The following is a 112,963-nucleotide window of genomic DNA, read 5'->3' as shown; positions in this document are numbered from 1 at the left end:
ATATTATGTCCTCCGGCAGCAGCCACTTCCATTGCTCTTTTGGCTGTTTCCTGCCCTTTAACTTCTGAAAAATCAAAAGGAAAATTATTGATCTTCTCATGGAATTCTTTTCTGGTATCCAACACTACTTTCTCGATAGGTTTTCCTTCATTAAAAAAATCAATTACTTCTCTGATATTTTCTACGCCGTACACCTCAAGATTATCAACAATGGCTGCTTCCCTGGCATTCTGAATGGGAAGGATAATTCCTTTAAAGCCTTCTTCTCTGGCCTGAATTGCAATGGGAAGCACTCCTTTTATCGGCTGAAGGCTCCCGTCCAGCGAAAGCTCCCCCATAATAACATAGTCCTGGATTTCTTCAGCTACAATCTGATCTGATGCGGCCAGAATCCCGATAGCGATGCTCAGGTCATAGGCAGAACCTTCTTTTCTGAGGTCAGCCGGTGCCATATTAATGGTGATTTTCTTCCCGGGAATTTTATAGCCTACATTTTTCAGCGCAGCAGAAATCCTGTAACTGCTTTCCTTAATGGCATTATCCGGAAGACCAACCAAATGGTACCCTACTCCGGTATCTACATTTACTTCAATGGTTATTGTCTGTGCTGCAACTCCATGAATGGCGCTGCCATAAATTTTAATCAGCATGGGTGTGTTTTTCAGGTAAAAATAAACAATATACTATTTTGAAAATCTGAGGCTTAAATGGAATATTTTCTATGGGAAAAGAGATTATGGAAAAGAATTTAATAAAAATGGATTATGATCTATGCTTCGGATTTATACGACTGCCAGGTAAATTTTTGTTTTGGCATATGATAATGTATTAATCATAAAGTTCAGGATTAAAAGCCTTTTACTTTTTATCTGTCGGGTTTTTAGAGAACCTTATTAATAATGAAATAATACTGTTTCCTAAACATGATGAATACCATTTCAAAGATATTACCTTTGTAATGACTTCAAAAAAAGTATTTGAATGGAAGGCGAAATTAAAAAATATTCGTTTAAAGCTGCTCTGCCTGTTGAATTTGAGATTGTTCAACTCAAGGATTTATATACAAAAAACAAAAAAATGTTAACCGTTCCGCATAGAACGAGCTTCTATCATATTGTCTGGTTTAAGAGTAGTGAAAACATCCATTTAATTGATTTTGAACCTGTAGAAACAAGTCCGGATACAGTCTTATTTCTGAGCAAGCACAAAGTTCACAGTTTTGATGAAAGAAAAAATCTTGACGGGCTGGCTATTCTTTTCACAGATGATTTTTTTTGTAAAACAGAGGAACAGACCAGATACCTCCACAGTACTATACTATTCAATGATTTGAAAACGATTGCAAAGATCAGTGTTGAAGACAATTTAACACCATTCACAATCCTCATTGAATTGATGCAAAAAGAGCTTTTACAGGCCGCTGACACCTTTCAGCCGGACCTTTTGAGAAATCTTTTACATAACTTTCTGCTGCTGTCTGATCGTGAAAGAAGCAGGCTGGGTTTTACGGAACCTAAAAAGAATGCGGATCTTGATTATGTCATCAGATTTAAGGATATCCTGGAAGAGAATTATATGAAACGGAAACAGGTCAGCAATTTTGCAGCAGAAATGCATATTACAGAAAAACGCCTGAACAGGGCAACTTCCAAAATACTGGGCAAATCTCCTAAACAGCTCATTGATGAAAGAATAATGCTTGAGGCTAAAAGACTGCTGGCCTACACCAACGAAAATGTTAAAGAAATCAGCTACAGACTGGGTTTTGAAGAGCTGACAAACTTTATAAAATACTTCAAAAAACACGATTCCCGCACTCCCGTGGAATTCCGGGAATCTTTTATAGCAGAGTAAAAGTATCATTTAAAAGACCATATCTACCTTTTGGCTACGTTTTGAAAATCAGACCTTTGTATTCATAAAATCAAAGAATTATGAAAATAGCAGCCTTACTGTTAAGTGTCGGATTGGGATTAATATCCTGCGATAATGAAACCTTAAAAAAAGATAAGAATATGGAACCCTCAAACAAAGAAAAAGTTGTTGCACTTTTAAAAAGCATTGAAACAGGAGCAAAAGAACCTGTAAGTTACATTAATCCCAATAAATACATCCAGCATAACCTGGCTATTTCTGATGGTTTAGCCGGCTTTGCAGAAGTTTTGCAGCAGTTACCTCCTAATTCTGCGAAGGTTAATACCATACGTGCCTTTCAGGATGGCAACTATGTTTTTACTCATACAGACTATAATTTTTTCGGTCCTAAAATAGGTTTTGATATTTTCCGTTTTGAAGACGGTAAAATTGTAGAGCATTGGGACAATCTTCAGGAAAAACCATCAAAGCCCAACCCAAGCGGACACACCATGACGGATGGTCCCGTTGAAATAAAAGATCTTGAAAAGACAGAAGCCAATAAAACCCTGGTAACCAAATTTGTGGATGACATCCTTGTAAATGGTAAAATGGATAAGTTGGCCGGTTATTTTGATGGTGATAACTACATTCAGCATAACCCCAGTATTCCCGATAAAGTTTCCGGCTTAGGAGCCGCATTACAGGCATTGGCAGAACAGGGAATTTTTATTAAATATAATAAAATCCATAAAGTTCTCGGACAGGGAAATTTTGTTTTGGTAGTAAGTGAGGGCTATTTTGGGAGTGATCACGATGCTTTCTATGACTTGTTCAGAGTTGAAAACGGAAAAATTGCCGAACATTGGGATGTTATAGAAAAGATTCTGCCGAAAGAGCAATGGAAAAATAATAACGGTAAATTTTAGCAATTTTTGAAAGGCTGTTTTCCAACTTATTCTGTGGATTAATTTTTCCCCGTAATTACGAAACTTTCGAAATCAGAGAGGCTGTCTTAAAGTGAGGCAGTCTCTCTGATTTTTAAAAACTTTTCTTCCAACATAGTCAAAAAATTACATACTGTTTTTTAAACTTGCAGTAAGTACGAGAGAATAAAAAAGAAAATATCATCAAAATAAGAGTCTTACAATATCCTTTTTGTTTTCCCTAAAAACAAAACTCCATGAATAAAGATTTAGGCATTGAAAAAGCAATACAATTATCAATCAATACATAATCAGCACGCAAATAGATTACGTAGTAAGAATATACCTTTGAGGAGTGATCCGGTTAATGCAATGCATTAATTTGAAAAGTTAGTGGCAGATAAATTAAAAACATCTAAAAACTGTATTATGAAATTTTCAAGTGATTTAGTCATTTATGATCTGGAAGGAAGTTGCAAAACTTTTGGAAAAAATGAAATAAATGAAACCAATATAATAGAAATAGGGGCTGTAAAACTGGACAAGAAAACTTTTGAAATAAAAAGTGAGTTCTCAATATTAATAAAACCCAAACATTTTTCCATTCTGCCTGAAATCACGGAGATTACAAATATTACCAATGATATGGTTGAAAATGAAAAATATTTTGATGAAGCAATACCCCTGTTTTTAGATTGGTACGGAGAAAAAAATAAATCAACTTTAGCCGGTTGGGGATTATACTATGATCTACCACTTTTGAGGAAAGAATTTACAGAATTCGGATTAGATTATAATCAATATTTTGTTGGTGGAGGTTTTGACATCAGGGCATTGGGGGTTTATTGGCTGGCAAAAAAAAATATTTCTACATCCGGAATTTCTTTAGAAAGAGTTTTAGAAAAAATGAATATAAAAGAAGATTTTAAATTTCACCGGGCATTAGACGATGCAAAAGCAACAGCATTCATATTGCAACACATTCTTAATGAAAAATAATGGATTTACTATTATATAGAAATCCAATTACCAAAAATTGCCTTACTTTTAATACCTAAAATAAGTAACCGTAAAAAACTATTTTTTGTATTGTATATGATCATTTTAAGCGGTGGTCACGGGCTAACGGAACAATCAAGAATACTGAAACTAAAGCTTCTATGCTAAAATACTGCGTAACAAGATCGCTAAAGGAATAAAAGATTTGGAACTGTTAATGGACAAAAAAATGAAAATGAAAAAGATATTTGCCTTTTTTCTTATTATTAATGCAATTGCAATACTGGCGCAGGAAAAAGCATTACGAACATTTCCTGATATGGAATCCAAGCTCGATGTACATTTTCCCATCGAAAAGTTTCGGGATAAAAACGGAAAACCGTATCCGGTAAATTATCTGGAGGGCAGAACCAGCCTTATTAATTTTTGGTTTTCTGCCTGTGCACCGTGTATACAGGAAATTCCTGTTTTAAATAAAGTTCAGGAAGCGTTACCTGACTCTAATTTTATCGGAATCACTTATGATAATGCTGAAAAAGTAAAAGCCTTTATTTCCAGACACCAATATAAGTTTGCACAGATCACTGATGCAGAAAAAGAATTAAAAGAATACCTGACTGTACAAAGGTATCCTATGTCACTGATCATTGGCCGGGATGGGAAAGTAAAAGAAGTTATCGGTGTTGTTACTGAAGAAAAGATCCCAACAATCCTGGAGAAAATGAAAAACTGAAGACATTCTTTTTACACTTCCTTATAAACAGATTGTACAATGTCTTGATACAAATATTTTCTTTACAAAAAAAAACCGGTACAAAATAATTTGTACCGACCTAACCATTATTAAAAACTAACGAAGAAATTAAACGATTCTGAATCCGGAATAAAGAAGTAAAATTAAAATCAAGAAGTCAGATGCCGAAAAGAAGGAGCTCCTCATAGGGGACCGGCTAAGGTCAACATTTAACAAGGATGATATTACTCTACACAAAGTATTAAAAAATAGTGCTTGACCTTCTTCTACAGTACAGGGAACTTTCTTCTCCGGCACCGTACTTCTTTCCCACAATCAAAATTTTAATATATTTCCGTATTCAATTATTTAATTATTTTTTTATAAATCTGTTCTTATATTCGCTTCCGTTGTCACTTTTAGAGATGATTATATAATTTCCGGGCACCAGGTTGCTTACGTCGATCCCCTGATTATATTTGTGATTATTCTTTTTCAGAATAAGTTTTCCGGTCATATCTATGATGGTAACTTCTTTGTAATTCTTATCTGATTCTTTCCCGATATAAAGGAACTGAGCGGTAGGATTCGGATACACTTTCAGGTTGTTATCCTTCGTTTTTACTTCTCCCGTACTCAGATTACTGCAGAATTCCCAGTTTCCGAAATTAAGCTGTACAAACGTAAGCGGATCCAGCATATAGCATTGTTCCGGACAATATTCCGTGCAGGCATAGAAACCATATTTCCCGGTCTGGGTAGCAACATAAGTATCTCCGTTAACTCCCGGAATAATACACGGATCATTGGATGCCGGAGGATTGCTTCCCGGAACACACCTGAACCAGGTATGCTTCCCATACACAGCAGGGAATACATCATCAAACTGAACCGAAGCTCCATCACATACATTCACTACTCCCATACCTACTTCTTCATAAGTTCCCGGAGTATAGGTAGACATCATGGCAGGCAAGCCGTAAGCGTAACCATCTGCTAATATAGCAGGACTTTCTGCTACACAATCTCCCTGGGTAACGGCTACTTTAAAATAATACAACTGATCTGAGCCGCTAATGGTAAGCTGTTGTGAGGTTGCTCCCGGAATAGCAACCCATGGATTGGTGTTAGGGGTCTGCCACGTCCATTGCTGCTTATACCATTGGTAAGTTCCGTACGTCTGCGTTGAAAGCACTTCACTTTCACTCTCACAGAACAGGATGCTCCCTTTGATCTTTACACCAAGTCTGGGACTGGTAATGGTAGGATTACACTGTGCCTTTATATTCAGAAAGCTGAATAATAGAACGGCTAAAAAAATTAGTTTTGTTTTCATATATAGATATTTAAGTTGATTTTCATAAACATCCTCTACATTCAGTCAAGCAGCAATCTGACTCCGAACTTTACATTAAAATAGAGTGGCTTTTCTTTATAAATGGTATTAGGAGCATTATCTCCCTTAAAATGATACCCTATTCCCGGCTCTGCATAAATCCCGAATTTATCAATGACTTTCAGCTGAAGCCCCACAGCGGTATTGACAGAAAACTGCAGGGGCTTATGATCCAGCTTTTCCTTTATTGTTTCTTTCACCTCATCATTCACGATGTAGTTCGTTGTAATGCTTCCTGATACTGGTTTCTCCAGCAATGCTCCTCCGGTAACATATCCCGTGAACCTTCCCTTCCGGATCACATTATAATTGACCTGAACCGGAATTCCTATATAATGAACAGTCTGATCTCCTTTGATGTAATTGGTACCACTTCCTGAATGGAGCTCAGAGGCCAGCTTAGTGTAATTCACACCGGTTCCTATTCCCCATCTTTTTCCCAGGTTATAATAAAGCGACAACCCGAATGTGACCGGAATCTTATGCCTGATCCGTGCTTCTACCGGCTTGCTCTGGTTGGCCAGCAATATTTCCATTAAAGGATCATCTTCGTATTCAGTGGTAGTCCAAACTTCTTCAACATTCATTGGCTGCCCGCTGATGGAGGCATACCCTGGAAACTGCTGCTCTGCAGAGTTGGACGATGCATTGCCAGTAAGCATGCTCAGCATCCACGATCTTTTCTGATGAGGTTTTACTGTTTTATTCTTCGTATTCTCAACATATAATTCTTTTACCTGCTCTTTTACTATTTCTTCAGCAGGTTTTTCCTGAGCATTATTATTTACTGTTTCGCCTGCTGCTATTTTTTGAGATTCAGAATTTTCAGGGACAAATATTCCTGATCCGCTATCTGTTTTTCCGGGTTCCGAAATGTTTTTATTATTTTTTGTTCCATCCTTCCCTACATTTCCGGAACTGATCTGCTTTAAAGTCTTCTCCTCAGTATCTGAATCCAATCTATTTTCAGCTAAAGAATGATCAGAACTTATATTGATATTCTCTTTAATATCTGTCCCGGCGGGAAATTCCAATCCTTTCTGAACAGATTTTTTTTCTTCTCCACTTTTTACATCCGTCTTTTTCTGAGCAAGCACTTTATGTTCTTTTTCTCCGGGCAGAATTTTCATCAGCACAATGAGCAGTACAATAGCTGCTGCAATTCCTGTCATACGATACAGCAGTGTCTTCTGTATGGAACGTAAACCTTCTGCCTTCTGCTTCCCGCCTTCTTCATGCTGTGATTCAGAAGCCCCTCCGAACAAAGCGCTCCTGTCTTCTTCGTCAGAGAACAATTCACCTCTGATGTCATCCCACAATCCATCAGGAACCTCTTCTTCATGGTCTTCCATTCTGCTACGCAGGCTATTTAACCACTCATTATTCATATTGTGCTTTTTTTGACGTTTTAAACTCTTTTATTTTCTGAACAAGCATTGCTTTCGCCCGGTGAAACTGAGATGCAGAAGAGTTCTCTGCAATTCTCAGAAGCCCGGCAATCTCTTTATGGCTCTTTTTCTCAAACACATACAGGTTGAAAACAGTCCTGTAGCCCTCCGGAAGCAATCTGATCATATTCATAATATCATCTCTCGGAATTTCCTCAAAATCCGGTTCCTCTTCTTCAGGCATATCAGACAGTTCCTCTACTTCTACCGCTGATTTAAAATCACTGTTCTGTCTGATGTACTTCAGAGATTCATTCACCACAATACGGGTTATCCAGGCTCTTAAAGATCCATTTCCCCTGTACTCAAAAGATTCTATCGAACGGAACATTTTAATGAAACTGTTCTGAAGCACATCATGGGCATCTTCTTTTTCTGTGATATAGCGGGAGCAGACATAAGCCAGATTTCCGGAATAAGCTCCGAAAAGCTCTTTCCAGGCAGCTTCCTCCTTCTTCAAAAGGCGTTCTGCTAAAATCTGTTCTTTATTTTCACTCATATACTGCTACGTAGCTGTTTCAACAGGTATTAAAACAATGGGGCAAAAATAGATTGCATCTTTTAAAACGCAATCTATTGATGACAAGATCTATTATTAATTTTTTATACAGAAAGGGAAATTATAATCAATCACTTCATAAGGAGCAAGTGCCGTTCCGTCTACTGTGATCTTCTCTGCCTTCACAGCAAACCTCAGGGAACGGTCCATTCCTACATAAAATCCTTTCTCTTTAGCGGCCAGTGTTACAATGGTTTTTTTATTGGCTCCATCTACAGGAATCTGTAATTCCAGGGTTTTAGGGGCGAATGTCAATTCCACAACATTACTGGCGGTGTTTACGGATGCTGTATATTTAAGGTTATACTTCACTTTTCCTATTGCTTTTAATGCTGCCTCCGTTTTTACCGGATCTTTTACTACTGTTTTTACAATTTCACTGACAGGAAATTCGGCAAACATGATGGTGTCTTTTTTTACTTTAAAGTCTTTCACACTTTCTTTTCTTGCACTTCCCTGTATGGTAATCAATTTCCCTTTATAGTTTCCCGGTAATTCCTCCAGCTTTACCGGTGGTATGTCTGGCCCGTCATTATTACAGGAGTATAAAGCAATTCCTGCACATACTATTAAAACTGCTATTAAAAATCTGGGTACTGTAAATTTTTTCATTGCATTATTTTTTCATTGAACATTAATTATTTCGAGTACTCAATTATATAAATCTCTCTTTTCCGGAATCTTGCATACTTTTTTTTAAAAAACAATAAATTTTCTATAAACACCTGATCATCTGTGAATAAAAATCACATTATTTTACCAATCACTTGCTTACCTGATGACGCCTACCTGATTACAGGTAGAAAAAAAACGTGAATTTCCGGTATTGTTTCACTCATCACCTGCCTGCTACATTTGTAAACAGTAAAATGCGAAATAGTAATAATTATGAAAATTCAAAACACAAGACAAATTATTTCAGGTCTTCTCATAGCAGGTCTTTTGGGAGCTGTTTTCACAGCATGCAGTAAGGATGATGATCCTATAGATGCCAAAGCCAATGTAAAGTTCACGATTACCGTAAACGGGGCAGACTCCAATGATCAGGTTGACTTTATTGTGCAGGCAGGAAATCATGATGCCAGCCAGTACGGCAATCCGGTATGGAAGATGAATGGGGCTGAACAGGGCACTGAAAACACCGTAGAAATAGATGTTAATAATTTTACAGGAAATACAAAAACCTATGTATTCGAGACTGTAAAACCTTTTAATTTTTCCAGTCTGCACGTCGCAGTTTCCAATTTCGACGGAGCTCCTCTTTCTGTAAGCTATAAGGCGGAAGTGGGCGGAAATGTAGAGACCAACGAGAGCAAATCAGTAGTAGCAGGCCAGAACCTTATTAAAGATTACTCATACAACGCCAAATAGTTTTACATATCAAATATTTTTTGAACGATGGAGAATAAATAGCCGGCATGGCTATTTATTTTGGGTAAAAACACAAGTACCTAAACAAAAAGGAAGTCATATATAACTTCCTTTTTGTATTTATTTACCCTTGATATATTATTGTACTCCGCCGCCAAGTGCTCTGTACAGGTCCACCTCAGCATTTAATCTTTCAAGCGTTACATTAATTGCTTCCAGATCGTTCTGCAGCTTATTGTTCTGGGCGGTGATCACTTCCAGATAAGTGGCCATACCGCTTTTATACAGTTTAAGGGCATCATTGATTCCTTTATCTAAAATGGCTGTTCTCTGTTCCAAAAGCTCTAATCTTTCCGCAGAACCTTTAGATTTTGCCATGGCATCGGAAACTTCTCCTACAGCGGTCATTACAGACTGTTTAAAATTAATAGCTGCTTTTTCCTGTTCAATCAATGCTGTTTCATAAGCTGTTTTCAATTCCTTCTTCTGAAAAACCGGGGCAGCAAGGTTGGCAGCAATCGCTTTGGTAATAGATCCCGGTATATCAAACCAGGAGCTGAATTTATTGGAATTCAGTCCAATCTGAGGGCTCAGGCTGATACTTGGATACATTGCCGCTTTTGCCAATCCTGTTTTTGAATTCAGACTGATCACGTTGAATTCAGCCATTTTCAGGTCTGGTCTTCTGCTCAGCAGCTGTGCCGGAAGGCCTTCCGAAAGTTTGTTTTCAGGAATCATTGCTTTCAGGTTTCCTTCTCTTTCAATTTTAGCGGGATATTCTCCACAAAGGATGCTCAGAGCATTTTCCTGAACGGAAATATTCTGTTTTGCCAGCGGAATCAGCAGTTCAGCAGTTTTCTTCTGGGCTTCAGACTGCTGAACTGCCAGTGAATTGATCTGACCTGCAGTAAACTGAAGATTCATCATTTTAAGGGTGTTGTTGCTCAGTTCAATATTCTGCTCTGCAATTTTCAGCTGTTCATCCAGGCTTATCAGATTGTAATATGCCTGCGCCACCTGGACGACGATTCTGCTTTTTACAGCATTTAAATTTTCTTTTTGAGCAAAATATTCAGCAGCGGCAGATTCTTTCTGCATTTTAGCTTTTCCCCAGATATCCACTTCCCATGAAAGTCTTAGCGCAGCACTGAAATCATCTATATATTTCGTTCCTACAAACTGCTCATTCAGAGAGCCATTCAATGTATTGGTAGAAGCCCAGCTTCTGTTGGCGCCTGCAGTGAGATCCAGAGTGGGCATCAGAGACAGCTTAGCCTGTTTGTAGATCAGATCCAGTTGGGCTATATTTTTCAGGGCTACATTCACCTCATTATTTCTGGTGAGTGCCTTGTCTATCAAACCGATCAGTTTAGGATCTTTGAAAAAGGTCTTCCATGGAAGCACTACCGTATCTCCCGTTACCTGTACAGATTCTTTATATGTTTCAGGAACCTGCAGATCTGTTCTTGTATAGGGTTTCCCCACGGCACAAGACACCAGTACTGATGCCATTGCGCCTGAAATAAGGAAGTTCTTTATATTAAATATTCTCATTGGTCAATTGATTTTGTATTGCGGGATACTTCTTTTTGGATGAAATTTTCTCATCCAGGTACTGAAAGAACATATAGAGTACGGGAATGACAAACACTCCTAAAACCACTCCGCTGAGCATTCCTATCGCAGCACTTACACTGATGGATTTATTTCCTGAAGCCATCCCTCCTGTGGAGATCATCAACGGAATCATCCCTACAATAAATGCCAGTGATGTCATGATGATCGGACGCAGTCTTGCTTTGGCACCTTCTAATGCAGAATCCAGAATGGAAAGTCCGGCTTTTCGTCGCTGAATGGCAAATTCCACAATAAGAATCGCATTTTTGGCCAGCAACCCGATCAGCATGATCAATCCTACCTGTACATAAATGTTGTTATCCAGTCCTATTGTTTTTATGCCGAGGAATGCGCCTATAATCCCTGTTGGAATAGAAAGCATAACCGCTAACGGAAGAATATAGCTTTCATATTGTGCAGCAAGAAGCAGATATACAAACAGCAAGCAAAGCCCAAGGATCACAACCGTCTGATTTCCTGCTGATTTCTCTTCTAAACTTAATCCTGTCCATTCATAGCTGTAGTCAGACGGCAGATTGTTCAGGGTCTTCTCTATTTTATCCATCAATGCTCCGTTACTGATGCCAGGCTTTGGAGACACATTAATATTGAGTGAATTATAAAGGTTATAACGCTGAACAGATTCCGGGCCATAGACTTTTTTCAAAGTAATCAAAGTATTCACCGGCACCATATCTCCTTTCTCATTCTTTACAAAAATATCATTGAACGCCTGTTCATCCATTCTGAAAACACCGTCAGCTTTAATATTCACCCTGTAAAATTTCCCGAACCTTGAAAAGTTCTGAGACTGATCTCCTGAGAAATACGTCTGCACAGATCCTAAAAGATTAGAGATACTTACTCCCAGCTGTTTCGCTTTGTCTTCATTCACTTCCAGCTCAAGCTGAGGATAATCTGCCCTGAACATGGTATAGGCAAATGCCACCTCCGGAATCTGCATCAGCTGCCCGATGACCTCATCCGCTTTAGCCTTAAGAACCTGCGGATCTCTTCCCATACGGTCCTGAAGTACGATTTCCGCATCATTGGTCATCCCGTATCCCTCTACCGGAGGCATTCTGAAAGTCATGACGCTTCCTTCTTTAATAGCGGCCAGTTTTCCGTTGGCCATATCTACAATTTCCTGAATATCCTGAACTTCGCCTCTTTCTTTTTTAGGTTTTAATTTAACAAATCCCATTGCATAAGCCGGTCCTGCACTGTTACTTAACAGGTTGTATCCTGTAATGGAAGTATTTTCCTGAACGGCATCCACACTTTTCAGAATGGCATTGATTTTATTGGAAACCTCTGTAGTTTTTGTTAATCCGGTTCCCGGAGGCATGCTTAACGTATACATAAAGAAGCCATCATCTTCCATTGGAACGAAACTTTTAGTTGTACTCGACATCAACCATCCGGCCAGGCCGATAATTCCCACAACCAGTCCCGCTGCAATCCACTTACGGCCGATCAGGAACTTTACCCCTTTTGCATAGCGGTTGGTCATATTACTGAATCCGGCATTAAATGCTACAGCGAATCTTTGCCCGAAACCTTTTGGCTTTCCGCCTTCTTCTGCATGATGGTTTTTCAGGAAGACCGCACACAAGGCAGGCGTCAATGTCAATGCATTCACTGCGGAAATAATAATTGCAATTGCCAAGGTATAAGCGAATTGTTTATAGAATAATCCTGCAGAACCGGACATAAATCCGATCGGGATAAATACCGCAGACATGACCAATGTAATTGAAATAACCGCTCCGGTGATCTCACTCATTGCTTTATGGGTGGCCTCTCTTCCTGAAAGATCTGTTCCTTCCATATTACTGTGCACGGCTTCCACCACTACAATGGCATCATCAACCACAATACCAATGGCCAGTACAAGGGCAAAAAGCGTCAGTACATTGATGGTAAATCCTAATACCAGAAGGAAAAAGAATGTACCGATAATGGCTACCGGAACTGCAATGGCCGGAATAATGGTAGACCTGAAATCCTGTAAGAAAACGAATACTACGATAAACACCAGAATAAACGCTTCTATCAGGGTTGATTTCACCTGTCCTGTTGCCTCATCCAGTCTTTCTTTGGTACTCATTACCTTGGTATATTTAATGCCTGGCGGGAATGATTTTGACAATTGATCCAAGGCTTTATTTACTCCTATTTCAATCTGGTTCGCATTAGATCCCGTGGTTTGCATAATGGCAACGGTAACTGCATTTTTTCCGTTGGAAAGGTTATCTCCCGTATTCGAGATTGCACCGAATTCCACACGGGCCACATCTTTGAGTCTGATTATCTGGTTTCCGGTATTTTTTACTACAATATTTTCATATTGCTCCGGTTTATTTTTCTTTCCTTTATACCGGATTACATATTCCAGGGCAGCACTGGATTCTTCGCCCAGTTTACCCGGGGCAGATTCTAAACTGTGATCGGCAATAGCCCTGGACACATCCGCAGGCTCAAGCCCGTATGAAGACATCTTCTGGGGATTCAGCCATATTCTCATAGAGTAATCTTTGATCCCGAATACCATGGCCTGTCCTACTCCTTTTACTCTTTTAACCTGCGGAATAAGGTTGATATTCGCATAGTTCTGCAGGAAAGTTTCATCATACTGCTTATTGTCATCCGTATAAATATTGAAGATCAATACCATACTGTTCTGCTGCTTGGATGTTGTAAGCCCCATCCTTACCACTTCCTGCGGAAGTATCGGAGTGGCCTGCTGCACCCTGTTCTGGACATTTACGGCAGCCTGGTCAGCATTTACTCCCTGCTTGAAGATGATCGAAATGGAGAATGTACCGTCATTACTTGCGGTAGACTTCATATATTCCATATCCTCCACCCCGTTGATCTGTTCTTCCAACGGCGTTACTACGGAACGGATCACCGTTTCACTGTTTCCTCCCGGATAAGATCCTGAAACGGTAATGGTAGGCGGAGAAATGTCCGGGAACCTGGTCACAGCCAGCTCGTTTAATCCTATAATCCCTAAAATAACAATGATGAGGGATATTACCGTCGCCAGTACCGGACGGTCTATTATCTTTTTTAACATTTTTCGAATTTTCTAAAAAATGGTTATACTACTGTTTTGAAGGAATCACTTTGGCCAGCACCTGCGCCCCGTCTGTAAGGGCATCAATCCTGTTGATGGCAATCTTGTCTCCTGCATTTACGCCTTCTTTGATGAAGTAATCCTGGGATGTGCTTCCTGATACCTGAATCTGGGTCATTTTCACCTTGTCCTTTCCATTCAGTTTATAGACAAAAAATCTATCCTGGATGTCTTTCACTGATGTTTTCGGAAGTTTAACAACACAATTCAGTGCATTGTGGATCATTACCCTGGCTGTTCCTCCGGCTCTCAATAATTTATCGGGATTCTGGAAAACAGCCTTCATCTGGATACTTCCGGTATTTCTGTCGAAATTTCCACTGGCATTCTCAAGTTTTCCTTTCAAAGAGTAGGTGGAACCGTCTGCCAGGATCAATTCTACATTTTCCGCATTATTTCCTGAGGCGGCTCTGCTATGGGCAATAAAGTCGGCCTCATTCATTGAGAAATATACATTGACGGTATTGATACTTGAAAGAGTAGTCAATGGGGACGGGTCTGAAGGGCTGATCAGATTTCCTACCCGGTTCGGGATTCTGCCTATGTATCCGCTTACCGGAGCTTTGATATAGGTAAAATTGGCATTGATCTTTGAAGACCCTAAAGATGACTGAGCCTGGGCGACCTGTGCTGCAGCGGCTTTATAGCTTGCCTGTGCAGTTTTAAGCTGCATATCTGAAACTACTTTTCCCTCCACAAGGGGTTTTAGCTTTTCCACTTCCAGCCTCGCTGTTTCCTGTGCAGCCAAAGCGGCTTTCAGAGCTGCTGCGTTGGTATTGACCTGCTCATTATACACAGACGGGTTAATCCTGAATAAAGTCTGCCCTTTGCTCACATACTGTCCTTCTCTGATATATACTGCTTCCAGGTAACCTGTCACCTGGGCTTTAATCTCTACGTTATCCTGTCCTTCTATACTTCCCGGGTATCCTGTAGAAACATCTGCATCTCCGGATTTCACCTGAATAAAGTCTGTAGGTAATGCCTGCTGCATTTGCTGGGCATTTTCCTGACTGTTCCCGGAGCCACAGGAATAAAGTACCGCTGCAGCTGCAAGTGAAAATACCAGATATCCTTTTCTGTAATTCATAACATTGGTTTTTAAATTTTACAGCCACAAAATAAAATCATATAACAGGGATATTTGTATAGAAATCGGGTGAAGCGTAATTAATCGCGGGTGAAACGTATGATAGTAAAAATGAAAGGAAGGCTTAAATTTTTATCTTTAGAATCAATAAAAAAAAAATTTTTACCGGTTAGATATTGTAAAAACATTGTTAACCTCTGAATTTACCCTGTTTGCTTTTAAAAGCACCCTATCAACTTATTTATCAACATCATTCCGCAGTATTGATACAGCAAAAAACAAGTCAATAATTTAAATTTCTATCAAATTAAAAATATTGACTAAAAAAACGAAAAAAGATTCCGGAATAGGATTGATTGGGATTTTAGGGTTGGAAGCAGGAAGAGGGATGCTGGAAGTTACTATTGTATAATATACTTCTACCGATTACAGAAACGAATCAATTGTTAAAATGATTTTCAGCATTCAAATGCTTTTCCCTCTTCCAGCATGTGGTTTTGTCCCGTATTTAGTAATCCATCCATGATTTGAATATGGAGGCTTTTTCCCGGCTTACAATTACTTCCATATCAGGTTGTTTTCTGAGTTCCAGTTTGAGTTTTCCATTAAAGTGATTAAAGATTTGCTTTACAGAATCAATGTGAATGATGAATTGTCTGTTGGCACGGAAAAAGAATTTGGGATCCAGCTGTTTTTCAAGTTCTTCAAGGGTTTGGGGAACATTCTCTACAATACCTGTATTCAGCATTGCTTTACTGATTCCCAGTTCGGTGTAAAAGTACAGAATGTCTTCCGCCAAAACCGTTTTATATCCGTCTCTGTGGGTAATGAGGAAACGTTTTCTGTAGTCTTTAGGCTGGATATAATTGAGCAGGCCTTCAATGGCTGTTCCCACTACCGGAACAGATTCCATAAAGGTTTCATAGCGTTTCAGGGCGGCATCAAGTTCTTCTTCCTCAATGGGCTTCAGAAGGTAATCTACACTGTTGTATTTGAATGCCTGAACTGCATATTCATCATATGCGGTAGTGAATATGACGGCACTTTTAACTTCATGTTTATTAAAGATTTCAAAACTCAATCCGTCTGCAAGGCGTACGTCCATCATGATAATATCCGGAACGATATTATTTTCAAGCCAATGTACCGTTGAGGTGATTGAATCTTCTACGGAAAGAATTTCAATATGGGGTCTCAGTTTTAGCAGCAGTCTCTTCAGCCTTTCCGCATTGGGTCTTTCATCTTCAACTATTAGAATTTTATTAATCTTCATATCAATGGAAGTTTTACAGTAAATTTTTCTTCAGTCTTTTCTATTATCGGTTTTGCATATCCTAAGATTTCGTACCGTGCAATGATGTTGGTAAGCCCTACCCCTGAGGAATCCGGCTTATTGATCAATGGCAGGAATGTATTGGAAACCACCAGCTCCCCATCAGAATTGGTGTATACATGTATTTCCAGGGGATTGGCTTTTGAAGTCTGATTGTGTTTGATGGCATTTTCTACCAACAACTGCAGGGATAATGGAAGGGTATACATCTGTTTGTATTCTTCCTGAACATCAATTTTGAATAGAACTCCTTCCCCGATTCTTTTTCCGATCAGAAAGATATAAGAGTCTAAAAATTTCAGCTCCTCTTCCACCACAATGATATCTTTCCTGGAATTGACGAGCAGATAACGGTATACTCTTGCAAATTTTTCAGAATATTCATACCCCAGCTGCTGATCTTCCAGAATCAATTCAGACAGCACGCTCAGGTTATTAAAAATAAAGTGCGGATCGATCTGAAGCTTCAGTGCCTGAAGTTCCGCCGCCATAGCCGCCTGCTTATGTTTAGAGGCTCTCAGCTTATGCTGTGCTGCTTCCACAGCTGTTTTTTTCCAGTTTGCCAATAAATAGTCCACGGTGTTAAAAGCACTGATGATAAGGGAGATCACAATATTGGTTGCAATCCACTGCCCCAATAAGGTATATTCTTTCCGGTAATCCATTTCCGGCAGATTATCTGAGGTCCCATCAACAATTGCATTGATAATAATAACGATGAGCACACTTCCCACGATCTGAAGAAACCCCTGAATAAGTAATCTTTTTATCGTCCTGTCTCTCCATGGAAGCAGCTTATTGAGGGTCATATCGATCAGTATGCTTACTTCAGAGATGATGACTGAAAAGAGAAGTACCCATAAGGTGTCTTCAATGATCATCTGCAATGGGGTATCCAGATATCCCTGCCAAACCGGATCGAAGGGGTCTATCAGATAAGAGAAACCGCAAAAGGCCACCACTGCTACCGCCCAGATCACCAGCCTTCTTTTCATGGCCGAAAGAATCTTTTTATTCCGTACTATATTTTTCCTGATGGTCGCAACCCTATTCATATCCGGGATTTTGTAGGTGTAAATATAGAGATAGATTTTATATGCCCCGGTTCTATTTTATACGAGACCGCCAAAACGGTACCTGAAACGTACTATAAAAGACTTAAAATGGATGCCAACGTTTCATCACCGGAAAAAGACATTTCATCCTCATTTTATGCAATGTCACAATATTTTTATGATAAGGCTATGGGTTCCTGCCTTAGTTTTGTCATATCAAAATCCGGTACAATGAAAACAATAATTGTCTGCACAGATTTTTCCCATGAAGCTGAAAATGCGACTCATTACGCAGCTTCCCTGGCTAAAGAAAATAAATACAGAATCGTACTTTTTACTCTTCAGACGGTTTCCATTCATGCACTGAATGCCCAGGCATCAGCAGATTTTTTTTATACCCAGACGCTTAAAAATCAAACCAAACTGTCTGATAAAGCAGCGGAAATCAACAGTCTGTATTCTATAGAGACGGAATATCATCTGGCATCAGGTAATTTTATTGAAGAGCTGGAGAATTGCCTGAACATTCATGAGTGTGATTTTATTGTGATGGGAATGGCAGAAAAGACTCTTGAGCAGAAACTGTTGGGCAATAATGTTATCCGGGCCATACACAGGATAAAGAAACCGGTATTGATCATTCCGGCTCATATAGAATACACAGGGATCCGAAAAATTCTTTTTTCCTACGATACCCACAAGAACATGACGTGGTCAGCAATGAATGACATTTATTATTTCATCAATAAATTTGACGCTGAGATTGAGGTGTTTAATGTCACTGAAAGTATAGAAGATTTCACAGAGGTCATTCATGATATTGACCTGAATTCCGGATATGACCTGAATGATATTAAATACAGCTTTAAAATGATCCAGTCTATTGAGGTGATCAAAGCCATTGAAGAGGAAATCAGGCTGACCAATCCGGATCTTCTTACCATGGTTCCTTACAAATACAATCTTCTGGAATCACTTTTCCACCGCAGTAAAACAGCCATCATGGCCTATAAAAATAAAATTCCATTACTATCAATCCCTTTAAACATAGATTAAGATCAATAGAAATCTGTACACATTTGAATTATCCTTTTTGCCCTTAACCAGGCTAAATTTTACACTTAATCTTGTTTAACAGGACCGGAAGTCTTTTCCGGTCCTGTTTTTTAATGATAGTGTAAAATGAATGAAGGCCGGTATGGAATTTTAAAATATTTTATAAAAAAGCCCTCTGCATTTTCAAATACAGAAGGCCATCCTTAATAAATGGTATCAGGACATCAAAGCGATTAATGCCTGATGATAATTTTCTTATAATTCATGGGCTCCGTTGAGAAGAAATAGAGCTTCATAAATGAAATGCATTATTGGTCAGAACAAGATTCATTCTTATAAAAAATGCAGACTGAAGGAGTTCTTTCCGGAAACTTTTGCTTTTTTTAAGATCTGCCGTTGTGATTTTCATGTTTCTGTTCTGCATTTTATTCCAGACTCAATTTCGGAAGATTCGATGGATAAACTAAGACACAGATCCTTTTATTTTAATGGATACAATTGGAATGTTCTTTTTGAAATAAAAATAAATCTGATCATCCCTATCCTACTGAATATCAAAAAGTCGTAAATTTAGTATAGGATAAAAACAGTGTTTTCACCCTTTTTTATAGTTGACCCGTTAGCTAATTTTGCCATATAAAATTAAAAACCATAAAAATGAAAACGTCCTTTTTTACTAAAATTTTAAACCCGCTTTGTGCAGCTTTTATTCTGATTTTCTGTTTACTCAGCTGTACCCGTTGTACTGAACCTCCTAAAGAACCCGTTAACGACAGTTATAAAAAGAAACTGATCAGTTATAAAGAAGCCCAGGTCCTTTATGATGAATACTCCAGAACCAATAACATGATTCTTACCAAGTACCGCAATGGTGAACCTGACTCACGATGGTATTGGTTTTCTCTGGAAGAAATGGAAGGCTATATTCAATACGTAAAAGAAAATGCAAAAAAACAAAAGTTAAAAAATCCGGGAATCAGAATTTACATGGGAAAATATCCTGTAAATCATCCCAGAAACAAAATGGCCAAACCTGAATACGCCGGCTATCAGACCCTATTTCTGATGCCTACCTCACAAAAAAGAAAAAACGATAATGTAAAAGTGATGTACAGAACAGTCACATCGGAGGAAAATATAGATGTACAGACTATTGATCCTATGAATATGACCAACCTGGCACCACCCCCTAAAGCTTCAGCAGCAGGTATGCAATAAAAAAACAAGACTATGAACTGGAATATTGACACAGGGAAACTGATATCTATGGGCATATCCATCATCGTGATGATTCTGATGACCATCAAGTACAGGAAAACCGGAAAAGAGAATCTGTTCTTTATCATTGGATACTTTTTGTTTTCCCTGATTGATATATTCTGTTATTTCTACTATGACCTGACCGGGCTTCCTACAGATGTGTTTTATGTCATCGGATTTTTAATGATTGTCTTTTTTTTGTATCTGTTTTATTATTATCAGTTATTATATGTTCCGCTGCTTAAAAAGATACAGTTCATTATTTTAGTTCTTTTTCTGTTCAATATTGCTGTTATGTTGTATAAGGAAGATGATCTGCTCCATCATTTTTCTTTTGATATGCTTTATATAGATATTCTTCTCCTGTTATTTTCAGTCATCCTGTTCCTGTATCAGACTTTTAATTCGGATAAAATACTGGCCATCAACAACTATTTACCCTTCTGGATATCGGTTGCTTTAATGATTCTTTTTATCGGAAGTATCCCGATTCTTTTTTTCAGGGCTACCGTTTCAGAGGGAATTTACTTTTTTATCTTATTTATGCTGAATCTGATCAGCAACAGCATTCTCATACTGGGTTTACTCTGGAACAGGCAGGACAGAATCAAATAAAACCGCTGATCTATGGAAGAAAACAATTTGGTCATTATCTCCACAATAACCTTATTCATCGTTGTTCTGACAATGATCTTCATTTATGTGGTTTTTATTAAGAAAAAGACCAACCTTCTGATTGCGCAGAAAGAAAAAGATCTCCGCTTTGAAAAAGAACTGGCCACGTCCCAGGTGGAGATCAAGGAACAAACCCTCAATTATATAGGTCAGGAACTTCATGATGATCTGGGGCAAAAACTTTCCGTTGTCCGGCTGCGGCAGAATCAACTGATCACCAAGCTTAAAAATGCAGAGAAAGATGAACTGCATGAGCTGAATGAATTGCTGGGTGAATGCATACAGGATATAAGAAATCTGTCTAAAACATTAATCACTGAACAGATCATTCATTTCGGACTGGCAGAATCCATAGAAAGAGAGGTTCAAAGGATAAAAAAGCTTAAATTATTAAAAATAGAATTCATCACTGAAAAACAGGATATTGATATTTCCCCTAAACACGGCCTGATCCTCTTCAGAATTGTTCAGGAAAGCATCAGCAATATCCTCAAACACTCTAAAGCCAAAAACGTATCCATACAGCTGCACGACAATAGTGAAACGCTCCACATCAGGATATCTGACAACGGAAAAGGTTTTGATACAAGCATTATTCAGGACGGTTCCGGATTGAAAAATATGGAACTGAGGGCCAAACTGATCCATGCCAGCCTGTCTATACAATCAGAATTGAATAAAGGAACACAGATTTTGATAACCTACTACAAAAATTTATTATGAAAACGATTCCCATAGCCATTGTTGATGATCATACTTTAATTTCCAAAGCACTGGAAAACATGATCACAGAAAACACTCAATATAAAGTGATTATGAATCATCCCAACGGGGAAGATTTTATTGCAGCAGTGGAAAAAGCATCCGAATTGCCTGCTGTAGTCCTGATGGATGTGAATATGCCTTATAAAAACGGCATAGAAACTACAGAATGGCTCAGCGAGCACTTCCCCGACATCAGAGTGATTGCCCTGACCATGGATGATGACGAAAAAATACTCATCAAGATGCTGAAAGCCGGAGCTAAAGGATATCTGCTGAAAGATATGCAGCCGTCCATTCTCTTTCAGGCTATAGATACCGTCTTTGAAAAGGGAAGCTTTTATACAGATTTTGTCGCCCAGAAATTATTGAAAGTAAAAACAGAAGAGATAAAGACCGCTTCTCTTCTTTCGGAGCTGAAAGACAGGGAAAAGGAATTTATAAAATGGGCCTGCAGTGAACTTACCTATAAGGAAATAGCCGATAAAATGTGCTTAAGCCCCAAAACCATTGACGGTTACAGAGATTCTGTTTTCCTTAAACTGGATATCAAGAACAGAGCGGGCCTGGTCCTTTTTGCTTTAAAACATGATCTTTGCTGAGGGTATTTGCACCCTATTTATTGAATCAATAATAAAAATCTTTACCTTCTACCTATTATCCGGCAGCTTATTCAGCTGCCGGATTTTTTATTACATCCACCTGACAATCAAAGTATAAAAATCTTAAAAAAAGGGGCTTTTCACCTTTCCAAAATAGAGTTTTATCCTCTGTTTTTGTGCCTCAGAATGGTGGAATTTTGTCACAGAAAAACAAAGAAAGGCAGAACCCGAAAAGCCGGAACAGAGTAGGGAAAATTTTAAAACTAATACAATGAAAAAAGCACTTATTGTAGGTATTAATGACTACGCACCTATCGGATACGGAGGGCCGGACCTCAACGGCTGTGTAAATGATGCGAGAGATATGGCCAATACATTGGTGATCTGTGGCTTTAGTCCGGCAAAGATTAAAATCCTGACCAACCAGAATGCTACAAGGGCCAATATATTGAATTATCTGAAATCAATGATCAGCACAAGTGTAAAAGGAGATTCTCTTGTGTTCTATTATTCAGGACACGGAACCAGAGTTGCCAACATCGGTTCTGATCTGGAGATAGATGGCCTGGATGAGGCCGTTTGCCCACACGACTATGCAAGTGCCGGCGTAATTCGTGATGATGATTTTAAAACCGTCCTCAGCAAGTTAAAAGCCGGAGTGAATATGGAGGTCATTTTTGACTGCTGCTATTCAGGAACAGGAACCAGAAAAATGGACCTGGGACTGGAAACAGATTTCCTCAATGAAACAGCACGTTTTATTCCGCCAATGCTTGAAGATGAATTTTACATGACCTATGCCAATGAAATGGAGTCTTCCAAGCATGCTAAAAAATCAGCCGTCCTTACCAAAGCCCTCGTACCTGTTGCCGGGATGAATCACACCTTATGGGCTGCAGCCAGGGACAACCAGGTATCTATGGAAGGAAATTTGAGCGGGCAGATAAGAGGTTACTTTACCTATCATTTCTGTAAAATATTACGGGCAACCAACGGAAATATTGTCAGAAAAACCCTTGATAAACAGGTTGCTATTGCCTTAGCAGCTATGGGAGCCGCCCAGATCAACCAAACAGAAAGTATAAGCACAGAATTTTCCCAAAAAATATTCAATTAAACAATACCCATTACCGGTGGAATCCGAAAAACCATTAAAAGAGTAGGAAATAATCAGATTAAAAATAATAATCATGTCTAAAATTGAAAACAACAACCCAATGACTTCTGAAGAAGTATCAAGACTCAGAACTGTGAAAGCAAAATCAACTGAAAAACCAGCTGCTGTTGAAAAACTATTCAGCCAGGCACCAGCCATGGAAACCATTAACGGAAGAACTTTCCCTAAAGGAATGAAGGCTATAGGAATGCTTATGGATGAAAAAACAGCCGAAAACAGATCTGTTGAAACGGATCACTTTTACCCTACCCATGCTGATTTTGAATACAGCCCAAAATTAGAGCCTAAAAAAGACCGTAAGCCTAAATTTATTGACAGGGATTCTTTCTTAACTCCTGAAAATGCAAGAACGATATTCGGGGCCGATCAAAGAAAAGTTTATAATTCTACGGCATATCCATGGAGATGTGTCGGCAGGGTTGAAAGTGCTTTAGGCTCAGGAAGCGGCGTTATGATCGGACCAAGACACCTTCTTACCTGTTCCCATATTGTTGACTGGCAGGCTAACAATACTACAGGGTGGCTGAAATTTACCCCAATGTATTATAACGGAAGTGCTCCCTACGGAACCGCCTGGGGTACGCTGACCTATTATAAGTATAAAGTATCCGGCCCCGGCATCGATTCTACGGAAATACAATATGACTATGTCGTTATTGTCTTAGACAGACCCATAGGAAACAGCACGGGATGGCTGGGATCAAAATCCTACTCCGATTCATGGGACGGAGGCGCCTACTGGACTCATGCAGGTTATCCGGGAGATCTTACCGGAACCCAGAGACCCACTTATCAAACCGGAATTGCCCTGGATGGTGACTTCTGGAGTGCCGACGACAATGAAAGCATGAGCCATAAAGCCGATATCTGGCCGGGACAAAGCGGAGGTCCTTTCTGGGGTTACTGGGATGGGGCACCTTATGCTGTAGCCACCCAAAGTGCTCACAATCCGAACGATAATTTTGCAAGCGGCGGATCAGATCTGGTAAATCTGGTGATCAGAGCAAGAAATGAGCATCCTTAGTGAGTTTTGGATTTTCAATAACAATGAGGCTGTCTCACTTTTGAGACAGCCTCTTTTTTACATATTTTCTATTTCAGATAATCTGATCATATAATCTCCACTAAGTTATCAACTTTAATTATTTCTTTTAAAACTCTATTTTTCTCTCAATTTATGACAAAGTATCCATTAAATCAATATATAGAGAATTATAATATTTTAAAAGTTCTTTAAAGGCCATCTGCCTGCTTCATATTCTTCAATGTAATAAGTTGAAGACCTAGCTGTTCCAAATTCAACTATTTTACCAGATTTACGTTCTACTATAAAAGGAGCATTTCCCACAATATCAATTTCACTTTCCGGATTCTCAAATTTTGCCTTAGTAGTATAAAAAAATATGTACCCATAACTTTTCTTTACTATATAATCTTCTAATAGAACCATTTGAGTTTTGAAATCTTTTTCAGATTCTGAAACGTATTTTTTTGCAATCTTTAATATCTCATTTTCTGTTAACATAATTATTCTATTTTTAAATATTTAAAGTACTCAAACCCATCTTTAAGGTTCGCACCTTTACCTGCTTGTCCATCTGGAAAATGTAGCTCCCCGTCTTTTTTAATAATATTAAAAACATGCCCGGGGTCTGGATATGTTCTTTCTCCAAATATAATCCCTCTTTCCCCTTCCTTCATATTTATTTTTATTTGCGGAATTGTCTTTCTTTGGAAATATGTAAATCTATTATATTTTTCATTATAAAGAGTTGACAAAACTTCAATTTTTTGTCTGCCTGAAGGAAGAGCTATTGATATTTTTCCAGTTTTTAAATATTCATCAACAGCCAAAACCATATTAACACAATGTGTAGTTGATACTTCGACTAAAAACTCTTTACCATCAACAACAATTATTTTTTTATTAAACAAAGGGAGGACTTCATAAAGATGTTTAAAAGCTTCTCCAGATTGTATATTTGAAAATCTTTCTAAGCTGTCCAAATATTCTTTTACCTTATCTACATTATGACTTACTTTTTTTAGATTTTGTAAAGTTCCAGCGTAAGATTTATCAAATCTATTTCCCTTTACTATTACTTTTCCATTATAAACAAGACCAAATTCTTTTTTACTGGCAACTGCATTTATATTTAGGTCTATAAAGAAAGCTCCATTTTGTATCAAAGCATCACATTCTGATGTTTTTGAAATGAACCCTGCGCTTGGGATTACCCATTCTGTAGGACTAAACATACGAAGGTCTTTTCTTTGAAAAGTGCCACTGTTCAGATCCAAAAATACGGAAATTGCACTTGCACGCAAGCCCTGTTTCACATTTTCTGCAACATTCACTGATGCTCTCAATAAACTTAAGCAACTTCTGTAAAAAGCAGCAGTAAGTTGTGCTAAACCAACGACAAGCTGTGGTGCAGCTACAGCAGATCCCAATACGTTATAAATAAGATCCCACTGCCGCAGAAACTCATCTCCTCCGGGAAGCTTGGCAATTTCTGCCCGGAATGCCTGTATGGTGAGATCCGGTAATGCCAAACTGAGATCTGCCGCCGCAGCCAAGAGCAGGTATGGGTTTCCGGATAATGCTAATGTTCCGATTCCAAAAACGACTCCTACCATATCAGCCACAATCCGGATGGTTTCATTAATATCTTCCCATTTTTCGGCATCAGCCCATGCTTTTACATAAATAGCCGGAACCATCATAATTGTACCTTGCTGTTCCTCTCCTTCATTGGTTTCTGATGTCTGTTGCTTTATAAAATAAACCATGTCGAGAGGATAAAACTCTGCTCCTTCATCCAGATCTTCTGTTACCTGTTCTGTTGCATTAGGATCTCCTTCTTTAGGTACGATGAAAACTCTTTTTGTCACTTCTTTCTGCTGCTGAAGAAAAAAAGTTTTTTCATCTGATTTTCCAAAACCCAATATATCTCCCGCAAGCCCAAAGACTTCAGTATTGACTTTATACTCATTTCCTATTCTGAAAGTTGGAGCTCCTGCTTTTGGACGGCTGTAAGAAAACAAACAATACTGCATCAGAATGGTAGCAAAAATGAGACGGTTGGATTTCATTTCTCCATTAAACTCGCTTGCTCCATCCAGATTGAAATAAATCCTGTTACAGAGTTCAGGGCTTTTTCTGAACTTATTCAATAAAAAAATATGATCAGGAAATGCTTTCAAGACGTTGACTAAAGCAGAACTTCCATCCTTCCATCCACTGAAAATTCCGGTATCATCAAGTTTTGTTAAGGCAAGCAGATGTCCGAATAACGTTTCATTTTCAAGAGCCATTCCCTGAAGAACAAATTCTGGCGCCTTGCTGTAAAGAAATTTAAGCTCCTCTGCGCTCTTTGCTTTAAGAAAACTTGATTTAAAGATTTCTGTGAAGTAGTTTTTGTATTTATAATAATTTTCAAAATCATCAAATCCTACATGCATGACCAATCTCCTGAATTCCTCATAGGAAAAGGTTTCCAATATAATAGCTTTCTTTCTCCTAAGTTCTTCCCGGTCGGCATCTCTGTGAAAGAAGTAAATAAGCTGACAGGAAATCTGCTCTTGTGCAGCATTAATCACAAATTTGATTTCACACTCTGTTTGGACCAGATCAACAATCTCAGCATTCTTATTGAGATATGTTTTTAAATATATATTGCTCTCGTTATCATCCTTTATGTATTTTTCTTCAGCAATTCCATCATAATCATTGATATTGTAGTCCAAAATAAAATGCATTCTGAGCTGATTGCTGTATTTCAGTTTATTACACAACAGCTGTTTTCTTATAAAATCATCGGTACGCCATTCTTTACTGATGATTTCTCTGAGTTCAAGTGTTTCCATCATTTTTTCTTTTTTTGAAAAAGGCAGAGCATTACACTCTGCCATTAATTAATACTTCTTAGGAAAGCTTGTCCAGACTGTCTCTGCAATTTTTCACAAATTCATCCAGATAAGAGGCCAGCAGCTCAGTAAAACCTGCCTTATTATTTTTCAACAGCCAAAGCATATACTGATAACTTGGTACTTTTACTTTATCAGTATCCATATCAGCTGTAGCCGCAACCAAAGGAAGCTCTATCAGATTGTTCTTATCGTCACGGAGGTAGCTCCACGTTTCTTTATAGATAACCCATTCAGGAGCCGGAAGTGAGATGTTGACCTCTTCTCCTGTCTCCCTGTCTTTCAATACCTGCTCATATCTGAAAGAGATAAATTGCTGTTTGGATTTGGCATCTATATCCAAAACCCTGATACTTCTTTCAAATTGTGGCAGTTTTGGGTGCTCCTGTAGCGGTAGTTCTGCAAGATTCAGGGGTGTATTTTCAATGTTGGTAAGGATTTCCTTAATATTTTCCGGTATAATTAAATGTGTATTCATAATTTTATTTTGTTAAGACAATAATATTTTTCCAAGTAAATTCATAGACAGCGATCCTTGACCGCCAGTTCCTCTTGCGAGGTAAAATCTCTTAGGATGCAAGTTAAAGGAAGAGTTAAATTGTTGATAGGTTATTCCATTACTTTCAGCAATGATATATACAACTCCGTTATAATATGCGATATGAAAGGTTTCATTTCTCACAGGCAAAAGATCACCCTGATGAATTTTCCAGCTTCCATCACCACCATAATTTATAAAACCATAAAATGATCCATCCTCTCCCAAAATTCCTCCTTGAAAGTTATTGACAAAATTAGCCCCGTAGTTGCCCAGATTATTATTTACTAAAAAAGAAACCATAAAGCCGGAATTAATATCAGAAATAGAAATTAAATTATCGGATTGCGCTGTTGAACCTTGAGATAATGAAATAGAGGTATCAGTTATTGTTGCGCTTCCCGTTACTGTTGTCCAATTAGCAATTCCTGTAAATTGGCTATATGTAAGTCCTGCTTTTACAATCAACTCTGGGGAACTTGCATTTGTCAGCCCATTATGGGTAACGAATACCTGATAATATCCCTCCGGCTTTGTACTCCAGTTGATCCCAAAATTCAGATTATTGGGAAAGTTTTGCATTACAGTAAAATTATCTATGTTATATTCTTCAGGAACTGACAAATTGATTCCATTAACATCTTTCATCCTTTTCACTTTAATATGTGCATTAGGAGAGACGTTATCTACAAATAAGTTTAATCCTACTAATGTGGTGTATTGAATAAAGTTTTTTGTATTGTCAATAAATGGCAGTAGCAGTACATCTATTCTGGGAGTTCCGGTTGAAAAGTTCTCTGTCGAAAGTTTCATACGGTTTCTCCATGCTAATTTTTCCGTATCATTCAACAATAGTGGGTAATTGGAAATCATATTTTTACCATTGCTCCACGAAATCTGCCCGGAAGAGTTCTGTACCATCATTCTGTTGAAGGTTGTATCTGCAGATTTATCACTTAACCCTGTTATCAAATAATAAAACCCGGAAGTGCTCAGAGTCCAGTTGGCTCCAAGTGCCAATCCTGCGCCTGGCACAGTAGTGAGAGAAGAATTGGCTATGTTTTTTCCCAGATCTCCCGCCGGCAGTTTTGCTACTTTTCCATTATCATCCAGTCCTACAATTTTTGGATAATCCTGGGCATTTCCTTCAACGGAAGGCATATCCAGCTTTTGATCCAGCTTTTCTCTCGTATGCGTATTGTACTGCGCCTGGCTTTTGATTCCTTCTGTAACAAATGCAGCATTTGAAATCGAAAGATGGGTATCTGCCAGTTCCAGCGGAATACTGCCATCGGTAACGGCATGGGTTTTCAGGTCTCCATTCTGATCAATCGCGTAATCTGTATAAATGGGTGAGCCCGGTTCGGCTACCTGGTAAATGACATTGGTTTCTCTTTCTCCTATTGGAGGCAATTCATTTACACGTATAATTTTTCCTATAATAGACATATTCGTATTTTTTTGATTAATAATTTTTCTTAGATCCAGTCTCCTGAGATGATTTTCTGTCCTTCACCGGTTTCCACTCCTAAAAGATGGTCAGTGGATTCAAAATTAGTAGCACAGAAATTCCCCAATTCATCATCAAACTTCACATCCGGTTCACAGTTGCAAGGCAAAGCTTTTTCAACTTTCAGCCCAATAGATCCTGCCTGAAGAATGGTAAGGGAGGTAGGAATCTTCTCTCTCCACGGTTCTCCTTCTTTGGTTGCTTTTGGAGAGCGTAATTCATCCACAATAGATAAGAATAGAGGATCGTCAATGACAGGAACTTCCCCTCCGTTCCAGATTTGTCCTGTGGCCAGGAAATGTCTCACTGCTTCTTCGAAACCTGGTCTTACCGTAACAATTACTCTTGCCATACCCGACTGCATAAAAGCTCTGAAAGTAGGATCATTATCATCAAACTGATACAAATCTGCCCATGACTTTCTTTCACCCCAATAATAAGGATAGAAATAGTAGCTCATGATTTCCCACTCAAATGCCTGTTCCATAAATTTGACAAAGGCAGCATATCTGTCAAGCTTTTCATCCACTTTAATATCTGTATTTTCAAAAGTTTCTGTAGTGGAATTATCATTGGTATAATATCTCTTTTTGCCAAAAGTGAGTAACGCCTCAGGATTTTGATTAAGCATATAGGAAATACAATTTCTTCTTAAAATTGTATTTTCTATTTTTCTGTAGAACCCAGGATTTGATCCTTTGATCTGAACTCCTACAGCTTTTGCATCTGCCAATGCAGCTTCATATTTACTCAACTCCACTTTATAGGCTTCAATAATTTTATTGAACGTTTTCTGCAGCCATCCGTTTTTATATTCTTCCTGCAAAACGCATTTGATATTAACTGTGGCATGGAAATAATGAGCATTGGTGGTTGCAATTGTGATTGGAACCTCTCTGACAAATTTTAAAAATGCGTTGGGTGAGCTTTCTCCTCCCACTAATAAACTGGCTCCGCTTCCCCAGCCATTATAACCAGGAAAAGAATTACTGCTTTTCACAACATAAGATTCAGTAATGTAATGTTCCGGAATGGCAATAAGATCTGATTTTGATGATGCCTGTTTTGATTCTGTGGAAGAATAATCAATTGATTTTCCAACATAGATTACAGGCTCAAGTCTTTCATCCACCTCTACATTATAATAACCTAACCAATATTTCAGTTTGGTGGAATCTGCAAGGGCACTCCAGTCTTTGATCTGCATACCGGGAGATTCTCTTGGATCAATTGGTTTTACCAATTGATTTTCAGAAGTATTGCTTATTTTTATTCCAAGAGCATGTAGTTTGGCGGGTTCAGGAATCATAAACTCAAACATCATACGTTTTCCGTAGTTAAAGATTTGGTTCTTCACCACTTTATCTACCCAACGGTAAACACCTACAACATGATTATTCCCCTTGGTGTTATCAAACCCATGCTTATTGTTTTCTTCATATTCTTCCAGTATTTTGTCAATACGTTCTTCTTTTACTTTTGTAATAATCCTTTCCAGGGCTCTTGCCGTAACATCTTTAGCCTCGGTAACAGCCTGTCTGTTACTTTCTTCTTTGGAGCTATGAGTAGCATAGTTGGCAGCAGTATTTAGCATATACTTTGCTCCCACTCCCCATGATGCGTTAAATCCAGCCTGTGCTGCAAAATCTTTGGATTCCTGAAGAACTTTTGAAATTTCGCTTTGCATCTCATTTCTCTCCGTAGAAGTAGTATCCGTTAATTTCTCTTTTTCAGATTCTGTGGATCTGGTGGTTTGAGATTCACTTCTTTTAAGTCTCCTGGTTGATTTCTCCTTATATTCTTTTGCCATGATATTTTCAATGTGGGACACTTCTCCCTCTACATAGCAATAAGTACTTTGTTCTACTTTTCGGTAATCAGCAATACCAATGTTTCTCATTCCAAATCCGGAAGGGATAAACGGTTGATCCTCTTCTGGTGTTGTCTGGTTATCTTTACCTTTCAGACAGATACTTCCTTCACCTGTCAGATTATAAATTTTCGTTACTGAATCTATTCCTCCTGCAGTATATGTCGTCATAGGAATTTTACAGGTATATACCTTTCCGTCATCAAGAGTAAGCTCTGCTTCAAGCTGACAACCATTCTTTATAGCATCTGTAATCTGCAACTGAGGCAGAACGCCATCACTAAACAGAGATAAGTAATCTCCTCCACCGGCAACTTTTAGTTGATTTGAGGTTTGAACTACATTACCGTTGTTATCCAATATTTTTACCGTTCCTGAAGCTGATGAGAATAGTGATGTGGTTTCTCTAGGCGTCATACTTAGCAACCATCTATCCGAATAGTTCTGAAAAGACCGGGTCCTTAATAAAACAGGCAGACAGTTACCGGGTCCTCCCCCTTCATTTCCAGTTTCTTTATTTTTTAATGTAAATGTTCCACTTCCCTGAAATCTGTATATACTGTTTGCTGTCCATAACAGCTTACCTTTCATCGTGTATACAAGGCCATCATTAAGAGTAACTTCTCCTTCTAACAAAAAAACCTCATATCCCCTTATCGTAGTATTTGGTATTTTTTCCGGCGTATTAAATAAAGATGTTACATTGGGAGCATCAAAAGTGGACGCTAAAGTACCGCTAGCCAAAACGTTTTGATCTTCAGATTTGATCTTGTATTTTCCACTTACAATATGTTTAGGATCATTGATATCGGTTGTCAAAATCATGGAATGGTCACCCACTCCCATACCATTCCATGTCGCAGCAGTAAAAGAAATTTCCTGAGTATTGATTGATTGTGTTACAGGAATAACAACACCTCCCACAGTTTTGGAGACCTGTGGATTAAGGTTTGTATTATTTAAAATGACTTGCTCTAACAGCAGATTATTTTGCTCAATGGTTTGAAAAAGCTCTGTAAATGTAGAGACTCCTTTCAGGGCTTCAGTAAGATCGGAAGTTTTAAAGATCCGGAGTAACGTTTCGGTATTTTCCTGACCTAATGTTCGCAACAAACCTTCGGCATCGATTTCAGGACGAAAATCAAATTTAAAAACAGGGACCTCCGGAACCGGAATATATTTTAAGCTTGATAAGCCCTCGTTATTTTTTGCTGCCAGAAAAATTTCCTTTTGATATTCCTGTTCCTTTATCTGCCTATCATATTCTGCCTGAGCCGGTCTGGTCCTTTCTAAGTATTCCGCATAAGCAAGACCATAAGCTGACTCATATTCTTTTTGATAATTTTTTTCAAATTCTTTTAGAGTAGTAGTCAGATCCCTGTTTCTTTTTAGATTTATCGTGGCTTCTGCAAATTTCAGATTACTTTTATTGAATGGGATATTACCTGACATTTTACCATCTGCCCTTGAAACTACCGTATTATTTGAAGATGTTCTTTCTTTTGCCTTGAAAAGTTCCTTGGGAAGAACTACTTTAGCTTTGATTACATCTTCATATTGCTCCTGGGTTCCATAGTAATTAGACAATATATGATTTAAATGCAAAAACTGCATTAACGTTTCTTTTGCATAAAAATCCTTTTGAGTCACCACCTGATAGATCAGATTATCCCAGATTGTAGAATTGATTTCAACAATTTCCTGAGATTTTTTATACGTATTGATCTTTTCATCAAATTCAGTTTTAGTAGCTTTTTCTTTATTTTTTGCTACCCAAACAGCCAGTTCATAAAATGCTATATTTTTTGCTTTTAAAGAGGCCTCAGTTTCAACTATTAAGTCCCTAATCCTCTCACAGACATCCTTCAAAGATTCTCCGGCTTCTACTCTTGAATCAATTACTCCTTTTTGTGTAAGAGCATTTCTGAAAATAAATCTTCTTTCTTTGTTTTTGGGTTCAGACAGCTCAGCGCTACGCATTGTCGCAAATCTGAATAAAGTTTGTGAGCCATTATTTTGATTAATTGCTTCCATTTTTTTTGTAAATTGGGTTGATTTTAAAATAGGTTAAGATCTGAAGCTCTTTTTAGTAGAGTAATCTTCAGGTTTTAGCCTTATTTTTTTAGGTGGTTTCCGGCAAAAGATGTCCACCCCGAATTTTTAAGTCTAGTTTCATGTGTGTTTTTTTCTGAAGCAAATATCCATCGCAGAAGCGACAGAAGTTGACGTATAAAAATTATTTTTTGCTCCCATATGCTAAAGCTTTGGGACAAACAGCCTTAGTATTCTCAATATTTTAATACATTTGTTATAAAACATATTTCAAATGAATTTTGAGCAGGTCAACTTACACCTTGAAGCTTACAAAGAACACAACCAGATTCTGGATGCAGCAAAATATCTGATCCACTCTTTTAATCTGGAACATGAAAACTTTGCAGGATTCGGATTCAGGGAAGAGCTTTCTCCCAATTCGATGCTTCTTACCGCTGAAGGAGAGCTGGGCGGGCCGCAGACCGTTATGATCCCGAAAAATTTATTTGATTTTGACCTGAATCTTGTTCTCAATATGGTAGCCCACGAAATGCTCCATGTAAGACAAAAAGCGCCCGGACAGGTAATTGAAGATAAGAATGAAAGAGAATTTCAGGCCTATTATGAGATGCTTTTTCACAAAGTCTTTCCGCAGGTTCCGGAAGTTTCGGATTTCCATAAAAAATTCTTTGGCGGAAAAGCCCTGGAATACTACAGAAGAATGGGCGAAGGTTCAGAATTACAACAAAAATATGCAGAACAGAAAACAGAAGTAGAACATTTAATCAGCAATTTACCATGAACTTAAAACCTGACATTACCTGGGCAGATTTTGAAAAAATAGATATCCGATGCGGAACCATCATCTCTGTAAATGATTTTGAGAAAGCAAGAAACCCGTCTTACCAGCTGGAAATAGATTTCGGAGATCTTGGAATAAGAAAATCCTCTGCACAGATTACTTCCCTTTATCAGAAAGAAGAACTGATAGGAAAACAAATCCTGGCAGTGGTGAATTTCCCTAAAAAACAGATTGCCAACTTCTTCAGCGAGTGCCTTGTGCTCGGATTATATGGTGAAGATAAAAAAGACGTCACTCTTCTGACTCCTTCATTACCCACAAAAAACGGAATGCAGGTAGGATAGCCTTCTATAAATATAAAACCCTTACAGTGATGCTGTAAGGGTTTTATATTTGGTTGAATACCACGCATTACTGATGCAATGTTTTTATTCCAAGATTAGTCACCTGACCGAAGGTAACCGTTACATTTCCCGTATTTTCGTCTGTGTAGCCTGTATTATTTGCGGCGTCATAGGAAACCGTATAATTTCCCTGAGGAAGGCCTGAGAACATAAAAAAGCCGTCAGGATTAGGAATTGCCGTGGAAATAGTATCGGAAGCCATAATGGCATGCACTACAGCCTGCGCTGCCTGTGGCTGAACGTATCCTTTTATCTGGCCGTTGGTCAGTTCTGAGAATGTTCTGATCACCGGCTTTAATATATAAGAACCATTTCCTGTTGTTACCACTGATCTTCCGGCATCAAAATCGATCCATACGGTATAGGCTCCGTTGGCAGATAATGTCTGATGCCAGTTAAACTTCAGTCCGCTTTGCTGGGCTGACGGAGTCTGTAACGGATAAGACACTCCGTTTACCACGATACTGTTATTGGGACCGAGAACCATTCTCATCTGAGACACATTACCTTCCGGGAGTACTGCCTGCCCCAGAACAACATCTGTCCCGTTTTTAAATTTAAGCAGATTATAAACGCCCGGAGTAGGAAAGTTTAATGAGGTCCATTCACCATTGCTGTTAATTTCAATTTTTTGAATATCAATATTTACAGCATCATATGCTGCAGGACCATCGGTAAGTCTCACATTCACTGTTGCAGTACCATTTTCATCTGAATCATTACATGAGCTTATGAATAATAAACCGATACTGCTTCCCACAATAAATAATTTCTTCATAAGAATATATTTTATGTATTATAAAAACGCTTTGGATAATTAGTTTATTATGTCATATATTACGGTTTATAAAAAAGCAAAAAATGATCCAAAACATTCCCTTAGAAAGAGTTTTATTTCTTGATATTGAAACAGTTCCACAGGCAGGATCCTGGGATGAACTGTCTGAAACAGAACAGCATCTCTGGGACAAAAAAACTAAATTTCAGAGAAAAGATGAGGTTTCTGCAGAAGAGTTCTATGACAGGGCCGGTATTATGGCTGAGTTCGGAAAAATCATCTGCATCACCATCGGAATGGTTGAAAAGAATGATACACTGAAAATAAAAAGTTTTTCCGGGCATGATGAGAAAAAAATGCTTCAGGAATTCGGGGCCATTTTCAACAGTCCGAGGCTTCATAATGTTATTCTCTGTGCTCACAACGGAAAAGAATTTGATTTTCCCTGGATCGCCAGACGGTATCTGATCAATGGAATGATGCCTCCGACCCCTTTTCAGATGTTCGGGAAAAAGCCCTGGGAAATTCCTCATATCGATACGATGGAGCTGTGGAAATTCGGGGATTATAAAAGTTTTGTTTCCCTGGAACTGCTGGCTCATGTCTTTGGGATTCCTACTCCCAAGGATGATATTGACGGCTCAATGGTTTCATCAATTTACTACATAGAAAAAGACTTGCAGAGAATTGTTGACTATTGTGAAAAAGATGTCTTAACTTTGGCAAATATTTTCCGGCGTATGCGTCAGGAAGATTTGTTGAAAAGGAATATCAATTTAGATTAAAAAATGAAATTTACAGACGATCAAATTGCTGACATTGGTGAAGAAATCATCAACGTGCTTAAAACCGTATACGATCCCGAAATTCCGGTAGATATTTACGAATTAGGGCTGATTTATGATGTACAGATCTCCGATGACGCTGATGTAAAAATTATAATGACCCTTACTACTCCGAACTGCCCTGTTGCAGAAACGCTTCCACAGGAAGTGAAAGATAAGGTCGCGGAAGTGGAAAATGTAAAAAGCGTTGATCTGGAACTTACTTTCGAACCTAGCTGGAACAAGGATATGATGAGCGAAGAGGCTAAGTTTGAATTGGGAATGCTATAAAATTATTCAAAAACAATGGCAAAGAAAACCGGAGCAATACTCCTTGCCTTTCTCGGAATATATATGCTTTATTCAGGCATTCAGATGAAGGCTCAGCCCCCATTTATTACAGGGATTGGCTTTATTATTATTTCTTTGCTTCACTTAAATAAAAAATAAGTGCAATTGAACAATTGTATACAACAAAAGGATGCCTGTCAGACATCCTTTTTGTTTTATATCACTTAAAGCTCTTTTGCAATTTCTTTTCCTTCCCTTCTGCTCCATTCACTCCATGAGCCTACATACAGATCCGGTATTGGAAACCCTGCATAATTCAAAGCTAAGATCGTATGGCATGCAGTAACTCCCGAGCCGCAGTGAACGATCAGATGCTCTGCTCTGTTTTCTAACAATCTGCTGTATTTTTCCCTTATGATTTCCGGCTTCAGAAAGTTTCCGTTCTCATCCAGATTTTCAGAAAAAGGGATATTGATTGCTCCGGGAATATGTCCTGCCACCAGGTCAATAGGCTCAGATTCACCCTTGTAGCGATAAGCATCTCTTACATCAATGACGGTGGAAGAATTGTTTTGCAGTTCATTTTCAACATCTTCCAGACTGGAGATGGGAAGAGCCCAGTGGTCTTTACGGATCAATGGGGTTTTATCAAATGTTTCTTCTCCGGTAGAAAAGTCCACGCCATTATTTTCAGCAGACTGCATTCCGCCATCCAGGACCTGAACATTTTCAAGTCCAAAAGATTTTAGCATCCACCATGCTCTTGCCGCTGCATTTGATCCGTTTTTATCATCATAAACAATGATATGCGAATCTTCAGAAATACCCAGATCTGCAAGGGTTTCTGCAAATTTTTCTACAGCAGGAAGCGGATGTCTTCCTCCAAAAGCAGCATTGTCTCCTATCTCAGCAAGATCTTTATCCAGATCAATGAATCTGGCCCCTCTGATATGTTTTTCCAGGTAGTTTTGCTTTACATCTTTCCCTGTTCTTGCATCAAGAATGATGAGCTTTTCTTTTGAAAGGTTTTTTAATTCAGACGGTGAGATTACTGGAGACATTTTATTGATTTTTAAATGATTACAATTAAGTTTTGGCTAAAGCCGATGGATGGATGAATATAGTAAAGCGGACTAAAGTCCGCTCCCGTTGTTATTTATTTTTACAGATCTTCACTGCGTGATTTGCCGTGTCTGCAAAAGGTTTTAGATTATTTTTAAAAGTGAAAAATATCCTTCGCCTTATTGTAAGAACTTTCAAAGTTCAGCAGGTTCAGCCTGTGATCTGCTTTTTCCACACTCATGAAATTGATCACCTGTTCTGTAGGCATATTTCCCACAAGATCATCTTTAGCCATGGGACAGCCTCCAATACCTTTGATGGCACTGTCGAATCTACGGCAGCCCTGATCATAAGCCGCTTTTAATTTCGAATAAGAATCTTCATAACGGTTATGAAAATGCCCCCCGAAGTTGATTTCCGGATATTTACCCGGGATTTTTTCAAATAAAAGCGCAATGGTTTCAGGGGTGGCCACTCCAGTAGTATCAGAAAGTAAGATATCTTTTACTCCTATTTCCGAAAATCTTTGTGCCCAATGATCTACATCTTCCCATTTCCACATTTCTCCATAAGGGTTTCCGAAAGCCATAGAAAAATAAATATTCAATTGCTTTCCCTCGCTTTTTACCAGCTCAAGCATTCTGATAATTTCATCAAAGGCTTCTTCCTGGCTCTTATTGGTATTTCTGTGCTGGAATGTTTCAGAAATTGAGAACGGAAACCCCAGAATATCCACAGACTGATGTTTCAATGCTTTTTCAGCACCTCTGTAATTTCCGATAATAGCAGAAACCTTAGTTCCGGAACGGGATTTATCAATATTTTCAGCCACCTCATCAGAGTCAGCCATCTGGGGAATTGCTTTTGGAGAAACAAAGCTCAGACAATCCAATACATCAAAACCAACATCCATAAGGGAGTTGATATAATCTATTTTTTTATCGGTAGGGATAAACTCTCCCCATCCCTGCATTGCATCTCTAGGACATTCGGTAAGAAACATTTTTACTTTTTGATTTTCTCAAATATAATAAAACTAAACTATTTAGTATACTGTACATACAAAGCTAACATTATTTTGATTTTCAAAGTTTTATATGTGATTTATAATTTCAATAACTGATATTCGACCTCAAATAACCTATTCTGAACATCAAATTTGCTAACTTTGTTTAAAATTTAATGCTAATAATGAGTACAATAGAATTCAGCCCATTGTGGAAAGAAAAATTACTGAACCGTTTTCTCAGTTATGTAAAAATATATTCAACCAGTGATGCAGAAAGTGAATCTACGCCTTCTACTGAGCGCCAGTGGGATATTGCCAATTATATCACAGAAGAACTGAGAACGATCGGTTTGGAAAATGTTTCAATTGATGAGCACGGTTATATTATGGGCTATGTTCCTTCTAATCTTGAGAATGATGACAGGCCGACGATAGGATTCATTTCACACTACGACACATCACCGGATTTCAGTGGGGAAAATGTAAAACCTCAGGTTTGGGAAAATTATGACGGTAATGACCTTCTGCTGAACCAGACGACAGGGTTTACCTTATCACCGTCCAGATTTGAAAGTTTAAAAAAATATATCGGTCAGACGTTGATCACCACTGACGGAAATACCCTTCTTGGAGCTGATGACAAAGCAGGCTGTGCAGAAATTGTAACAGCAGCAGAATATCTTATCGCTCATCCTGAAATCAAACACGGAAGAATTGCTGTAGGATTTACTCCGGATGAAGAAATCGGAAGAGGGGCTCACAAATTCGATGTGGCTAAATTCGGTGCTGAATGGGCGTACACAATGGATGGCGGAGAAGTTGGAGAACTTGAATATGAGAACTTTAACGCTGCCGGAGCTGTTGTAAAAATCCATGGACTAAGTGTACACCCGGGATATGCTTACGGTAAAATGATCAATGCGGCTTTGCTGGCTGCTGAATTTGCACAGATGCTTCCTGCCAATGAAACGCCTTCTACAACTAAAGGATTTGATGGTTTCTATCATTTAATGGATATTACTGCAGATATCTCTGAAGCTAAACTTCAATACATCATCCGTGATCACGATGCTGATAAATTTGAAGCCAGAAAGAAATTCATGGAAGAAAAAGTTGCCGAATTCAACGAAAAGCATGGTAAAGGGACTGCTGAAGTAGAGATCAAAGAGCAGTACAGAAACATGAAACAGCAGTTTGAAGGGAAAATGCATATTGTAGATCTTGCAGCAAAAGCAATGACCGAAGCAGGCATTGAACCTAAGATCAAAGCCATCAGAGGAGGTACAGACGGTGCACAATTGTCCTACATGGGACTTCCGTGTCCGAATATCTTTGCCGGAGGAATCAACTTCCACGGACCTTATGAATATGTCGCTTTGGAAAGCATGGAAAAAGCTACTGAAGTAATCATTAACATTGTAAAAGCTTAGTCATGAAAAAGTTCCTGGCATTAGCATGTATTTTCACTTTTATTCTCGGAAGTGCCCAGGTCTCTGAATTCCAGAGAGCAGATTCCCGGTATGAAAGAAAGAAAAACGCTTTGTATAATAAATATCCCAAGCCTAATGATTTAAGGACTAAGAAAGAATGGCTTCTTACCGAAGACAAAATATCAACATATAAGGATGCTTTGGATAAAGCCTCTGCTGAAGGACAGAAAATGATCGCTTTAGATCCGCCTGTAAAATCAAAGCTTACTAAAGAAGCTGAATATGATCAGGGGAAAGTGTCTTTTCAAAAGTTTTTATATGAAGCAGTTGATCTTGATTTTCTCAACTTTTCATCTGACACCTACAAAGCCACAATGACTTTTGTAGTGGATTCTAAAGGAAATGCCCTTGATCCTCAGGTAAAAGGGAACAATGAGGATGTCAACGCTTTCATTGAAGCGGCTTTTTACCGCATTAAAGACAAGGGAAAATGGAAGCCGGCAGAGGACAAAGGAAAACCTGTCTCTTCTACCGTCACTGTTCCTTTACAGTTAACATTCAAAAAATAACTACAGATAACCCGCTTTCTCAGCGGGTTTATTTTTTGTTTGATGCTTCTATCCATATATCGTATTCATTTCCGGATATTTAAGTGTAAAACCGATCCGATTTTTCGTTATATTTACTAAATACCTACAAGTAAGGCTATTAAACTTTTAAAGATCAGAATATTATGAAAAAAATGAAAAAACTTTTGAGAAAAGATCTGTCTGTCATTACCGGAAATGGAATGATTGATACCTGCCATATGAATGGCGATTCTGCCAGCTGCTGGACAGATTGTGAATGCAGTTTCGGAAAAGCCTGTCAATTGGATGATGATGGAAACCCGGGAAGATGTGTTGGCAGCGGAGGCGGAGGTACCGGTGGAGGAACCGGCGGCGGCGGATGTCTTCCTCCGAACGACTGTACAGAACAGCCCTATTAAGATTCAACCCAATACAATGTATCGGAAGCTATAACGGCTTCCGTTTTTTATTTTCTGTTTTAAACCGGACTCTCGTCAAAGCATCTTTACCGTTCATCAAATAAAATTTCGTACAGCCTCCGGGATGCGTTGTTTTGCATCAAGTTTTTAACAATAATCAATTTATGAAACAACAATTTTTAGCATTATGCGCTTTGCTGCTGTGCTTCGCCTGTTCCGTGAAAATTCAGGCACAACAAAAACCGGCTGTACACTTTGGAATCAAAGGGGGGGCAAATTTTACAAAAACCTCAACGGAATCCTCTTCCTTGGAAGGGAAATACGGTTTCGGCTATCAGGCAGGTGTGATGACAAGAGTAGATATTGGAAGCCTGTATGTACAAGGAGAAGCACTACTCAACAAAAGAAAAACATCATACGAAGAAAAATCTGGTGGTTCCGCAAAACTGACCTGGAATGCTATTGATATTCCTGTAGTGGTAGGGTATAAAATCATTAAAACCGATGACTTCAATGTAAGGGCCTTCGCAGGCGGTGTTTACAGCTACGCCTTCAACAACAGGCTTTCAACTTCAGAAGTAATACAGGAAGGTTTCAAAAATTTTGACAAATCCAATATCGGAATTACAGGAGGGATAGGTGTGGATTATAAAAATTTCACGGTAGATCTCAGGTATGAAAAAGGACTTTCGAATATCAGTAAGGAATTTAAATCCAAACCTCACAGCTTTAGCCTTGGGATAGGTTATTTCCTGTTCTGAAAAACTTAAATTATCTTTGACCGGTTAGAAACTGTTTTCCCTGCAGTTTCTAATTTTTTTATCAACCTATTTCCCATTCCATGACAAAATCTCTTGTTTTCAAAGAATACATATTTACCTTTATTTTCTGGCTTGTACTGGCCATTGTATTGTGGTTTAATTTCCAGAGCACAACAGAAAGTTATCTGGCGATGATCCAGGCTGCGATTATTGCCGCATTTTCGTTTGCATTTACGCATTTTTTAACCAATAAGCTTTTGCCGAAAGCTCTTCGGGAAAAGAAAATGAAACTGTTTCTGATACAGCTGGTAATGGTTATTTTCATGCTTAGTCTCGTTTTCTCCGTTATATTCACATATCTTGAAGTTGAACCTAAAGAGCAACTTCCGGAAAACTTCAGAGATCAGCTGCCTTTTTTGTGGAAGGGCTTTTATATGTCTCTGCCCGCCTCATTCCTCATCAACGGAGCAGCATGTGGTGTAAAATTTTACAATGAACATGGAAGAATAGAACGAGATCATATTCTCCTTCAGCAGGCTCATCTGGAAAACCAGCTTAAGCTTTTACAGGATCAGATCAATCCGCATGTAGTATTTAATATCCTGAATCATATCCATATTCTGATGAAAACGGATACCCAGCTGGCTGATTTTTTACTGATGAAATTTTCAGACATTCTAAGATATCAGCTGTATCATTGTAATCAGGCTATGGTTCCTTTGGATAAAGAGATTGAGTATCTTCAGAATCTTGTAGAAGTAGAAAAACTGAGGTGGGGGAATGAACTGGATGTAAAAGCCCAATGGCAAATCAATAACAGAAAAGCTTTTATTGCTCCATTACTTTTGGTTCCTTTTATAGAAAATGCATTTAAATACGTTTGCAGGCTTCCGGGGCATAAAGGTTATGTGAAAATCTCCTGTAAAGAAAAAGACAATCAGCTCTATTTTTATGTGGAAAATTCCTACTCAGATATGGCAACTTATAAAAAGAAGGACGGAACCGGCGGAATTGGCCTTCAAAATGTAAAAAAACGTTTAAAATTACAATATCCCGACTTCCATGATCTGAATATAGAATCCGATAATCACATCTTTAGAATAACATTAATACTAAAACTATCTGACAGTTATGAGCTCTAATATTCCTAAAATGAAATGCCTTATTATTGATGATGAACCTCTGGCAAGATTCCATCTTAAAGAACTGGCCGGTCAGATTGATTTTTTATCGGTTGAAGGAACATACGCAACAGCATTGGAAGCTGACGCAAAGGTAAAGGAAAGCGAAACAGATCTTCTTTTCCTGGATATCAATATGCCCTATCTGAATGGTATTGACTTCCTTGAACAGCTTGAAAACCCGCCTTTATGCATTTTCACAACGGCTTATTCCGAGTATGCGCTGGAAGGATTCCGTCTTCAGGTGGTGGATTATCTTTTAAAGCCTATTGCCTTTAACCGGTTTTATCAGGCTGTAAATAAAGCACAGCAACAGTTCATCATTAATGAAAAACTAAAGAAAAATACCCCTCTGGATGATCCTTTTCTCTATGTAAGGCAATCTGATACCTTTATCAAGGTTTCCTGGGTAGATATTTTATATATTGAAAGTATGCAGAACTATACCAAGCTGCACTTTAAGGATAAATCCCTGGTCATTCATCAAACCATGAAAGCGATTGAAGAATCGTTGCCTTCCGAACATTTTTTCAGGATCCATAAATCATTTTTAATCAACATCATTCATATTGATATGATCTCCGGTGGCCGTCTGTTCATCAATAAAACAGAGCTTCCTATTTCCCGTACCCGAAAAGAAGAACTGCTCAATCAGGTGGTGTATAAGAAGCTGATCAGTAAATAAAAGAGGGAAGCCGGAGTATGGGCGGGGAAATTACTGACGTTAAAAACATATCAGGGTACTCCAGCTTCTTTCCTCTCTATGTTTTAAGGTAAATTCCAACGTAAGGATACAGCTCCGTAGAAAGTGCTGGAGAATCTGGGATCTGCCATTTTTTTGTCTTTGAAAATGCTTTTGATTTTTCTTTCACTTTCCGTGAAGCTTCTCACCAAGGTTGATCCTCCCGTAATTCCTATGCTCAACTTATCATTGACCCTGATTTCCGGCCGGAGACCTGCTGTGATCTGCTGATAACCAAACATCATAGATTTACCGTCTTTATTCCTTTCTACGGTCATTCCGCTGAGGTTAACCACAGCTTTTAAAGTAAAAGCATCTGAAAACTGATATCCGGCTTCTGCACCTTCCGGGAAATTAATTCTGAATTTAACCTTTCCGTTGGTTTTCCAATCGAAATAGATCCATGGCAGAACCATTGGAACTCCAAATGCCGTCGTAAGAACAGGGCCCGCTCCCAAAGCAAGATTAGGGTTGAAATGTCTGATAAACACGATTCCTCCCTGCCCCAAAACATCATCAAAGCTTACTTTTTCCATATCAGTGTATACACCCACTGAAGCCATCATCATCATACTCCATTTTTTTCCTAAGGGTCTTATATGCTGTAATCCGACCTGGGCGTTCAGCATCTGATCCGGAAATAACGGGGTTTCATAATTTTTGTGTGCCATTTTTGCATAGGATCCGCTAAGGAGCATAGACCATGCTTTTACCTTCCCTTCCTTATCTTTTTTTACAGATAGCGGAATACTCAGGTTCAGGTCTACCCTTTTAAAATCACTTTTGGAGTTCGTCTTTACACTGTCTTCCGGGCGAATGTAATTAGAGGAAGGAACATATTCTGTTTTAAGCTCCGCAGAAATTCCTGTTTGTGCGCTCACCCAATACCCTAACGGCAACAGACAGCAAAAAGCCGTCAAAAGGTTTCTTTTCATATTTTAAATTTTATACAAAGAGAACCCTTTAGCTGTTTTTCACAAAAATTACTTGATTAAGTGTCTGAATGGTATGACCAATAGAAACAATGGCAGGATAAACACTAAGATGAAATTCTGAAGCCGGAGGATGGAAGTTATCCTTCAGCTTCTGTTTCTTTTCACTGCTTAGGCAACAGACTGCTGTACTGGAACTTCTTTACCCTTGAAGATCTGATATCCGAACCATACAGCGATCAGTGCCATTCCGGCCCGGGTCACCACCATCGGAATGATAGAATCGGCTTCCAATAAACCTATCAGTCCGGACATTAAAAAGGTAACCATCAACTGCATGAATCCAAGCAGTGCCGCAGCTGTACCCCTTCCCTCTTTAAAAGGAGAAAGTGCATGTGCAGAAGTAATGGGGAATAAAATTCCGATAGCCAGCAATGACAGGTACAGCATTGCAATTTCAAGTGCGACAGAAAGGTTTTCAGCAGCAATCAGAATATGCAGGGTACATACCACCAACAGTACAATCGTAGCAATAAATAACAGACTGGAATTGCTTATTCTCCTGATAAGCTTTGGAGTAATATAAGCCGCCGTTATCAGGGCTAATGAATTAAAAGCAAATATAAAGCTGAATGTCCCGCTGGAAAACCCGTGAAGCTCCATAAATAAAAACGGGGCATTGGAAATATAAATAATAAGGGAGGCAAAAGCGATGCTCCCCACCATCGTACTGTTGATAAAATCCCGGTTGGAAATGATCATCTTCAGCTGCTCCATTAATCCTTTTTCATCCTGTAATTCGTGATCAGGAAGACCGATTCTTTTATTCGTTTCCGGGATATATCTGTATACCATAAAGAAAGTGATCAGCCCCATAATGCATAGGAAAGCAAATGAGCTGTTCCAACCCCAGTATTTCAGGAAAACACTTCCGATCAAAGGAGCAACAATGGGAGCAATTCCGCTGATCTGGGATTGCTGGGAGAAAATTGTTACGGATTTTTGTTTATCATAAAGGTCGATAATAATGGCTCTTCCGATCACAATTCCGGCACTTCCCCCGAAAGCCTGCAGAAAACGCATTGCCCATAAGACATAAATATCTGATGTAAAATAGATGGCTGTAGCCCCTATAATGAAAAGTAATAACCCACAATACAGCATAGGCTTACGGCCTTTTTTGTCTGATAATGGACCCCATAAAAGCTGTCCGAAAGCAAATCCTGCAAAAAATACAGAAATAGAGATCTGGATATGCCCGATATCGGTATTAAAAATTTTGGCCATGCTTGGGAAAGCAGGAAGATAAAGATCTATACTCAGAGATTCCAACGTGTTGAGTAGTGCCAGAATAAACACTACAATACCTAACTTCTTCATAAATTTCAGCCTTTACAGGCGTTTTTTTTCAGTATGCAAAAATGCTTTAAAAAGCAAAGGATTACAATAAAAGAACTGAAGGAAGTATAGGACAAAATGAAGATTTAAACACACCAACAAATAAAATAAGTTGATTTAAACCGACATTTACTGTACATATTGAGGGTTACCTTTTTTCATTATTCTTAAAATAATCGGGATTCTGTCCCGTATGTTTCTTGAAAAACCTCGAAAAATATGAAGCATCGTTAAAACCGAGTTTAAAAGCAATCTCCTTCACAGTAAGGGCTCCAAAGCTGAGTTCTCTTTTCGCTTCAAGAACAATGCGCTGATTGATCATTTTCTTCACCGTTGTCCCTCTCAAAAGGCGTACAATATCATTAAGGTGATGAGTGCTTATCTTTAATTTCTCTGCGTAGAATTTTGTTTCTTTGTGCGTTATATAATATTTCTCAATGAGCCCTACCAGTTCCTGAATACGCTGACGGTCATTCTGTAAAGGTTCCTGAGGAGTAATCTGTTCTCCGATGATGATACAGAAAGCCTTCAGATAAGCCTTTAAAAGTTCTGTTCTTGATGCTCCTTTATATTCCTGCTCGATCAGTGATATGAGTGTACTGCAGGTAGTTTCATTTTCAGGATTTAAAAAAAAGGGAAGTTCCCCTCCTGTAAGCACAGATTCTATATCACAGGCTTCGTTGAAAATTTCCCGGCTTATCGCCATGGCATATCCCTCCTCGCCTTCTATTTTCATATTGAATGCCTGCCCCGGTGCAATGATGCAGATCTGATTGTTCTCCAGTTTATAGCTCTCAAAATCCAATTCCAAACGGCTGCTTTCAAATACTTCCCTGAACCAGATAATTTCAAAAAAATTGTGCCGGTGCACCTCATGAAAGTTCTCCGGACCTGCCGCACTCAGGGTACTCATCTGGAACTCTTCAGAGGTCAGATGGTGAACCGGGATTTCTTTTTCTGGTGTAGTCATCACTGTATGTAAATTGGTTAGACGATAAACAAAAACCACAGCAAAAAAAATGCTGCGGTTCTCTTACAATATTTAAAATTAAATATAATTTTTCAGTTTTGCTGGCTTAAAAAAGCATCCCACCCCTGAGCAGTAAGGGCAACCAGTTGGTTCGATCCTCTTGCGACCATAAAGTTTCCTTCTTCTTTGTCTACAGCATGTCCTATAATGGTGAAGTCCGGATGATTTTTAATTTTATCAAAATCTCCCGGTGCAATGGTGAACAGCAGTTCGTAATCTTCACCTCCACTTAATGCTGTCATTACCGGATTCAGGTTCATTTCATCGGCAGTGGAAATCGTAAGACTGTCCATCGGAACTTTTTCTTCATACAGTCTGAATCCTACATTGGACTGATCTGATAGGTGAAGGATTTCTGAAGCCAGACCATCTGAAATATCGATCATGGAGGTAGGTTTGATGCCCAGTTCCTCCAGGATCTTTTTAACGTCTGTTCTTGCCTCAGGCTTCAGCTGTCTTTCCAGGATATAGTCGTAGCCTTCCATTTCCGGCTGCATATTAGGGTTCGCAAGATAAACGGCATGTTCTCTTTCCAGAATCTGTAATCCCATATAAGCTCCTCCCAAATCTCCTGTTACCACAAGAAGATCGTTCGGTTTTGCTCCGTTTCTCTTTACGAGATTCTCTTCATTTTCAATTCCTACTGCCGTAATGCTCATCACCAGTCCTGAGTTGGAGCTTGTGGTATCACCGCCGATAAGGTCAACTTTATACCTTGCACAGGCCGCCTGAATTCCGGAATAGATTTCTTCCAGGGCTTCTACCGGAAAACGGTTGGAAACTGCCAGAGAAACCAGGATCTGCGTTGGCGTGGCATTCATTGCAGCAATATCGCTGAGGTTTACCACCACTGCCTTGTAGCCTAAATGCTTCAACGGAACATAACCGAGATTGAAATGCACTCCTTCTGCCAGAACATCAGTAGTAAGAACCACTTTTTTGTTGTCCGGGTTGATAACTGCCGCATCATCTCCTACTCCAAGTTCCGAAGATGTATTGGATAAAGGAAAATGCTCAGTCAGATGCTTAATAAGACCGAATTCTCCCAGTTTTGAAATGGGGGTCAATTCCTGTGATTTATCTTCAAACATAATTTTTATTTATTAAATGATCATTGACAAACAATAGCTGATGATCAGACGTACACCTGGTGTACAGGCATTTCTGATCAGTAATCATTCATCATTTTAGATATTAATTTCTGCCGGGTCGATATTGTGTGGATGGAAAGGAAGTTTTTTGAAGTCTTCTTTTGACAGTACCACAGTTTCCGGGCTTTTATACTTATTCATCGCTTCCACCACATCATCCGGTGGAGTTGTCATTTTTCTGAGCATCATATCGATCCATACTCCCGTAGCTTCTGAAGTGGCACAGTGCACTCCGTCCGGCGTATAGAACTTGTGTACGAAACGGTAGATGGATGAATCTTCTGAGCATCCGTCTATTTCCACACTTACGATTACTGTCTGATCTGCATAGATCTCTTTGAAGAAAGAATATCTTTCATGCAGGATTACCGGGCCGATTCCCCATCTGCTCAACTGGGTAACACCCATTTTCTCTTTGGTCATAAAAGCCATTCTGGCTTGCGCACAATATTGTACATAGGACGAATTGGCTAAGTGTTTGTTGGCATCAAGGTCGCTCCACCGCACTTCAAATTTATGGTAGAAAATCATACTGAAATCGTTTTTAGTATCATTAAATTATAATCTTCAAAAATACTCAAATAAGATGGTTTATAAAAATTGTACTTTTGAAAAAATAATCTTCAGCATAGGATTACATATACATGAAACAGATCATCATAATCGGAGGCGGTGCTGCAGGCTTTTTCTGCGCATCCAACCTTGACGGAAATAAATACAGTATTACGATTTTAGAACAGAACTCAGACGTCCTTCAGAAAGTAAAAATTTCGGGAGGAGGGCGTTGTAATGTGACCCACGCCTGCTTTGACCCCAGAGATCTGGTACAGTTTTATCCCCGCGGAAATAAAGAATTATTAAGTGTTTTCACCAAATTCCAGCCGGGAGACACCATGGAATGGTTTGACCAGCGAAATGTTCCGCTGAAAGTAGAAAATGACAACAGAACGTTTCCTGAAAGCAATTCTTCCCAGACCATCATCAATACTTTTTTGGATGAAACCCGGAAGAAGAATGTTACGGTAAAAACAAAATGCACGGTAAAAGAAATTGAAAAACAGGATGAAAAATATATAGTAAGAACAAATTCCGGTGATTTTGAAGCCGATTATATCGTTTATACTACCGGAAGTTCTCCAAAATCACTGAAAATCGTTGAACATCTCGGACATAAGATTGTTCCTCTTGTTCCTTCTCTTTTTACATTTAATATTAAAGATGAACTGCTGAAAGATCTCCCGGGAACCAGCTTTGAAAACGCCGGGATCTCAATTCCCCAAGTGAAAACAGATGAAAGCGGACCATTGTTAATTACTCATTGGGGGCTTTCCGGACCTGCTGTTCTGAAGATTTCGGCATGGGAAGCCATTAGCCTTGCTAAACTTAAATATAACTTTGAAATAGAAGTCAACTTTATCTCGACAGATATGGATGAAGCTGAGGAGATGTTTCAGAATTTTAAACAAAATAATCCTAAAAAAAGCATCGGACAATCCAGGATTTTTGAAATCACCAACCGATTCTGGCAGAAAATTTTAGAAATTTCAAAGATTGACCTTAACAAACAGGTGGCTAATATTTCCGGAAAAGAAATGCAGAAAATCCTGGAAAATCTCTGTAAAAAGAAATTTCAGGTAACAGGGAAATCGACTTTCAAAGATGAGTTCGTAACCGCAGGAGGTGTTGATTTAAAGGAAATTAACTTCAAAAATATGTCTTCAAAGCTTCTTCCTAATTTCTATATTGCCGGAGAGGTTTTAAATATAGATGCCGTAACAGGTGGATTCAATTTTCAGGCCTGCTGGAGTGAAGGATGGCTGATTGCACAGGACTTAAATACTTTATAAATATGAAAAAAACAGTAATCCTTATTTTCCTGTTGGGAGCTCAGCTTGCCTTTTCTCAAACTACACAACAGGAAGGGCAGCAACCGACACCGTCATCAACTGACAGCAATACTGCACCTCAACCTGATGATACTTTTGATACCGCTGTGGAATATCCGGGAGGTATGACTGCATTGAGAACAGATATCGGTATGATCTTCGATCCTTCAAAAATTGGGAATTCCTCTAAAATATCCAAATCTATGACAACGTTTGACGTGAATCCTGACGGGAGCATCAGTTCTGTTTCAACAACAGGAAATAACCCTGCCCTGAATAAAGAAATGGATCGTGTTATAAAAACCTTAAAAACCAAATGGATCCCCGCTACTAAAAACGGACAGGCGATTAAGTCAACGTATCATATTCCGATGACTTTAAGTAATAATTAAAATTCTTCAGAAGAAACTCCAGAAAATCGTAAAGTCGGTTACGTGATTTCAACATTGCATTAAAATGATTATTTTTACTGAAATATAGATATGAAAAAAATAGTAATATTCATTGCATTTCTTGGGTTCGGGCTAGCCTTTTCTCAGGAAAAGAAAACAGAGGAACCATCGGATTATCCTCCAAAAGGTGCAGTTTCTGAAGAGCGTAAACAGGCTGAATATCCAGGAGGCATCAATACATTCATGAGGGACGTTTTTAAAAAAATAAATACCAAAAAGCTCAAAGGCGGTGCAGGAAAGGCGCAGGCCAATGCCAGGTTCTCCGTCAACACTCAGGGAGAAATAGACAAACTTGTTGTAACGGGAAACAATGAAACGGTAAATAAGGAGGTGGAAAGGGTTATGAGATCCATGAAAACCAAGTGGGTGCCCGGAGAGCTCAAAGGAAATCCTGTAGAAACCATGTATAATCTTCCCTTCATCGTCAATTTTGATTAAATACAATGCTTTCCGCCAGAAGAAATACCACTGTTTTCTTTACAGTCCTTTTAATCATAGGATTCGGGTATTTCTTTTGGCTGATGCTAAAGATTACACTGGAATATATTCCCATAGATCCGAATGTCAGTTTCCTGATGATCAAGCAGACGGAAGTCACGGCAAGACCGGAATACCTCAGCTTTTTCTACACCCACGTTTACACCAGTATTTTTGTGCTTCTTTCAGGTTTTCTGGCGATCCTCAGAAAAGATTTCGGTATCAGAAATTTCCACGGAAATATGGGAAAGGTCTATATTTTCCTGATTCTGATCTTTGCTGCGTCTTCGGGGATTTATATGGGAGTATTTGCAAACGGAGGGATAGTATCTAAAATTTCATTTGTCATTCTCGGGATTTTATGGTGGTTTTCTACGTTGAAGGCCTACCGGCTTGCGAGGCAGAAAAAATTTAAGCAGCATAAGCAGTGGATGTGGCGGAGTTTTGCTTTTACATTATCTGCGATCACCTTGCGGATGTGGAAAGTTATTATTGTATATTTATTTCATCCCAATCCTATGGATGTCTACCAGATCATCGCATGGCTGGGCTGGGTTCCCAATATCCTTTTAATTGAATATTTAATCACAAAAAAACAGATATGAAAATTCTAAATTACACCTTTATCTCTTTGCTTACAGTTGCTTTAATAGGCTGTAAAAAAGATGGAAAGACCAATGAATCCGGGAAAGATTCTTTAACTGCAAAAAAAGATTCTGTGGTAATACCGGAAGTTCATCAGGAATATTACGGGATTTATACAGGCGATTTCGCCGGAATGGAGAAAGCCGTAGATGAATATGATGGCTCGGAGTATGATGTAGACATGTACAAGAAGATTTCTCTGAAGATCAACAGGATCACAAAAGACAGTGTTTATGGGCAAAGTATCGTCAATGGTAATCAGCGCCCGTTCAGAGGGGTTTTCAATGAATCGTCAAAATCTTTTGTACTGGATGAGCCCGGCAATGATAAAACAGACGGCAGGTTTGAAGTAAAACTGAATGGTGACAGCTTAACCGGGAAATGGAATGCCTTCAACAAATCAGCGGTTAAATCGCCTCTAAAAACGTTGAAATTGACGAAAAAAGAGTTTGTCTATAACCCTAATTTTATGCTGGATAAAGATTCTAATCTTGTAGACTGGTCCAATCCTAAGGATTTTGTTGAAAAATATACGGACACAGACACCGGTAAAACGGAAAGCTATACCACCTCCAAAAACAGGGTAGCTTCTGAGGCCGTATTCAAGCTGAATGCCTCTAAACAGAAACTGACAGAAAAGGATCTTAAAAATTTAAGAAAACTCGACCTTGAAATTATCAAAAACTCTGTATTTGCAAGACACGGCTATTCCTTTAAAAAAGAAACGTACAGAAATTTCTTTGAGCAGACAGACTGGTATATTCCTGTTTCCAATAATGTAGATAACGAACTTACTCCTATGGAAAAAGAAAATGTAGCATTGCTGAACCGTTTTACCAAATATGCAGAGGATAAATATGACAGTTTTGGCAGATAGATTACAGGGATCAGGAATTAGAGGCTGAAGGCAGGTTTTTATTTTTTGCCATTCTTACGGATAGATAGAGCAGCAGGCAGCCTACGGCATAACAGAGAATATCAATCCATGAGAATGAGTTTCCGATCACAATATACATCAGGCTTCCAGGACGGAAGCCTGATTTTTCTGCGACATGGAAATACTGTGCAAATTCTACCAGAAACGAAAATACCAGGATTCCCAGGATCAGCTTCTGGTCATTCATCTTCACAAAAGTCTTTACAAAGGTATAGAGAAGCATTACCACAATTACATCACCGAGATAGGCTCTTACAAAGAAAATATGTTCCAGTTTTGTAGCAATCAGAACTTCCACAAGAAAAATAAAAACGGTCAGAAGGAGGTATTTCAGGCTGAATTGTAGTTTCATCTATGTTCGTTTTAAGGCATAAAAAATCGGCATTCCGGAAATACCGATTGTATTATATCAGCAAATATATTACTTCTTCACTTTGATTGTACATCCGATGGCAACCGTTTTTGTCATTTTCACCGGCTCACCTTTGATTAAAGCATTTACAGCATCCTGAGCATAATATTCCGATACATCGGCGGGATTATCATAATTGTTGTCGATAGCTCCTATGTATTTTACGATATTTTTCCCATTTTCTTTCTGTAATACAAAGACATGCGGGGTTTTTGTTGCCCCATACTGAGGATAAATTTTCTGCCCTTCATCTACCAGATACGGAAAAGTAAAACCTTTCTGCTTTGCCCTTTCAATCATCTGCTGATAACCGTCTTCAGGCTGTACATTGGGATCATTAGGGTTGATGGCAATAACAGGATATCCCTGAGCCTTGTATTTCTTATCAAGCTCAATAATCCTGTCTTCATATTTCTTCGCATACGGGCAGTGATTGCAGGTAAATATGACAATAAATCCTTTGGCACTTTTAAAGTCACTCAAAGAAACCATTTTGCCGTCAATGTTTTTAAGCTTAAAATCAGTGGCTTCATCCCCTACTTCATAGCCTTTTTTAGAAGTGTTATTTTCTTTATTTGGATGGTGATCGTGATTGGATGCAGTAAAGCTCAACAGTCCCAAAGCCGCAATGAATGCCATCATTACAATTTTCATATTTTTCATAACAGGTTATTTTTAGTGTAGATTTTCATTAATTACTTTTTCAAGGTCTTCCTTGCCCATTTCACCATCATTAAAATGAAATTTTTCCCCATTTTTATAAAACAGCGTTACCGGAATATTGCCATCCCAGTCTTTTTCAAATCTTGGGATCCAGGTATTCATCCTTTTGATATCATCCAATAGAACCACCTCCGCAGTCAGATTTTTACTTTTGATGAATTTTAATACTCTTTCCTTATCTGCCAAACGGTCTAATGAAACCAGAATCATTTTAAATTTTGGATCATTTGCATGTTGACTGTTCACCTCCATAAAGTGAGGCAGTTCTTTGACACAGGGGGCGCAGGTTGTTGACCAGAAATTAACCACAAGCAGTTGATCCTTTTCCTCCTGAATACGCTTTTCCAGGTCTTCATATTTCACTATGGAAATTGTGGTCTGCTGTGCTTTGAAAACAGTAAAACATAGACACAGGGCTAAAAGCCGGATACAATTCTTCATATTCAAATTTAATCATTGCTTTATTTTCTCTATGACTATCAGCCTGTTAAACTTTGTTAATTATTGCATAAAAATGTTATTTTCTTTCACCACCTATTGAATTATTTGAAATAAAATGTAAATTAGCTTACAGTTAAAACTAAAATTATCATGAAAAAATCAGACTTTCAAAAGAAAAAACTCACAAAAAGCGAATTGAAAGAAATCAATGGAGGAAACGGACCGGTAATATGCCCGGAAGGATTATGCAAGATTGGTGAAGATCAATATGTAATCGGACCAGTTGGCAGAGACGGATATTGCTGTTAATGTATTGAACCTGAACACGAACCAAATTAAAATTATCATGAAAAAATCAAGCATTCAAAAAAGAAAACTGACAAAAAATGAATTAAAACAGATCAATGGGGGCGGCACAATTTGTCCCGGAACCTGCTTCTGCAACATTGATGGTGACGGAGAGATAAGAATAGGCGCATGTGACAGCAAAGGAAGATGTTGTTAGGCAGCATTCAATAAAAATCCAGTGATCGGAGAAGATCTTCGGTCACTTTTTATTTAAAACAGAAAATAAATTCACCAAATTAAAATCATTATGAAAAAGTCAAACAATCCAAAAAGAAAGCTCGGCAAAACTGAGCTGAAAGAAATCAGTGGCGGATTAAGACCTGTCTGCCCGAGAGTGATAAGCTGTACAGACCCGAATACCGGAGAAGAAAGATACGGAGTTCCCGGCATGCAGGATGGATTTTGCTGTTAATCCGGTTGATAACATTTAAACAAAAGCAATATGAAAACATCAGATATTCAGAAAAGAAAGCTTTCTAAAGCAGAACTGAAAGACATCAACGGAGGTGCTGCAGCCTGCGCAGAAGGTCTGTGTAAGCTAAGAGGAGTAAGCCACTTCCTTATTATCGGCCCAAGAGGTAAAGACGGCTACTGCTGTTAATTTCAATACTTAAAAACAAAAAATGATTGGATTATCCTCCAATCATTTTTTTTATGGCATTCAGCTTCATTAAAGCTTCAAGCGGTGTCAGGGTATTGATATCTATCTTGGTAAGCTCTTCCCGGATATTCTCCAGAACAGGATCATCCAGCTGGAAGAAAGAAAGCTGCATATTTTCTTCAGTCACTCTTTTGATGCTTTCCGATGAATTGCTTCCCTGGGTTCTGCTCGCTTCGAGTGTTTTAAGGATTTCATTCGCTCTGTTGACTACTTTTGCAGGCATACCGGCCAGTTTTGCAACGTGGATACCGAAGCTGTGCTCACTTCCTCCCGGAATCAGTTTTCTAAGGAAAATAATGTTTCCTTTATTCTCCTGGATGGATACGTGGAAGTTTTTTACCCTTTCAAAGTTCACCGTCATTTCATTCAGCTCATGATAATGGGTTGCAAACAGCGTTTTAGACTGTGTAGGATGCTGATGCAGGTATTCGGCGATGGCCCACGCAATGGAAACTCCGTCATAGGTAGAAGTTCCACGCCCGATCTCATCAAGTAAAATAAGGCTTCTTTCCGAAATATTATTCAGGATATTGGCAGCTTCATTCATCTCAACCATGAAAGTGGATTCTCCTGCAGAGATGTTATCAGTAGCTCCTACCCTTGTAAAGATCTTATCCAGCATTCCGATTTCAGCATGTTTCGCAGGTACAAAACTTCCGATCTGAGCCAGAAGACATACAATAGCAGTCTGACGCAGGATCGCCGATTTACCGGCCATGTTCGGACCGGTCACCATAATGATCTGCTGAGAGTCTTTATCCAGGAAAATATCGTTGGGAATATATTTTTCTCCTAATGGAAGGGCATTTTCAATAATCGGGTGTCTTGCCTCTTTCAGGTCAATTGCATAGCCGTCATTCAGGATAGGTTTTGTATAGCTTTCAGAAACAGCCAGTTCAGATAATCCGGAAGCTACATCAAGCTGCGCAATGATATTGGAATTCCCCTGAATCTGGTCAATATACACCATTGTTTCAGAACATACATTTCTGTACAGTGAAGCTTCCAGAACCCCGATTTTTTCTTCGGCACCCAGAATCTGATTTTCATATTCCTTCAATTCTTCGGTAATGTATCGTTCAGCATTCACAAGGGTCTGCTTTCTTACCCAGTCATCAGGAACTTTATCTTTATGGGTGTTCCGGACTTCAATATAGTATCCGAAAACGTTGTTAAAATCAATTTTAAGGCTTGTAATTCCTGTCCTTTCAATCTCTCTCTGGCACATTTCATCCAGGAAGCCACGGCCTTTGCTCTGAAGATTTCTCAGACGGTCCAGTTCTTCAGAAACACCTTCCTTGATGATATTTCCTTTGGCAAGGCTTACCGGAAGCTCTTCGTTAAGATGATTTTGGAGGAATTTAATCAGTTCTTCAAGGTCAAATAATGGCTCCAGCCATGCCAGCACCTCTGCATGAGGATGCAATAACGCTTTGATTTTATGAATATTAATTAAACTTTGGCGTAAATATCCAAGTTCTTTAGGTGAGATTTTTTCTGCAGCCAGTTTCCCCATCAACCTGTCCAGATCGGAAATAGACTTCAGCAGTTGGCAGATCTCGTATTTCAACGGATCATTTTCATTTAAGAAATCAATCAGGGAAAGCCTTCTCATAATCTCATCCACAGATTTTAAAGGAAGAATGATCCTTCTTCTCAGCAATCGTCCTCCCATGGGAGTGGAAGTCTTATCAATAATATCAAGTAATGATTTACCCTGTGGATTGCTCGGATAAACAATTTCAAGGTTTCTCAACGTAAAGTTATCCATCATCAGATAATCTTCCTGCGGAATAACCTGAAGCTTTGTAATATGGGAAAGCAGATTGTGATGGGTATCTTCTACCAGATAAGCAAAAATGGCTCCTGCTGCGGTGATGGCCAATGGAAGGTTTTCAACGCCAAAACCTTTTAATGAATTGGTTTTAAAGTGACCGGTCAGTTTCTCGTAGGCAAAATTGTATTGAAATGCCCAGTCTTCAAGCTTAAAGGCATTTTTATTTTTAAACTGTTCCGGGATCTGTACACTTCGCTGGAAAATGATCTCACTCGGATCAAAGGTATTCACAATGTGTAACAGCTTCTCCAGGTTTCCTTCACTTACCAGGAATTCTCCTGTAGAGATATCTACGAGGGCAATTCCGTATTTCTCTTTTTCTTTATGCAGAGAAAGCAGGAAGTTGTTCTTTTTTGAATTCAGCACCTGATCGTTGAAAGTAACTCCGGGTGTAACCAGTTCCGTTACTCCTCTTTTTACAATTCCTTTCACCATTTTCGGATCTTCCAGCTGATCACAGATCGCCACTCTCATCCCTGCCCTCACCAGTTTCGGAAGGTAAGAATCTATAGAATGATGTGGGAAACCGGCAAGTTCCACACTGCCTTCACCATTGTTCCTTTTGGTAAGAACAATACCCAGGATCTGGGATGTTTTCACGGCATCCTGCCCAAAAGTTTCATAAAAGTCACCTACCCTGAAAAGTAAAAGTGCATCAGGGTATTTTCCCTTGATGGTATTGTACTGAGTCATTAACGGGGTTTCCTTCTTCGATTTTGCCATAGTTAAAAATGAGCCCCAAATTTAAAAAAATAAATTCAGGGTTCGGGAATTGTTTAACGGTAATCCTACAGCTCTTTAGTTTATCAGTAATTAATCGTATTTTCACCATAAAATCAAATCACCCATGGAATTTCCTGTTTTAGAGACTGAAAGACTTATTTTACGACAACTTACTCCCCGCGATACTGAAGACCTTTTTGAATATTTTTCACTGGATGAAGTCATGGAATACTATGATCTGGCTCCCTTTAAAACACTGGACGATTCCCGGCAAATTATCCGGCACTTCAACAGTGAGTTTGAAAAAGGAAAAGGTTTCCGGTGGGCCCTGGAGCTTAAATCGGAACGAAGAGTAATCGGAACCTGCGGATATCACAACTGGTACCGGGACCATTTCAGGGCAGAAATCGGCTACGAACTCAACCCAAAATTCTGGAGGCAATATTATATGAAGGAAGCCATTCTTCCTATTCTTACATACGGTTTTGAAACCATGAGGCTACACCGGATAGATGCCTTCATTGATCCTGCCAATATTTCCTCTGAAAAGCTTTTAACTTCTTTAAACTTCACCCGGGAAGGTACCTTAAAAGACTATTTCTTTGAGAAAGGAAAATTTGTGGATGCAACAATCTTCGGATTGATTAATAAATAAGCGGGAAGCAAAAGACTGGAAGTATCTAATTATCACGTAATTGCTATTATCTTTTAACAGGTATTTAAGTGATACTAAGCTGTGAGAGTCTTCCGGCTCCCAATCTCCTTCTTCCTTCCTCTTTATTTTCCTGTCTTCAGATGTTTCTCCAGTGCCTCGGAGCTTTTCTTGTAGGCCCATTTCTGCTTGTAATCTACCCACCTGGCTTTAAAAAGCTTACGCATGAGTTTGTCTGTATATCTCATAATGAAAACATGATACAGCATATTGGCAAAAACATTCGGCTTATTGGGAAGTGCCCTTAGTGAGAGTGAGAATCCCGGCTCCAGATATCTGTTGAAATGCCAGAATGCTCCGGGAATAAACAGGGCATCACCATGCTCCATGAAAATTTCATAGCCTTTGGCATATTTCAGGGCCGGAAACTTTTCGTAATCCGGGTTTTCATAGTCTACATCATAAATAGTATGAACGGACAGCGGAACTTTATATAAAAAAGGTGACTGTTCCTGATCAAACAACAGAATTCTCTTCTTCCCTTCAAAGTGGATATGCATAAAATCTCCAAGATCCACATCATAATGCATCAGTACATGCGCTTCACTTCCTCCGAAGAATAAAGTCGGAAGCCTTTTAAAAAACTTGATTCCCAGATCCGGGTAAGTAAAATTTTTCAATAGTTCCGGAAGCCTGTCTGTAATGATATAGAAGAAGATACGCAGGTCTGAAGGTTTAGACTTTATGGTATCTATATACTCTTTCATCTTCATATTCGTAACCGGGGCATCAGAACTTTTTGCCGCATCAGCAGGTTTGTTGTCATACAGCGGAACTTCCTGATCGCCCGCTTTTTCACGGATATAAGCCAGATTCCATTTATCGAAGGCATCCCAGCGACTTGCAAAATTCCTGATCAAAAGAGGTTTCTGCTTTTTGAAATAGTTCTTCTGAAAATCTTCTTTACTGATATCATTTACAACATCTACGTTTTCGAGGATCATGTACTTTGTATTTAATGCGAAATAAAAATAGTATTTTTTTGAAAACTGCGAAAATTAAGATTAAAAGAAGCGGAGGCCGGAAGAAGGATGCAGGAGATCTCCTCTCTGCCTGCAAACCCTATAAATGTCACTCCATAAAAATCATTTTTATAGAAAACTTAAATCTCCTCTTCGGCTTCAATAACCTCCTGCTTCATGCTTCAGACTTCCTTACTTTATTTTATATTTGTGGTAATAAGTAAATTTATGCGAGTCTACAATACCAAACATTTTCTTAAAATCCTTTTCAGTTTACACAAAAGCGATACCCTGAAAATTCTTTTTCCGAGTATGCTTCTTGTAGGATTGTATTCTTGGGGAATTCAGTATCTGGAAGTAGAATACCTTCATCTTACTTCAAAATCAGGAATCAGCAATGTGGGAATGATTCACTCTCTGCTGGGCTTCGTACTTTCTCTTTTGCTGGTATTCAGAACAAATACGGCTTACGACAGATGGTGGGAAGGCAGAAAACTTTGGGGAAAGCTGGTGAATGATACTAGGAATTTTGCGATTAAAATCAATACCATTCTTGGTGATAACCGTCAGGATGCGGAACAGATCGCAAGATATCTGAAATTTTTCCCGCACTTTCTGGCCAAGCACCTGTCTAAAGAATCTACAAGACTGGCTCTGGATGAAGATTATTCCGAAATTGAAAAGTCGTTGAAAAACCACGGTCCCAGTGAAATGATCATTCTTTTGAACCATAAACTGAATATGCTGAAAAAAGAAGGAAAGATCTCAGAAATCGAAATGCTGTATTTAGACACCCAGCTTTCCGGATTTCTGGATGTATGCGGAGGCTGTGAAAGAATAAAAAACACCCCTATTCCTTATTCCTATTCATCGTTTATCAAGAAATTTATCATTCTCTACGTTTTTGCTTTGCCCATTGCCTATGTCATCACGATCGGCCTTTTTATGATTCCGCTTACGGTTTTCGTATATTATGTGCTGATGAGTCTGGAGCTTATTGCCGAAGAAATTGAAGATCCTTTCAACAATGATGAGAACGATATCCCCATGGAGACACTGGCTCAGAATATTGAGAAAAACGTACATCAGATTATGATCAGAAAATAAAAAATCAACCTTTTAAAGGTTGATTTCTTTTAATTCGCCGTCTTGCTTTATCTCTACAAATTTACTTTCCCTGTTGGCTGCGTCGTAGCCATAAAAAAATGTACTGTATATGGGAGTAGAGTAAAGATATGCCCCATAGCCGTTATAGGCATCTGAAGTTCCTGTTTGCTTTTGATAACTTGCCGTGGCAGTAAAATTTACAATGGTTTCAAGATAATATTTCCCCGGTTTTAATTTTTCAAACTTAAATCTTCCATGATCATCCGTTAAGGCTTCTACTCTGTATTTAAAAGCTTCTTCAGACATGTATACCGTAGTTTTTTTATTTTCATACTTTTTTCTCATGTTGTAAAACTCGTCAAAATAGGGCGTTACAGGAAAAAGCATAACAACGGTCCCTTTAGGGGCATAGTGTTTCTGGCCCAGCAATGGTTTGATTCCCCAGTTGTTTTTCTGTTTGGTAGAAGCAACCCCTTCTATGGTAGAATTCCCGAATCCAAGCATATCCCTGGCCAGTTTTTTATCAAAAAAAGCCTGTGGATAGTAAGTGTTCTGTGCATTGGAAGACACAAAAGCCATCATGAATATCAATAACATGAATAATTTTTTCATAGTATATTTTTGAGTCAAATATAAGTATTTTACTATTTTTGAAATAAAAATAGCTATGAAATACATTCTTCTACTATTCATTTCAGCATCTGCCCTTGTATGGGCGCAGAAACCCTGCGGATATAAAGACGGACTGCAGGAAGGATCCTGTAAAGAATTCTTCGATAACGGACAGGTAAAAAATATTGTAGAATGGAAAAAAGGCAAACGGGACGGTGATGCGGTTTTCTATCATGAAAACGGAAAATTACACGCAAAGGGAGAATATAAAAAAGACTTCAAAGTAAAGGAATGGAACTACTATGATAAAAACGGAACCATGACCGGCAAGGAAGTATACACCAACGGTGAGAAGAATATTTATGACAACAGCTTTATCGGCACATTTTATTCCCCTTCCGGAAAAGTAGAAGAAATTTCTCATTATAAATTTGCCAAACTGCATGGTGAAACCAAACTATTTCATGAAGACGGAAAATCCGTAAAACAGATAGGACAGTATGAAAACGGAATTGCCACCGGAAAATGGAAAGCATTCTACCCGTCCGGAAAGGTACAACGTGAAACCGAATTCGTGAATGATAAATGGAACGGCAACAGAGTGCATTACCGTGAAGACGGAAGCATAGAAAAAACAGAGGTCTATAAAGACGGAAAATTAATCTCAACAAAATAATACAATTGGTACAGAAACTAAAACTGGAAGAGCTCAACAGGATAGATGTAGAAACATTTAAGAAGGTTGAAAAAATTCCACTGGTCATCATTTTAGATAATATCAGAAGTATGCACAATGTGGGTGCAGCATTCAGAACGGCCGATGCTTTTCTGATTGAAAAAATAATCCTCTGCGGGATTACGCCACAGCCTCCTCACCGTGAAATACACAAAGCAGCACTGGGCGCTACGGAAAGTGTAGACTGGTCTCATGAAGAAGAAACCAACAATGCCATCGCAGATCTGAAAAGCAAAGGATACGAAATTATAGGTATTGAGCAGACTACCGGCAGCCGGCTGATTACTGATTTTACCATTGATCATTCGAAAAAATATGCGCTGATTTTGGGAAATGAGGTAGAAGGAATCAGTGATGAAGTTCTGCCGAATATTGATGTATTTCTGGAAATTCCACAGCTTGGAACCAAGCATTCTCTGAATGTAAGTGTATGTGCAGGAATTGTGATGTGGGAGTTTGCCAAAGCCCTAAAATAAAAAAACTGCATATGTCCTTAGTAGACAGTGCAGTTTGAAATAAATCTAATAAAAAGTAAAAATGAAAGGCGACAAAGGTACCTTTTTTTTCTTTACAAACAAATTTTAGAGCCATTTTTTTTATTTGAGTTTAAAAAAAGTGGTGATTTCAGAAAAAGTTTCATTTAATTTTTTATAAATTAGCACAATGTTTATCAAGGACTATATCTCAAAAGACTTCCCGTGTTTTAGCCTGTCTGATTCCATAGAATCGGCCAGAAATATGTTGGAGGACTTTGGATATTCCCATATTTTCATCAAAAAATCCCATCACTTCTATGGAGCGCTTGCCAAAGACTTTCTTTATGAAGAAGATGGCGGAACACTGAAGGACCTTGAGCATCAGATCGAACGTTTTGCGATTCTGGAAGACAACAATATTATGGACAGTATCCGTCTGTTTTATACGTTCAGTTCCAATGTGATCCCGGTAATCAACAAGAATGAAAAATATCTGGGGTATATTACCTGCGAAGATATTTTCCAGGACCTGTCCCGCTATCCTTTATTTTCAGAGTCAGGCGCTATCCTTACGATAGAAACACCGGCCAGAAAATACTCCATGACGGAGATTGCCAATATTATAGAGAGCAACAACTCAAAATTTTACGGAGGGTTCATAAGCTTTATGTCTGACGAGGTGATCCACATTACCATTAAGATCAGCAATGAAAATCTGGCCTCGATAGACTCTACTTTTGACCGGTACGATTACAGAATTGTAGAAAAATACTATTCTGATGAGAAAACCGATCTGTTTAAAGACCGATTTGGTTTTTTCCAAAAATTCATAGAAATATAACATGAAGGCAGCCATATATTCACAGAAAAAGGATCTTGATACTTTTTTATATTTAAGCAAGTTTATCTCTGAACTTGAAACCAGAGGTGTAAAATCCGTCCTGTATGATGAAATGGCTGAAGCGCTTCAGTTTTCAAAGATCTTCGAAACCTTCAACTGCAAGCAGGACCTTCTGGATAAAGAAGTAGATCTGTTCTTCACCTTCGGTGGGGACGGAACCATTGTAAACTCTTTAACGTTCATTGAAGATCTTGAAATTCCGGTGGTGGGAGTGAATACAGGAAGGCTTGGATTTCTGGCATTCTTTACGAAGGAGGAAGCTTTCAAAGAGCTGGATTCCATCTTAAAAGGAAATGTAAAGACAAGCCGCCGTTCCGTCATAGAAGTCGTATCTCCGGAACTGGAAGGAGCTTTTCCTTACGCCCTGAACGACGTCACCGTTTCCAGGAAAGAAACCACTTCCATGATCACCGTAGATTCTTATATCAATGATGAATTTCTGAACGTATTCTGGGGAGATGGGGTTATCATTTCGACACCCACAGGATCTACCGCCTATTCTTTAAGCTGTGGCGGACCCATCATTTCTCCGAACAACGAAAATTTTGTCATCACACCTATTGCCCCTCACAACCTGAATGTGAGACCTTTAGTAGTGAATGATAAAGTGGAAATCAAATTCAGGGTGGAAAGCCGGGTACCACAATATTCCCTTTCCCTGGACTCCAGACTGATCCATATTGAAACGGATAAAGAAATCATTATCAGAAAGGCATCATTTCAGCTTCTTCTGGTTCAGCCCAACAGTTTGAGCTTTTACGAAACCATCCGTCAGAAGCTGCTTTGGGGACGGGACAAAAGAAATTAGTAATTTCTTAAAAATGATTACCTTTACACGAAATTAAAACACCTAATAATTTTATAATAAAAAGCAAAACATGAGCAGAATTTTTCCGGCAGGAGTTGCCACAGGCCAGTTAGTTACTGATATCTTTCAGTATGCTAAAGAAAATAAATTTGCACTACCTGCAGTAAACGTAATTGGATCAAGCAACGTAAACGCTACGATGGAAACTGCAGCGAAATTGAATTCTCCTGTAATTATTCAGTTTTCAAACGGTGGTGCTGCTTTCAATGCAGGAAAAGGATTAAGCAATGACGGACAAAAGTCTGCAATCTTAGGAGCTATCGCAGGTGCCAAACACATTCACACCCTTGCTGAAGCTTACGGAGCAACAGTAATTTTACACACAGACCACTGTGCTAAAAAATTACTTCCGTGGATCGACGGATTAATGGATGCTAACGAAGAATTCTTCAGACAGACAGGAAAATCTCTTTACTCTTCTCACATGTTGGACCTTTCTGAAGAGCCTTTGGAAGAAAACATCGAGATTTCAGCTCAATATTTCGAAAGAATGGCGAAACTTCAGATGACTCTTGAAGTGGAGATCGGGGTAACAGGTGGTGAAGAAGACGGTGTTGACAACTCAGACGTTGATAATTCCAAACTATATACTCAGCCTGAAGATGTAGCGTATACTTACGAAAAATTAAAGGCTATTTCTGATAACTTTACCATCGCTGCGGCATTCGGTAACGTACACGGAGTTTACAAACCTGGAAATGTGGTTCTTACCCCAAAAATCCTTGACAACTCTCAGAAATATGTTCAGGAGAAATTCGGAACTGCAGCTAAGCCTGTTAATTTCGTATTCCACGGTGGATCAGGATCTACTTTAGAAGAGATCAGAGAAGCTATTGACTACGGAGTGATCAAAATGAATATCGATACTGACCTTCAGTTTGCTTATACAGAAGGCGTTAGAGATTATATGGTAAACAATATTGATTATTTAAGAGCTCAAATCGGAAACCCTGAAGGAGAAGAAAAACCTAACAAGAAATTCTATGACCCGAGAGTTTGGGTAAGAAAAGGTGAGGAAACTTTCTCTGCAAGATTGGTAAAAGCATTTGAAGATTTAAATAACGTAAATACTTTAAAATAAGACTGTACATTTGTATCAATGTAAAAAGGATCCGTAAGGAATGCATTTACATTGATACATTTTACATTTATACATTAATACAATTTAAAAATGGCATTCGACTGGTTTAAAAGAAAAGCAAAAAACATTACCACCTCTACTGATGAAAAAAAGGACGTTCCCAAGGGCCTATGGCATCAGACTCCATCAGGAAAAGTTGTGGAACATGATGAACTAAAGAGAAATAATTATGTTTCTCCTGAAGACGGATTTCATGTAAGAATAGGAAGTGCGGAATTTTTTGACATCCTTTTTGACGGCGGTAAATTCACCGAACTGGATGCCAATGTAGAAAGTATTGATATCTTAAACTTTAAAGATACAAAGCCTTACAAAGACCGTCTGAAGGAAGTAAAAGCTAAAACCAAGCTTACGGATTCCATCAGAAATGCCGTAGGAACCGTAAAAGGAACCGAAATGGTAGTTTCCTGTATGGACTTTGCTTTCATCGGAGGATCTTTAGGTTCCGTAATGGGTGAAAAGATCAGAAGAGCAATAGATTACTGTATCGCACACAAGCTTCCGTATATGATCATCTGTCAGTCCGGAGGGGCAAGAATGCAGGAGGCTACTTATTCTTTGATGCAGCTGGCTAAGGTACAGGCGAAATTGGCTCAGCTTTCAGAAGCGGGTCTTTTATACATCGCTTACCTTTGTGACCCTACATTCGGTGGAATCACAGCTTCTTTTGCTATGACGGCTGATATCATCATGGCAGAACCGGGAGCTCTTATCGGGTTTGCAGGGCCAAGAGTAATCCGTGAGACCATCGGTAGAGATTTACCGGAAGGTTTCCAGACCTCAGAATTCTTACAGGAAAAAGGATTTGTAGATTTCATCGTAAAAAGAACAGAAATTCAGGATACTGTTGCCAAAACGGTTAATTTATTAGCGGTAAAAGCATAGTATCTGTAACAAAAACAATACTGTCTCTCTCTAATTAGGGAGAGATTTTTATTTATGAGGACTTTTAAGATATTTTTCGATACCATCCGGAGTATGAGTTTTAAAAAGATCATGCGTCTTTTATCATTGATCCTCCCCCATCCTCTTTTCGCATTATTGAGCTTTCACGCCACAGTAAAAGCTTTTACCATAGCACAGGCAAAATTTCCGGAAACCGCATCCAACAACGGTATAGGAAACGCTTTCAGACACGCTTTGTGGTGCTGCTTCATCATGATGTACTGCTGTAAAGTTTCTTCCCCTAAAAAAGCATTGGATTTCTGCAAAAGAATGACAGATATGCATGAAGAACTGTTTCCCAACAAACCTTTGGAGACCAAAATGGATCTTCACAACAATCAGTTCGGGATGGATTATTTTATGGAATTATTACCCGGAATTCACCGCCAGTTCTTCGAAAAAAGCTTTTTTGTAGACGGATTAGTCAAAAAAATGGCTGATGCTAAAGTTCTGAAAAATCTGGATGATGATTTTGAAGGGCATCTTGTTTACCTGGAAGAGTAAATCATTTTAGTTTTAAACGCCAGAGAGCGCAAGGAAAATCTAAAAACTTAATGTGTATTTTTTGTTCGCAAGGGCATTTCATTCAGCAAGGTACTCTAACTTAAATTCTCTTTGCTTAGTGCTAACGCCTTTGCGAACGAAAAAATCAAACATCATCATTAAAAATCTTTGCGTACATTGCGTTAACAAAAGATTAGAAGCCATCATTAGTTCTCTTTAGCACCAGAATAACAAAAGACTTTAGTTATTTTTGTGGTTTAAAGTATTTTTGATAAGTTTAAACAATTAAATCAATCAGATGGTTCTCAGCAGAATTTGGTCGGCTTTCATTATCATTGCCATTACCATTGCCAGTATAAAATACATCTCATCAACCCACTACAAAACCATTTTCAATGATATGGTGGTAGGAAAAGGGGGTGATACAGTGAAGATTGTCTCTCATCCCATGAATACCCTGTCTCCCGTTGTAAAGGACAGCCTGATGAAAAACAATGATTTTGCCGAGGGCAGAATTCACTATAAAACAGATTCTTTAAAGCAGAATGTACAGGTTTACCGTGTTCAGGAGGCCGATGGAGTGATCGGAACCTCAGAAACAGCCGTAAAGATCTGTCTTGGACTTATCGGGATCATGACCCTGTTTATGGGATTCATGAGTATTGCAGAAAAAGCAGGTGGAATCAACCTTTTAAGCCGTTTTATACAGCCTTTTTTCTCAAAATTATTTCCTGATATTCCCAAAAACCATCCGGCATTCGGGCATATGCTGATGAATTTCAGTGCCAATCTCCTTGGTCTGGATAATGCAGCCACTCCCTTCGGTTTAAAAGCTATGGAAAGTTTACAGACCCTAAACCCCAATAAAGATACGGCCAGCAATTCGCAGATTATGTTTCTGTGTCTTCATGCAGGAGGAATGACTTTGATTCCCGTATCGATTATTGCGATCAGGGCTTCGATGGGTTCCAAAACACCTACCGATATCTTCCTGCCATGTATGATTGCTACTTTTGCAGCTACTCTGGCGGCAATGATTATTGTGTCTTTATACCAGAAGATCAACCTGCTTCGCCCCGTAGTGATTGCTTATGTGGGCGGAATTTCAGCTATTATAGCATTATTGGTAGTCTACCTGGTGCAATTGAGCAAAGATGAACTTGATGATTTCAGTAAGGTATTAAGTAACGGTCTTATTCTCTTTATTTTCCTCGCTATTGTACTTGGAGCCGTCTATAAAAAGATCAACGTTTTTGATGCCTTTATTGAAGGGGCAAAAGAAGGATTCACTACCTGTGTCAAGATTATTCCTTACCTGGTAGGAATGCTGATCGCTATTTCCCTGCTGAGAACTTCCGGGGTCTTTGACGTGATCATTGACGGCATGAAATGGATAGCCAATGCCGCAAGCCTTGATCCAAGATTCGTTGACGGACTTCCGACAGCACTGATCAAACCTTTATCAGGTTCCGGCGCCAGAGGAATGATGGTGGATACCATGGCAACCTTCGGGGCAGACAGCTTTCAGGGTAAACTGGCAGCCGTACTTCAGGGAAGCTCAGATACGACGTTTTATGTGATTGCGGTATACTTTGGTGCCGTAGCTGTAAAGAATACAAGATATACGGTAATTGCTATGCTTCTGGCCGATCTGGTGGGGATTATTACATCCATTGCTCTGGCATATTTATTTTTCGCATAATGAAAAGTTACAGGTTAGATCATTGCTAGTTTTTACCATTAAAAATGGATTGATGAGCTACGAAAAACTTGATATTTATAATATTGCTTTTGAGCTGTTTATTGAAACCCATAAGTTATCGCTCCAACTGCCAAAGTATGAACTATATGAGTTAGGTAGCCAATTGAGACGATCTGCAGACTCTGTTGTCACAAATATTGCGGAAGGTTATGGAAGAAATAATTACAGAGGAGACTTTATCAGATTCCTGACGTATTCTCAGGCAAGTTGTGATGAAACCGTATGTCATCTATCAAAAATCACAAGACTTTATCCCGAATTAAGTTCAGAGTTTAAAGAGAAATCGGAAGAATATAAACTCTTAGGAGGAAAAATAAATAATTTTATAAAATACGTCCAGCTAAATTGGCGTACATAACCCAACCACCAGCAACTAGCAACTAGCAACTAGCAACTAGCAACTAGCAACTAGCAACTAGCAACTAGCAACAAAATTACCCATTATGATTACAGATAAAGAATTTACCCTAAGACTCATCCGTCAGCTGTCTCAGGCATTGGAAAAACTGATCCTTGACAAACCTGAAGAAAGCTTAATGCAGAAAGAACTGGATTTTGATACGCTGATGAGAGATATTTTCAAAATGAATTTCACGGAGGTATCTTCCATGACCAAAGAAGAAATGATTGCCCTTGTCAATGAAAGACAGGAAAGAGACCGCAAAGATTATTATGAGATGCTTGGGAATCTTTTCTATTTTAAAAGCAGAGAAGGCCAGAACAAAGATTTTCAGGATAAAGCAAAAACGTTCTATGAGCTGTATCTTCAGACCAGCGGAATTTTTGCACTTCCGGTGATCAACAGAATCAACGAATTAAAAAAAGCACTTGAATAAAGTGCTTTTTTATATGAGTTCAAGGCTGTTTCGAGAGGTGTTTATAAATAACGCCTGCCCTCTTTCTTCCAGCTTACTGCCGGACTTTGACCTTTTTCGAAATTAATTAGAATGTGATCTTATAAGTTCCTGTAGATGATGTACTGGCTTTTTCCGCCTTTACATATTTTTTCACCCATGCAACGGATGTAGAGGCTACACAAGGATCTGAAATACCTCCTGCTCTTCTGGCAGAAACCACATTTCCTGCTTTATCTACCGTGTAGGCAATGGTAATAGATCCGCTGGCACTGCAGCTGTGTGAAGGCTGTGCTCCTCCTCTGCCCATAGTCCCCGGGATGTATCCCACCAGTTTTCTGTCGATTCCTACTTTGCTGTCTCCGTTTCCGTCTCCTCCTAAAGGATCTCCTGCATTTCCGATACCTTCACCTGTTCCCTGGCTTCCGGCCTTGGTTCCTCTTCCTCTGATCAGGTTTCCAATGGCTGCATTTCCTTTTCCGTCGCCATTTCCGGTTTTTGCATTGGCGGTGGCGGCACCTGATTTTTTAGTATTTTTTGAGGCGCTCGTACTGGTTGTTTCTTTTTTCTCTGCTTTTTTAGATTCCTCTTTTTTAGCAGCCGTATTTTTTGAATTATTGCCTGTGATGACCTTTTCCTTCACTTCTGTTTTCTTCGGTTCCGGTGCAGGCTCAGGTTTTACTACGGTTTTTGTTTCCGGTACAGGTGTTTCAGCCGGTTCAGGAGTAACTTCTTCTGTAGCAGCGGCCAGACTTCCCGGCTGTTCTGCAGGTTCTTCAATTCCCTTTCCGTTTCTGTTGTCCCCGAAATTGACAAGCATGGTAGTCACAACTTCAGGATCCTTATCCAGTTCAGGTTTTAATTTATATAAAAAAACAAAAAGCAGAATGGCAGCCCAGATCAGAATAGAAAGCAGAGCACTTTTTATCCTGTCTTTATTTTCTTCGTTTCTGTTTGCTGTATAGCTTCTCATCTTTACAATACTGATTCTTCCGGAAATCCGGATCTATTATTTATCTTTAACGGTTGCAATGGCAATGTTAAACTTGTGTTTTTCAGCAATTTCCATGACAAAAACCACATCTTTATGCAATGTATTTTCGTCGGCCCTGATTGTGAAGGATTTATTGGTCTGATTGGCTAATTTATCCACAATGATCTGTTCCAGTTCTCCTTTATTGGCAGGATTATCATCTACAAAGAATGAGCCATCCGGCTTGATACTTACTGTCAAAGGATTGGGTATATTGTCGTCAACCGCTCCGGCTTTCGGCAGATTCACATCAATGGCGCTCTGATTGGCCGCCGAAGAAGTGATCATAAAGAAGATCAGCATCAACAGGATAACGTCTGTCATCGCTGCTAAACTGAATTCCGGATTCGCTTTATTTCTTCTCTGAATTTTCATCTTAAGAATTTATAAAGGTTTGTTGATAAGGTCTAAAAATTCTCCTGACATATTCTGAGCCTTCAGTACAAACTTATCAATCCTCGTCAAAAGGATGTTGTAACAGAAATTAGCCGGAATGGCAACTGCCAGACCTACCGCTGTCTGTCCTAAAGCTGTATAAATACCTTCCGAAAGGGTTTTCGGAGAGAATGATCCTGTAGCATGTGATAGGTTGAAGAAAGCGATGATCATCCCGATTACCGTACCTAAAAGCCCCAGCATCGGTGCAATACTTGGCACTACAGCCAGAAGGTTCAGGTTTTTCTCCATATTGGCGACTTCTACCTGAGCCTGAGCTTCCATTGCACTTACAATGTCAGAAACAGGACGCCCCAGTCTTGAGATCCCTTTTTCTAAAATTCTTCCTTCCGGAGAGTTCTGCGTCTTGCAGTAATCTGTTGCCGCCTCGATCTTTCCTGCTTTAATGAAATCTTCAATATTATTCATAAAGTTGGAATCTGTCTTGGAAGCCAGCCGTTTGATGAAGAAAAATCTTTCAAAAAACAGGTATAAAGAAAATACGCCCAACAGCAATACGGTCACCATCACTATTTTAGCGAAAGCTCCTCCGTGGAACATGATCTTCCAAAATGAAAATTCTAAATTGTCTGTAGCAACTGCAGGTGTGGCAATTTGTGCAAATAAAATCTGAGAAAGTTCCGTTAACAGCATTAAATGTGAATTTTATTAAAGTTTCAACGACAAATGTAGTGGAATATTATGAATTGATATCTTAAAAATTGCTTAAAAACAACTTAAATTTTGTTATCATCTTACTAAACAACAAATTTCTTTCCAAAAGAAATTTTGAAAAGAAATTGGGTATAAAAAAAGGATGGGAGACTTTATTAATCTTCGTCTACCTCTATATCATCCTGTTTGAATTCGCATTTTAATCTAAAAGGAAGCGGAGTATCTGACCCTGTGTAGAAATCATCAATGGTTCCCTTCCAGATGACCTGAAGCTCACCTTCTTCGTTTTTCTCAAAAAGAAGCTCGTTATCATAGATGTAGGCTTCTTCATCATCAAAAAGATCTACTTCTGTATAGGTTTCTTCGTCAGAATCATTGATTTTGATAGTTTTTCCCTCTATCTCCGTAGATTCGATAGGAAAATCGAATACTTCCAGTGACAGCTGCGGAAAGTTGTACTGTAATGAATCATCATCTACGTGATCCAAACTGTCATCCGTGATAATTTCAACCTCTAAAAAGTGTTGCTGGTTGCTGTAAACTGCTTTACAATAAGTATTTCTGATATTGTATTTTAGCGTTTCGTCCGGATGGTAAATTTTTAAAATCCCTTTCATTTTTCCTTAAAAAAGAACTGTAATAATATGATTGTTAAACGTTTTAGACAAAGATAAAAAATTGATTTAATGTGAAAAGGATTTTGAAAATTATTTTTTAAAATCAACAGGGACTATGGGCAGGAATCTCCCAATAATACTTACTTTTGTTTCATAAAGTTTCTGCCAATGAAAAATATTTTATCAAAAGGTATCCTGGGATTAGGATTGATGATCGGGCTTGCTTCGTGCAAAAAGTCAGATTCACCCCTCACGAAAGTCACTCCAAGCAATCTGGATTCTATAGCATCCAGGTATTATGAGCAGTACCTTAAGCTTTACCCTTTAGATGCTACAGCACAGGGAGATACAAGGTACAATGACCAGCTTTCCATCAATATTGATAAAGATTTTATCTCCGGAGAAATTGCATTCTACAGTTCGGTACAGAAGCAGCTGGAACAGGTAGATTATAAAAGCCTTCCCGATGAAGATAAAGTGGTGTATGATGTATTGGATTATTCTTTAAAAGATAAAATTGAAGCTTATGCCTATCATCCGGAATATATTCCTTTTACACAGTTCGGAGGTCTTCCTCTGACTTTTCCCCTGTATGGAAGCGGACAGGGAAACCAGCCTTTTAAAACAGAAAAGGATTACAGCGACTGGCTGAAAAGAATGGAAAAATTCCCGGAATGGATGAATGCAGCCACAGAAAACTTCCGTGAAGGCATCAATAATAAAATGGTTCTTCCTAAAAAGCTGGTTGTGAAAATGATCCCTCAAATGAAAGCCGAGGAGATCACCACCACTGATATGGAAAAAAATATTTTTTACGGACCAGTAAAAAACTTTCCTAAAAACTTCACACAGGCCCAGAAAGATAAATTTACAGCACTTTATAAAGATGCCATTACAAAAAAAATCATTCCGGCTTATACCAAAATGGGTGCCTTTTTAGAAAAAGAATACCTGCCCAAAGCCAGAGATACGGATGGCTACAACAGCCTGCCTAACGGGAATGAAATTTACAGCTATTATGTGAAAAGCTGGACCACCACCAAGAAATCACCTGATGAGATCAATAAGATCGGTCAGCAGCAGGTTGCGATGCTTCGTGCAGAAATGGAAAAGGTAAAACAGCAGGTAGGATTCTCCGGAACCCTGGAAGAGTTTATCACTTATGTGAAAACAGATCCTAAGGCAATGACCTATAAGAGTGCTAAGGATGTTCTGGCAGGATTCAATGGTATCCTGACCAAAATTACCCCTAAGCTGAAAACCATGTTCAATGTGACTCCTAAAACAAAGTTTGAGATCAGACAGACGGAGAAGTTCAGAGAAGCAAGTGCCAGCGCCGAATATATGCCGGGAACCCCGGATGGAAAAAGACCGGGAATATTTTATGTTCCGCTTCCTGATCCTACGAAATTCAATGTTACATCAGGAATGGAGTCTCTTTTCCTTCATGAGGCCATACCGGGTCACCACTATCAGGTTTCTCTTCAACAGGAAAATACGAAGCTTCCGAAGTTTATGAGATTCGGATGGTTTGGGGCGTATGGTGAAGGATGGGCTCATTATTGTGAAACTCTGGGGCCTGAATTCGGGTTATATACAGATCCTTATCAGAAAATGGGATATCTGAGTGATCAGATGCTGAGAGCGGTAAGATTGGTAATCGACACAGGTCTTCACACCGGAAAAATGTCAAGAGAAGAGGCTATTAAATATTTCCTAAGCAATATTTCTTATGATGAAGGATCGGCAGTAGCTGAAGTGGAAAGATATATGGCGATGCCCGGTCAGGCTTTGGGTTACAAAATAGGATCTTTAAGGATCCGTGAGCTGAGAGAAAAATATCAGAAAGAGCTTGGAAACAAATTCAATCTGGCAAGTTTCCACGATGAAGTTCTAAGCCAGGGATGTCTTCCTCTGGATGTTCTGAACAGAAAGATGGAGCTTTGGGCAAAAAAACAGAAATAGTTTCATTTTATGAGACTATTTTTATTTTTTATCATTCTTTTGTTGACCACTTTCAGTTGTCGCAAGGAAGCTTATTTTGACAAATTTACTGTTGACAAAAACCTGTCTTCCAATGATACGATCCAACTTCTTTCAAAATATCCGGAGCTGAAACTATTCAACAGTGAGGTGATTGAAAGCCCAACCAGAACAGCTTTTATCATTCAGACCGCCAGCTTTTCTGATGCCAATCATGCACGTCGGATCATCCCTTTTGATAATTATAAATGTAAAGCCATTTATAAGAATGATACATTAGAAATCTGGCTGAATAACAACAACGGATATTTTGGAAACGGAGTTCTTGTGCAGGTGTTTGGTGATCATTTCCGGATTAAAGATATTAATCCCAAAGCTTTAAACAATGAAGTGAAATTTATAAAAACTAATATTTTACGTCAAAAACTGGTTCTTAATCAGTCTCATTTCCAAAAAAACGACAGTATTTACGGATTCATTAATTATCAATGTGAAATCGACAGCCTCGTTCATAAAGACTTCAAAGGATACTTTAAAACTATAATACAATAAAACCAATATGATCACGGAAAGCTTACAATCTCTTTACAAGAGAGATCTCAACAAATTAAAAACGGAAATAGAAGCCTATCAAAAGGAAGAAAATATCTGGAAGACTGATAAAAACATTTCCAATTCCGCAGGAAATCTATGCCTTCACTTAATAGGAAACCTCAATCATTTTATTGGGGCACAATTAGGAAATACAGGCTATATAAGGCATCGTGAGCTTGAATTTTCATTAAAAGATATACCGCAGGCTGAGCTTACCGAAAAAATTGAAGCCACTGCAGCAATGATAGATTCAACGCTTTCCCAATTATCTGATGAGGATCTCAAAAAGGAATATCCGCTTGTTGTCTTTGAAGATAAAATGACGACAGATTATTTCCTTATTCATCTGGTTACCCATCTGGACTATCATTTGGGACAGATTAATTACCACAGAAGGCTGCTTGATATTTAGTTTTACATCTCTTAATCTAACGCAGCGGCCACAAAAACCCTTTGCATTTATTTTAAGTTCTCAACGGCGTTTCACTCAGCTAAGAACGTTATTTCTGAGCCAGATATCCTTGTGAACGGTTTTAAACATTAGATCTTTGCGATCGCAGCGTTAAGATATAAGTACTATTTTTCAAACATCATTTTGGTGATGAAGTCTTTCTCTCCTTTTCCCCTTGCTGGGGAATACTCCCTTCCGTAGAAAATGATCTGAAGGTGAAGTTTGTTCCAGACTTCTTCAGGGAAGAGCTTTTTGGCATCACGTTCTGTTTCCACTACATTTTTCCCTGAAGTGAGCTTCCATTGCGTCATCAGACGATGAATATGGGTATCTACCGGAAAAGCAGGAAAACCGAATCCCTGACTCATGACCACCGAAGCTGTTTTGTGTCCTACCCCCGGAAGTGCTTCCAATTCTTCATAAGTTTGGGGAACAACACCATTATGCCTTTCAAGTAAGAGTTCGGCCATTTTTTTCAGGTTTTTAGCCTTTGTATTGGATAATCCTATTTCTTTGATCAGTTCTTTGATTTCAAATTCCTCCAGTTTTGCCATTCTTTGGGGAGTTCCTGCTACAGCAAAAAGGTCAGGAGTTACCTGATTTACCTTTTTATCTGTGGTCTGTGCAGAAAGCGCTACAGCAACCATTAAGGTATACGGATCGGTATGATCTAACGGAATAGGCGTTGTAGGATATAATTTATCCAGTTCTCTCTGAACCAGTTCGGCTCTTTGCTTTTTTGTCATTTTACCCTTAAATTTGAACAAAATTAAATTATTATGCTGAAAGTTGGAGACAAATTACCTGAATTTGAAGGAATCAATCAAGACGGAGAAACCGTAAGCTCATCAAAATTAATCGGAAAAAAGCTGGTCGTTTTCTTCTATCCGCAAGCGAATACACCCACCTGTACCGTGGAAGCCTGCAACCTGAGCGATAATTATTCAAAGCTTGAAAAAGCAGGATTTCAACTATTGGGAATAAGCGGAGATACCGTAAAGAAACAGAAAAATTTCCACAGCAAATTTGCATTCCCTTATGATCTTATTGCTGATGAAAACAGAGATATCATCGAAAAATTCGGGGTTTGGCAGGAGAAAAAAACGTTTGGAAAGACCTATATGGGAATTGTAAGAACGACCTTTATTTTTGATGAAAACGGGGTTTGCACCAGGGTTATTGAAAAAGTAACGTCTAAAACGGCTGCTGAGCAAATTCTGGAAGGGTAATTTTTTTAAGTACAGATATCAGGATACCCACCAATAAAACCAATACAGGCGATTTATTGGTGGGTATTTTATTATTTATTCTGTTTCGTAATAATTGAGTTCTTCGTTTTCACCGGGAAGTGTAACAAATTTCTGAAATTTTAATCCTAATTTCTCGATCAGCTTCTGGGAGGAAATATTGTCTTTCGAAATGATCGCAGATATTTTTGATAATCCAAAATCATCCAGTGCAATGGATTTCACCTTTTGAGCGGCCTCAAAAGCATACCCTTTCCCTTCAAATTCTTCCAGTAAAGAATATCCGATATCCAGGATTTCAAGCCCTTCTCTCTGAAATATTCCTACAGCGCCTATTTTTTTGTTCCCTTCTTTGGTCACCAGAAGATAGTTCCCGAATCCCAGTTTTTCTATCTGTGGAACAAACCTGTTCAGGATATAGTTTTCAGCATCTTCAATGGAATTCACATTCCGATTGCCTATATATTGAAGAAACTTTGGTCTGTTATAGAGTTCAAAAACAAAATCTCTGTCTTCACGGGGAGACATCGGACGAAGGAGTAATCGTTCGGTCTCATAGGTATTATCTGCGCTTGGATGTTTTTTTAGGCTCATCTTTCTTGGGTTCTTCCTTTTTTTCGATCTTTAAAAGTCTCGGGTTATTAGCACATTTTTTATTATAAAGCTCAATATAGGTTCCGTTATCCTTCCTTTGGGTAATTAAACCGGTTGCTTTATTCACAGTCAGTGTATAATGGGTCTTTTGGTAAGGACACTCCTTGGAGGTCACCTTTCCTAAATCAAGATAATAATTTGATGCATCCTCATGATAATTGCCTGCCAGATCTTTGAACTCTTCATCTACGACATATCCCTCTGAGGCCAGCACTATAGCCGCTTCCTGGGCATTATCTATTCTTCCTACAAACCTTTTTAATGCTTCCGTATCCAGCACATAACCGGTTTTACCTCCTTCAGAATAGGCGATGTAATAAAAACTGTCTTCACTGGGAAACAGGTTAAAACCTGAGAACTGAGGAACATAATCCAGCTTACCTGAAGTTTTGATCTCCTCTCCTTTTCCATAATTGCTGTATACCAATACCCATGAGCCCACTTTATCATCAGGATCAATCTGCTGCAGCATATTGGGAATACTTGAAAACTTCTTTTTGTTCTGGGAATATCCCAAAACACCTGAAAGTAAGCATACAAAAATAAGAAATCGGGTTGCGGCTTTTATCATAACTTAAAAATCAGCAGAAAATATACCAAATATTACATAAACTTATCGCCCTTTTTAAAATTCTTTAAATCAAGAACATAATCCTTAATCAGCTGGTCATTATCACGCGGGCAGATCAGAAGAGCTTTGTCTGTATCTACTACGATATAATTATCAAGCCCGTCGATGATCACGGCCTTGTTATTGTTTTTTAAACGAATAATATTTCCTTTCGAGTTGTAGGCCAGTAAGTGTTTCAGCTTTACAGCATTTCCGTTTTCGTCCTTTTCCGTATTTTCATAAACGGAGGTCCAGGTTCCAAGGTCGCTCCACCCTAAATCTGAAGGGATTACGTATACATTTTTTGCCTTTTCCAATATCCCGTTATCGATAGAAATTTTCTGAACTTTAGGATAAATCAGTTCTATGCAGTTATTTTCCTTCTCGGAATTATATTCACAAGCCATAAAATGCTGCATCATTTCAGGAAGATACATCTCAAAGGCATGGTGAATGCTTTTTACATTCCATACAAATATTCCTGCATTCCAAAGGAAATCCCCACTTTCCAAAAAGCTTTGAGCAATTTCAAGGATAGGTTTTTCCGTAAATGTTTTTACTTTAAAATATTCCGATCCCTTTTTCTCCACAAACTGAATGTATCCGTAGCCGGTATCAGGTCTTGTAGGGGTAATGCCCAATGTTACCAGGTAATCGTGATTTGCAGCCACGTCAAAGGCAAGCTCCACTTTTTCCAAAAACACATCCTCTTTTAGGATCAGGTGATCTGCCGGAAGTACAATCATGGTTGCATCCGGGTTAATTTCAGCAATTTTGTTGGCCATATACAGGTTACAGGCTGCTGTATTTTTCATAAGAGGCTCGCCCACAATATTTTCTTCAGGAACTTCAGGAAGCTGCTGATGGGAAAGTGCGACGTACTCTTTATTCGTAATCACGAATATGTGCTCTTTAGGAATTACCTTACTGATCCGGTCATAGGTCTGCTGAATCATGGTGCGTCCGGTTCCTAAAATATCCTGAAACTGTTTTGGAAATTTCTGCGTACTCATCGGCCAGAACCGGCTTCCGATCCCTCCTGCCATTATAACACAGTATCTATCTGATTTTAACATTATTAGCTACATTTTTCTACCCTGGCCAAAGGCTTGAAAGAATACTTCCTTCCGGTAGCCAGGTTCTGACAAAGATAGTTTTTTTTAACCAGACCTTCGAATAAATACTTTTCGTTGCGGTATATAAAGAATTCCCCTTTCTGAAGTTCCTCGATAAACTGGAGACTATCATCCTGTTTTTCAGTATGAAAATACCTTACCAGATCAGGGCTTGCCATAAAATTGGCCTTAGGGGATTTTGAAAATCTTATGATGATAGGCTTCAGGTCTTCATCATATACTTCAAGACTTTCCAAAAGCATATTTCTGAAGGTCTCTTTCCATTCATTGCCATGAGGAGAGATTCTCCGTCCGTATTTTTCAAAGGCAATCAGGTGTGCCAGCTCATGGGTCAGTACAAAGAAAAAAAGCTGCGGAGTCAATGTGGAATTGACTGTAATCTCATGGGAATTATCCGGAAGCTTTCTGTAATCTCCCAGCTTGGAATTTCTGTTTCGTGTAACTTTAATGTGAATATAGTATTCTGAGAACCATATTCTTAAGTATTTGAGTGTGTTTTGTGGTAAGTATTTTTCTAATGATTGGATAGACATTTTACAAACTTAGTGGAATTCCCGCATAGAAATTCAACAGTTTAAGGCTGAAAAGATAATTATATTTCGCCTGCGCTACTGATCCCTGTGCATTTGCATAATTATTTCTTGCTACATTAACGTCATAAATCGTCGTTCTTCCTGCAGCGTAGCTTTTGTCTGCAAAGTCAAGCGCCAGCTTGGAGCTTTTCTCTGCTTCTACGGCTGCCAGGTAATTTTCATAATTGGCATCAGCATCAAACTGTGCCTTCTGTACATTCTGTCTTACGGTTTGTTTCTGTTGTTCAAGTGTATTTTTAGCCACACTCTCATTCAGTCTGGATTGCTCAACCTGCAGTTTTGTAATTCCTTTATTAAAAATAGGAATTCTGAGTGATAAACCTACATTTTGACCGAAGTTATCATCATATTGCTGGAAAAAAGAATTTTGCTGTCCACCCAGATTACTGTTATTCAACAGGTTATTATAGAAAGTTGAAAGTCCTGCACTGGCACTCAGTGACGGCCAGAAAGATGTTTTATTAACTTCAGTCTGAGCTTCTGCGGCTCTTATTCTGCTTTCTGCAGCTTTGATCTGCGGCTGTATCTCATAGGCCGTTTTAAGCACCTCATCCGCTGTAGTCAGTTGTGAGTCAAGTGTTTCCGGAACATTTACGTCTTCTACATCAAAATCCTTATAATCAGTAAGCTGTAAAAGCTGAGCAATGGCAAATAATGCTCTGCCCACATTTACTTCTGCAGTTTTAAGATTTTGTTTTTCTCTGGCCAAAGCTGCTTCTGCTTCTGCAAGAACCGTTTGGGCAGTTGTTCCTACCTGGGTTGTTATTTTAGCTCTGTCAGCTTGTTTTTTGGCATTTTCTACCGCACTCTGGGAAATTTTTACAATCTCTTTGTTCAGCAGCGCAGTCAGATATTGCTGGGCGATCTGTAGAGAGATATCATTTTTAATGGTTTCAATATCATATTGGCTTGCTTCTACATCAAACTGGGCCTTTCTCACAGTCTTTTCGATTCTCCCGTTATTGTAGATCATCATATCGGCCATAATGCTCACAGAATTATTAAACCTGTCATTACGGATACTCCCCGTACCTAACGATGCCTGCCCGAAGCTTACACCATTGGTCATATTACCTGATACAGAGGGAAGATATTCTTTTTTGGCCATTTTAAGATTATATTCCTGGCTCTGTTTGGTATATTGATTTTGGATAACCTGAAGATTATGCTCCACTGCATAGCTTACACATTCTTTTAAGGACCATTTCTTCTGGGCACTTACCCCCAGATAACTTAATCCAAAAACGATGATCCAAACTTTTTTCATATGTAAATGTTTATTTGTTTTATTGGTTATATAGAATCGCTTTATTTTCGTAAAGATTTGTGCTTACAAACCACAACGATTTCATATTAAGATTTTTCAATATTAGACGAATTAAATATAAAAAAGTTACAGATTGAAAAATTATATTTTATTTTAAAAAAACTTTTGGGAATTTTGCACCATGACAAATGAACAATATCAGGAAGCGATCGACTGGCTTTTCGTACAGATGCCGAACTATCAGATAGATGGGCAAAAGGCATATAAACCCGGTCTGGATAACATTACGAAGCTTTGTGCTTACTTTGGAAACCCTCAGGACAAGATACAATGCATCCATATCGGCGGTACCAACGGAAAAGGTTCTTCAAGCAATATGCTCGCTTCGGTTCTTCAGGAAGCAGGCTATAAAGTAGGTCTTTACAACTCCCCCCACCTCATCGACTTTACAGAACGGATCAAAATCAACGGGAAAAACTGCAGCAAAGAATTTGTCTTTGATTTTATTCAAAGGCTTAAAAATATACCGGAAGACATCCGTCCTTCATTTTTTGAGTTCACTACCATTATGGCTTTTGAATATTTTTATCAGCAGCAGGTAGATTTTGCCATTATTGAAGTGGGATTGGGCGGCAGACTGGATTCTACCAATATCATTAAGCCGCTTGTTTCGGCGATTACCAATGTTCAGTTAGACCATCAGAATATTTTAGGAGATACTATAGAAGAAATTGCTTTTGAGAAGGCCGGAATTATTAAAAATAGGATTCCGATCATTTCCGGCGATGAAAATGAAACGGTTAAAAACATTATCAGAGAGAAAGCTTCTCTTGAAAACGCTCCTTTTACAGATGCCTCTATCCTCAATACTAATCTTACGTCTGATCTCAAGGGAAATTATCAGCAGAAAAACATCCGTGTCGTTCTGGGAATCGTGGAAGAGTTAAGAAAATTACAGGTGAAGATCTCGGATAAGGATCTTGAGCAGGGATTATTGCAGGTGCATCAGAATACAGGATTCATCGGCCGCTGGTTTGAGTTTTCAAAAAATCCGCTTACGATTTGTGATACGGGCCACAATCAGGCAGGTCTGGAGTATGTTTTTTCACAATTAAATTCAATTGACAGGCATAAGCATGTGATTTTGGGGTTTGTGAATGATAAAAAAATAGATGAAGTGATGGCTTTACTTCCTGAAAATTCTGAGTTCTATTTTGCCAAACCATCCATCAACAGGGGAAGACATCCTGAAGATTACGAAAACCTGCTTCGGGAGGCGAAAATTTTTTATAAAATTTTTAATTCTGTACAGGAAGCGTATCTGTCTGCAAAAGAACGATGTACAAATGAAGAAATGATTTTTATCGGCGGAAGTAACTTTGTAGTGGGAGATTTTTTAGAAAAAAATTTGGAGATTAAAGAATAAGTTGTATATTTGCACCACTCTAAACGAGGAAACAATAACAAAGTCTAGAGGGTTCTTAGCTCAGTTGGTTCAGAGCATCTGGTTTACACCCAGAGGGTCGGGGGTTCGAATCCCTCAGGACCCACAGAAAAGGAAACGAAACCTTTCAAAAAAATTCGGGTTCTTAGCTCAGTTGGTTCAGAGCATCTGGTTTACACCCAGAGGGTCGGGGGTTCGAATCCCTCAGGACCCACAAAAAATCTCTCTTTTTTAAGGGAGATTTTTTTTATTTATTATGGGCCCATAAGTACTTTCCTTTATATTATTTACCTTTGCGTTCATTCCATTTAACCATTTATTGAAGGAACTTCATCTCATATCATTCAATTATCCTTATCCGCCATCTTATGGTGGGATCATTGATGTGTATTATAAGATCAAGGCTTTATCTGAACAGGGAATAAAAATCCATCTCCACTGTTTTACAGACCGGATTCCTGAGGTGACTGACAGGGAAATCAGAGAGATTACGGAAAATGTATTTTTTTATCAAAAGAAAAAGAATCCGCTGCTCTATTTTTCAGGTACCCCTTTCGCTGCAGCCATAAGAAATTCTGAACAGCTTCTTAAAAATCTGGAAAACATTCCTGCTCCTATATTATTTGAAGGGTTGCAAACAACAGCAGTAATTCAGCATCTGAAAAGCAGCCAACAGCCCTTATATCTCCGTTATCATAATAATGAAACTGAATATTACAAAGGTCTTTCTTCCTCAGAAAAAAATGCCTTCAAAAAGATCATCTACAGAATTGAATCTTTAAAATATACCGGCTATCAGAAAAAGCTTTTAAAACGGTTTAAATCCGTATTCTGCCTTTCTGAAAAGGAATACAATGAAGTACAGACCTATTCGGGAAATGCAAAGCTGATCCACATTTTCCACGGGAATCAACGGGTAAAACAATTGGATAAAAAAGGAAAATATTTTCTTTTTCACGGAGATCTTACCACCGCTGATAACAAAAAAGCCCTGGATGAGACTATTGAGATTTTTAAAAATCTTCCGCAATATCAGCTGATCGTTGCTTCCGACCGGGCCAGTGATGAGATTAAAAGAAAAATTGATGCTGCCGGAAATATCAGCCTCTCTCCTATTCAGACCACAGAAAACCTTCATCACCTTCTGGAAGGTGCTCATGCCAACATTCTGCTTTCTTACCAGAATTCAGGAACTAAGGTGAAACTGTTCAATACGCTTTATAACAGCCGTTTCGTTATCATTAATGAAAATATCACCGATGATCCTGCGCTGATCAGCTTATGTCTGTATGGATCTGATAAGAATCAAATTCGTCAACAGATCATTGCTGCTGCGGAAAAAGACTATGATGCTGCCGAAAACAGAAAGAAAATTTTAGAAGAAAGGTACTCTGACCAGGCCAAAGCTGAAGAAATCGTTTCGGTTATTTTTAACTATTAACCCTATCTACCACTTTCTGGATATCAAATTCTTCAAGGCATGCCCAATCGCCCCTGTAGCATTCTTTATCACCAAAAACAGAGCAGGGTCTGCAGGAAAGGTCCTTTACCTGCACCACATCATCTTCACTTTGCCCAAATCCTAAAAATCCGGCATAAGGATGGGTAGCTCCCCATATGGAAATACATCGTGTTCCCATAAGACTGGCAAGGTGCATATTGGCAGAATCCATCGATATCATGAGTTCCAGCTCTGCAATTTTATTGAGCTCTTCGGTAAGATTCAGTTTTCCTGAAAGATTTTTTGTATTGGGGATCTGCTGTTCCCATTGCGCAAGGGTTTCGGTCTCTTTTTTTCCGCCTCCAAAGAAGTATACGGTATGGTTTCTGGCCAGAATTCTTGCCAGCTCATAAGATTTTTCCAGCGGAAGCATTTTCCCTTTGTGCTGGGCAAAAGGGGCAAAACCAATCCCGGATTTATGTTCTGAAGCCGGTCTGAGTCTGTTGGAAAGCTCTACCCTGAACCCCATATCCCTGAAAACATCAGCATAGCGTTCTACGGTTTTTTTCAGCTGTACTTTCTCCAGGTTCCATACATCGGTAAGATGTTCCTTTTCCTCTTTTCCTTTGTCTATTTTAAAGACCTTAAACCCTTTCCTTACATAGATCTTGTCTAATATCTTGGTACGGATCACATCATGAAGATTGGCAATACAATCCGGATTAAATTCTTTGATCAGCTCATTACTCAGCCTCCTCAATCCGAAGAATCCTTTATAATCATCAAGGTCAATCCCTTTGAATCTTACATTGGGAATTCCTGCAAACAGGGCTTCAAAGTTTTTCCTGGAAACCATGATAATTTCCACGCCGGGATTCTGCTCCAGAAATTCTCTGAAAACAGGTACTGTCATCGCCACATCTCCGAATGCGGAAAAACGATATGCTAAAATTCTGGTCACGGCTATGATTTCAGTTGGTAGGCAACTGCATAAAACTTGATCTGCTTGGTCATTGCCATCAGTCCGTTGGCTCTGGATGGCGAAAGAAACTCCTGTAACCCGATTTCTGCAATAAAATCGAAATCAGAATCCAGGATTTCCTGAGTGGAATGTCCGCTGTAGATGCTTACTAAAAGGGAAACAATTCCTTTCGGTAAAATCCCGTCTGAATCTGCATTAAAGAAAAGCTTGCCGTCTTTAAACTCAGCATCGATCCAGACTTTACTCTGGCAGCCTTTAATAAGATTTTCATCTGTCTTCCTGTCTTCCGGTAAGCCTTTCAGTTCTTTTCCAAGATCAATGATGTACTCATACTTTTGCTCCCAATCTTCAAGAAATGCAAATTCGTCGATTATTTCCTGCTGTTTTTCCTTAATGGTCATTTTTAATCAAATTTCTTTGTGCAAAGATAACCAATTTTGTAAAAATTATCTGTGGGATGCTTTTTCAAAAAGCTGCAGGATATTCCTTTCCTCATTCTCCCAGCAGAAGACGTCTGCAGCTTTATCAAGTTCGCTGCGGTAATATTGTCTTCCTCTTTCCAGAATTAGATTAATTGCTTTTTCAATCGTTTCAGGCTGATGATCGGTCACCATTTCTCCTACATTGAACTGTTTTTTTATCCGCTGCATTTCAGGAAAATTAATCATCACAAGTGGCACCCGGGACTGGATATAATCACAAACCTTGTTAGGAAGAGAATAATAATAGCTTACTCCGTTGTTCTCCTCAAGACTGAATCCAGCATCTGCTGTTCTGGTAACTTCCCGAAGGTTTTCAGGTTTCAGCTTTCCAAGAAAAATAACCTTATCCTGGAGGTTTTCTTTTATAACAAGTTCTTCAAAATCTTTTTTCTTCGGCCCGTCACCTGCAATTTTAAGAACAGCATTCTTAATATGATGCATGGCCACAATCATTTTTTCAATTCCCCTGGACTGATTAATGGCACCCTGATACAAAATAATTTTAGGATGATTGTCCGGAAATACGGGAACATCATGAATTTTTCTAGGAATATTTCTTACAACAACAGGGTTTACCTTATATTTTTCATGAAACCATTCTGCATAGCTTTCACTTTCCGTCATCATAAATTCTATCCTGGGTACCAGGTTTCCTTCCACCACTCTCCAGAACTTCTGTGAAAGCCGGTTTTGTATAGCGGGCATTTCTGTAAAAATTTCATGACTGTCAAAGACCAGCGGAATATTCAGTTTTCTGGAAATGAGATAATTTGGCAGAAGTGCGTCAATATCATTGGCCAGAAGAATGGTGTCTTTGTCTGCTTTTTTCTTCAGGACCTTATAAAGTTTCCAGTTGAATTCAAAATATGCAGTTTTCAGGCTTTTAGACTTCAGCTCTATTCTTGAGAACGGATAGGGACGCTCCATTTTTTCGTTCCCTCCCCAGTCATTTCCTATCAGGTCAATAGAATATCCGTTATCAGACAGGGTCTTGCATACTTTTTCTATTCTCTGATCTGTATACAGGCTGCTAAAGGCTGAAACCAGTACTTTTTTCTTCATGAATCTTTCTTTCCTGCGATTAAATGATACACCTGAATAAAGCAAATCAGTCCGTTCGGTATGATTACCGGCCACAAGGGTTCACTAAAAAAGAAGCCATAGATGACAAAACAGATACAACCTATCATATTGACTACTCTGATTTTTCTTACATCTTTCAGTATGAAACTCAGCACGATAAAAACTGAGGCAGAATATCCGATATAAGTAGTAATTTCAGGATTCATGAGGAATTTTTAAGGATAACAAACTTAATCATTTTCAATAATATAATAAAATTTTTTGTGACATAAAGTCATTAATTGATTTTTGGTAAAATATTTGTAATTTAGATAATGAATAAAAGGTAATGTTGCCTTTGTTCTAATGAGATATATTATGGATTATAAGTTTTCACAAGGTTTGAGCCAGGTGTTCAAACAAAGCAAAAGCGAAGCTAAGAGGCTGAAAAGTGAATTTCTTAATACAGAACATCTACTTTTAGGTATTATAAAAACGGAAAACTCTGCTAAAGAAATCCTTCAAAACCTCAATGCGGATTTAACACAAATCAGAAGAAAAATTGAAACTTTAAATACAGCAAGTCTAAATCCTATTTCTGAGGAGGTTACCAATATTTCTTTCACGAAGATGGCAGATCATGCCATTAAGCGTGCAGAGTTAGAATGCCGTCAATATAAAAGCAATGAGATTAATACCGTTCACCTGCTTTTAGGTATTCTATATAAATATGAGGACCCTACTTCAAATATTCTGGGAGCTTACGACATCGACTATGAAGGAGTTTCAAGAGAATACCAGACCATGCTTAAAAATTCCGGCCAGTCACCACAGATGAGTGCTTATGACGATGATGATGAAAGAGAGGAATTTGAGCAAATGAGAAAGCCTACAGGAAATTTAGGTTCTGCAAAAAGTAAAACGCCAACTCTGGACAACTTCGGACGGGACCTTACTTCTTTGGCAAGAGACGGAAAACTGGACCCGGTGATCGGTCGTGAAAAAGAAATTGAGAGAGTTTCTCAGATCTTATCCCGAAGAAAGAAAAACAACCCGCTTCTTATCGGGGAGCCGGGAGTTGGTAAATCTGCGATTGCAGAAGGGCTGGCTTTAAGAATTCAACAGAAAAAGGTGTCCAGGGTTCTTTATGGAAAACGAGTGATCACTCTGGATCTTGCAAGTTTAGTTGCCGGAACTAAGTATCGTGGTCAGTTTGAAGAAAGAATGAAGGCCATCATGACCGAACTGGAAAAGAACAGAGATGTCATCTTATTTATTGATGAGCTTCACACCATTGTAGGTGCAGGAAGTTCTACAGGAAGTTTAGATGCCTCCAATATGTTTAAACCTGCTTTGGCAAGAGGTGAAATTCAATGCATCGGGGCTACCACACTGGATGAATACCGTCAGTATATTGAGAAAGACGGTGCTTTGGAAAGAAGATTCCAGAAAGTAATGGTGGAACCTACTTCTATTGATGAAACCATTCAGATCCTGAATCAGATCAAAGACAAGTATGAAGAGCACCACAATGTAATTTATACTCCGGAAGCCATTGCAGCGTGTGTCAATCTGACATCGAGATATATTACAGACCGTTTCCTACCGGACAAAGCGATTGATGCGATGGACGAGGCCGGTTCGCGAGTATATATCAAGAACATGAAAGTTCCTACCGAGATCATAGATTTTGAAAAGAAAATCGAAGAGATCAAAGAATTGAAGCAAAAAGCGGTAAAGGCTCAGGATTATCTTGAGGCAAGAAAACTTAAGGATGAAGAGGAACGTCTTCAGATGGAACTGAATGCTGCCCAGGAAAAATGGGATAAAGATGTCAAAGAGAAAAAAGAAACCGTGAGCGAAGAAAATGTAGCGGAAGTGGTTTCTATGATGAGTGGTGTTCCTGTAACGAAAGTTGGTAAGAACGAACTTGATAAATTGGCTCAGATGGATGAAAAGCTCAACGGAAAAGTCATTGGCCAGGAAGATGCCGTGAAGAAAGTTGTGAAAGCTATTCAGAGAAACAGAGCCGGTCTTAAGGATCCTAACCGTCCTATCGGTACATTTATCTTCCTTGGTACAACAGGGGTTGGTAAAACCGAGTTGGCTAAAGTAATGGCCAGAGAACTTTTCGAATCTGATGAGTCGCTTATCCGAATCGACATGAGTGAGTATATGGAGAAATTCGCCGTATCAAGATTGGTAGGTGCGCCTCCGGGATATGTTGGATATGAAGAAGGTGGTCAGCTGACAGAAGCGGTAAGAAGAAAACCTTATGCTGTAGTTCTTTTGGATGAGATTGAAAAAGCTCACCCGGATGTATTCAATATCCTGTTACAGATTCTTGATGAGGGACACGTTACAGACAGTTTAGGTAGAAAAATCGACTTCAGAAATACGATTATCATCCTTACGTCCAATATCGGAACCAGAGATCTTAAAGATTTCGGAGATGGTGTAGGATTTGGTACCTCAGCTAAAAAAACAACGTCAGATTCCAGAGCAAGAAGCACTATTGAAAATGCACTTAAAAAAGCATTTGCGCCTGAATTCCTAAACAGAATTGATGATATTGTGATCTTCAACTCACTGGTACAGGATGATATCAAGAAAATCATTGATATTGAACTGAACAAACTGTATGGCAGACTTGAAAAATTAGGCTATAAAGTGGAATTAACCGAAGATGCGAAAAACTTTATTTCAGAAAAAGGATGGGATAAAGACTTCGGTGCAAGGCCACTGAAGAGAGCGATACAGAAGTATATTGAGGATTTATTGGCAGAAATGCTGGTAAACAAACAACTGAACGAAGGTGAAACTGTAGTTCTTGACCTTAATGAAGCGAAAGACGGACTGGTTGGAAAAACGCAGAAAGCGAAAAAAACAACTGAAAAGTCACAATCATAATACATACATTGTTTAATGATAATAAAACCACCGGGAGTTATACTTCCGGTGGTTTTTTATTTAGAAATCCTTTAATACTTTTAAAATTAGAATTTTAATAATCTAAGTTTACCTTTTTATTTATTTACATATGAATTAATCTTATTTTTGAAAACAAACTAAACCAAAACATCAAATTACTATGAAATTGAAAAATCATGATAGTTTTTCCTTCCCTGCTGTTTTCCCAGAGTACTTTTCCCTATGAGAGAAGCTGGGCAACCTATTTCGGAGGGTTTGAAACACGAATTAATGGGGTGTATGAAAACCCCTCAGACCAGACACTTCTTATAGACGGGTATACTTCAAAAGCTACCTATGGTACAGGAGACCTTTCTGCTTATTACAGCCAGTTTGTTTCTGCCGGAAGCTATCCTATGAATAGTAATGGCAGTACCCTTTTGGGAAAATTTTCTCAATCCGGAAACCTTCTTTCAGCCCAATACCATCCTCTCATCAGTTCTTTAGCTATTACAAGATATTTAGTTTACAGGGATCAGTTTGGTAATCAATATAAAATCGGGGGACCTGCTCCTCTTAATTCTCCGGTACTTCCTCCAGGCGTATGGCTTTCAACCCGTGTGACCGATAATGACTGGGTATTAGCCAAATATGACGAAAATAATAATCTCATATGGGAAACCTATCTTCCCGGAACGATCTATTCTGATAATTTGGATGTTGACAGCAATGGTAATATCTATATAACAGGAACCACTTCATGGCAAGGCTTAGGAGATCCGGGAACATTTCGCCCTGATTTTGAGGTTGTCTCCCAGAACGGAGCGCTCAAACCCAATTCTTTTATTGTAAAACTTAATGCCCAGGGAAAGAAAATATGGGGAACTTATGTTCCTTCTCTCTATATAACTGCCCAGGATTTATATGAAGACAATCTTTTTATCGTAGGTGGCAATGATCTGAATGATGCTGTAACCGCACTGGCAACCCCGGAAACGTTTCAGGAAGTAAAATCAAGCCATTTCATTGCCAGGTTTGACGGCAATACCGGCCAAAGAGTATGGGGAACTTATTACGGAGTTCCTAATGTATTGACCGGGGCCGGAATCTGGCAAATAAAAGCAAACTCTTCAGGAGTCTATATTGGTGGACAAACCTTTTATCTTCCAGGATCCTATTACGCAACTCCCGGAGCTCATAAACAGCAGACAACAGATGGTTTTGATCTTTTTCTGGCAAAGTTCAATGACAACGGATACAGGATATGGGGCACTTATGTAGGGTCTGAAGGCACCGAATGGCATGGAGAGAACAGGGTTCTTGACCTTAAAGATGATAAACTTCTGATAACCGGATCATCATCCGGAACTGAAAATATAGCCACTCCCGGAGCTTTTATTTCTACAAAGCCCAACCCGGGATATCCTGATGCCTTTTTTTCCATGTTCAATACGGCAGGAACGCATTTATTTACTTCTTATTATGGAGGGACTTTCACTTCTGATCCCGCTACCGATTCCCAGATTGGAGGTCAGTTTTCTCATTCTTCTGATGTATTCTATATTTTTGGATCATCAGGTAACCCGAATGATATTGCAACCGCTAATTCTCACCAGCCCAACATCATACCGCCACCCGGAACCACCATTGGCCGTACCGGATTTATTGCCAAATTCAGTCTCGCATCCCTTTCTACATCTGAAACAGCCCCCGCAAAGGATCTGGTCCTTTATAACAATCCCAGCGACGGTAATTTCAGTTTAAAAGGAACCGTCTTAAGCAAAGAATCCCATATCATCAATATTACCGACATGTCCGGAAGACAGATCTATTCTTCCCCGATTTCTAAAACTGCTGAGCAACACTTCAGATTAGCAGATCAACTGGCCAACGGGAATTATTTAATCTCTGTGAGCAAAACAGACAAGACTCCTGTAAAGAGCTTTAAACTTACCATCAGGAAATAATGAATGCCCCGGAAAATTTCCGGGGCATTTTTTATATTGCTCTATTTTTTAATGTATTTGTTCCTGATTCTGATTTTTTAAAGGCCTACCACAAAACCTATATTAGGTACCAACCCGCTTGAGAATACGCTTGATCTTTCTTTCCAGAGAACATTGTACATCAGCCCCAGCTGTAAAAAAGAATTGTTTCCGATCCTTTGCATATACCCTCCTCCAAGATATAACGCATTTTCTTCCCTGCTGTCTTTATAGTCATAAAATTTATCTTTATAGTTGATAAAATAATGCTGGAAGTTCGCACTTAAGAAAAACGATCTTGCAAAGTAATAATTGGCAAAAGGACCTATCCCGAACATGGTGGATGAGTGATAGTCAGACGTTTGCCACGTAACACTTCCGGCTGCCCCTCCTTCAAGGTCATCGGTAATCCTGTAACCCACTCTTGGGGAAGCCTGCAGACTGAATGAGCTGTTGCTTCCAAATCCGACACCAATTCCGCCACCGAAAGTCCATCGGCTGTTGCCCTGGGAAGGGACTCCTACTGAAACCTGGGAAAATACTGACCCTGAGACGATCAGCATCAAAGAAATAATAAACTTTTTCATATATACTATTTTATTTGTCTGGCTAAATTTTAAAATCACCTCTATTTTACCTGTTTATTAAGTTTTTAAAATAGGATTTACGGTGACTGTACAATTAAAATCGTTTTTATCAATGTTTAAAAATATGGTTTTTTTACGAATTTTTTAATTGTATTTTTGCCGCATCAAACTAAGAACTCCCGTTAAGAGTTTCGTAAAATTGAAATACAATGAAAATAGTAGTAGGCCTCTCAGGAGGTGTAGACTCCAGTGTAACAGCATATTTGCTACAACAGCAGGGCCATGAAGTGGTGGCTTTGTTTATGAGAAACTGGAATGATGCTTCGGTAACATTAGAAGATGAATGTCCCTGGATTGAGGACAGTAATGATGCCCTTATGGTGGCTCAAAAGCTTGGAATTCCTTTCCAGGTGATCGATATGAGCGAGCTTTACAAGGAACGTATCGTTGATTATATGTTTGCCGAGTATGAAAAAGGAAGAACACCGAACCCGGATGTTTTGTGTAACAGAGAAGTAAAATTTGATGTTTTCATGAAGACTGCCATGTCTTTGGGAGCTGATAAGGTAGCCACAGGACATTATGCAAGGGTAAACTCAACTTTTGATGAGAACGGTAAAGAGATTTTTCACCTGCTTGCCGGAAAGGACAACAATAAAGACCAGTCTTATTTCCTTTGCCAGCTAAGCCAGGATCAGCTGTCTAAAGCACTGTTTCCTATCGGAGAGCTTACCAAACCTCAGGTAAGGGAGATCGCAAAAGAAATCGGTCTGGTAACTGCTGATAAAAAGGACTCTCAGGGGTTGTGCTTTATCGGAAAGGTAAGTCTTCCTCAGTTCTTACAGCAGCAATTGAAGCCTAATGAAGGGGAAATTGTAGAAATTTTCAAAGATTCACCTTTATTTGCTGAAGAACAGCCTGCATTTTCATCCAAAGAAGAAGAGCTTGAATTCCTATCAAGGAAAATCAATTATAAAAAAGCTGACGGTAAGGTGATCGGAAAGCATCAGGGAGCCCAGTTCTTCACGATCGGGCAAAGTAAAGGGCTTGGAATAGGAGGACACAAAGAAAGCTGTTTTATCGTGTCCAGAGATATGGAAAACAATATTCTTTTTGTAGGCGAAGGAAACCACTTCCCCGGACTTTTCAAAAAAGCGCTGAAAATTGACAATTCTGAACTGCACTGGGTACGGGAAGATATGAGACTTCAGAACGGAGAGTCTATGGAAGTAATGGCCAGATTCAGATACAGACAGCCATTGCAGAAAGCAACCCTTTATCAGTTTGAGAATGCTTTTTATATAGAATTTGATGAGCCTCAGTCTGCCATTGCTGAAGGGCAGTTTGCGTCATGGTATATTGACGAAGAACTTATCGGAAGCGGTGTGATTTCATAGGACTGAAGGTCGGTCAGGAATCAACAAATAATAATTCATTTCAATAGAAAATATAAAGCCCGAAGCAACTTTGTTTCGGGTTTGTTTCTGATATTAATCCTTGATTCTATTCTTTATATCAGATAACTTAAACAACAGCATTACAACACATTCTCCTATGAGGATCATGACTAAAAACCCGACAGGTTTTTCTAACAGTATTCCTCTTATCAGTTTTACGACTCCAAGTAAAAAAATGAACAGTGTAAAATAGAAGGTAGTTTTTGAAATGCTTTCTTTCAGTGACTTTACTATAAAAACCGAAAAATAAAATCCGGGTATGAGAATGAGATAAAACTTCAGAAATTCAGGTCCTTTTATCGTAAACGGGTTAAGGGTGTGACATTTTATGGCAAGCCAGATAAAACTTATCGCCACCGGAATAGAATGAATGATTAGCTTTTTCATGATGGTTATTTTTTATTGATTCACTTTTTATCCGCCACAGCCTCCGCACCCTCCACAGCCTCCACCGCAACCGCCTCCACAACTTCCTCCCCCGCTGCAGCTGCTTCCTCCACAGCCTGTCCCGGAATTGCCATCTTTTTTATCGTTCTTATTCCCGGTAATGTTAATCAATCCTCCAAAGATAAAAGCCACGAGCATTGAAAAGAACATAGAGCCCAGAGTCGTCATGATCTCACCCAGACAGGAGGTCAGGAGAAAAAAGGCAGCAAACAATGGGAGGATACGGAATTTTTTCCACCAGTTATTGGAAAGTCCGGGTTTTACCAGATCATGCCAGATTTCCAGCGGTGCCTCAGATTGAAATGCTTCTTGATATCCTTTTAAAGTATCTGTAAACCAGTTTCGGTGTTTCATATTCTCTTCGGATCCTCCTTTTGAAGGATGGTGATGCAGGGGCTTTTTTAAAATATTAGGGCAAAAATCCTCCCAATAGTTTTGGGTGTAGATCAGGTGCATATGCCATACTTTATCAATGATCTTGCTTGGTGAAGCTCCGTTGGGAAGAATACAGCAGAGATAAACAAACTTTTTATATTCTTCGATGGCTCTCCGGGTAAAATCAAGGCTCCAGTTTTCTTCTTTCGCCAGCTTTTTCGAAAAAGGAAAATCAGCATCAGGAGCGTCCAGTGAAAATCCCTGAATTCTGTTCCAGAGGGACTCATCTTTTAATAACATTCTTGTTTCCATTGTTCTAACTTTTGTTTTTCTACTCAAATATCTATGGATTTTGTAATATAAAAGTCTTTCAAAAGTCTTTTCAGGTTTGATAAAAATCTTAAATTAGTCTTATAAAACAGAATCCATGAAAAAGGAAGATATCCTGCATCTCGAAAAGCTGATGACCTTTTTAAGCAGGCAGTTTTTAAAGAAAAGCCATTGGGAAGATGTCACCAAAACCGAATGGTCTTATATCTGTGCAGAACTCAATGATCTTATCATCAGCGATCATTCAGAGAAAGAAATAAAGAAAAAACCTGATCTCCTGGGAACCAATTACCTGTATGAACATTTGATTATCAATAAATTAAAAAAATTCAACAGCAATGAAAATGCTGTTATAAGCAGGCCCAATCTTGCGAAATTAAGTCTGATAGTCAGAGTGTTGGGCTATTCCAATTATATTGATTTCATCAATTCCAATACGGAAGCTTTTAATTTTAATGATCTCAGGATCGATATGAATAATGTTAGTACGAATACGGCTCTTCTGGACCGTTTGGTAGGCTGCTGGTATTCATACAACAGGAATCTCCCGGAAAACCCAACACAGGCCAAAGAAGATAGGATATGGCGCTCTGCGATGGAGATCTATAAGTCTGAAACCACAGGAGAATATTTCATTGAAAGAAGCGGTGGTGATCATCATAAGTATTTCGGGAAGGTAACAGCTTATTCTGATTATGTTTTTATTATCATGAACAGTAATACATTTATCCGTCAAAGACATTTTATATCAAGGATTAAGGATATCAAAGAAAAGCTCAAAAATCCGGACTATAAACTTCACGAGCTTCACTTCATCAGTACGTGCATCAGTTTCAACCAAGAGCCTATTGCTCTATTTGAAATCTTCAGAAAAGCACACCGGAAAACTTTTATTTCCGATTCCATCAGCCTCCCCATAGACAGTGACGAGATTCCTGAATCTATTTTAAAACAACTTGAAGACACTGAATCTAACAGAATTGATTACAGATAGTTGAGAATACTTTCGAGGTCCGGGCTCCGGATAGGAAATATAAAATATCGGGTGAATTGATGTTGCATTGAAATTTTTCTGTAACGTAATCCGAATTTTCATACTTACAGGATAAATAACAATAAAAATATCATCATGAAGATTCCAACTTCCCACAAACAGTATACAGAAGCCAACAATGTTCTGATCTTTATTGTCTCTGTTCTTTTAGGCTACAATATTTATCAGGCAATACATCATCCGGAAAAATCGGATCTTCTGTTGTGTATTGTTTTGCTTGCACTTACTTCCGCAACGGTACAAAAGTACGGTAGAAAAAACGATCATCAAGACATTGAATAAACTTCAGCGTCCATTCACCCTATTTCCCGGAGCAGATGTGTTCCGGGTTTATTTCCAATTATCTTATGCCTGGAATATCTTTAAGCTTTTAAAATCAACACTTTAGTATAATAATTCCCTAACTTGATAGTTCTAATTATGAACTCAATCCTCTTGCTATGGAATATTATGAATTGTATGACGTTTTGAAGCACCACTTTGATTCCGGAAAAGAGCTTGTGGAAATCAGGGATCTGAATGTAACGATTGAGTCCGTTCCCTTTACCTCCAAGGTTTCAGATCTTATTCATGGGTCAGAAAATCAGACCTGTCCCCAACATCATCAGCCCCTGAAAATTAATAAAAGTTTATACCTTCTGTATGACCAGCCTTCTGTAGACGGTAAGGATTCTGATATCGCCTGCAATAAAAATTTCGAATATTATATTCTCAAAAGAGCTGATGTAGAGACTGCCCAGGGATGTATTATCTTTTTCCATGGTTTAAATGAGAAAAAGTGGGACAAATATCTTCCGTGGGCCTATGAGCTGGCACAGAAAACGCATAAAGCGGTTATCCTGTTTCCCATTGCCTTTCATATGGACCGTGCAGAAGCGATCTGGAGTGACCGTCACCATATGATGGAAATTGTAAAATTCAGAAAAGGAAAATACCCTGAAAACACTCATTTTTCTTATGTAAATGCCGCTATAAGCTCCAGGCTTGAGGCCCATCCTCAGAGAATTTTCTGGTCAGGACTGCAAACCTATTCGGATATTATTGAGGTGGTGAAAGAAATTAAAAACAGCACGATTAAAAGCATTTCTCCCGATGCAAAGCTGGATCTCTTTGGGTATTCCATTGGATCATTCCTGTCTATGATTATCAAAATGGCCGATCCTCATCATTTTTTCACAGCATCAAAAGTTTTCTGCTTTTGCGGCGGAATGACGATTGACCGGATGTTTCCCATTTCCAAATATATTATGGATTCTCAGGCTACGATCAAAATGCAGTCTGTTTTCACAGAGTTACTGAGTTCAGATTTTAAATTTGATCAACGCCTGAAGCATTATCAGGATGATGTGCTCCATCCGCAGGAAAGCTGGTTCAAAAAGATGCTCCGTTACAATTATTTCCAAAGCGAAAGAGAGGAAAGAATGCAGGAAATCCGGTCCCAGATCAAAGCTTATGTGCTGGAAAAGGACAGTGTAGCTCCTCCGATAGAGGCATTAAATACGCTGCAGGGAGGCTACAGGAACATTGATGTAGAGGTGGAAGTCCGGGATTTTCCTTTCGACTATTCTCATATGGTTCCTTTTCCTCTTACTCACAGGCACAAAACAGAGGTGACGCAGGCCTTTCATCAGTTTATACAATCTGCCTGTGATTTTTACAGCAGCTAATGCTGATCAGGATTGAACAATGGATAGAAAAAGCCTGAGAAGTAATAATAAGAGTTCCATGGTAATGATTGGGGATTGTATTATTTAACTCACGAGCCAGTCTTTAAAGTCTTTGACACGGTCTCTGCTCACCGTAATTTCTTCCCTGGGCTGAAAATCAAGTTCTACCTTATAATACGGTGAGGTGTGAATGTTTCTGATATGGTCTGAACTGATGATAAACTGTCTGTTGACCCTGAAAAACTTTTTGTCATCCAGCACCTCTTCCAGCTCATCCAGTGTAAAGTCTGACGGGTAAGTGCGGTCTTCTGTCTGGAGATACACAATCTTGTTTTCACTGAAAAAACAACTGATTTCCGGCGTCTGAATGATTTTCAGGTTATATCCTATTTTCACCAGAACTCTGGAAAGAATGGATTTTTCTTTTCTGATCAGCTGTTTGATATCCTGTGATCCAATGTCATGACCGGAAGGAATAAAAGATTTGAACTTCTCCACTGCTGCTGCCAGATCCTCTTCAAGAATAGGTTTAAGAAGATAATCGATGCTATTGAGTTTAAAGGCTTTCAGGGTATACTGATCAAACGCTGTGGTATAGATAATAAAGCCTTTGGTGGGGATTTTTTCAAAGATATCGAATGACAGTCCATCACCCAGAACAATGTCCGAAAAGATCAGCTGCGGATGCTCGTTTTCAGAAAACCAGGCTACTCCTTCTTCTACTGATTCTATTTTGGCAACTACTTCAATATCAGAAAAATTACTCAGCATTCGCTCTAATTTCCTTGAAGCAGGTTTTTCATCTTCAATAATGACGGTCTTGATCATTGAGTCTACAGTTTTTAGTTTTAAAATTCAGCAACTAAAATTAGTTAAAAAATAGGCAGATTTTTAAAAGTCTGCAGTTTTTTTATTGTTTTGAGTTTCATTCTCTATTATTTTTCTTTCCCACTCATTGTCAAAGACAAAAAGAGAAAATGCCTTTACCGCGAGAATGATGGCCCAAATGCTCAGTAAAAGGTGTCCGCCAAATATTTTGTAATGGATTTCATTATTCAGCCAGTCATTTCCTAAAACAATGGCCGTAATAATTCCGAACCATATCAGGTTTTTATAGAATTTTTTCAGCTTCTGAACTCTGTTGTATGCGCTATTATAATCCATGATGTATTGTTTTTTTAATTGATTTTATAAGGTTTTAGTCTGCTTTCTGTTTTCCTGCTCCATCAGCTCTCTGATCTTATTCTCTTCCCAGTTTTTTCCGATTCCGAATGTATTGACTGCATGAAAGGCAATTCCGATTCCCCATCCCAACATTGGCCATAAAAACCACCAGTATCCGGGAGCTGTTAACAGATTCAATGCTGCCAGAAAAGGGATAACAAGACAGAAAGAAGTAAGATTTCCATAGAATTCTTTAAGTTCCTTTACTCTTTTTGCTGCTCTTTGATAAGAAATACTTTCTTTGTTTGATAAAATTTCCATACTATTTGTTTTAAAGGTTAACTGTTATTTTTCTTGAGTCAAAGGTAGGACAGATAAGGGGCTTCCATCAACTTTATGTCACTGAACTGTAGATTATGCTTTCTGAATGGTAAAATAGGGAGATACACGGCTTACAGAGACTGAGGGATAAGAAATTATTAGAGGCTGGAAGCTGGAAGCCGGAAGAAGGAAGCTAATGAAACCGATATACTTTTTATGACAAAAAATTGCACAGATCACCTGGCATATTATGCTAAAACCATCCAAAATGATCGTTTAATCCGCACAAAAGATTCTTTGCTGAACGAAGTGCCCCTGCGAACGGAAAATAACCGCAGCATAAATAACCTTGCGAACCTTGCGTTTTTATACTATCTGTAAGTCCATTCAGCTTGCAAAAGGATCACCATTATATGTTCCCGCAGATCACACAGATTTTTGATGTATATGTGCATTTTTTAGCCACCAGTATCCGAATGATTATCCGGCATTGGTGGCTGATATTGTCTGTTAACGGTAAACTTTATGCTGAGAGGTCAATAGATAAAAGGGATAAGTTTTTTGGTTGTTTTTCTGTATTCAAGGTATTCCTCTCCAAACTGTTCTACCAAAGCCTGTTCCTCAATTCTGATCCTGTAAGCAAAGGCCAGGAATGGCGGAATGAAAGCAAAAGCTAATGACAGCCAGTTATTCAGATAGAGACCAAGCCCCAGTGACGTCAGTAAAGAAAAGGCATAGGACGGATGCCTCAGGTATTTGTAAAATCCCTCTTTTTTTATTTTATGATCCTGTTTAATGGTAACGTCTACCGTAAAGTATTTCCCAAGGGATCTGATAATGATGAACCTGAAGATGATTCCGATAAGGATAAATGCTTCTCCTGCATAGAAAATCCAGCTTTTATCTGTTACCGGTAACGTAGACAGATTAGAAACCGTAACTGCCGCGGCAATGGAAAAAGGAATAGCCAGCCACAGAATGTTGAGGGTAGATTTATCCTTGTCTTTTTTGTCTTCCTTCCCGGATTTCAGCATATTTTTATAAAGGAATTCACTGAGAAACCAGGCAGCCATAGAAATGTAGAAAAGAATTTGTAAAGTCTTCATAGTAATGCATTTTGAGGTGTTTACAGGCCAACCGGAAGTTTAAGAGTTTCTTTTATAATTTTTTTCCTTTTCCATCAGTTCACGGATCTTTTTCTCTTCCCAATTCCGCAAATAATCGGATCTGGATAAAAATACAACTGCACCATGCGCAACAATTCCAATTCCCCAGAATGTGGCAGTAAAGAAATTTTTAAACTGAAAGTAGCTTTCCCCAGGCTTCAGATGGCTATAATTGTAATAAACAATCATCAGATTCACCAAAATATAGATGAAAAGATGCACATAGAAGCCTCTCAGCCTTTCGACCTGTCTTTTAGCCCTTTGATACCGGATATCATCTTCGTCAAATGTTTCCATTGTCTTTATTTTTTTCTTTATTCATAATTTCACTGATCTTTTTTTCCTGCCAGGATTCCCCGATCCCAAATACCTGGAAAGCGTGTGAAGCCAGCCCAACTCCCCAGCCCAAAGCCGGAAACCAGAACCAATGGCTCTTGCTGCCCGCATAGAGATTAATGAAAATCAAAAACGGAATTACAATACAGTAAGAGATCAGATTGGTATAAAAACCCTTGATTTCCTTGACTCTTTTCCTGGCTTTTTTATACGTTTTATCATCATCAGGTTTTACACTGACAATATTAGGCTTACTGGCCAGCATCGGAAGTTTTACTTTAAAATAATCTTCAGATTTTTCAATGAAAACATTCCGTTTGGTAAGGAGTGAATACCGCTGTACAATATTGGCCAGCCCGATTCCTGAACTCTCCTTGATCTGCTCTCTTACCTGAAGGTTATTCTCAATGCACAGGATGTCCCCTTCTGAAAATATTCTGATGACCAGAGGCCTTGATGAAGTCGCAAAGTTGTGTTTGATGCAGTTTTCCAGTAACAGCTGTAATGATAACGGTACCACATATTTCCGGTAGTCATCTTTCTCAACATCGAAAATAAAATCTACACTGTCTTCAAATCTTGTTTTTAAAAGGTCGCAGTATGTTTTTGCGAATTCTATTTCATCTTCCACGGTTACCAGCTCCTTGTCTTTCTGTTCAAGTACATACCGGTAAATTTTTGACATTGAAGCGGTAAACTTTTGGGCCTGTTGAGGATTTTCATCAATCAGGGAACTCAAAACGTTTAATGAATTGAACAGAAAATGAGGATCCAGCTGGTTTTTTAAACTCTCAAACTGTGCATTCGCTGACTTGGCAATAAGTTTCTGCTCCACGACTTCTTTTCTGGAAACTTTCTTCAGCTCTTCCATGAAGCCCTTGGCATGAAGGAATGCAGAAATAAGCAATGCAATATTGATGGTAAACCAATTCATGTAATTGTATTTCCCGGAAAAAAACTCTTCCGTGGTAGCACCCTTCTGGATGAGCACAAAATTGATATAATTACAGAAGTACACCAGTATAAAATTGACAACAACAATGGAAACAATGCTTATAACAGCCCGTTTGGTAGTTGCTTCTGACCATGGAATTTTTTTATTCAGGAAATTATTGAGCAATCCGTTTCCCCCTCCCAATACAAAAGAATAGATCATAGAGATCAGAATGGTGTATAAAAAGTTTTCCAGATTCTTGTCTTTCGTAAAAACAAAAAAGAAAAACATAGAGACGGCCATAGAGACCCAAAACAGTGTTATAATTTCCTTGCGCTTCATGATCATTTTATTAAGCTCAAAATTAGCCTTTATTAAAGGTATCAAAAATTATTTCTTACCGAAGGGTTGATTTTTATTTCCGAATGGTATGAGCGGGTATTCAATAAATATCAGCCTATCTCCGAAATACATAATTTAATATTAATATCGAAAAAAGACAATTTAATTGAATTAATTATCACAAAACTGGAATTTTAATATGAATAATTTTGCTTAAATGAAAAAATAACGTAGTTTAGTAAAACACAAAGCGTTATCCGAAAAGCTTAAAGAGTAGGAACATCAAAAAAACAATTACAATGAAAAAACAAATTAAACTGAAAGGTTTAAAAAGCCTTACCAGAGAAGATCAAAAGAAAATTGCAGGAGGTCTGATCCCGAAAGATCCATGGAATGATGACGGCTGCGGATGGAATATGTGCAGAAACCAGTTCGGAAGATGTACGTTATTCACAGATCATTGCGTTTAGAAAATCAGTACATAATATTTTGAAAGCACCATCCGTAATGGTGCTTTTTTCTTGATCCGGATATTAAAAAACCTCCACAATGTGAAGGTCTGTTTTTTATGAATGATTATTTCTTTTCTGCCGGAAGGCTTATGAAATATTCTGCTTCACCTCTTCCCCAGTTCGGATCCAACGCTGTTTTGGGTTTATAGGCATTGAATTTGGCAACAGCATCTTTAAACATTTCCAAACCTTTGGTTTTGCTTCCTCCGTACTGTTCAGGAGTAAAATAAATATCTTCCGCCTTGATCAGGGCAATTCTTGGATTGGCAGGGTCCAGTTTTTCTGCAATATTAAGTTCTTCTGCAGCCCTGGCACCATCCGTCATATAACGTTGCTGAGGACTGACCATCATTCTAAGGGAATACGCCATTTTTTTCAACAGCCGGATTTCTGCATTATCAGCTCCTGCAAGACTCTGTGCCGTACCCAGGTATTTTTCGGCCTGTGCAGCAACCCCATCCAGATCCTGCATATTACCGTTTCTCATCATCACTCTTCCTTTTTGTATCTGAGCCAGGGCTGCGTAATAAGGAGGTAGCCATTGTGAGCTTTCTTTGCTTCCTATTCTCTGAAAGTCATTGGCTAAAGCCTGAAAGTCTTCCGGAGTTTTGCAGGTTTCAATTTTTGCAATTTTATCCTTCATTATTTTTTCATAATCTGTCTGTGCAAAAGCTGTTAAACTCACCAGAGCTAAAGCAAAGCTTAAAAAGTATTTTTTCATGATATCAAATTTTAAAAGTTAGTTATATTATGATCCGAAGTTATGTCTTTATAAATTATTATTGATCGCATCCTCCGTTTTATCTACTCCGAAACTGAAAAAAGCTCCTACAAATACAAAGGTATTAACCGGGGGAACCACTGCAGAGCTTCTGGCCCCGTCCACTGAAAAATTATACCCATACACGTTTTTAGATCCAAAAACATTGGAAATACTCAGTACAAATACAGTAAATGACTTTGCATCCTTTTTTCCGACACTCGGAACATAATTGAAACTGAGATTAAGAGCATTATAATCCTTCAGTCTCCCTTCATTCCGGGTATAATTTATTGCTTTTCCATCCTCAAATTTAGAGGCAATATCATAGTAAGGTCGTCCTTTAGCATAGGTATAAGAAAGATTGACTCCCAGTTTCCATTCCGGAATAAACCTTTTTACCACTGCGGAAAGTGTATGTTCTGCAGCAAAACCGGGCTTTAAACTTACCGGATAATTAAGGAAATCTCTTTTTGAATCCAGAAAAGAATACGTCAGCCAGTAATCAATATTTTTAAATGTCTTTTTATTATCTCTCCAGAATACCTCCAGCCCTTTTGCATAGCCATAGCCTTCATTGTTGAAAGCAGACTGTACCTGTTGGCTTTGCTGCTTTCCGGGGAAGATATTATAGGTTTTAACAAGCTGGTCGTATTTTTTATAAAATGCTTCAAACCGCAGGCTTCTTCCTTCTGAACTTCTCATGATCTGGAATATATAGTGCTGTGATTTCTGGAAATCCAGGTTGGCCGGCCCGTTGATGTATTTACTTTCTGGATTCTGATAGAAAAGACCGTAAGCGATATTGGCCGTCCACTGATCAGCCAGACGATAAGCCAGTGCCAGGCGGGGGGCTATATTGCTTTTTCCCAGATAAGAAGAGTTTTCAGCTCTTACGCCTACTTTTGCAGACAGTGCATTACTGAAGCCCAGATCTGTTTCTACGAAAGCCGAAGAAATCAAATCTTTATAATTTTTCCGAACCTCTCCGAAATCCAGATTTTCATCGGTACTGTTCAGTTCAAAACCTCCCCGTACAGCACTGATCCTGTTGATTTTCCTTTCAAGAACTGCTTTAAAATTGATATAATTACCCTCTGTAAGCAATCCTGATCGGTTGCTTTCCACATCCTGATTCTCTGTAGAAAACTTAAGATCAGATCTGTTGTATGAATAAGAACCTCCTGCATTCAAAAGATATTTCCCGAATTTTTGCCTGTAAGAAAGGTTGTGATAAGTACTTCTGCCTTTCAGCTTTACCAATGCAAAATCATATTCAGGCTCCAGACTTTCTGTTCTTACGCCCATTCTGTTGGTATTGTACATTCCGTAATATTTAAAAAAGCCTCCTGATTTGGTTTTGAATCTGAAATTAAGATCCCCGTTCAGTCCCTGTGGAGCATCAGTAAAGTCGGTATTAAAATTGAAAACTTTCTGCATCAGGCTTAGGAGTGAATATCCTGCTGAAGCTCCGTATGAATAGTTTTTCTGCGCGCCCAGCTTTTGAAACCCGCCACTCAGAAAAATAGGTGAAACACCGAAGTTATAAGAACTCTGATCCGGCAAATCAACACTTTCCAGCATCAATGCCCCTGAAAGAGCCTGCCCGTATAATGCTGAGTACCCACCACTTGAAAAGATATTCCCCTTAAAAAGGGAAGTATTGAACTGGTCTCTTCCTGCAATTCCCGGTACGGAATTGGAAAAATAATTGTTAATGAGACTTCCGTCCATAAAGATCTTAGATTCAGAAGCTGTTCCTCCTCTGATGAAAAGCCCTTCAGACTCCCCTACTTTCTGCACACCGGGAAGATAGTTCAGTGCTGAAGAAATCTGCCCATCTGCCCCGGCAGTGGTATAAATGTCAAGCGGGGTTAGAAGTGCCGTTGCCCTTTTCCGGTCACTGGCCTCAATAGAGCCGGCAGAAACCACCACTGCATCAATTTCACTGATCTGTTCTTTCAGGTCTGTATTGAGCGTAATCTCCTGATTTTCTATATTGACTGCTTTTTCAATTTCTTCGTATTTGGGATGGGTAAAGGTTACCGTATGACTTCCTTTTTCTGAAGTTTCAAAAGAGAAATTTCCATGGGCGTCCGTAGTCGCACCATCATAAGTATTTTTCAGGGTAACATTGACTTCACTGATTCCCTTATTTTTAAAGGTCACCCTTCCCGAAATCTTTACCTGAGAATAGCCCGTCATATAGGTAAGAAGAGCAATCAGAAAAAATATTTTATATCCTTGAGTTTTCATAGCTGTTGTTTTCCGGATCAAAAATAGTACAGGAAACACCCTTCTGTAAAAAAATAATTACTGAAAGGTATTCTTTTGCTACCGAATGGTAAATGAGTTGCGTTTACCGTTGAAATTAATGGGGTTGAAAGCAGGAAGAAGAAGGATGAAAGTTACTTTCAGTGATAAATATTGATGTTGGTACTTATTTATTTTTTAGCTTTTTTTTCCTACCCTGTCTTCAGACGTTCTGCCTGCATTGAATTACAGAATCGGGATGCAGAAATCCACGATCATTTTCCCTTCAGGATGCTCTTTAAAATTGGTATGGTAGATCTCATAGGGAAAGGTTCTCCTGATTGTGTAATGATGCTCATTCATCCATAAAAACAAAGTAACCCAGCATTGCTCAAAATCATCAAGGGTAACTTCACCGCTTCCTACAATATATTTTCCGGCTTCTAAAGTTTCAGCAAATACCTCACCGTCCTGCTTCTGCAATCTTTCATCCAGAAGCATACAGGCATGTATCCTGACTTTATCAAGAGGTGTTATCTTGCAGCTGTCATGATATACAGAAATCATTTTCACATGTTCTCCGGGAAAAAGATTCTTCTTTACCGCCCAGTCTGCCAATACATTGAAAGAAGTTTCTACATTGGCAATTCCAAGGCTCATTACAGATGCCAGATTCATTTCCGGCATTTCTTTTACTTCGATTTTTAAATTCATTTTCGTCCAGTTTAACAGATTTTCGATATTGCAAATGTATTGGCTGAAAACCGTATCCGCTTGTCCGTTCTTGCTCTGTTTCTGCAAAATTCTGTGAAATTTTTCGGGGGCTAATCTGCGGAATTCTGTAGGTGCCAGACCGTAATACTTTTTGAATGTTTTACAAAAAACAGAATGGCTGGAAAATCCGAGATTCCAATAGATATCTCTGAGCTCCATATTTTTATGTAAAGCCAGATGGAGGGCACTCTTTTCTATTTTCTTCCTGATGATGTAGTTCTGAAGCGTTTCTCCTGTAACCAGCTTAAATATTCTGTGAAAATGAAAAGGCGAATAGGCACTGATCTCAGCAATTTTTTCCAGCGAAAGGTCAGCATCAAGATGAGAATCAATGTATTGAATTGTTTTTACGATCCGTTTTTTATATGCTTCCAAAATAAAAGGTGTATATCCGCAAAGGTATTGATCCTAAGTTTACTCCAGTTGTCAATTATTGCTTTTTTACAGTAAGATCTTATTTTGAATACATTTTATTTTCAGAGTTAAAAATAGGATCAACTTATTGACAGCGAATGGGTAGCTGCTTTGGTCACTTTAAATCTTAATATATTCAATAAAAGGAACCACATTATTGATGCTGATGTCATTCGAGGCAATACAGCTGTAGTAATTTTCAATAACAATGTCTTTTGTGAAGAATTTTTCCCCGTTAATCAGGCATTCATTTTTATGAATTTCAAAAGAATCCAGAGGAAGCATCATTCCGTCCCCGTGGGCTTTTATAACGGCTTCTTTTCTGGTCCAATAGGTAAAAAAACTCGCCATTTTATCTTCAGCATTATCAATCTCTTCAATTTCATAAGGGGTCATATGAAGTTTAAAGTCAGAATAACTGACGGATGTATCGGAAAATTCAACATCCAGTCCTACAGGAAATCCTGCAATGGCACAGGCTGCCAGGTCTTTAGAATGGGATATGTTAAAATGAATAGGATGATCTTTTAAATAAGGCTTTTTGTTGGAATCAATAAGGATTTCGGTTTCATGAATATCATAATAGGTTCTCAAGCCATGCAGCAGCAAAATTTTCCCCAGCAATGAAAGCTGGGCATCCTGCCATCTTCTGTACTTCAGGATATCTTTCTGCCCATCTTCAGAGAAAACAGGTAAATACTGATCCAAAAAATGCTGATGTTTTTCCTCCTGTATGAATGTATATAAAATGATCACTTTTTCTTCCTGTTTTGCCATAAAAGTTGATTATACCTATCCTGTTAAAAATAAGTATTTTCCTTCTTTTTCCAAAGCCCTGACTGAATACCTTTATTAGCGGTATTCGGAGACCTCTTACATTTACTTCCGAAAAAAAGACTGGAATCATAAAGTGTTTTGGAAAATCTTTTTTAATTTTATGGTATAATCACTATAAATCATTTAGAAATGAAAGTACAAACAATAGCATTACTGGCAGGATGTGCACTTTTTGCTGTTTCATGCGGAACCACAAAAATGTACAGCGTAAATGCCAAAAGCGGAACACAGACAGGCGGAACGGCAAAGTTTACCCAACAGGGAAATGAAGTTATTATGAAACTGGACATCACCAACCTTACCCCTGGAATCCATGCTGTACACATTCATGAAAAAGGAGACTGCTCTGCAGCAGACGGAACTTCTACAGGCGGGCACTGGAACCCATCCAAAAACGACCATGGTAAATGGGGAGCCGAGCATTTCCATATGGGAGATATAGGAAATTTAGTAGCTGATCAGAGCGGAACAGCAACCCTTACTTTCAAAACGGACAAATGGTGCCTTGGCTGTACAGATGAGTCTAAAAACATCATTGGAAAAGGTCTTATTGTACACGCAGCGGCTGACGACTTCCACACCCAGCCTACCGGAAATGCCGGAGGAAGAGTGGGATGTGTAGAAATAAAGTAATTATTCTACTTCATAAAAAAACCGATAATTTTCATTATCGGTTTTTTTGGTATCTATGATTTTGCTCCCATATCTGATACAATGTTCATTGCTTCCTGCAGGTAAAGATCTTTTTTCAGATTCTTGATCCACATTTCAGATTTTTTCTTGAAAGCTTCGTCTTTCTTCTCTCTTTCAATCTCGCTCGGATACATAATGAACTGTAATCCGTTCTCGAATTTCGTCAGAACCTTGAATTTTTCAATCTGAGATTTTCTGTGCTTCATCAGTTCATTAAACTTATCGATATTAAGCGTAATCGTTTCTTCTTTATCCAGTTTTTCCCTCCATTGGGCAGATTCCAGTAACAGCTGATAATTGCTGTTTTTAGCCATTCTGTCTGCGCTTGCTTTTTCAAGAGCCTGAATATTGAAATAATTCAGTTTCTGGAATTTTGTAGAAGGAATTTTATCCCATGCCAGGGCAAAGTCATCGTAACGCTCTCCTACCTCAGCATAGGTAAAGAAATCTTTCATCTGAATGTCTGAAACAATTCCTTTTCTCTGTGTAGATTCTCCCGTCACTCTGTAGAATTTCTGGATGGTAAGCTTTAAAGATCCAAAATCATCTTCAGTATTCAGGAATCTGTTCAGGTCTACAAAGGTCTGAACTGTTCCTTTTCCGAATGACTGCGGAGATCCGATGATCATAGCTCTTCCGTAATCCTGCATTACTCCTGCAAGGATTTCAGATGCTGAAGCGGAAAGTTCGTTCTGCATGATCACTAGAGGTCCGGTCCAGATCGGGGTCTCGTATTTGTTCTTTAGAGTCTGTATTTTACCGTTTCCGTCTTTTACCTGTACATAAGGTCCGGCATCCATGAAAAGTCCCATGATATCGCCTACTTCCGTTAATGAACCACCGCCGTTATTTCTAAGGTCAAGAATGATTCCTTCGATGTTTTGAGCTTTAAGCTTGATGATTTCATTTTTGATGTCATCAGAAGCATTTCTTCCTTTGGCATTTTCAAAATCGGCATTAAAGCTTGGAAGGTTAATAAAACCGTATTTTTTACCGTTCGGTGTATTGATGACGATACTTCTTGCAAAAGTGTCTTCTATAGCCACTTCTTCACGGATCATCGTTACATCTTTGATGGTACCGTCTTTTTTCTGAACGGTCAGGGTAACCGGGGTTCCTTTTTCTCCTCTGATCAGTCTTACGGCTTCATCAGAAAGCATTCCCACTACATTCACGGCATCCTCTTTCGGCTTGGATTTTACTTTTAAGATCTTATCTCCTTCTGAAAGCTGCTTAGACTTCCATGCCGGTGCCCCGATTGTAAGTGCACCCAGGAAAAGGTTTCCTTTTTTCTCCTGGATCAGAGCTCCGATACCAATTACTTTTCCGGTAAACTGGGTATCAAAGTCTTCTTTATCCTTTGGAGAATAATAGTTGGTATGCGGATCGAACACTTCAGTATACGCATTCATATAGACGGTAAACCAATCCATTTTCTTTCTCTTCTTGAATCTGGTAAAGGTATCTTTTACAAGGTCTTTTACCTCATCTGTAGCCTTTTTGATCTTTTCGTCCTGGGTAAGAGGTTTAAACTTGATCGTATCTTTCAATTTGTACTTCTGTACAGAATCCTTCTTTTCTTTCTGGGCTTCTTCTTTGCTATTCATCGATTCAACTTCCTGCAGAATATTGTATTTGATGAATTTTTTCCACTCATTATACTGTTCCTGCTTATTGGCAGGTACTTTTTTAAGTTTTGGCTCAAGGGTAAGGTTTTCATCTTCCTTCAGATTGATAGGTTTGCTGAAAATATCCTGAGTGATTTTATCGATCTCATCCACTCTCTGGTACAGCCTGTCAATAGTAAGCTTATAGAAAGTAAGATCTCCCTGGCTGATATAGTCATCAAGCTTTGTTTCATGCTTGCTGAATTCATCCATATCAGATTGCAGAAAATATCTTTTGGCAGGGTCTACTAACTCGAAATAATGCTTATAAACGTCCTTCGAATAAGCATCATTGATAGACTTGGGACTATAATGCAGATAAGAAAGTGTGTTTTTTACGCTCACCATTATCGTCTGCATCTTTTCATCATCGTTCTGTGGCGAGTTGAAACAAAACATTAGACTGGTTAATGGAATCAGGAGTAAAAATTTATTCAGTTTGAAATTTTTCCACATAAACTGTCTTTATTTATTTAATTTTTTAAAAATAGGTATTGTAATAAGTAGCAATAATTTGCGCACCGTTACAAACGATCAAATTTAAGACCTTATTTACAAATATCGCAAAGTTTTAAAGATTTTTATTCAAAGAAGGATTAAGTATTATTCTTTTTATTATTCTCACAGCAGAAATGCACTGCGTAAAAAATAAGCCATCTTCTCCCGGGTAATCCGGCCATTGCTTATGTATTGTAAATCATGAACAGAAAATCGGCAAAGATTTTTTTTCTCTTCAGGAGAATAAATAGCAGTGCAGCAAGAATCTGTAGTATTATACTTCCGAAGTCATTGAATTTCATAGAAAAAAGCATAAATCATGGACGATGAAATAAAAAAATATTTCGTTAAAAGCATATAAAAAGATACCACAAAAATTATTTTCAGCACATAAAGGCATAAAATATGCTGATAATTAACTGTATAACCTTAAAATGTAATATTATGAGAAGCTTATTATGGTTAATCGCAGTCATTTGTATCGTTGTATGGCTTTTAGGAATGCTGGGAATTGTACCCGGAATCAGTACAGGTTATTTAATACATGTATTACTCGTTATAGCTATTGTTGTAGTACTGTATAACATCATTACGGGCAGAAAGCCTCTGGACTGATTATACAATCTCCGTGTGTAGATCTTACCAGGAAACTAATAAATTATAACGGAAATATCATTGTAATTTTTAATCAGGAAATTTTTTCTTTCCTACACAGGGCTTACTTTCTTTACTCAAATACAGAATGTTGATTCCTGAATTTAAATCGGTGAAGGGTAAACCTGCTGTTTTATTGCGTCTTATTTTTAACTACATTTGATGTGTTGAAAAAATTCTTTTTGTTCAATTCTTAAAATGAACAGATTGTACTGCATGTGTATAAAAAATTAAGATAATATATGGAAAGACCGCTTATTCTGGTTACTAATGATGATGGCATTACAGCTCCTGGTATCAGAAATCTGATCAGTTTTATGAACGAAATCGGAGAAGTAGTGGTAGTAGCCCCTAACTCTCCCCAAAGTGGTAAAGGCCACGCTATCACTATCAATTCTACGCTAAGCTATGAGGAAGTGACCCTTGATGGCCCGCAAACAGATTTTTCCTGCAGCGGAACTCCTGTAGACTGCGTAAAGATGGCTCTTGATAAGATCCTGAAAAGACGTCCTGATATTGTGGTTTCAGGGATTAATCATGGTGCCAATTCATCAATCAATGTTATTTATTCGGGAACGATGTCTGCGGCTGTAGAAGCAGGTGTGGAGGGAATTCCTGCAATTGGATTTTCATTGCTGGATTTCAGCTGGGAAGCAGATTTTACCCAGGCTAAAGACTATATTCAGAATATCGTAAGAAGAACTCTTGAAAACCCGATGCCGAAAGGAATCGTTCTGAATGTGAATATCCCGAAACTTCCTGCATCGGAAATAAAGGGAGTAAAAGTCTGCAAGCAGGCTCATGCCAAATGGGAGGAAAGCTTCGATGAAAGAGTAAACCCGCACGGGAAAAAATACTACTGGCTTACCGGATATTTCAATAATATGGATGATTCTGAAGATGCTGATGAAACAGCATTGGCAAACGGCTATATTTCTATCGTTCCTGTGAAGTTTGACCTTACAGCATATGAGTATATGAAAACGTTGGAAGAAGTAATGTCTTTTGACACTGTAAAGGAAACCAAATAGAACTATCAATTCATTGAAAAATAATAAAGCGTGAAATTAATTTTCACGCTTTTGTTTTTTCATTCATGCTGATTGAGCAGATCATGCGGATCTTTTGTTCTTTAAAAGATGTAGCGTTAACTTTCTTTTTTAAAACAGCACCTTATCATCCTTTCTCAGTTCTTCCAGATAATTTTTCTTATCATCCCTGTAGAAAAGATTCATTGTTTCGAATGGAATTAATTTCAGGTCCTTGTTGACGATATGAACACAGGATTTCTTCACTGCACGTACATCAAAATCATGAGCATCCATAAAGTTCATAATGATAATTCTGAACAGGTTGTCATAATCCAGATCAGGTGCACAGACTTCAGGTAAACAGCACAATAACTGATTCACCTTAGGTTTTACTTTATCTACAGAAATACCGGTGCTGAAAATGTCCAGCAGCTGCATATGTAAGCCCTGGTCCTGTTCGTACACAATGGTATTTCTTGATTCATTATTCAGAAGGTCTGCCGGATTGATATACCGGGTCAGGGGAATGGTTTCGCCCTGAAGTTTTAAAATATAGCCCATCGCCAAAGCATCCGGGTTACACGGAACCGGAATAATGTCGTCAGAATTCAGTAGAGGAAACTGATTGAGAATTTCCTGTCTCACCTCCGTCAGGGTAATTTTCTCATGGGCAGAGTCTTCCCTGTTGCGTCCGGCAATTTCTACAGGCTGGAAGGTAATTCCTCGTACACATTTCTGTTGTAAAGCAAATTCAATGATTTTCCCTATTTCATCAATATTCTTTCCTTTTTGAAGAACAATCACCAATGTTGTGGAAAGGTTAAGTTCATTGAGCTTTTCAAGTGCTTTCATTCTTACTGACGTGAGATCTTTTCCTCTGAAATCTTCCAGAACTTCCGGTTTGAATGAATCAAACTGAAGGTATACCTCAAACTCAGGGGCATAAGTGGCCAGCTTTTCAGCAAAACCCGGATCATTGGCAATCCTTATCCCATTGGTATTCAGCATCAGATGTTTGATAGGCTTTGACTTGGCAATATCCATGATTTTGAAGAACTCGGGATGTATCGTAGGCTCTCCTCCACTGATCTGTACAACATCAGGCTCACCTTCGTTCTTGACGATGGTATCAAACATCGCTTCTATTTCCTCCAGGCTTCTGTGGCTTCCATAATGTGGCGACGACATGGCATAGCAGGTAGGACAGGTCAGGTTACAACGATCCGTCACTTCTACTATCGAAAGGCAGCTGTGCTGTTCATGATCTACACAGAGCCCGCAGTCATAGGGGCAGCCGTATTCCACATCCGTACCGAAATGATAGGGCATTTCAGAAGCTTTGTTATAGTTTCTGATGTTTTTGTAATACTGTACATCAGAGGCTATTTTTGTTTTGAAAAAACCGTGATCAGGACATCTCTTGGTCATAAAAACAGCTTCATCCTCTATAATGATCTTTGCTCCCACTCTTTTCAGACATTCAGGACAAAGGCTTATCGTATAGTCGTAATAGGTATAGTTTCTTACCGGCATAATGTTATTTTAAATCCTTATCCACAAATATATCCGCTGATCAGACCACAGACCAGAAGGCAGATTACAAAGGTCTGTATGAACTGTTTTCTGCTGAATTTTTTATCTCCCTTTCTTTCATAAATCAGTTTTACAACAAAAGATACAATAATGGAAATAAATAACGCCCCCAGGATCATCATTCCAACAATGAAAATGACTATGCCTACCAGGCCTCCGGCTTCTAAAATGGTTAAAAATCTCATTATGAATATTTTAAATCTTGTGACTGGATGTTTTTAATCGTATAAATGTAATAAATAATTACGCAAATACATACTATCTGAATCGTTCCGAGATTTCCTGCCACCTCTACCCTCGGTTTGATAAAATCCAGCAGGAATCTGAATGTAAAATAGCTCAGCATAAATACCTGAAAAAGAAATCCTGAACGGTATTTTTTCCGTCGCTGAATATATTTCAGGCAAGCCCATAGAATTATTAAAAATCCTATTTCATACAATGCAACCGGATGACGCAGGTACTGATCACCCAAATGCATCCCGAAAACCGATTCTGTAGGCAATCCATAGGTTTCTTCATAGATACCTGTAAGGAAGCAGCCGATCCTTCCGATAATCATGGCAAGCAGCAGAGGAAAAACAATAAGGTCACCGGTGCTTTCCTTATGATGAACTACTTTTTTGGCAAGCTCTACCCCAAGCAGCCCGAAAG

At 38.7% G+C, this 112,963-nt stretch carries 119 protein-coding genes, 2 tRNA genes and 1 pseudogene (2 of these 122 cut by a window edge); 62 read left to right on the top strand and 60 right to left on the bottom strand.

Going from position 1 to position 112,963, the window contains the following annotated elements:
- Positions 1-650, bottom strand: a pseudogene (locus tag BBI00_RS16705) (YifB family Mg chelatase-like AAA ATPase) (its annotated part extends 208 nt beyond the left edge of the window); the annotation flags it as partial.
- A 331-nt stretch (positions 651-981) separates the two neighbouring features.
- Between BBI00_RS16705 and BBI00_RS16700 the strand changes: the two are divergent.
- The 4 genes from BBI00_RS16700 to BBI00_RS16685 all read left to right on the top strand — a co-directional run bounded on the left by BBI00_RS16700 (position 982) and on the right by BBI00_RS16685 (position 4,512).
- Positions 982-1,854: a helix-turn-helix domain-containing protein gene (locus BBI00_RS16700; RefSeq protein ID WP_065400003.1), complete on the top strand. Its 873-nt coding sequence runs from the start codon at positions 982-984 to the stop codon at positions 1,852-1,854.
- A gap of 80 nt (positions 1,855-1,934) precedes the next feature.
- The gene (locus tag BBI00_RS16695; protein ID WP_165602552.1) at positions 1,935-2,783 is read left to right on the top strand and encodes a nuclear transport factor 2 family protein; all 849 of its coding nucleotides are present in this window, start codon (positions 1,935-1,937) and stop codon (positions 2,781-2,783) included.
- A gap of 426 nt (positions 2,784-3,209) precedes the next feature.
- A complete protein-coding gene (locus tag BBI00_RS16690; protein ID WP_123843922.1) occupies positions 3,210-3,779 on the top strand; it encodes a 3'-5' exonuclease in 570 nt (189 codons plus the stop codon).
- A 235-nt stretch (positions 3,780-4,014) separates the two neighbouring features.
- Complete coding sequence (locus BBI00_RS16685) at positions 4,015-4,512, top strand: TlpA family protein disulfide reductase (RefSeq protein WP_165602551.1); 498 nt, start codon at positions 4,015-4,017, stop codon at positions 4,510-4,512.
- Between the two features lie 373 nt (positions 4,513-4,885).
- Here the strand turns inward: BBI00_RS16685 and BBI00_RS16680 are convergent, their stop codons facing one another.
- The 4 genes from BBI00_RS16680 to BBI00_RS16665 all read right to left on the bottom strand — a co-directional run bounded on the left by BBI00_RS16680 (position 4,886) and on the right by BBI00_RS16665 (position 8,527).
- Positions 4,886-5,848: a T9SS type A sorting domain-containing protein gene (locus BBI00_RS16680; RefSeq protein WP_065400000.1), complete on the bottom strand. Its 963-nt coding sequence runs from the start codon at positions 5,846-5,848 to the stop codon at positions 4,886-4,888.
- Between the two features lie 41 nt (positions 5,849-5,889).
- Positions 5,890-7,296 (bottom strand): outer membrane beta-barrel protein, encoded by a 1,407-nt coding sequence (locus tag BBI00_RS16675; RefSeq protein ID WP_065399999.1) that lies wholly within the window; start codon positions 7,294-7,296, stop codon positions 5,890-5,892.
- Positions 7,289-7,855 carry an RNA polymerase sigma factor gene (locus tag BBI00_RS16670; protein ID WP_065399998.1) on the bottom strand — a complete coding sequence of 189 codons (567 nt, stop codon included), beginning with the start codon at positions 7,853-7,855 and terminating at the stop codon, positions 7,289-7,291. The genes BBI00_RS16675 and BBI00_RS16670 overlap by 8 nt, the downstream gene beginning before the upstream one ends.
- A 96-nt stretch (positions 7,856-7,951) precedes the next feature.
- Positions 7,952-8,527 carry a DUF4840 domain-containing protein gene (locus tag BBI00_RS16665; protein ID WP_065399997.1) on the bottom strand — a complete coding sequence of 192 codons (576 nt, stop codon included), beginning with the start codon at positions 8,525-8,527 and terminating at the stop codon, positions 7,952-7,954.
- Between the two features lie 276 nt (positions 8,528-8,803).
- On the opposite strand from BBI00_RS16665, the gene BBI00_RS16660 reads away from it, so the two are divergent.
- Positions 8,804-9,286: a hypothetical protein gene (locus tag BBI00_RS16660; RefSeq protein ID WP_065399996.1), complete on the top strand. Its 483-nt coding sequence runs from the start codon at positions 8,804-8,806 to the stop codon at positions 9,284-9,286.
- A 138-nt stretch (positions 9,287-9,424) separates the two neighbouring features.
- Here the strand turns inward: BBI00_RS16660 and BBI00_RS16655 are convergent, their stop codons facing one another.
- The 5 genes from BBI00_RS16655 to BBI00_RS16635 all read right to left on the bottom strand — a co-directional run bounded on the left by BBI00_RS16655 (position 9,425) and on the right by BBI00_RS16635 (position 17,523).
- Positions 9,425-10,840, bottom strand: a complete 1,416-nt coding sequence (locus tag BBI00_RS16655) for an efflux transporter outer membrane subunit (protein WP_065399995.1) — start codon at positions 10,838-10,840, stop codon at positions 9,425-9,427.
- Positions 10,827-13,985: an efflux RND transporter permease subunit gene (locus BBI00_RS16650; protein WP_065399994.1), complete on the bottom strand. Its 3,159-nt coding sequence runs from the start codon at positions 13,983-13,985 to the stop codon at positions 10,827-10,829. The genes BBI00_RS16655 and BBI00_RS16650 overlap by 14 nt, the downstream gene beginning before the upstream one ends.
- A 28-nt stretch (positions 13,986-14,013) precedes the next feature.
- A complete protein-coding gene (locus tag BBI00_RS16645) occupies positions 14,014-15,135 on the bottom strand; it encodes an efflux RND transporter periplasmic adaptor subunit (protein ID WP_065399993.1) in 1,122 nt (373 codons plus the stop codon).
- Positions 15,136-15,643: 508 nt separating this feature from the next.
- On the bottom strand, positions 15,644-16,408 hold the full coding sequence (locus BBI00_RS16640; RefSeq protein ID WP_065399992.1) for a LytR/AlgR family response regulator transcription factor: 765 nt from the start codon (positions 16,406-16,408) through the stop codon (positions 15,644-15,646).
- Positions 16,405-17,523, bottom strand: a complete 1,119-nt coding sequence (locus BBI00_RS16635) for a sensor histidine kinase (protein WP_065399991.1) — start codon at positions 17,521-17,523, stop codon at positions 16,405-16,407. Before BBI00_RS16635 ends, BBI00_RS16640 begins: the two co-directional genes overlap by 4 nt.
- Before the next feature lie 231 nt (positions 17,524-17,754).
- On the opposite strand from BBI00_RS16635, the gene BBI00_RS16630 reads away from it, so the two are divergent.
- The 7 genes from BBI00_RS16630 (at position 17,755) to BBI00_RS16600 (ending at position 24,079) form a co-directional block, all read left to right on the top strand.
- On the top strand, positions 17,755-18,579 hold the full coding sequence (locus BBI00_RS16630) for a universal stress protein (RefSeq protein ID WP_065399990.1): 825 nt from the start codon (positions 17,755-17,757) through the stop codon (positions 18,577-18,579).
- 657 nt (positions 18,580-19,236) lie between these two features.
- Positions 19,237-19,797 carry a hypothetical protein gene (locus BBI00_RS16625; RefSeq protein ID WP_065399989.1) on the top strand — a complete coding sequence of 187 codons (561 nt, stop codon included), beginning with the start codon at positions 19,237-19,239 and terminating at the stop codon, positions 19,795-19,797.
- A gap of 12 nt (positions 19,798-19,809) precedes the next feature.
- Positions 19,810-20,454, top strand: a complete 645-nt coding sequence (locus BBI00_RS16620; RefSeq protein WP_065399988.1) for a hypothetical protein — start codon at positions 19,810-19,812, stop codon at positions 20,452-20,454.
- A 12-nt stretch (positions 20,455-20,466) separates the two neighbouring features.
- A complete protein-coding gene (locus BBI00_RS16615) occupies positions 20,467-21,237 on the top strand; it encodes a sensor histidine kinase (RefSeq protein ID WP_065399987.1) in 771 nt (256 codons plus the stop codon).
- Positions 21,234-21,878, top strand: coding sequence for a response regulator transcription factor (locus tag BBI00_RS16610; protein WP_065399986.1), 645 nt, complete (start codon positions 21,234-21,236; stop codon positions 21,876-21,878). Before BBI00_RS16615 ends, BBI00_RS16610 begins: the two co-directional genes overlap by 4 nt.
- Positions 21,879-22,149: 271 nt before the next feature.
- Positions 22,150-22,995, top strand: coding sequence for a caspase family protein (locus BBI00_RS16605; RefSeq protein WP_065399985.1), 846 nt, complete (start codon positions 22,150-22,152; stop codon positions 22,993-22,995).
- A gap of 73 nt (positions 22,996-23,068) precedes the next feature.
- Positions 23,069-24,079, top strand: a complete 1,011-nt coding sequence (locus BBI00_RS16600) for a trypsin-like serine peptidase (RefSeq protein WP_123902312.1) — start codon at positions 23,069-23,071, stop codon at positions 24,077-24,079.
- A 198-nt stretch (positions 24,080-24,277) separates the two neighbouring features.
- Here BBI00_RS16600 and BBI00_RS16595 read toward each other — a convergent pair whose 3' ends face one another.
- The 5 genes from BBI00_RS16595 to BBI00_RS23120 all read right to left on the bottom strand — a co-directional run bounded on the left by BBI00_RS16595 (position 24,278) and on the right by BBI00_RS23120 (position 32,937).
- A complete protein-coding gene (locus BBI00_RS16595) occupies positions 24,278-24,580 on the bottom strand; it encodes a hypothetical protein (protein ID WP_065399983.1) in 303 nt (100 codons plus the stop codon).
- Positions 24,581-24,582: 2 nt separating this feature from the next.
- A complete protein-coding gene (locus BBI00_RS16590) occupies positions 24,583-26,520 on the bottom strand; it encodes a hypothetical protein (protein WP_165602550.1) in 1,938 nt (645 codons plus the stop codon).
- A 463-nt stretch (positions 26,521-26,983) separates the two neighbouring features.
- Positions 26,984-27,463, bottom strand: coding sequence for a hypothetical protein (locus BBI00_RS16585; RefSeq protein WP_065399981.1), 480 nt, complete (start codon positions 27,461-27,463; stop codon positions 26,984-26,986).
- A gap of 12 nt (positions 27,464-27,475) precedes the next feature.
- Positions 27,476-28,972 (bottom strand): hypothetical protein, encoded by a 1,497-nt coding sequence (locus BBI00_RS16580; RefSeq protein ID WP_065399980.1) that lies wholly within the window; start codon positions 28,970-28,972, stop codon positions 27,476-27,478.
- Between the two features lie 29 nt (positions 28,973-29,001).
- Positions 29,002-32,937: a hypothetical protein gene (locus tag BBI00_RS23120; protein WP_123902311.1), complete on the bottom strand. Its 3,936-nt coding sequence runs from the start codon at positions 32,935-32,937 to the stop codon at positions 29,002-29,004.
- 292 nt (positions 32,938-33,229) lie between these two features.
- Here BBI00_RS23120 and BBI00_RS16570 point away from each other — a divergent pair, with 292 nt between their 5' ends.
- Entirely contained in the window at positions 33,230-33,739 is a 510-nt protein-coding gene (locus tag BBI00_RS16570) for a hypothetical protein (protein WP_065399979.1), read from the top strand.
- Positions 33,736-34,083, top strand: coding sequence for a tRNA-binding protein (locus BBI00_RS16565; RefSeq protein ID WP_065399978.1), 348 nt, complete (start codon positions 33,736-33,738; stop codon positions 34,081-34,083). The genes BBI00_RS16570 and BBI00_RS16565 overlap by 4 nt, the downstream gene beginning before the upstream one ends.
- A gap of 67 nt (positions 34,084-34,150) precedes the next feature.
- Here BBI00_RS16565 and BBI00_RS16560 read toward each other — a convergent pair whose 3' ends face one another.
- Positions 34,151-34,921, bottom strand: a complete 771-nt coding sequence (locus BBI00_RS16560) for a DUF4382 domain-containing protein (protein ID WP_065399977.1) — start codon at positions 34,919-34,921, stop codon at positions 34,151-34,153.
- 83 nt (positions 34,922-35,004) lie between these two features.
- On the opposite strand from BBI00_RS16560, the gene BBI00_RS16555 reads away from it, so the two are divergent.
- From BBI00_RS16555 to BBI00_RS23405, 3 genes are read left to right on the top strand one after another with little or no spacing between them, the layout of a single operon-like run.
- Complete coding sequence (locus BBI00_RS16555) at positions 35,005-35,706, top strand: 3'-5' exonuclease (protein ID WP_065399976.1); 702 nt, start codon at positions 35,005-35,007, stop codon at positions 35,704-35,706.
- A 3-nt stretch (positions 35,707-35,709) separates the two neighbouring features.
- The gene (locus BBI00_RS16550) at positions 35,710-36,036 is read left to right on the top strand and encodes an SUF system Fe-S cluster assembly protein (RefSeq protein ID WP_047098097.1); all 327 of its coding nucleotides are present in this window, start codon (positions 35,710-35,712) and stop codon (positions 36,034-36,036) included.
- Positions 36,037-36,051: 15 nt separating this feature from the next.
- Positions 36,052-36,195, top strand: coding sequence for a hypothetical protein (locus tag BBI00_RS23405; RefSeq protein ID WP_165602549.1), 144 nt, complete (start codon positions 36,052-36,054; stop codon positions 36,193-36,195).
- A gap of 65 nt (positions 36,196-36,260) precedes the next feature.
- On the opposite strand, the gene BBI00_RS16545 is transcribed toward BBI00_RS23405, so the two are convergent.
- Together BBI00_RS16545 and BBI00_RS16540 are read right to left on the bottom strand one after the other, a co-directional pair.
- On the bottom strand, positions 36,261-37,097 hold the full coding sequence (locus BBI00_RS16545) for a sulfurtransferase (RefSeq protein ID WP_065399975.1): 837 nt from the start codon (positions 37,095-37,097) through the stop codon (positions 36,261-36,263).
- 155 nt (positions 37,098-37,252) lie between these two features.
- A complete protein-coding gene (locus BBI00_RS16540; protein ID WP_065399974.1) occupies positions 37,253-38,101 on the bottom strand; it encodes a hydroxymethylglutaryl-CoA lyase in 849 nt (282 codons plus the stop codon).
- Between the two features lie 188 nt (positions 38,102-38,289).
- On the opposite strand from BBI00_RS16540, the gene pepT reads away from it, so the two are divergent.
- From pepT to BBI00_RS16510, 6 genes are all read left to right on the top strand, one after another.
- Complete coding sequence (gene pepT, locus BBI00_RS16535; RefSeq protein ID WP_065399973.1) at positions 38,290-39,537, top strand: peptidase T; 1,248 nt, start codon at positions 38,290-38,292, stop codon at positions 39,535-39,537.
- Positions 39,538-39,539: 2 nt separating this feature from the next.
- Positions 39,540-40,106 (top strand): energy transducer TonB, encoded by a 567-nt coding sequence (locus tag BBI00_RS16530; protein WP_065399972.1) that lies wholly within the window; start codon positions 39,540-39,542, stop codon positions 40,104-40,106.
- Positions 40,107-40,279: 173 nt separating this feature from the next.
- On the top strand, positions 40,280-40,525 hold the full coding sequence (locus BBI00_RS16525) for a hypothetical protein (protein ID WP_123902310.1): 246 nt from the start codon (positions 40,280-40,282) through the stop codon (positions 40,523-40,525).
- Positions 40,526-40,689: 164 nt separating this feature from the next.
- Positions 40,690-41,286, top strand: coding sequence for a porin family protein (locus tag BBI00_RS16520; protein ID WP_065399970.1), 597 nt, complete (start codon positions 40,690-40,692; stop codon positions 41,284-41,286).
- Between the two features lie 80 nt (positions 41,287-41,366).
- Entirely contained in the window at positions 41,367-42,428 is a 1,062-nt protein-coding gene (locus BBI00_RS16515; protein WP_065399969.1) for a sensor histidine kinase, read from the top strand.
- Positions 42,418-43,152: a LytR/AlgR family response regulator transcription factor gene (locus BBI00_RS16510; protein WP_065399968.1), complete on the top strand. Its 735-nt coding sequence runs from the start codon at positions 42,418-42,420 to the stop codon at positions 43,150-43,152. Before BBI00_RS16515 ends, BBI00_RS16510 begins: the two co-directional genes overlap by 11 nt.
- 83 nt (positions 43,153-43,235) lie before the next feature.
- On the opposite strand, the gene BBI00_RS16505 is transcribed toward BBI00_RS16510, so the two are convergent.
- The 5 genes from BBI00_RS16505 to BBI00_RS16485 all read right to left on the bottom strand — a co-directional run bounded on the left by BBI00_RS16505 (position 43,236) and on the right by BBI00_RS16485 (position 48,251).
- Positions 43,236-44,144: a DUF6268 family outer membrane beta-barrel protein gene (locus tag BBI00_RS16505; protein ID WP_065399967.1), complete on the bottom strand. Its 909-nt coding sequence runs from the start codon at positions 44,142-44,144 to the stop codon at positions 43,236-43,238.
- Between the two features lie 168 nt (positions 44,145-44,312).
- Complete coding sequence (locus tag BBI00_RS16500; protein ID WP_065399966.1) at positions 44,313-45,521, bottom strand: multidrug effflux MFS transporter; 1,209 nt, start codon at positions 45,519-45,521, stop codon at positions 44,313-44,315.
- A 166-nt stretch (positions 45,522-45,687) separates the two neighbouring features.
- Positions 45,688-46,509, bottom strand: coding sequence for an AraC family transcriptional regulator (locus tag BBI00_RS16495; RefSeq protein ID WP_065399965.1), 822 nt, complete (start codon positions 46,507-46,509; stop codon positions 45,688-45,690).
- 92 nt (positions 46,510-46,601) lie between these two features.
- Entirely contained in the window at positions 46,602-47,660 is a 1,059-nt protein-coding gene (gene thiL, locus BBI00_RS16490) for a thiamine-phosphate kinase (RefSeq protein WP_065399964.1), read from the bottom strand.
- Between the two features lie 96 nt (positions 47,661-47,756).
- Positions 47,757-48,251: an acyl-CoA thioesterase gene (locus tag BBI00_RS16485; protein ID WP_065399963.1), complete on the bottom strand. Its 495-nt coding sequence runs from the start codon at positions 48,249-48,251 to the stop codon at positions 47,757-47,759.
- Between the two features lie 113 nt (positions 48,252-48,364).
- Here BBI00_RS16485 and BBI00_RS16480 point away from each other — a divergent pair, with 113 nt between their 5' ends.
- The 5 genes from BBI00_RS16480 to BBI00_RS16460 all read left to right on the top strand — a co-directional run bounded on the left by BBI00_RS16480 (position 48,365) and on the right by BBI00_RS16460 (position 52,057).
- Positions 48,365-49,567, top strand: a complete 1,203-nt coding sequence (locus tag BBI00_RS16480) for a BaiN/RdsA family NAD(P)/FAD-dependent oxidoreductase (protein WP_065399962.1) — start codon at positions 48,365-48,367, stop codon at positions 49,565-49,567.
- A gap of 2 nt (positions 49,568-49,569) precedes the next feature.
- A complete protein-coding gene (locus BBI00_RS16475) occupies positions 49,570-49,998 on the top strand; it encodes an energy transducer TonB (RefSeq protein ID WP_065399961.1) in 429 nt (142 codons plus the stop codon).
- 90 nt (positions 49,999-50,088) lie between these two features.
- On the top strand, positions 50,089-50,496 hold the full coding sequence (locus BBI00_RS16470) for a hypothetical protein (protein WP_065399960.1): 408 nt from the start codon (positions 50,089-50,091) through the stop codon (positions 50,494-50,496).
- A gap of 5 nt (positions 50,497-50,501) precedes the next feature.
- Positions 50,502-51,140, top strand: coding sequence for a DUF2306 domain-containing protein (locus BBI00_RS16465; RefSeq protein WP_065399959.1), 639 nt, complete (start codon positions 50,502-50,504; stop codon positions 51,138-51,140).
- Entirely contained in the window at positions 51,137-52,057 is a 921-nt protein-coding gene (locus tag BBI00_RS16460) for a YARHG domain-containing protein (RefSeq protein ID WP_065399958.1), read from the top strand. The genes BBI00_RS16465 and BBI00_RS16460 overlap by 4 nt, the downstream gene beginning before the upstream one ends.
- Positions 52,058-52,067: 10 nt before the next feature.
- Here BBI00_RS16460 and BBI00_RS16455 read toward each other — a convergent pair whose 3' ends face one another.
- The 3 genes from BBI00_RS16455 to BBI00_RS16445 form a co-directional block, all read right to left on the bottom strand.
- A complete protein-coding gene (locus tag BBI00_RS16455; protein ID WP_065399957.1) occupies positions 52,068-52,469 on the bottom strand; it encodes a ribosomal maturation YjgA family protein in 402 nt (133 codons plus the stop codon).
- A 69-nt stretch (positions 52,470-52,538) separates the two neighbouring features.
- The gene (locus BBI00_RS16450) at positions 52,539-53,192 is read right to left on the bottom strand and encodes a thioredoxin family protein (RefSeq protein ID WP_083988555.1); all 654 of its coding nucleotides are present in this window, start codon (positions 53,190-53,192) and stop codon (positions 52,539-52,541) included.
- Positions 53,193-53,204: 12 nt separating this feature from the next.
- On the bottom strand, positions 53,205-53,693 hold the full coding sequence (locus tag BBI00_RS16445; RefSeq protein WP_065399956.1) for a TlpA family protein disulfide reductase: 489 nt from the start codon (positions 53,691-53,693) through the stop codon (positions 53,205-53,207).
- 150 nt (positions 53,694-53,843) lie between these two features.
- On the opposite strand from BBI00_RS16445, the gene BBI00_RS23400 reads away from it, so the two are divergent.
- From BBI00_RS23400 to BBI00_RS23390, 4 genes are all read left to right on the top strand, one after another.
- Positions 53,844-54,002, top strand: coding sequence for a hypothetical protein (locus BBI00_RS23400; RefSeq protein WP_165602548.1), 159 nt, complete (start codon positions 53,844-53,846; stop codon positions 54,000-54,002).
- Between the two features lie 37 nt (positions 54,003-54,039).
- Positions 54,040-54,198: a bacteriocin gene (locus tag BBI00_RS23115; protein ID WP_123843887.1), complete on the top strand. Its 159-nt coding sequence runs from the start codon at positions 54,040-54,042 to the stop codon at positions 54,196-54,198.
- Positions 54,199-54,288: 90 nt separating this feature from the next.
- Positions 54,289-54,453, top strand: coding sequence for a hypothetical protein (locus BBI00_RS23395; RefSeq protein WP_165602547.1), 165 nt, complete (start codon positions 54,289-54,291; stop codon positions 54,451-54,453).
- 30 nt (positions 54,454-54,483) lie between these two features.
- A complete protein-coding gene (locus BBI00_RS23390; protein WP_165602546.1) occupies positions 54,484-54,642 on the top strand; it encodes a hypothetical protein in 159 nt (52 codons plus the stop codon).
- 31 nt (positions 54,643-54,673) lie between these two features.
- Here the strand turns inward: BBI00_RS23390 and mutS are convergent, their stop codons facing one another.
- Positions 54,674-57,262 (bottom strand): DNA mismatch repair protein MutS, encoded by a 2,589-nt coding sequence (mutS, locus tag BBI00_RS16440; protein WP_065399955.1) that lies wholly within the window; start codon positions 57,260-57,262, stop codon positions 54,674-54,676.
- Positions 57,263-57,386: 124 nt separating this feature from the next.
- Between mutS and BBI00_RS16435 the strand changes: the two genes are divergently transcribed.
- Positions 57,387-57,917: a GNAT family N-acetyltransferase gene (locus BBI00_RS16435; RefSeq protein WP_065399954.1), complete on the top strand. Its 531-nt coding sequence runs from the start codon at positions 57,387-57,389 to the stop codon at positions 57,915-57,917.
- Between the two features lie 122 nt (positions 57,918-58,039).
- Here the strand turns inward: BBI00_RS16435 and BBI00_RS16430 are convergent, their stop codons facing one another.
- A complete protein-coding gene (locus BBI00_RS16430; protein ID WP_065399953.1) occupies positions 58,040-58,918 on the bottom strand; it encodes a cupin-like domain-containing protein in 879 nt (292 codons plus the stop codon).
- Positions 58,919-59,164: 246 nt separating this feature from the next.
- Here BBI00_RS16430 and BBI00_RS16420 point away from each other — a divergent pair, with 246 nt between their 5' ends.
- On the top strand, positions 59,165-60,043 hold the full coding sequence (locus BBI00_RS16420) for a bestrophin family protein (RefSeq protein ID WP_065399951.1): 879 nt from the start codon (positions 59,165-59,167) through the stop codon (positions 60,041-60,043).
- Between the two features lie 12 nt (positions 60,044-60,055).
- Here the strand turns inward: BBI00_RS16420 and BBI00_RS16415 are convergent, their stop codons facing one another.
- Positions 60,056-60,655 carry a hypothetical protein gene (locus BBI00_RS16415; protein WP_065399950.1) on the bottom strand — a complete coding sequence of 200 codons (600 nt, stop codon included), beginning with the start codon at positions 60,653-60,655 and terminating at the stop codon, positions 60,056-60,058.
- A gap of 55 nt (positions 60,656-60,710) precedes the next feature.
- Here BBI00_RS16415 and BBI00_RS16410 point away from each other — a divergent pair, with 55 nt between their 5' ends.
- The 10 genes from BBI00_RS16410 to BBI00_RS16365 all read left to right on the top strand — a co-directional run bounded on the left by BBI00_RS16410 (position 60,711) and on the right by BBI00_RS16365 (position 68,824).
- Positions 60,711-61,331 carry a toxin-antitoxin system YwqK family antitoxin gene (locus BBI00_RS16410; RefSeq protein ID WP_065399949.1) on the top strand — a complete coding sequence of 207 codons (621 nt, stop codon included), beginning with the start codon at positions 60,711-60,713 and terminating at the stop codon, positions 61,329-61,331.
- Positions 61,332-61,336: 5 nt separating this feature from the next.
- A complete protein-coding gene (locus tag BBI00_RS16405; protein WP_065399948.1) occupies positions 61,337-61,867 on the top strand; it encodes an RNA methyltransferase in 531 nt (176 codons plus the stop codon).
- Between the two features lie 187 nt (positions 61,868-62,054).
- A complete protein-coding gene (locus tag BBI00_RS16400; protein ID WP_065399947.1) occupies positions 62,055-62,708 on the top strand; it encodes a CBS domain-containing protein in 654 nt (217 codons plus the stop codon).
- A 1-nt stretch (position 62,709) separates the two neighbouring features.
- Positions 62,710-63,576 (top strand): NAD kinase, encoded by an 867-nt coding sequence (locus BBI00_RS16395; protein ID WP_065399946.1) that lies wholly within the window; start codon positions 62,710-62,712, stop codon positions 63,574-63,576.
- A 70-nt stretch (positions 63,577-63,646) separates the two neighbouring features.
- Positions 63,647-64,717, top strand: a complete 1,071-nt coding sequence (fbaA, locus tag BBI00_RS16390; RefSeq protein WP_065399945.1) for a class II fructose-bisphosphate aldolase — start codon at positions 63,647-63,649, stop codon at positions 64,715-64,717.
- A 90-nt stretch (positions 64,718-64,807) separates the two neighbouring features.
- Positions 64,808-65,662 (top strand): acetyl-CoA carboxylase, carboxyltransferase subunit beta, encoded by an 855-nt coding sequence (accD, locus tag BBI00_RS16385; RefSeq protein WP_047426596.1) that lies wholly within the window; start codon positions 64,808-64,810, stop codon positions 65,660-65,662.
- Between the two features lie 54 nt (positions 65,663-65,716).
- Positions 65,717-66,226 carry a DUF6973 domain-containing protein gene (locus BBI00_RS16380; RefSeq protein ID WP_065399944.1) on the top strand — a complete coding sequence of 170 codons (510 nt, stop codon included), beginning with the start codon at positions 65,717-65,719 and terminating at the stop codon, positions 66,224-66,226.
- Positions 66,227-66,524: 298 nt separating this feature from the next.
- A complete protein-coding gene (locus tag BBI00_RS16375; protein WP_065399943.1) occupies positions 66,525-67,928 on the top strand; it encodes a nucleoside recognition domain-containing protein in 1,404 nt (467 codons plus the stop codon).
- 52 nt (positions 67,929-67,980) lie between these two features.
- Positions 67,981-68,346 (top strand): four helix bundle protein, encoded by a 366-nt coding sequence (locus tag BBI00_RS16370; RefSeq protein WP_083988554.1) that lies wholly within the window; start codon positions 67,981-67,983, stop codon positions 68,344-68,346.
- Positions 68,347-68,431: 85 nt separating this feature from the next.
- Positions 68,432-68,824, top strand: a complete 393-nt coding sequence (locus BBI00_RS16365; protein ID WP_065399942.1) for a hypothetical protein — start codon at positions 68,432-68,434, stop codon at positions 68,822-68,824.
- A 106-nt stretch (positions 68,825-68,930) separates the two neighbouring features.
- Here the strand turns inward: BBI00_RS16365 and BBI00_RS16360 are convergent, their stop codons facing one another.
- The 4 genes from BBI00_RS16360 to BBI00_RS16345 all read right to left on the bottom strand — a co-directional run bounded on the left by BBI00_RS16360 (position 68,931) and on the right by BBI00_RS16345 (position 71,602).
- Entirely contained in the window at positions 68,931-69,815 is an 885-nt protein-coding gene (locus BBI00_RS16360; RefSeq protein ID WP_065399941.1) for a ferric siderophore ABC transporter substrate-binding protein, read from the bottom strand.
- Between the two features lie 36 nt (positions 69,816-69,851).
- Complete coding sequence (locus BBI00_RS16355; RefSeq protein ID WP_065399940.1) at positions 69,852-70,250, bottom strand: ExbD/TolR family protein; 399 nt, start codon at positions 70,248-70,250, stop codon at positions 69,852-69,854.
- 9 nt (positions 70,251-70,259) lie between these two features.
- Positions 70,260-70,964, bottom strand: a complete 705-nt coding sequence (locus tag BBI00_RS16350; protein ID WP_027372097.1) for a MotA/TolQ/ExbB proton channel family protein — start codon at positions 70,962-70,964, stop codon at positions 70,260-70,262.
- Positions 70,965-71,140: 176 nt separating this feature from the next.
- A complete protein-coding gene (locus BBI00_RS16345) occupies positions 71,141-71,602 on the bottom strand; it encodes a hypothetical protein (RefSeq protein ID WP_065399939.1) in 462 nt (153 codons plus the stop codon).
- A gap of 168 nt (positions 71,603-71,770) precedes the next feature.
- Here BBI00_RS16345 and BBI00_RS16340 point away from each other — a divergent pair, with 168 nt between their 5' ends.
- Genes BBI00_RS16340 through BBI00_RS16330 form a run of 3 tightly spaced genes read left to right on the top strand, consistent with a single transcriptional unit; the run spans position 71,771 to position 74,591 of the window.
- Positions 71,771-73,567 (top strand): DUF885 domain-containing protein, encoded by a 1,797-nt coding sequence (locus BBI00_RS16340; protein ID WP_065399938.1) that lies wholly within the window; start codon positions 71,771-71,773, stop codon positions 73,565-73,567.
- Positions 73,568-73,576: 9 nt separating this feature from the next.
- Positions 73,577-74,137: a hypothetical protein gene (locus BBI00_RS16335; RefSeq protein WP_123902309.1), complete on the top strand. Its 561-nt coding sequence runs from the start codon at positions 73,577-73,579 to the stop codon at positions 74,135-74,137.
- 7 nt (positions 74,138-74,144) lie between these two features.
- Positions 74,145-74,591: a DinB family protein gene (locus BBI00_RS16330; RefSeq protein WP_185116324.1), complete on the top strand. Its 447-nt coding sequence runs from the start codon at positions 74,145-74,147 to the stop codon at positions 74,589-74,591.
- Positions 74,592-74,755: 164 nt separating this feature from the next.
- Here the strand turns inward: BBI00_RS16330 and nth are convergent, their stop codons facing one another.
- Positions 74,756-75,376, bottom strand: coding sequence for an endonuclease III (gene nth, locus BBI00_RS16325; protein WP_065399936.1), 621 nt, complete (start codon positions 75,374-75,376; stop codon positions 74,756-74,758).
- Positions 75,377-75,409: 33 nt separating this feature from the next.
- On the opposite strand from nth, the gene bcp reads away from it, so the two are divergent.
- On the top strand, positions 75,410-75,859 hold the full coding sequence (gene bcp, locus BBI00_RS16320) for a thioredoxin-dependent thiol peroxidase (protein ID WP_065399935.1): 450 nt from the start codon (positions 75,410-75,412) through the stop codon (positions 75,857-75,859).
- Between the two features lie 75 nt (positions 75,860-75,934).
- Here bcp and BBI00_RS16315 read toward each other — a convergent pair whose 3' ends face one another.
- Genes BBI00_RS16315 through BBI00_RS16295 form a run of 5 tightly spaced genes read right to left on the bottom strand, consistent with a single transcriptional unit; the run spans position 75,935 to position 80,137 of the window.
- Entirely contained in the window at positions 75,935-76,471 is a 537-nt protein-coding gene (locus BBI00_RS16315; RefSeq protein WP_065399934.1) for a GNAT family N-acetyltransferase, read from the bottom strand.
- Positions 76,440-77,102 (bottom strand): hypothetical protein, encoded by a 663-nt coding sequence (locus BBI00_RS16310; RefSeq protein ID WP_065399933.1) that lies wholly within the window; start codon positions 77,100-77,102, stop codon positions 76,440-76,442. Before BBI00_RS16310 ends, BBI00_RS16315 begins: the two co-directional genes overlap by 32 nt.
- A gap of 32 nt (positions 77,103-77,134) precedes the next feature.
- A complete protein-coding gene (locus BBI00_RS16305; RefSeq protein WP_228394786.1) occupies positions 77,135-78,217 on the bottom strand; it encodes a mannose-1-phosphate guanylyltransferase in 1,083 nt (360 codons plus the stop codon).
- Positions 78,218-78,219: 2 nt separating this feature from the next.
- Complete coding sequence (locus tag BBI00_RS16300) at positions 78,220-78,810, bottom strand: SprT-like domain-containing protein (protein ID WP_065399932.1); 591 nt, start codon at positions 78,808-78,810, stop codon at positions 78,220-78,222.
- 1 nt (position 78,811) lies between these two features.
- A complete protein-coding gene (locus tag BBI00_RS16295) occupies positions 78,812-80,137 on the bottom strand; it encodes a TolC family protein (protein ID WP_065399931.1) in 1,326 nt (441 codons plus the stop codon).
- 181 nt (positions 80,138-80,318) lie between these two features.
- On the opposite strand from BBI00_RS16295, the gene BBI00_RS16290 reads away from it, so the two are divergent.
- The 4 genes from BBI00_RS16290 to BBI00_RS16275 all read left to right on the top strand — a co-directional run bounded on the left by BBI00_RS16290 (position 80,319) and on the right by BBI00_RS16275 (position 83,022).
- Positions 80,319-81,563, top strand: coding sequence for a bifunctional folylpolyglutamate synthase/dihydrofolate synthase (locus BBI00_RS16290; protein ID WP_065399930.1), 1,245 nt, complete (start codon positions 80,319-80,321; stop codon positions 81,561-81,563).
- A 49-nt stretch (positions 81,564-81,612) separates the two neighbouring features.
- A tRNA-Val gene (locus tag BBI00_RS16285) sits at positions 81,613-81,687 on the top strand.
- 33 nt (positions 81,688-81,720) lie between these two features.
- Positions 81,721-81,795 (top strand) — tRNA-Val (locus BBI00_RS16280).
- A 105-nt stretch (positions 81,796-81,900) separates the two neighbouring features.
- Positions 81,901-83,022 carry a glycosyltransferase family protein gene (locus BBI00_RS16275; RefSeq protein WP_065399929.1) on the top strand — a complete coding sequence of 374 codons (1,122 nt, stop codon included), beginning with the start codon at positions 81,901-81,903 and terminating at the stop codon, positions 83,020-83,022.
- Here the strand turns inward: BBI00_RS16275 and BBI00_RS16270 are convergent.
- The 4 genes from BBI00_RS16270 to BBI00_RS23590 are packed head-to-tail and all read right to left on the bottom strand — an operon-like array spanning position 83,012 to position 85,775.
- Positions 83,012-83,983: a glycosyltransferase family 9 protein gene (locus tag BBI00_RS16270; RefSeq protein WP_228394785.1), complete on the bottom strand. Its 972-nt coding sequence runs from the start codon at positions 83,981-83,983 to the stop codon at positions 83,012-83,014. The genes BBI00_RS16275 and BBI00_RS16270 overlap by 11 nt on opposite strands.
- A gap of 2 nt (positions 83,984-83,985) precedes the next feature.
- The gene (locus tag BBI00_RS16265; protein ID WP_065399928.1) at positions 83,986-84,405 is read right to left on the bottom strand and encodes a SufE family protein; all 420 of its coding nucleotides are present in this window, start codon (positions 84,403-84,405) and stop codon (positions 83,986-83,988) included.
- 45 nt (positions 84,406-84,450) lie between these two features.
- Positions 84,451-85,548, bottom strand: coding sequence for a glycosyltransferase (locus tag BBI00_RS16260; protein ID WP_065399927.1), 1,098 nt, complete (start codon positions 85,546-85,548; stop codon positions 84,451-84,453).
- Positions 85,545-85,775 carry a uroporphyrinogen decarboxylase gene (locus BBI00_RS23590; protein WP_065399926.1) on the bottom strand — a complete coding sequence of 77 codons (231 nt, stop codon included), beginning with the start codon at positions 85,773-85,775 and terminating at the stop codon, positions 85,545-85,547. The genes BBI00_RS16260 and BBI00_RS23590 overlap by 4 nt, the downstream gene beginning before the upstream one ends.
- A 151-nt stretch (positions 85,776-85,926) precedes the next feature.
- Between BBI00_RS23590 and BBI00_RS16250 the strand changes: the two genes are divergently transcribed.
- Positions 85,927-88,458: an ATP-dependent Clp protease ATP-binding subunit gene (locus tag BBI00_RS16250; RefSeq protein ID WP_065400403.1), complete on the top strand. Its 2,532-nt coding sequence runs from the start codon at positions 85,927-85,929 to the stop codon at positions 88,456-88,458.
- A 197-nt stretch (positions 88,459-88,655) separates the two neighbouring features.
- Positions 88,656-90,425, top strand: coding sequence for a T9SS type A sorting domain-containing protein (locus BBI00_RS16245; protein WP_065399925.1), 1,770 nt, complete (start codon positions 88,656-88,658; stop codon positions 90,423-90,425).
- 77 nt (positions 90,426-90,502) lie between these two features.
- Here BBI00_RS16245 and BBI00_RS16240 read toward each other — a convergent pair whose 3' ends face one another.
- Positions 90,503-91,030: a hypothetical protein gene (locus BBI00_RS16240; RefSeq protein ID WP_065399924.1), complete on the bottom strand. Its 528-nt coding sequence runs from the start codon at positions 91,028-91,030 to the stop codon at positions 90,503-90,505.
- 209 nt (positions 91,031-91,239) lie between these two features.
- Here BBI00_RS16240 and mnmA point away from each other — a divergent pair, with 209 nt between their 5' ends.
- The gene (gene mnmA / locus BBI00_RS16235; protein ID WP_065399923.1) at positions 91,240-92,427 is read left to right on the top strand and encodes a tRNA 2-thiouridine(34) synthase MnmA; all 1,188 of its coding nucleotides are present in this window, start codon (positions 91,240-91,242) and stop codon (positions 92,425-92,427) included.
- 93 nt (positions 92,428-92,520) lie between these two features.
- Here mnmA and BBI00_RS16230 read toward each other — a convergent pair whose 3' ends face one another.
- Both BBI00_RS16230 and BBI00_RS16225 read right to left on the bottom strand, forming a co-directional pair.
- Positions 92,521-92,874, bottom strand: coding sequence for a hypothetical protein (locus BBI00_RS16230; RefSeq protein WP_065399922.1), 354 nt, complete (start codon positions 92,872-92,874; stop codon positions 92,521-92,523).
- A gap of 27 nt (positions 92,875-92,901) precedes the next feature.
- Positions 92,902-93,621 carry a glycine-rich domain-containing protein gene (locus tag BBI00_RS16225; protein WP_065399921.1) on the bottom strand — a complete coding sequence of 240 codons (720 nt, stop codon included), beginning with the start codon at positions 93,619-93,621 and terminating at the stop codon, positions 92,902-92,904.
- 115 nt (positions 93,622-93,736) lie between these two features.
- Here BBI00_RS16225 and BBI00_RS16220 point away from each other — a divergent pair, with 115 nt between their 5' ends.
- The 3 genes from BBI00_RS16220 to BBI00_RS16210 all read left to right on the top strand — a co-directional run bounded on the left by BBI00_RS16220 (position 93,737) and on the right by BBI00_RS16210 (position 96,360).
- Positions 93,737-94,633: a hypothetical protein gene (locus BBI00_RS16220; protein WP_065399920.1), complete on the top strand. Its 897-nt coding sequence runs from the start codon at positions 93,737-93,739 to the stop codon at positions 94,631-94,633.
- Between the two features lie 135 nt (positions 94,634-94,768).
- Positions 94,769-94,975, top strand: a complete 207-nt coding sequence (locus BBI00_RS16215; RefSeq protein ID WP_065399919.1) for a hypothetical protein — start codon at positions 94,769-94,771, stop codon at positions 94,973-94,975.
- A 158-nt stretch (positions 94,976-95,133) separates the two neighbouring features.
- Positions 95,134-96,360: a DUF6051 family protein gene (locus BBI00_RS16210; protein WP_065399918.1), complete on the top strand. Its 1,227-nt coding sequence runs from the start codon at positions 95,134-95,136 to the stop codon at positions 96,358-96,360.
- Positions 96,361-96,444: 84 nt separating this feature from the next.
- Here BBI00_RS16210 and BBI00_RS16205 read toward each other — a convergent pair whose 3' ends face one another.
- The 6 genes from BBI00_RS16205 to BBI00_RS16180 all read right to left on the bottom strand — a co-directional run bounded on the left by BBI00_RS16205 (position 96,445) and on the right by BBI00_RS16180 (position 100,623).
- On the bottom strand, positions 96,445-97,188 hold the full coding sequence (locus BBI00_RS16205; protein ID WP_083988553.1) for a LytR/AlgR family response regulator transcription factor: 744 nt from the start codon (positions 97,186-97,188) through the stop codon (positions 96,445-96,447).
- Positions 97,189-97,251: 63 nt separating this feature from the next.
- Positions 97,252-97,524, bottom strand: a complete 273-nt coding sequence (locus BBI00_RS16200; RefSeq protein ID WP_065399917.1) for a 2TM domain-containing protein — start codon at positions 97,522-97,524, stop codon at positions 97,252-97,254.
- A gap of 24 nt (positions 97,525-97,548) precedes the next feature.
- Positions 97,549-97,845: a 2TM domain-containing protein gene (locus BBI00_RS16195; protein ID WP_065399916.1), complete on the bottom strand. Its 297-nt coding sequence runs from the start codon at positions 97,843-97,845 to the stop codon at positions 97,549-97,551.
- 536 nt (positions 97,846-98,381) lie between these two features.
- Positions 98,382-98,951: a methyltransferase family protein gene (locus tag BBI00_RS16190; protein ID WP_065399915.1), complete on the bottom strand. Its 570-nt coding sequence runs from the start codon at positions 98,949-98,951 to the stop codon at positions 98,382-98,384.
- Between the two features lie 39 nt (positions 98,952-98,990).
- The gene (locus BBI00_RS16185) at positions 98,991-99,308 is read right to left on the bottom strand and encodes a 2TM domain-containing protein (RefSeq protein ID WP_065399914.1); all 318 of its coding nucleotides are present in this window, start codon (positions 99,306-99,308) and stop codon (positions 98,991-98,993) included.
- A complete protein-coding gene (locus BBI00_RS16180) occupies positions 99,295-100,623 on the bottom strand; it encodes a 2TM domain-containing protein (protein WP_065400401.1) in 1,329 nt (442 codons plus the stop codon). The genes BBI00_RS16185 and BBI00_RS16180 overlap by 14 nt, the downstream gene beginning before the upstream one ends.
- 299 nt (positions 100,624-100,922) lie before the next feature.
- Between BBI00_RS16180 and BBI00_RS23385 the strand changes: the two genes are divergently transcribed.
- The gene (locus tag BBI00_RS23385) at positions 100,923-101,093 is read left to right on the top strand and encodes a hypothetical protein (RefSeq protein ID WP_165602545.1); all 171 of its coding nucleotides are present in this window, start codon (positions 100,923-100,925) and stop codon (positions 101,091-101,093) included.
- Between the two features lie 106 nt (positions 101,094-101,199).
- Here BBI00_RS23385 and BBI00_RS16175 read toward each other — a convergent pair whose 3' ends face one another.
- From BBI00_RS16175 to BBI00_RS16160, 4 genes are all read right to left on the bottom strand, one after another.
- Positions 101,200-101,856 carry a hypothetical protein gene (locus BBI00_RS16175; protein WP_065399913.1) on the bottom strand — a complete coding sequence of 219 codons (657 nt, stop codon included), beginning with the start codon at positions 101,854-101,856 and terminating at the stop codon, positions 101,200-101,202.
- A 48-nt stretch (positions 101,857-101,904) separates the two neighbouring features.
- Positions 101,905-104,151 carry a TonB-dependent receptor gene (locus tag BBI00_RS16170; RefSeq protein WP_065400400.1) on the bottom strand — a complete coding sequence of 749 codons (2,247 nt, stop codon included), beginning with the start codon at positions 104,149-104,151 and terminating at the stop codon, positions 101,905-101,907.
- A gap of 243 nt (positions 104,152-104,394) precedes the next feature.
- Positions 104,395-105,297, bottom strand: coding sequence for an AraC family transcriptional regulator (locus BBI00_RS16165; RefSeq protein WP_083988552.1), 903 nt, complete (start codon positions 105,295-105,297; stop codon positions 104,395-104,397).
- A gap of 159 nt (positions 105,298-105,456) precedes the next feature.
- Positions 105,457-106,113, bottom strand: a complete 657-nt coding sequence (locus BBI00_RS16160; protein WP_065399911.1) for a 4'-phosphopantetheinyl transferase family protein — start codon at positions 106,111-106,113, stop codon at positions 105,457-105,459.
- A 189-nt stretch (positions 106,114-106,302) separates the two neighbouring features.
- Here BBI00_RS16160 and BBI00_RS16155 point away from each other — a divergent pair, with 189 nt between their 5' ends.
- Positions 106,303-106,806, top strand: a complete 504-nt coding sequence (locus BBI00_RS16155; protein ID WP_065399910.1) for a superoxide dismutase family protein — start codon at positions 106,303-106,305, stop codon at positions 106,804-106,806.
- A 53-nt stretch (positions 106,807-106,859) separates the two neighbouring features.
- Here BBI00_RS16155 and BBI00_RS16150 read toward each other — a convergent pair whose 3' ends face one another.
- Positions 106,860-108,989, bottom strand: coding sequence for a carboxy terminal-processing peptidase (locus BBI00_RS16150; RefSeq protein WP_065399909.1), 2,130 nt, complete (start codon positions 108,987-108,989; stop codon positions 106,860-106,862).
- Between the two features lie 486 nt (positions 108,990-109,475).
- On the opposite strand from BBI00_RS16150, the gene BBI00_RS16145 reads away from it, so the two are divergent.
- Together BBI00_RS16145 and surE are read left to right on the top strand one after the other, a co-directional pair.
- Positions 109,476-109,646: a lmo0937 family membrane protein gene (locus tag BBI00_RS16145; protein WP_123843855.1), complete on the top strand. Its 171-nt coding sequence runs from the start codon at positions 109,476-109,478 to the stop codon at positions 109,644-109,646.
- Positions 109,647-109,927: 281 nt separating this feature from the next.
- Positions 109,928-110,716: a 5'/3'-nucleotidase SurE gene (gene surE / locus BBI00_RS16140; RefSeq protein WP_065399907.1), complete on the top strand. Its 789-nt coding sequence runs from the start codon at positions 109,928-109,930 to the stop codon at positions 110,714-110,716.
- A gap of 129 nt (positions 110,717-110,845) precedes the next feature.
- On the opposite strand, the gene BBI00_RS16135 is transcribed toward surE, so the two are convergent.
- The 3 genes in view from BBI00_RS16135 to BBI00_RS16125 are tightly spaced (at most 17 nt apart) and all read right to left on the bottom strand, a layout consistent with a single transcriptional unit that may run on beyond the window.
- Complete coding sequence (locus tag BBI00_RS16135) at positions 110,846-112,249, bottom strand: radical SAM protein (RefSeq protein WP_065399906.1); 1,404 nt, start codon at positions 112,247-112,249, stop codon at positions 110,846-110,848.
- Between the two features lie 17 nt (positions 112,250-112,266).
- Positions 112,267-112,494, bottom strand: a complete 228-nt coding sequence (locus BBI00_RS16130) for a hypothetical protein (protein WP_065399905.1) — start codon at positions 112,492-112,494, stop codon at positions 112,267-112,269.
- Positions 112,494-112,963, bottom strand: partial view of a prolipoprotein diacylglyceryl transferase gene (locus tag BBI00_RS16125; protein WP_065399904.1) — the 3' portion only. It continues 283 nt past the right edge of the window; only the last 470 of its 753 coding nucleotides appear in the window; its start codon lies off the right edge, out of view; it ends in the stop codon at positions 112,494-112,496. The genes BBI00_RS16130 and BBI00_RS16125 overlap by 1 nt, the downstream gene beginning before the upstream one ends.

The organism is Chryseobacterium arthrosphaerae (assembly GCF_001684965.1).
Taxonomy (GTDB): Bacteria; Bacteroidota; Bacteroidia; order Flavobacteriales; family Weeksellaceae; genus Chryseobacterium; species Chryseobacterium arthrosphaerae.
This window is presented reverse-complemented; position numbering and strand designations above follow the sequence as displayed.

Excerpts from the sequence above, each read along its gene's own strand:
- BBI00_RS16700 (WP_065400003.1), top strand. The coding sequence starts at position 982 with ATGGAAGGCGAAATTAAAAAATATTCGTTTAAAGCTGCTCTGCCTGTT.
- BBI00_RS16695 (WP_165602552.1), top strand. The coding sequence starts at position 1,935 with ATGAAAATAGCAGCCTTACTGTTAAGTGTCGGATTGGGATTAATATCC.
- BBI00_RS16690 (WP_123843922.1), top strand. The coding sequence starts at position 3,210 with ATGAAATTTTCAAGTGATTTAGTCATTTATGATCTGGAAGGAAGTTGC.
- BBI00_RS16685 (WP_165602551.1), top strand. The coding sequence starts at position 4,015 with ATGAAAAAGATATTTGCCTTTTTTCTTATTATTAATGCAATTGCAATA.
- BBI00_RS16680 (WP_065400000.1), bottom strand. The coding sequence starts at position 5,848 with ATGAAAACAAAACTAATTTTTTTAGCCGTTCTATTATTCAGCTTTCTG.
- BBI00_RS16675 (WP_065399999.1), bottom strand. The coding sequence starts at position 7,296 with ATGAATAATGAGTGGTTAAATAGCCTGCGTAGCAGAATGGAAGACCAT.
- BBI00_RS16670 (WP_065399998.1), bottom strand. The coding sequence starts at position 7,855 with ATGAGTGAAAATAAAGAACAGATTTTAGCAGAACGCCTTTTGAAGAAG.
- BBI00_RS16665 (WP_065399997.1), bottom strand. The coding sequence starts at position 8,527 with ATGAAAAAATTTACAGTACCCAGATTTTTAATAGCAGTTTTAATAGTA.
- BBI00_RS16660 (WP_065399996.1), top strand. The coding sequence starts at position 8,804 with ATGAAAATTCAAAACACAAGACAAATTATTTCAGGTCTTCTCATAGCA.
- BBI00_RS16655 (WP_065399995.1), bottom strand. The coding sequence starts at position 10,840 with ATGAGAATATTTAATATAAAGAACTTCCTTATTTCAGGCGCAATGGCA.
- BBI00_RS16650 (WP_065399994.1), bottom strand. The coding sequence starts at position 13,985 with ATGTTAAAAAAGATAATAGACCGTCCGGTACTGGCGACGGTAATATCC.
- BBI00_RS16645 (WP_065399993.1), bottom strand. The coding sequence starts at position 15,135 with ATGAATTACAGAAAAGGATATCTGGTATTTTCACTTGCAGCTGCAGCG.
- BBI00_RS16640 (WP_065399992.1), bottom strand. The coding sequence starts at position 16,408 with ATGAAGATTAATAAAATTCTAATAGTTGAAGATGAAAGACCCAATGCG.
- BBI00_RS16635 (WP_065399991.1), bottom strand. The coding sequence starts at position 17,523 with ATGAATAGGGTTGCGACCATCAGGAAAAATATAGTACGGAATAAAAAG.
- BBI00_RS16630 (WP_065399990.1), top strand. The coding sequence starts at position 17,755 with ATGAAAACAATAATTGTCTGCACAGATTTTTCCCATGAAGCTGAAAAT.
- BBI00_RS16625 (WP_065399989.1), top strand. The coding sequence starts at position 19,237 with ATGAAAACGTCCTTTTTTACTAAAATTTTAAACCCGCTTTGTGCAGCT.
- BBI00_RS16620 (WP_065399988.1), top strand. The coding sequence starts at position 19,810 with ATGAACTGGAATATTGACACAGGGAAACTGATATCTATGGGCATATCC.
- BBI00_RS16615 (WP_065399987.1), top strand. The coding sequence starts at position 20,467 with ATGGAAGAAAACAATTTGGTCATTATCTCCACAATAACCTTATTCATC.
- BBI00_RS16610 (WP_065399986.1), top strand. The coding sequence starts at position 21,234 with ATGAAAACGATTCCCATAGCCATTGTTGATGATCATACTTTAATTTCC.
- BBI00_RS16605 (WP_065399985.1), top strand. The coding sequence starts at position 22,150 with ATGAAAAAAGCACTTATTGTAGGTATTAATGACTACGCACCTATCGGA.
- BBI00_RS16600 (WP_123902312.1), top strand. The coding sequence starts at position 23,069 with ATGTCTAAAATTGAAAACAACAACCCAATGACTTCTGAAGAAGTATCA.
- BBI00_RS16595 (WP_065399983.1), bottom strand. The coding sequence starts at position 24,580 with ATGTTAACAGAAAATGAGATATTAAAGATTGCAAAAAAATACGTTTCA.
- BBI00_RS16590 (WP_165602550.1), bottom strand. The coding sequence starts at position 26,520 with ATGCATGTAGGATTTGATGATTTTGAAAATTATTATAAATACAAAAAC.
- BBI00_RS16585 (WP_065399981.1), bottom strand. The coding sequence starts at position 27,463 with ATGAATACACATTTAATTATACCGGAAAATATTAAGGAAATCCTTACC.
- BBI00_RS16580 (WP_065399980.1), bottom strand. The coding sequence starts at position 28,972 with ATGTCTATTATAGGAAAAATTATACGTGTAAATGAATTGCCTCCAATA.
- BBI00_RS23120 (WP_123902311.1), bottom strand. The coding sequence starts at position 32,937 with ATGGAAGCAATTAATCAAAATAATGGCTCACAAACTTTATTCAGATTT.
- BBI00_RS16570 (WP_065399979.1), top strand. The coding sequence starts at position 33,230 with ATGAATTTTGAGCAGGTCAACTTACACCTTGAAGCTTACAAAGAACAC.
- BBI00_RS16565 (WP_065399978.1), top strand. The coding sequence starts at position 33,736 with ATGAACTTAAAACCTGACATTACCTGGGCAGATTTTGAAAAAATAGAT.
- BBI00_RS16560 (WP_065399977.1), bottom strand. The coding sequence starts at position 34,921 with ATGAAGAAATTATTTATTGTGGGAAGCAGTATCGGTTTATTATTCATA.
- BBI00_RS16555 (WP_065399976.1), top strand. The coding sequence starts at position 35,005 with ATGATCCAAAACATTCCCTTAGAAAGAGTTTTATTTCTTGATATTGAA.
- BBI00_RS16550 (WP_047098097.1), top strand. The coding sequence starts at position 35,710 with ATGAAATTTACAGACGATCAAATTGCTGACATTGGTGAAGAAATCATC.
- BBI00_RS23405 (WP_165602549.1), top strand. The coding sequence starts at position 36,052 with ATGGCAAAGAAAACCGGAGCAATACTCCTTGCCTTTCTCGGAATATAT.
- BBI00_RS16545 (WP_065399975.1), bottom strand. The coding sequence starts at position 37,097 with ATGTCTCCAGTAATCTCACCGTCTGAATTAAAAAACCTTTCAAAAGAA.
- BBI00_RS16540 (WP_065399974.1), bottom strand. The coding sequence starts at position 38,101 with ATGTTTCTTACCGAATGTCCTAGAGATGCAATGCAGGGATGGGGAGAG.
- pepT (WP_065399973.1), top strand. The coding sequence starts at position 38,290 with ATGAGTACAATAGAATTCAGCCCATTGTGGAAAGAAAAATTACTGAAC.
- BBI00_RS16530 (WP_065399972.1), top strand. The coding sequence starts at position 39,540 with ATGAAAAAGTTCCTGGCATTAGCATGTATTTTCACTTTTATTCTCGGA.
- BBI00_RS16525 (WP_123902310.1), top strand. The coding sequence starts at position 40,280 with ATGAAAAAACTTTTGAGAAAAGATCTGTCTGTCATTACCGGAAATGGA.
- BBI00_RS16520 (WP_065399970.1), top strand. The coding sequence starts at position 40,690 with ATGAAACAACAATTTTTAGCATTATGCGCTTTGCTGCTGTGCTTCGCC.
- BBI00_RS16515 (WP_065399969.1), top strand. The coding sequence starts at position 41,367 with ATGACAAAATCTCTTGTTTTCAAAGAATACATATTTACCTTTATTTTC.
- BBI00_RS16510 (WP_065399968.1), top strand. The coding sequence starts at position 42,418 with ATGAGCTCTAATATTCCTAAAATGAAATGCCTTATTATTGATGATGAA.
- BBI00_RS16505 (WP_065399967.1), bottom strand. The coding sequence starts at position 44,144 with ATGAAAAGAAACCTTTTGACGGCTTTTTGCTGTCTGTTGCCGTTAGGG.
- BBI00_RS16500 (WP_065399966.1), bottom strand. The coding sequence starts at position 45,521 with ATGAAGAAGTTAGGTATTGTAGTGTTTATTCTGGCACTACTCAACACG.
- BBI00_RS16495 (WP_065399965.1), bottom strand. The coding sequence starts at position 46,509 with ATGACTACACCAGAAAAAGAAATCCCGGTTCACCATCTGACCTCTGAA.
- thiL (WP_065399964.1), bottom strand. The coding sequence starts at position 47,660 with ATGTTTGAAGATAAATCACAGGAATTGACCCCCATTTCAAAACTGGGA.
- BBI00_RS16485 (WP_065399963.1), bottom strand. The coding sequence starts at position 48,251 with ATGATTTTCTACCATAAATTTGAAGTGCGGTGGAGCGACCTTGATGCC.
- BBI00_RS16480 (WP_065399962.1), top strand. The coding sequence starts at position 48,365 with ATGAAACAGATCATCATAATCGGAGGCGGTGCTGCAGGCTTTTTCTGC.
- BBI00_RS16475 (WP_065399961.1), top strand. The coding sequence starts at position 49,570 with ATGAAAAAAACAGTAATCCTTATTTTCCTGTTGGGAGCTCAGCTTGCC.
- BBI00_RS16470 (WP_065399960.1), top strand. The coding sequence starts at position 50,089 with ATGAAAAAAATAGTAATATTCATTGCATTTCTTGGGTTCGGGCTAGCC.
- BBI00_RS16465 (WP_065399959.1), top strand. The coding sequence starts at position 50,502 with ATGCTTTCCGCCAGAAGAAATACCACTGTTTTCTTTACAGTCCTTTTA.
- BBI00_RS16460 (WP_065399958.1), top strand. The coding sequence starts at position 51,137 with ATGAAAATTCTAAATTACACCTTTATCTCTTTGCTTACAGTTGCTTTA.
- BBI00_RS16455 (WP_065399957.1), bottom strand. The coding sequence starts at position 52,469 with ATGAAACTACAATTCAGCCTGAAATACCTCCTTCTGACCGTTTTTATT.
- BBI00_RS16450 (WP_083988555.1), bottom strand. The coding sequence starts at position 53,192 with ATGAAAAATATGAAAATTGTAATGATGGCATTCATTGCGGCTTTGGGA.
- BBI00_RS16445 (WP_065399956.1), bottom strand. The coding sequence starts at position 53,693 with ATGAAGAATTGTATCCGGCTTTTAGCCCTGTGTCTATGTTTTACTGTT.
- BBI00_RS23400 (WP_165602548.1), top strand. The coding sequence starts at position 53,844 with ATGAAAAAATCAGACTTTCAAAAGAAAAAACTCACAAAAAGCGAATTG.
- BBI00_RS23115 (WP_123843887.1), top strand. The coding sequence starts at position 54,040 with ATGAAAAAATCAAGCATTCAAAAAAGAAAACTGACAAAAAATGAATTA.
- BBI00_RS23395 (WP_165602547.1), top strand. The coding sequence starts at position 54,289 with ATGAAAAAGTCAAACAATCCAAAAAGAAAGCTCGGCAAAACTGAGCTG.
- BBI00_RS23390 (WP_165602546.1), top strand. The coding sequence starts at position 54,484 with ATGAAAACATCAGATATTCAGAAAAGAAAGCTTTCTAAAGCAGAACTG.
- mutS (WP_065399955.1), bottom strand. The coding sequence starts at position 57,262 with ATGGCAAAATCGAAGAAGGAAACCCCGTTAATGACTCAGTACAATACC.
- BBI00_RS16435 (WP_065399954.1), top strand. The coding sequence starts at position 57,387 with ATGGAATTTCCTGTTTTAGAGACTGAAAGACTTATTTTACGACAACTT.
- BBI00_RS16430 (WP_065399953.1), bottom strand. The coding sequence starts at position 58,918 with ATGATCCTCGAAAACGTAGATGTTGTAAATGATATCAGTAAAGAAGAT.
- BBI00_RS16420 (WP_065399951.1), top strand. The coding sequence starts at position 59,165 with ATGCGAGTCTACAATACCAAACATTTTCTTAAAATCCTTTTCAGTTTA.
- BBI00_RS16415 (WP_065399950.1), bottom strand. The coding sequence starts at position 60,655 with ATGAAAAAATTATTCATGTTATTGATATTCATGATGGCTTTTGTGTCT.
- BBI00_RS16410 (WP_065399949.1), top strand. The coding sequence starts at position 60,711 with ATGAAATACATTCTTCTACTATTCATTTCAGCATCTGCCCTTGTATGG.
- BBI00_RS16400 (WP_065399947.1), top strand. The coding sequence starts at position 62,055 with ATGTTTATCAAGGACTATATCTCAAAAGACTTCCCGTGTTTTAGCCTG.
- BBI00_RS16395 (WP_065399946.1), top strand. The coding sequence starts at position 62,710 with ATGAAGGCAGCCATATATTCACAGAAAAAGGATCTTGATACTTTTTTA.
- fbaA (WP_065399945.1), top strand. The coding sequence starts at position 63,647 with ATGAGCAGAATTTTTCCGGCAGGAGTTGCCACAGGCCAGTTAGTTACT.
- accD (WP_047426596.1), top strand. The coding sequence starts at position 64,808 with ATGGCATTCGACTGGTTTAAAAGAAAAGCAAAAAACATTACCACCTCT.
- BBI00_RS16380 (WP_065399944.1), top strand. The coding sequence starts at position 65,717 with ATGAGGACTTTTAAGATATTTTTCGATACCATCCGGAGTATGAGTTTT.
- BBI00_RS16375 (WP_065399943.1), top strand. The coding sequence starts at position 66,525 with ATGGTTCTCAGCAGAATTTGGTCGGCTTTCATTATCATTGCCATTACC.
- BBI00_RS16370 (WP_083988554.1), top strand. The coding sequence starts at position 67,981 with ATGAGCTACGAAAAACTTGATATTTATAATATTGCTTTTGAGCTGTTT.
- BBI00_RS16365 (WP_065399942.1), top strand. The coding sequence starts at position 68,432 with ATGATTACAGATAAAGAATTTACCCTAAGACTCATCCGTCAGCTGTCT.
- BBI00_RS16360 (WP_065399941.1), bottom strand. The coding sequence starts at position 69,815 with ATGAGAAGCTATACAGCAAACAGAAACGAAGAAAATAAAGACAGGATA.
- BBI00_RS16355 (WP_065399940.1), bottom strand. The coding sequence starts at position 70,250 with ATGAAAATTCAGAGAAGAAATAAAGCGAATCCGGAATTCAGTTTAGCA.
- BBI00_RS16350 (WP_027372097.1), bottom strand. The coding sequence starts at position 70,964 with ATGCTGTTAACGGAACTTTCTCAGATTTTATTTGCACAAATTGCCACA.
- BBI00_RS16345 (WP_065399939.1), bottom strand. The coding sequence starts at position 71,602 with ATGAAAGGGATTTTAAAAATTTACCATCCGGACGAAACGCTAAAATAC.
- BBI00_RS16340 (WP_065399938.1), top strand. The coding sequence starts at position 71,771 with ATGAAAAATATTTTATCAAAAGGTATCCTGGGATTAGGATTGATGATC.
- BBI00_RS16335 (WP_123902309.1), top strand. The coding sequence starts at position 73,577 with ATGAGACTATTTTTATTTTTTATCATTCTTTTGTTGACCACTTTCAGT.
- BBI00_RS16330 (WP_185116324.1), top strand. The coding sequence starts at position 74,145 with ATGATCACGGAAAGCTTACAATCTCTTTACAAGAGAGATCTCAACAAA.
- nth (WP_065399936.1), bottom strand. The coding sequence starts at position 75,376 with ATGACAAAAAAGCAAAGAGCCGAACTGGTTCAGAGAGAACTGGATAAA.
- bcp (WP_065399935.1), top strand. The coding sequence starts at position 75,410 with ATGCTGAAAGTTGGAGACAAATTACCTGAATTTGAAGGAATCAATCAA.
- BBI00_RS16315 (WP_065399934.1), bottom strand. The coding sequence starts at position 76,471 with ATGAGCCTAAAAAAACATCCAAGCGCAGATAATACCTATGAGACCGAA.
- BBI00_RS16310 (WP_065399933.1), bottom strand. The coding sequence starts at position 77,102 with ATGATAAAAGCCGCAACCCGATTTCTTATTTTTGTATGCTTACTTTCA.
- BBI00_RS16305 (WP_228394786.1), bottom strand. The coding sequence starts at position 78,217 with ATGTTAAAATCAGATAGATACTGTGTTATAATGGCAGGAGGGATCGGA.
- BBI00_RS16300 (WP_065399932.1), bottom strand. The coding sequence starts at position 78,810 with ATGTCTATCCAATCATTAGAAAAATACTTACCACAAAACACACTCAAA.
- BBI00_RS16295 (WP_065399931.1), bottom strand. The coding sequence starts at position 80,137 with ATGAAAAAAGTTTGGATCATCGTTTTTGGATTAAGTTATCTGGGGGTA.
- BBI00_RS16290 (WP_065399930.1), top strand. The coding sequence starts at position 80,319 with ATGACAAATGAACAATATCAGGAAGCGATCGACTGGCTTTTCGTACAG.
- BBI00_RS16265 (WP_065399928.1), bottom strand. The coding sequence starts at position 84,405 with ATGACCATTAAGGAAAAACAGCAGGAAATAATCGACGAATTTGCATTT.
- BBI00_RS16260 (WP_065399927.1), bottom strand. The coding sequence starts at position 85,548 with ATGAAGAAAAAAGTACTGGTTTCAGCCTTTAGCAGCCTGTATACAGAT.
- BBI00_RS23590 (WP_065399926.1), bottom strand. The coding sequence starts at position 85,775 with ATGAATCCTGAAATTACTACTTATATCGGATATTCTGCCTCAGTTTTT.
- BBI00_RS16250 (WP_065400403.1), top strand. The coding sequence starts at position 85,927 with ATGGATTATAAGTTTTCACAAGGTTTGAGCCAGGTGTTCAAACAAAGC.
- BBI00_RS16245 (WP_065399925.1), top strand. The coding sequence starts at position 88,656 with ATGATAGTTTTTCCTTCCCTGCTGTTTTCCCAGAGTACTTTTCCCTAT.
- BBI00_RS16240 (WP_065399924.1), bottom strand. The coding sequence starts at position 91,030 with ATGAAAAAGTTTATTATTTCTTTGATGCTGATCGTCTCAGGGTCAGTA.
- mnmA (WP_065399923.1), top strand. The coding sequence starts at position 91,240 with ATGAAAATAGTAGTAGGCCTCTCAGGAGGTGTAGACTCCAGTGTAACA.
- BBI00_RS16230 (WP_065399922.1), bottom strand. The coding sequence starts at position 92,874 with ATGAAAAAGCTAATCATTCATTCTATTCCGGTGGCGATAAGTTTTATC.
- BBI00_RS16225 (WP_065399921.1), bottom strand. The coding sequence starts at position 93,621 with ATGGAAACAAGAATGTTATTAAAAGATGAGTCCCTCTGGAACAGAATT.
- BBI00_RS16220 (WP_065399920.1), top strand. The coding sequence starts at position 93,737 with ATGAAAAAGGAAGATATCCTGCATCTCGAAAAGCTGATGACCTTTTTA.
- BBI00_RS16215 (WP_065399919.1), top strand. The coding sequence starts at position 94,769 with ATGAAGATTCCAACTTCCCACAAACAGTATACAGAAGCCAACAATGTT.
- BBI00_RS16210 (WP_065399918.1), top strand. The coding sequence starts at position 95,134 with ATGGAATATTATGAATTGTATGACGTTTTGAAGCACCACTTTGATTCC.
- BBI00_RS16205 (WP_083988553.1), bottom strand. The coding sequence starts at position 97,188 with ATGATCAAGACCGTCATTATTGAAGATGAAAAACCTGCTTCAAGGAAA.
- BBI00_RS16200 (WP_065399917.1), bottom strand. The coding sequence starts at position 97,524 with ATGGATTATAATAGCGCATACAACAGAGTTCAGAAGCTGAAAAAATTC.
- BBI00_RS16195 (WP_065399916.1), bottom strand. The coding sequence starts at position 97,845 with ATGGAAATTTTATCAAACAAAGAAAGTATTTCTTATCAAAGAGCAGCA.
- BBI00_RS16190 (WP_065399915.1), bottom strand. The coding sequence starts at position 98,951 with ATGAAGACTTTACAAATTCTTTTCTACATTTCTATGGCTGCCTGGTTT.
- BBI00_RS16185 (WP_065399914.1), bottom strand. The coding sequence starts at position 99,308 with ATGGAAACATTTGACGAAGATGATATCCGGTATCAAAGGGCTAAAAGA.
- BBI00_RS16180 (WP_065400401.1), bottom strand. The coding sequence starts at position 100,623 with ATGAAGCGCAAGGAAATTATAACACTGTTTTGGGTCTCTATGGCCGTC.
- BBI00_RS23385 (WP_165602545.1), top strand. The coding sequence starts at position 100,923 with ATGAAAAAACAAATTAAACTGAAAGGTTTAAAAAGCCTTACCAGAGAA.
- BBI00_RS16175 (WP_065399913.1), bottom strand. The coding sequence starts at position 101,856 with ATGAAAAAATACTTTTTAAGCTTTGCTTTAGCTCTGGTGAGTTTAACA.
- BBI00_RS16170 (WP_065400400.1), bottom strand. The coding sequence starts at position 104,151 with ATGAAAACTCAAGGATATAAAATATTTTTTCTGATTGCTCTTCTTACC.
- BBI00_RS16160 (WP_065399911.1), bottom strand. The coding sequence starts at position 106,113 with ATGGCAAAACAGGAAGAAAAAGTGATCATTTTATATACATTCATACAG.
- BBI00_RS16155 (WP_065399910.1), top strand. The coding sequence starts at position 106,303 with ATGAAAGTACAAACAATAGCATTACTGGCAGGATGTGCACTTTTTGCT.
- BBI00_RS16150 (WP_065399909.1), bottom strand. The coding sequence starts at position 108,989 with ATGTGGAAAAATTTCAAACTGAATAAATTTTTACTCCTGATTCCATTA.
- BBI00_RS16145 (WP_123843855.1), top strand. The coding sequence starts at position 109,476 with ATGAGAAGCTTATTATGGTTAATCGCAGTCATTTGTATCGTTGTATGG.
- surE (WP_065399907.1), top strand. The coding sequence starts at position 109,928 with ATGGAAAGACCGCTTATTCTGGTTACTAATGATGATGGCATTACAGCT.
- BBI00_RS16135 (WP_065399906.1), bottom strand. The coding sequence starts at position 112,249 with ATGCCGGTAAGAAACTATACCTATTACGACTATACGATAAGCCTTTGT.
- BBI00_RS16130 (WP_065399905.1), bottom strand. The coding sequence starts at position 112,494 with ATGAGATTTTTAACCATTTTAGAAGCCGGAGGCCTGGTAGGCATAGTC.